This window comes from Pseudomonas sp. 25 R 14 (assembly GCF_900004755.1).
Classification (GTDB): Bacteria; Pseudomonadota; Gammaproteobacteria; order Pseudomonadales; family Pseudomonadaceae; genus Aquipseudomonas; species Aquipseudomonas brenneri.
On the sequence record NZ_CVTS01000039.1, the window covers coordinates 57,672 to 173,014 of the forward strand.

General features: G+C 61.4%; 95 protein-coding genes and 2 pseudogenes (2 of these 97 cut by a window edge). 59 read left to right on the forward strand and 38 right to left on the reverse strand.

The features are described 5' to 3' along the window. A protein-coding gene (locus tag BFQ03_RS12060; RefSeq protein ID WP_065943214.1) for an RHS repeat domain-containing protein crosses the window boundary here: on the forward strand, nt 1–3,171 show its 3' portion. It extends 1,725 nt beyond the left edge of the window; 3,171 of the gene's 4,896 nt are visible here — the last part of the coding sequence; its start codon lies beyond the left edge, outside the window; the stop codon is at nt 3,169–3,171. Nucleotides 3,172–3,249: 78 nt separating this feature from the next. On the opposite strand, the gene BFQ03_RS12065 is transcribed toward BFQ03_RS12060, so the two are convergent. The 8 genes from BFQ03_RS12065 to BFQ03_RS12100 all read right to left on the reverse strand — a co-directional run bounded on the left by BFQ03_RS12065 (nt 3,250) and on the right by BFQ03_RS12100 (nt 11,812). Next, nucleotides 3,250–4,497, reverse strand: coding sequence for an OprD family porin (locus BFQ03_RS12065; RefSeq protein ID WP_065943215.1), 1,248 nt, complete (start codon nt 4,495–4,497; stop codon nt 3,250–3,252). Between the two features lie 39 nt (nt 4,498–4,536). Next, complete coding sequence (locus BFQ03_RS12070) at nt 4,537–5,871, reverse strand: MFS transporter (RefSeq protein ID WP_065943216.1); 1,335 nt, start codon at nt 5,869–5,871, stop codon at nt 4,537–4,539. Nucleotides 5,872–5,924: 53 nt separating this feature from the next. Next, nucleotides 5,925–6,686 (reverse strand): 1,6-dihydroxycyclohexa-2,4-diene-1-carboxylate dehydrogenase, encoded by a 762-nt coding sequence (locus BFQ03_RS12075; RefSeq protein WP_032860470.1) that lies wholly within the window; start codon nt 6,684–6,686, stop codon nt 5,925–5,927. Nucleotides 6,687–6,696: 10 nt separating this feature from the next. Further along, nucleotides 6,697–7,719: a benzoate 1,2-dioxygenase electron transfer component BenC gene (gene benC / locus BFQ03_RS12080; protein ID WP_065943217.1), complete on the reverse strand. Its 1,023-nt coding sequence runs from the start codon at nt 7,717–7,719 to the stop codon at nt 6,697–6,699. 10 nt (nt 7,720–7,729) lie between these two features. After that, on the reverse strand, nt 7,730–8,218 hold the full coding sequence (gene benB / locus BFQ03_RS12085; RefSeq protein WP_032860472.1) for a benzoate 1,2-dioxygenase small subunit: 489 nt from the start codon (nt 8,216–8,218) through the stop codon (nt 7,730–7,732). Continuing rightward, nucleotides 8,215–9,591, reverse strand: a complete 1,377-nt coding sequence (locus tag BFQ03_RS12090; protein ID WP_032860473.1) for a Rieske 2Fe-2S domain-containing protein — start codon at nt 9,589–9,591, stop codon at nt 8,215–8,217. Before BFQ03_RS12090 ends, benB begins: the two co-directional genes overlap by 4 nt. Before the next feature lie 107 nt (nt 9,592–9,698). Then, nucleotides 9,699–10,646 (reverse strand): AraC family transcriptional regulator, encoded by a 948-nt coding sequence (locus tag BFQ03_RS12095; protein WP_032860474.1) that lies wholly within the window; start codon nt 10,644–10,646, stop codon nt 9,699–9,701. A gap of 272 nt (nt 10,647–10,918) precedes the next feature. Beyond that, nucleotides 10,919–11,812 (reverse strand): LysR substrate-binding domain-containing protein, encoded by an 894-nt coding sequence (locus tag BFQ03_RS12100; RefSeq protein WP_065943218.1) that lies wholly within the window; start codon nt 11,810–11,812, stop codon nt 10,919–10,921. A 94-nt stretch (nt 11,813–11,906) separates the two neighbouring features. Here BFQ03_RS12100 and BFQ03_RS12105 point away from each other — a divergent pair, with 94 nt between their 5' ends. Further along, nucleotides 11,907–13,079: an MFS transporter gene (locus BFQ03_RS12105; protein WP_065943219.1), complete on the forward strand. Its 1,173-nt coding sequence runs from the start codon at nt 11,907–11,909 to the stop codon at nt 13,077–13,079. 67 nt (nt 13,080–13,146) lie between these two features. Here the strand turns inward: BFQ03_RS12105 and BFQ03_RS12110 are convergent, their stop codons facing one another. Beyond that, nucleotides 13,147–14,760: a methyl-accepting chemotaxis protein gene (locus BFQ03_RS12110; protein ID WP_065943307.1), complete on the reverse strand. Its 1,614-nt coding sequence runs from the start codon at nt 14,758–14,760 to the stop codon at nt 13,147–13,149. Between the two features lie 246 nt (nt 14,761–15,006). Between BFQ03_RS12110 and BFQ03_RS12115 the strand changes: the two genes are divergently transcribed. The 7 genes from BFQ03_RS12115 (at nt 15,007) to BFQ03_RS12140 (ending at nt 22,964) form a co-directional block, all read left to right on the forward strand. Next, nucleotides 15,007–15,477 carry an NUDIX hydrolase gene (locus BFQ03_RS12115; RefSeq protein ID WP_032860477.1) on the forward strand — a complete coding sequence of 157 codons (471 nt, stop codon included), beginning with the start codon at nt 15,007–15,009 and terminating at the stop codon, nt 15,475–15,477. Nucleotides 15,478–15,857: 380 nt separating this feature from the next. Further along, nucleotides 15,858–16,253 (forward strand): GtrA family protein, encoded by a 396-nt coding sequence (locus tag BFQ03_RS29005; protein ID WP_082445591.1) that lies wholly within the window; start codon nt 15,858–15,860, stop codon nt 16,251–16,253. A 16-nt stretch (nt 16,254–16,269) separates the two neighbouring features. After that, nucleotides 16,270–17,220 (forward strand): glycosyltransferase family 2 protein, encoded by a 951-nt coding sequence (locus BFQ03_RS12120; RefSeq protein WP_050593360.1) that lies wholly within the window; start codon nt 16,270–16,272, stop codon nt 17,218–17,220. Continuing rightward, complete coding sequence (locus tag BFQ03_RS12125) at nt 17,220–18,629, forward strand: ArnT family glycosyltransferase (protein ID WP_239695241.1); 1,410 nt, start codon at nt 17,220–17,222, stop codon at nt 18,627–18,629. Before BFQ03_RS12120 ends, BFQ03_RS12125 begins: the two co-directional genes overlap by 1 nt. Nucleotides 18,630–18,850: 221 nt before the next feature. Continuing rightward, entirely contained in the window at nt 18,851–21,256 is a 2,406-nt protein-coding gene (locus BFQ03_RS12130; protein WP_065943221.1) for a glucose/quinate/shikimate family membrane-bound PQQ-dependent dehydrogenase, read from the forward strand. Nucleotides 21,257–21,356: 100 nt separating this feature from the next. Then, nucleotides 21,357–21,983, forward strand: a complete 627-nt coding sequence (locus BFQ03_RS12135) for a LysE family translocator (protein ID WP_065943222.1) — start codon at nt 21,357–21,359, stop codon at nt 21,981–21,983. Nucleotides 21,984–22,004: 21 nt separating this feature from the next. Further along, the gene (locus BFQ03_RS12140; protein WP_032860480.1) at nt 22,005–22,964 is read left to right on the forward strand and encodes an arsenic resistance protein; all 960 of its coding nucleotides are present in this window, start codon (nt 22,005–22,007) and stop codon (nt 22,962–22,964) included. Here the strand turns inward: BFQ03_RS12140 and yddG are convergent. Then, nucleotides 22,961–23,851 carry an aromatic amino acid DMT transporter YddG gene (gene yddG / locus BFQ03_RS12145; protein WP_032860481.1) on the reverse strand — a complete coding sequence of 297 codons (891 nt, stop codon included), beginning with the start codon at nt 23,849–23,851 and terminating at the stop codon, nt 22,961–22,963. The genes BFQ03_RS12140 and yddG overlap by 4 nt on opposite strands. Nucleotides 23,852–24,218: 367 nt before the next feature. Between yddG and mexE the strand changes: the two genes are divergently transcribed. From mexE to BFQ03_RS12160, 3 genes are read left to right on the forward strand one after another with little or no spacing between them, the layout of a single operon-like run. After that, complete coding sequence (gene mexE, locus BFQ03_RS12150; protein WP_065943309.1) at nt 24,219–25,466, forward strand: multidrug efflux RND transporter periplasmic adaptor subunit MexE; 1,248 nt, start codon at nt 24,219–24,221, stop codon at nt 25,464–25,466. A 15-nt stretch (nt 25,467–25,481) separates the two neighbouring features. Further along, nucleotides 25,482–28,661, forward strand: a complete 3,180-nt coding sequence (locus BFQ03_RS12155; protein WP_065943223.1) for an efflux RND transporter permease subunit — start codon at nt 25,482–25,484, stop codon at nt 28,659–28,661. Beyond that, nucleotides 28,658–30,073: an efflux transporter outer membrane subunit gene (locus BFQ03_RS12160; protein WP_065943224.1), complete on the forward strand. Its 1,416-nt coding sequence runs from the start codon at nt 28,658–28,660 to the stop codon at nt 30,071–30,073. Before BFQ03_RS12155 ends, BFQ03_RS12160 begins: the two co-directional genes overlap by 4 nt. A gap of 198 nt (nt 30,074–30,271) precedes the next feature. Here BFQ03_RS12160 and BFQ03_RS12165 read toward each other — a convergent pair whose 3' ends face one another. Continuing rightward, nucleotides 30,272–31,279 (reverse strand): AraC family transcriptional regulator, encoded by a 1,008-nt coding sequence (locus BFQ03_RS12165; RefSeq protein WP_065943225.1) that lies wholly within the window; start codon nt 31,277–31,279, stop codon nt 30,272–30,274. 201 nt (nt 31,280–31,480) lie between these two features. On the opposite strand from BFQ03_RS12165, the gene efeU reads away from it, so the two are divergent. The 5 genes from efeU to BFQ03_RS12190 all read left to right on the forward strand — a co-directional run bounded on the left by efeU (nt 31,481) and on the right by BFQ03_RS12190 (nt 37,114). Then, the gene (gene efeU, locus BFQ03_RS12170; RefSeq protein WP_065943226.1) at nt 31,481–32,314 is read left to right on the forward strand and encodes an iron uptake transporter permease EfeU; all 834 of its coding nucleotides are present in this window, start codon (nt 31,481–31,483) and stop codon (nt 32,312–32,314) included. Nucleotides 32,315–32,392: 78 nt separating this feature from the next. Then, on the forward strand, nt 32,393–33,520 hold the full coding sequence (efeO, locus tag BFQ03_RS12175; RefSeq protein ID WP_139115687.1) for an iron uptake system protein EfeO: 1,128 nt from the start codon (nt 32,393–32,395) through the stop codon (nt 33,518–33,520). Between the two features lie 14 nt (nt 33,521–33,534). Further along, nucleotides 33,535–34,824: an iron uptake transporter deferrochelatase/peroxidase subunit gene (gene efeB / locus BFQ03_RS12180; protein WP_065943228.1), complete on the forward strand. Its 1,290-nt coding sequence runs from the start codon at nt 33,535–33,537 to the stop codon at nt 34,822–34,824. Between the two features lie 26 nt (nt 34,825–34,850). Further along, complete coding sequence (gene efeO, locus BFQ03_RS12185; RefSeq protein WP_065943229.1) at nt 34,851–35,669, forward strand: iron uptake system protein EfeO; 819 nt, start codon at nt 34,851–34,853, stop codon at nt 35,667–35,669. Nucleotides 35,670–35,911: 242 nt separating this feature from the next. Next, on the forward strand, nt 35,912–37,114 hold the full coding sequence (locus tag BFQ03_RS12190) for an MFS transporter (protein WP_065943230.1): 1,203 nt from the start codon (nt 35,912–35,914) through the stop codon (nt 37,112–37,114). On the opposite strand, the gene pssA is transcribed toward BFQ03_RS12190, so the two are convergent. Next, entirely contained in the window at nt 37,111–38,454 is a 1,344-nt protein-coding gene (gene pssA / locus BFQ03_RS12195) for a CDP-diacylglycerol--serine O-phosphatidyltransferase (protein WP_065943231.1), read from the reverse strand. The genes BFQ03_RS12190 and pssA overlap by 4 nt on opposite strands. A 125-nt stretch (nt 38,455–38,579) precedes the next feature. Here pssA and BFQ03_RS12200 point away from each other — a divergent pair, with 125 nt between their 5' ends. Both BFQ03_RS12200 and BFQ03_RS12205 read left to right on the forward strand, forming a co-directional pair. Next, nucleotides 38,580–39,143: a TetR/AcrR family transcriptional regulator gene (locus BFQ03_RS12200; RefSeq protein ID WP_032860493.1), complete on the forward strand. Its 564-nt coding sequence runs from the start codon at nt 38,580–38,582 to the stop codon at nt 39,141–39,143. A gap of 32 nt (nt 39,144–39,175) precedes the next feature. Further along, nucleotides 39,176–39,655 carry a nuclear transport factor 2 family protein gene (locus BFQ03_RS12205; RefSeq protein WP_032860495.1) on the forward strand — a complete coding sequence of 160 codons (480 nt, stop codon included), beginning with the start codon at nt 39,176–39,178 and terminating at the stop codon, nt 39,653–39,655. A gap of 105 nt (nt 39,656–39,760) precedes the next feature. Here BFQ03_RS12205 and BFQ03_RS12210 read toward each other — a convergent pair whose 3' ends face one another. From BFQ03_RS12210 to BFQ03_RS12225, 4 genes are all read right to left on the reverse strand, one after another. Beyond that, nucleotides 39,761–40,918: a PQQ-dependent sugar dehydrogenase gene (locus BFQ03_RS12210; protein WP_065943232.1), complete on the reverse strand. Its 1,158-nt coding sequence runs from the start codon at nt 40,916–40,918 to the stop codon at nt 39,761–39,763. 19 nt (nt 40,919–40,937) lie between these two features. Continuing rightward, nucleotides 40,938–41,255 (reverse strand): hypothetical protein, encoded by a 318-nt coding sequence (locus BFQ03_RS12215; RefSeq protein WP_065943233.1) that lies wholly within the window; start codon nt 41,253–41,255, stop codon nt 40,938–40,940. A 159-nt stretch (nt 41,256–41,414) separates the two neighbouring features. Beyond that, a complete protein-coding gene (lpxO, locus tag BFQ03_RS12220) occupies nt 41,415–42,314 on the reverse strand; it encodes a lipid A hydroxylase LpxO (RefSeq protein ID WP_032860500.1) in 900 nt (299 codons plus the stop codon). Between the two features lie 279 nt (nt 42,315–42,593). Next, nucleotides 42,594–43,937, reverse strand: coding sequence for a Wzz/FepE/Etk N-terminal domain-containing protein (locus BFQ03_RS12225; protein ID WP_065943234.1), 1,344 nt, complete (start codon nt 43,935–43,937; stop codon nt 42,594–42,596). A gap of 395 nt (nt 43,938–44,332) precedes the next feature. On the opposite strand from BFQ03_RS12225, the gene BFQ03_RS12230 reads away from it, so the two are divergent. Then, entirely contained in the window at nt 44,333–44,743 is a 411-nt protein-coding gene (locus BFQ03_RS12230; protein WP_065943310.1) for a TIGR03067 domain-containing protein, read from the forward strand. A 127-nt stretch (nt 44,744–44,870) separates the two neighbouring features. Here BFQ03_RS12230 and BFQ03_RS12235 read toward each other — a convergent pair whose 3' ends face one another. Beyond that, complete coding sequence (locus tag BFQ03_RS12235) at nt 44,871–45,683, reverse strand: class I SAM-dependent methyltransferase (protein ID WP_065943235.1); 813 nt, start codon at nt 45,681–45,683, stop codon at nt 44,871–44,873. Nucleotides 45,684–46,151: 468 nt separating this feature from the next. Here BFQ03_RS12235 and BFQ03_RS12240 point away from each other — a divergent pair, with 468 nt between their 5' ends. After that, complete coding sequence (locus BFQ03_RS12240) at nt 46,152–47,738, forward strand: ABC-F family ATPase (protein WP_082445592.1); 1,587 nt, start codon at nt 46,152–46,154, stop codon at nt 47,736–47,738. Between the two features lie 167 nt (nt 47,739–47,905). Continuing rightward, on the forward strand, nt 47,906–49,078 hold the full coding sequence (locus BFQ03_RS12245; protein WP_032860505.1) for an MFS transporter: 1,173 nt from the start codon (nt 47,906–47,908) through the stop codon (nt 49,076–49,078). Here BFQ03_RS12245 and BFQ03_RS12250 read toward each other — a convergent pair. Next, a complete protein-coding gene (locus BFQ03_RS12250) occupies nt 49,072–50,109 on the reverse strand; it encodes an alpha/beta hydrolase family protein (protein WP_065943236.1) in 1,038 nt (345 codons plus the stop codon). The genes BFQ03_RS12245 and BFQ03_RS12250 overlap by 7 nt on opposite strands. 202 nt (nt 50,110–50,311) lie before the next feature. After that, entirely contained in the window at nt 50,312–50,923 is a 612-nt protein-coding gene (locus BFQ03_RS12255) for an FMN-dependent NADH-azoreductase (protein ID WP_032860507.1), read from the reverse strand. 126 nt (nt 50,924–51,049) lie between these two features. On the opposite strand from BFQ03_RS12255, the gene BFQ03_RS12260 reads away from it, so the two are divergent. After that, nucleotides 51,050–51,958, forward strand: coding sequence for a LysR substrate-binding domain-containing protein (locus BFQ03_RS12260; RefSeq protein ID WP_032860508.1), 909 nt, complete (start codon nt 51,050–51,052; stop codon nt 51,956–51,958). A gap of 11 nt (nt 51,959–51,969) precedes the next feature. Beyond that, complete coding sequence (locus BFQ03_RS12265; protein ID WP_032860509.1) at nt 51,970–52,320, forward strand: MmcQ/YjbR family DNA-binding protein; 351 nt, start codon at nt 51,970–51,972, stop codon at nt 52,318–52,320. A 46-nt stretch (nt 52,321–52,366) separates the two neighbouring features. Here BFQ03_RS12265 and BFQ03_RS12270 read toward each other — a convergent pair whose 3' ends face one another. Both BFQ03_RS12270 and BFQ03_RS12275 read right to left on the reverse strand, forming a co-directional pair. Further along, complete coding sequence (locus BFQ03_RS12270; protein ID WP_050593368.1) at nt 52,367–52,759, reverse strand: DUF1294 domain-containing protein; 393 nt, start codon at nt 52,757–52,759, stop codon at nt 52,367–52,369. A gap of 5 nt (nt 52,760–52,764) precedes the next feature. After that, nucleotides 52,765–53,595 carry an undecaprenyl-diphosphate phosphatase gene (locus BFQ03_RS12275; RefSeq protein WP_032860512.1) on the reverse strand — a complete coding sequence of 277 codons (831 nt, stop codon included), beginning with the start codon at nt 53,593–53,595 and terminating at the stop codon, nt 52,765–52,767. Nucleotides 53,596–53,845: 250 nt separating this feature from the next. On the opposite strand from BFQ03_RS12275, the gene BFQ03_RS12280 reads away from it, so the two are divergent. The 3 genes from BFQ03_RS12280 (at nt 53,846) to BFQ03_RS12290 (ending at nt 56,770) form a co-directional block, all read left to right on the forward strand. After that, a complete protein-coding gene (locus tag BFQ03_RS12280; protein WP_032860513.1) occupies nt 53,846–55,480 on the forward strand; it encodes a methyl-accepting chemotaxis protein in 1,635 nt (544 codons plus the stop codon). A 205-nt stretch (nt 55,481–55,685) separates the two neighbouring features. Beyond that, the gene (gene pnuC, locus BFQ03_RS12285) at nt 55,686–56,249 is read left to right on the forward strand and encodes a nicotinamide riboside transporter PnuC (RefSeq protein WP_032860515.1); all 564 of its coding nucleotides are present in this window, start codon (nt 55,686–55,688) and stop codon (nt 56,247–56,249) included. Beyond that, nucleotides 56,246–56,770 carry an AAA family ATPase gene (locus tag BFQ03_RS12290; protein WP_032860517.1) on the forward strand — a complete coding sequence of 175 codons (525 nt, stop codon included), beginning with the start codon at nt 56,246–56,248 and terminating at the stop codon, nt 56,768–56,770. The genes pnuC and BFQ03_RS12290 overlap by 4 nt, the downstream gene beginning before the upstream one ends. Nucleotides 56,771–56,775: 5 nt before the next feature. Here BFQ03_RS12290 and BFQ03_RS12295 read toward each other — a convergent pair whose 3' ends face one another. After that, nucleotides 56,776–59,064: a bifunctional acylase PvdQ gene (locus tag BFQ03_RS12295; protein WP_065943237.1), complete on the reverse strand. Its 2,289-nt coding sequence runs from the start codon at nt 59,062–59,064 to the stop codon at nt 56,776–56,778. Nucleotides 59,065–59,317: 253 nt separating this feature from the next. Here BFQ03_RS12295 and BFQ03_RS12300 point away from each other — a divergent pair, with 253 nt between their 5' ends. Then, nucleotides 59,318–59,698 (forward strand): hypothetical protein, encoded by a 381-nt coding sequence (locus BFQ03_RS12300; RefSeq protein WP_032860521.1) that lies wholly within the window; start codon nt 59,318–59,320, stop codon nt 59,696–59,698. A gap of 1 nt (nt 59,699) precedes the next feature. On the opposite strand, the gene BFQ03_RS12305 is transcribed toward BFQ03_RS12300, so the two are convergent. The 6 genes from BFQ03_RS12305 to BFQ03_RS12330 form a co-directional block, all read right to left on the reverse strand. After that, a complete protein-coding gene (locus BFQ03_RS12305) occupies nt 59,700–59,894 on the reverse strand; it encodes a hypothetical protein (protein WP_032860524.1) in 195 nt (64 codons plus the stop codon). A 194-nt stretch (nt 59,895–60,088) separates the two neighbouring features. Next, nucleotides 60,089–60,862 carry an enoyl-CoA hydratase gene (locus tag BFQ03_RS12310; RefSeq protein WP_032860525.1) on the reverse strand — a complete coding sequence of 258 codons (774 nt, stop codon included), beginning with the start codon at nt 60,860–60,862 and terminating at the stop codon, nt 60,089–60,091. A gap of 14 nt (nt 60,863–60,876) precedes the next feature. Beyond that, on the reverse strand, nt 60,877–62,004 hold the full coding sequence (locus BFQ03_RS12315; RefSeq protein WP_032860527.1) for an acyl-CoA dehydrogenase: 1,128 nt from the start codon (nt 62,002–62,004) through the stop codon (nt 60,877–60,879). Between the two features lie 9 nt (nt 62,005–62,013). After that, nucleotides 62,014–63,207 carry an acetyl-CoA C-acyltransferase gene (locus tag BFQ03_RS12320; RefSeq protein ID WP_065943238.1) on the reverse strand — a complete coding sequence of 398 codons (1,194 nt, stop codon included), beginning with the start codon at nt 63,205–63,207 and terminating at the stop codon, nt 62,014–62,016. A 12-nt stretch (nt 63,208–63,219) separates the two neighbouring features. Beyond that, nucleotides 63,220–63,987, reverse strand: coding sequence for an SDR family NAD(P)-dependent oxidoreductase (locus BFQ03_RS12325; RefSeq protein ID WP_065943239.1), 768 nt, complete (start codon nt 63,985–63,987; stop codon nt 63,220–63,222). Between the two features lie 21 nt (nt 63,988–64,008). Further along, nucleotides 64,009–65,661: an AMP-binding protein gene (locus tag BFQ03_RS12330; RefSeq protein ID WP_032860533.1), complete on the reverse strand. Its 1,653-nt coding sequence runs from the start codon at nt 65,659–65,661 to the stop codon at nt 64,009–64,011. A gap of 253 nt (nt 65,662–65,914) precedes the next feature. Here BFQ03_RS12330 and BFQ03_RS12335 point away from each other — a divergent pair, with 253 nt between their 5' ends. The 4 genes from BFQ03_RS12335 (at nt 65,915) to BFQ03_RS12350 (ending at nt 71,267) form a co-directional block, all read left to right on the forward strand. Then, a complete protein-coding gene (locus BFQ03_RS12335; RefSeq protein ID WP_065943240.1) occupies nt 65,915–66,808 on the forward strand; it encodes a bestrophin family protein in 894 nt (297 codons plus the stop codon). Between the two features lie 75 nt (nt 66,809–66,883). Further along, the gene (locus BFQ03_RS12340; RefSeq protein ID WP_065943241.1) at nt 66,884–67,942 is read left to right on the forward strand and encodes a tetratricopeptide repeat protein; all 1,059 of its coding nucleotides are present in this window, start codon (nt 66,884–66,886) and stop codon (nt 67,940–67,942) included. Nucleotides 67,943–68,085: 143 nt separating this feature from the next. Continuing rightward, entirely contained in the window at nt 68,086–69,588 is a 1,503-nt protein-coding gene (locus tag BFQ03_RS12345; RefSeq protein WP_065943242.1) for an ATPase domain-containing protein, read from the forward strand. Then, the gene (locus BFQ03_RS12350) at nt 69,585–71,267 is read left to right on the forward strand and encodes a response regulator (RefSeq protein ID WP_065943243.1); all 1,683 of its coding nucleotides are present in this window, start codon (nt 69,585–69,587) and stop codon (nt 71,265–71,267) included. The genes BFQ03_RS12345 and BFQ03_RS12350 overlap by 4 nt, the downstream gene beginning before the upstream one ends. A gap of 37 nt (nt 71,268–71,304) precedes the next feature. On the opposite strand, the gene BFQ03_RS12355 is transcribed toward BFQ03_RS12350, so the two are convergent. The 5 genes and pseudogenes from BFQ03_RS12355 to BFQ03_RS12375 form a co-directional block, all read right to left on the reverse strand. Further along, nucleotides 71,305–71,682, reverse strand: coding sequence for a response regulator (locus BFQ03_RS12355; RefSeq protein ID WP_032860539.1), 378 nt, complete (start codon nt 71,680–71,682; stop codon nt 71,305–71,307). A 78-nt stretch (nt 71,683–71,760) separates the two neighbouring features. Continuing rightward, on the reverse strand, nt 71,761–72,954 hold the full coding sequence (locus tag BFQ03_RS12360; protein WP_032860540.1) for a hybrid sensor histidine kinase/response regulator: 1,194 nt from the start codon (nt 72,952–72,954) through the stop codon (nt 71,761–71,763). Beyond that, nucleotides 72,948–73,553, reverse strand: coding sequence for a chemotaxis protein CheB (locus tag BFQ03_RS12365; RefSeq protein WP_065943244.1), 606 nt, complete (start codon nt 73,551–73,553; stop codon nt 72,948–72,950). Before BFQ03_RS12365 ends, BFQ03_RS12360 begins: the two co-directional genes overlap by 7 nt. Further along, complete coding sequence (locus BFQ03_RS12370; protein WP_032860542.1) at nt 73,550–74,365, reverse strand: CheR family methyltransferase; 816 nt, start codon at nt 74,363–74,365, stop codon at nt 73,550–73,552. The genes BFQ03_RS12365 and BFQ03_RS12370 overlap by 4 nt, the downstream gene beginning before the upstream one ends. Before the next feature lie 15 nt (nt 74,366–74,380). Next, nucleotides 74,381–77,880: pseudogene (locus BFQ03_RS12375) on the reverse strand (response regulator). Nucleotides 77,881–78,100: 220 nt separating this feature from the next. Between BFQ03_RS12375 and BFQ03_RS12380 the strand changes: the two are divergent. The 15 genes from BFQ03_RS12380 (at nt 78,101) to BFQ03_RS12450 (ending at nt 94,545) form a co-directional block, all read left to right on the forward strand. Continuing rightward, nucleotides 78,101–78,466, forward strand: coding sequence for a response regulator (locus BFQ03_RS12380; RefSeq protein WP_139115688.1), 366 nt, complete (start codon nt 78,101–78,103; stop codon nt 78,464–78,466). 345 nt (nt 78,467–78,811) lie between these two features. Further along, entirely contained in the window at nt 78,812–79,573 is a 762-nt protein-coding gene (locus tag BFQ03_RS12385; protein WP_050593369.1) for a hypothetical protein, read from the forward strand. A gap of 95 nt (nt 79,574–79,668) precedes the next feature. Continuing rightward, on the forward strand, nt 79,669–81,069 hold the full coding sequence (locus tag BFQ03_RS12390; RefSeq protein WP_065943246.1) for a DUF1254 domain-containing protein: 1,401 nt from the start codon (nt 79,669–79,671) through the stop codon (nt 81,067–81,069). A 45-nt stretch (nt 81,070–81,114) separates the two neighbouring features. After that, the gene (locus BFQ03_RS12395) at nt 81,115–82,020 is read left to right on the forward strand and encodes a transporter (RefSeq protein WP_032860547.1); all 906 of its coding nucleotides are present in this window, start codon (nt 81,115–81,117) and stop codon (nt 82,018–82,020) included. Between the two features lie 20 nt (nt 82,021–82,040). Further along, entirely contained in the window at nt 82,041–82,781 is a 741-nt protein-coding gene (locus BFQ03_RS12400; RefSeq protein WP_065943247.1) for a DUF2092 domain-containing protein, read from the forward strand. Further along, entirely contained in the window at nt 82,778–83,329 is a 552-nt protein-coding gene (locus tag BFQ03_RS12405) for a hypothetical protein (protein ID WP_032860549.1), read from the forward strand. Before BFQ03_RS12400 ends, BFQ03_RS12405 begins: the two co-directional genes overlap by 4 nt. A gap of 24 nt (nt 83,330–83,353) precedes the next feature. Further along, entirely contained in the window at nt 83,354–84,328 is a 975-nt protein-coding gene (locus tag BFQ03_RS12410; RefSeq protein WP_032860550.1) for an AAA family ATPase, read from the forward strand. Continuing rightward, nucleotides 84,325–85,248 (forward strand): DUF58 domain-containing protein, encoded by a 924-nt coding sequence (locus BFQ03_RS12415; RefSeq protein WP_032860551.1) that lies wholly within the window; start codon nt 84,325–84,327, stop codon nt 85,246–85,248. Before BFQ03_RS12410 ends, BFQ03_RS12415 begins: the two co-directional genes overlap by 4 nt. Further along, nucleotides 85,245–85,715, forward strand: a complete 471-nt coding sequence (locus BFQ03_RS12420; protein ID WP_032860552.1) for a DUF4381 domain-containing protein — start codon at nt 85,245–85,247, stop codon at nt 85,713–85,715. Before BFQ03_RS12415 ends, BFQ03_RS12420 begins: the two co-directional genes overlap by 4 nt. Next, on the forward strand, nt 85,702–86,703 hold the full coding sequence (locus BFQ03_RS12425; protein WP_065943248.1) for a vWA domain-containing protein: 1,002 nt from the start codon (nt 85,702–85,704) through the stop codon (nt 86,701–86,703). Before BFQ03_RS12420 ends, BFQ03_RS12425 begins: the two co-directional genes overlap by 14 nt. After that, nucleotides 86,684–88,195: a VWA domain-containing protein gene (locus BFQ03_RS12430; protein WP_065943249.1), complete on the forward strand. Its 1,512-nt coding sequence runs from the start codon at nt 86,684–86,686 to the stop codon at nt 88,193–88,195. The genes BFQ03_RS12425 and BFQ03_RS12430 overlap by 20 nt, the downstream gene beginning before the upstream one ends. Further along, nucleotides 88,188–89,243, forward strand: coding sequence for a BatD family protein (locus BFQ03_RS12435; protein ID WP_065943250.1), 1,056 nt, complete (start codon nt 88,188–88,190; stop codon nt 89,241–89,243). The genes BFQ03_RS12430 and BFQ03_RS12435 overlap by 8 nt, the downstream gene beginning before the upstream one ends. Beyond that, entirely contained in the window at nt 89,240–90,241 is a 1,002-nt protein-coding gene (locus BFQ03_RS12440; RefSeq protein ID WP_065943251.1) for an HAD family hydrolase, read from the forward strand. Before BFQ03_RS12435 ends, BFQ03_RS12440 begins: the two co-directional genes overlap by 4 nt. Before the next feature lie 76 nt (nt 90,242–90,317). Further along, nucleotides 90,318–91,904: an arylsulfatase gene (locus tag BFQ03_RS12445; protein WP_032860559.1), complete on the forward strand. Its 1,587-nt coding sequence runs from the start codon at nt 90,318–90,320 to the stop codon at nt 91,902–91,904. Between the two features lie 154 nt (nt 91,905–92,058). Further along, nucleotides 92,059–94,545, forward strand: a complete 2,487-nt coding sequence (locus tag BFQ03_RS12450) for a fused MFS/spermidine synthase (protein ID WP_065943252.1) — start codon at nt 92,059–92,061, stop codon at nt 94,543–94,545. Between the two features lie 41 nt (nt 94,546–94,586). On the opposite strand, the gene BFQ03_RS12455 is transcribed toward BFQ03_RS12450, so the two are convergent. Further along, nucleotides 94,587–95,258 (reverse strand): DUF3313 domain-containing protein, encoded by a 672-nt coding sequence (locus BFQ03_RS12455; protein ID WP_032860562.1) that lies wholly within the window; start codon nt 95,256–95,258, stop codon nt 94,587–94,589. Between the two features lie 193 nt (nt 95,259–95,451). On the opposite strand from BFQ03_RS12455, the gene BFQ03_RS12460 reads away from it, so the two are divergent. The 3 genes from BFQ03_RS12460 (at nt 95,452) to BFQ03_RS12470 (ending at nt 99,679) form a co-directional block, all read left to right on the forward strand. Beyond that, a complete protein-coding gene (locus tag BFQ03_RS12460) occupies nt 95,452–97,755 on the forward strand; it encodes a multiheme c-type cytochrome (RefSeq protein WP_065943253.1) in 2,304 nt (767 codons plus the stop codon). A 275-nt stretch (nt 97,756–98,030) separates the two neighbouring features. Next, nucleotides 98,031–99,458 carry a cytochrome-c oxidase, cbb3-type subunit I gene (gene ccoN, locus BFQ03_RS12465; RefSeq protein WP_032860564.1) on the forward strand — a complete coding sequence of 476 codons (1,428 nt, stop codon included), beginning with the start codon at nt 98,031–98,033 and terminating at the stop codon, nt 99,456–99,458. Then, a complete protein-coding gene (locus BFQ03_RS12470) occupies nt 99,458–99,679 on the forward strand; it encodes a hypothetical protein (RefSeq protein ID WP_032860566.1) in 222 nt (73 codons plus the stop codon). Before ccoN ends, BFQ03_RS12470 begins: the two co-directional genes overlap by 1 nt. Before the next feature lie 132 nt (nt 99,680–99,811). Here BFQ03_RS12470 and BFQ03_RS12475 read toward each other — a convergent pair whose 3' ends face one another. Then, nucleotides 99,812–100,306 (reverse strand): hypothetical protein, encoded by a 495-nt coding sequence (locus tag BFQ03_RS12475; protein ID WP_032860567.1) that lies wholly within the window; start codon nt 100,304–100,306, stop codon nt 99,812–99,814. A 119-nt stretch (nt 100,307–100,425) separates the two neighbouring features. On the opposite strand from BFQ03_RS12475, the pseudogene BFQ03_RS12480 reads away from it, so the two are divergent. Next, nucleotides 100,426–101,127: pseudogene (locus tag BFQ03_RS12480) on the forward strand (aspartate/glutamate racemase family protein). On the opposite strand, the gene BFQ03_RS12485 reads toward BFQ03_RS12480, so the two are convergent. The 3 genes from BFQ03_RS12485 to BFQ03_RS12495 form a co-directional block, all read right to left on the reverse strand. Continuing rightward, nucleotides 101,115–101,627: a GNAT family N-acetyltransferase gene (locus BFQ03_RS12485; RefSeq protein ID WP_032860570.1), complete on the reverse strand. Its 513-nt coding sequence runs from the start codon at nt 101,625–101,627 to the stop codon at nt 101,115–101,117. The pseudogene BFQ03_RS12480 and the gene BFQ03_RS12485 sit on opposite strands and share 13 nt — an antisense overlap. A 60-nt stretch (nt 101,628–101,687) precedes the next feature. Beyond that, nucleotides 101,688–102,836, reverse strand: coding sequence for a glycerate kinase (locus BFQ03_RS12490; protein ID WP_065943254.1), 1,149 nt, complete (start codon nt 102,834–102,836; stop codon nt 101,688–101,690). Between the two features lie 115 nt (nt 102,837–102,951). Then, nucleotides 102,952–104,052 (reverse strand): sugar diacid recognition domain-containing protein, encoded by a 1,101-nt coding sequence (locus BFQ03_RS12495; protein ID WP_032860574.1) that lies wholly within the window; start codon nt 104,050–104,052, stop codon nt 102,952–102,954. A gap of 170 nt (nt 104,053–104,222) precedes the next feature. On the opposite strand from BFQ03_RS12495, the gene BFQ03_RS12500 reads away from it, so the two are divergent. From BFQ03_RS12500 to BFQ03_RS12535, 8 genes are all read left to right on the forward strand, one after another. Then, nucleotides 104,223–105,533, forward strand: a complete 1,311-nt coding sequence (locus BFQ03_RS12500; protein WP_032860575.1) for an MFS transporter — start codon at nt 104,223–104,225, stop codon at nt 105,531–105,533. A gap of 414 nt (nt 105,534–105,947) precedes the next feature. Continuing rightward, nucleotides 105,948–108,077, forward strand: a complete 2,130-nt coding sequence (locus BFQ03_RS12505) for a TonB-dependent receptor family protein (RefSeq protein WP_223232749.1) — start codon at nt 105,948–105,950, stop codon at nt 108,075–108,077. Between the two features lie 16 nt (nt 108,078–108,093). Continuing rightward, on the forward strand, nt 108,094–109,806 hold the full coding sequence (locus BFQ03_RS12510; protein WP_065943255.1) for an ABC transporter substrate-binding protein: 1,713 nt from the start codon (nt 108,094–108,096) through the stop codon (nt 109,804–109,806). After that, nucleotides 109,803–110,726 (forward strand): ABC transporter permease, encoded by a 924-nt coding sequence (locus BFQ03_RS12515; protein WP_032860578.1) that lies wholly within the window; start codon nt 109,803–109,805, stop codon nt 110,724–110,726. Before BFQ03_RS12510 ends, BFQ03_RS12515 begins: the two co-directional genes overlap by 4 nt. Nucleotides 110,727–110,825: 99 nt before the next feature. Further along, nucleotides 110,826–112,067 (forward strand): acyl-CoA dehydrogenase family protein, encoded by a 1,242-nt coding sequence (locus BFQ03_RS12520; RefSeq protein ID WP_032860579.1) that lies wholly within the window; start codon nt 110,826–110,828, stop codon nt 112,065–112,067. Nucleotides 112,068–112,081: 14 nt separating this feature from the next. Then, nucleotides 112,082–113,410: an LLM class flavin-dependent oxidoreductase gene (locus BFQ03_RS12525; RefSeq protein WP_032860580.1), complete on the forward strand. Its 1,329-nt coding sequence runs from the start codon at nt 112,082–112,084 to the stop codon at nt 113,408–113,410. After that, on the forward strand, nt 113,407–114,258 hold the full coding sequence (locus BFQ03_RS12530; protein ID WP_065943256.1) for an ABC transporter permease: 852 nt from the start codon (nt 113,407–113,409) through the stop codon (nt 114,256–114,258). The genes BFQ03_RS12525 and BFQ03_RS12530 overlap by 4 nt, the downstream gene beginning before the upstream one ends. Next, nucleotides 114,255–115,343 carry the 5' portion of a dipeptide ABC transporter ATP-binding protein gene (locus BFQ03_RS12535; protein WP_065943257.1) on the forward strand. Its footprint extends 552 nt past the window's final position, so the window shows 1,089 of its 1,641 coding nt (coding positions 1–1,089); its start codon is at nt 114,255–114,257; the stop codon falls past the right edge of the window. The genes BFQ03_RS12530 and BFQ03_RS12535 overlap by 4 nt, the downstream gene beginning before the upstream one ends.

Below are 115,343 nucleotides of genomic sequence, written 5' to 3' on the forward strand. Positions count from 1 at the left end.
CCGCTTCGTACCTTCGACTACGCACTCGGAGGGACTGAAAATACAGAACTGACTACCATAACCACTGACACAGATGAAACTGGCAACACCCGCACCTCATCGCAAACCCTGAGCATTCTCAGCGGCCGTCTCATCCGCCAGGTCGACGCCGATGGCAACCGTACCGAGTTTGCCTATAACCAATACGGGCAGCTAGCCACCCTGACCATCTGTGCACAAAGCACGACCTATCGCCAGGTCACCACCTACGCCTACCCCGCCCCCGCGCAGGTGAAGATCACCGAGCCCAACGGGCAAACGCGCTTGAGCCAATACGACGGCCAGGACCAGTTGGTGAGCGAGTACTTGATCGAAGGCAGCCAGAACAAACAAACCAAGGCTGTCACCTACGACCGCATTGGCCGTGAACTGCGTAAATCGAGTTTTGATTACGACCGAAACGGGGTTCAGTTGACCCAATGGCAGGAAGCGCAATACGACGATTGGAATAAAGCCAGCAGCCTGCGCTACAGCGATGGCCGTGAAGCATTCAATCACTATGACCCCATCGCCTTGACCCGCAGCCAATGGACCGGCAAAGCCACCGACAAGCACGCCACCGTCACCACCTACAACCCGGACGAGACCATCAAGAAGATCGAATGGAAAGGCCAGGACGGCAATGTCTATCAAACCCAGACAGCCAGCTACAGCAGGGCCAAGCAAGTAAAACAGTTGTCCACCGACAGTGAGCTGGGCTTTATCACCATTGACTACACCTACGATGGCAGTGGCCGCCTGATCAAGGAACGGCACAGCGAAAAAGGCAGGGGTTTGCTCGACCTTCCCTTCGTGTACACCTATCACTACACCTACCCGGTGCATTGGCTCATGCAGGACGCCACGCAAATCGAGATCGAGGTTGGCGCAAACCGGCAAATACTGGGCAAACGCAGCTTCGACAGTTGGGGCCGAGTCACCTCGCTCACACGTGGCTCTTGCACCGAAACCTACACCTACAGCGGTAGCAGCCCGGTACCCACCACCACTGTGACTGCCGACGGCCGCGTGCTCAAGCATGACTACATCAAGGAGTTGGGCAACCGCCTGGCCAAGACAAGCAAGCCGGATGCCAGCGCGCAGAAGACGTTCACCTACGCCTATGGCGCACAAGGGATTGCCACCGCAACCGAGGGGGAGCACTTTCTACAGTTCAACCATGACCTGCAGAAGCTAGTCACTCAACAGCTGGTGCAAACCGAACCTGGTGAAAGCAAAGAGGTGCTGTCTACTCACTCGCTAGATGCCCATCTGCTCGACAGTACAGACGTGGTGGCTAACCAGACGCTGTTTAACTACAGCGTCAATGGGCAGCGCTCCACGACCAACAACGCTCATTTCGCCAGCAGTCACTTTTACGATGACCAGGGGCGGCTTCGTGAAGAAATCATTAAAGGCCCCTATGAGCTTGCTCCTATGTTGCCGGTGACTTTCGCTGTGAAGTACACCCACGACTCGCAGCAACGTGAAACCAGCCGCCAATTCACCCTCGCCGGTAGCGTTGACCTCACGCTGGAGAACGCTTACTACGCGGACGGCAAGCTCAAGTCGGCTCAGTTGAAGCAAGGCGCGAGTGTTCTGGGGGCGCGCAGCCTGACCTATACCCCCGGAGGCCGGCTCAAGGCCTGTACCACCACCGGTGTCTGGCGGCCAATGACACCCACCCACAAAAACGTCGACAAGCAAGAGTTCACCTACGATGCCCTGGGTAATGTGCTTACCTGCATCACCACCTTCGGCACCGCGAAAAACACCGCCACCTATACCTACGACGCCCTCAATGGCTACCGCTTGGCAAAAGTTGTGAACAGCCATGGGGACTACACCGCTTCTGCCACGTTGAGTTATGACACTGCCGGGCGGGTAACCCAGGATCAAACGGGCAAAACCTATCGTTATGACTGGCTGGGACGGCTGATCCAGGCTGGCAGTACACACTATCGCTACGACCCCTCCGACCGTCTGATGACCCGTGATGGTAGCCAGGTTATCTACGACGAACTCAAGGTGTGTGGCGATTACGCCCTCGGCAGTAACGACACCCACCGCACCCTGAACCCCGGCAGTGCCGCCTGCACCGCCCAGCAGATCAAGCGTTCAGGGGTCCAGCGGACGTTGTTTGAACTGCGGGATATCAACGGCAGCGTAGTGGTCAGTTACGATGCCCAGGCGCAAACCCTCAAGCATCACGCCTATACCGCCTTTGGCGAGCACTTTTCGGACGAACCCGACTCCGTGCTGGGTTTCAACGGCGAATACCGCGATATCTCTACCGGCCAGTACCCGCTGGGCATGGGCGGTCGCTGGTATGACGCCGCCAGCCTGCAGTTTCATACCCCGGATGCACTCAGCCCGTTCGGCAAAGGCGGGCCCAACCTCTATGCCTACTGTGCCGAAGGGGATCCGGTCAATTATCAGGACCCCACCGGACACTTTTCCGTGTCGCAGCGTTTACGGGAGATCTGGGGGGATAACCTGCCTGGCCCAGTAGGCTTCGGGTCAGAGGGGGGAGGATTGATTCATACGATAATTTGGGGAGGAATTGGCGTATTGACTGCTGTGATGACCGGAGGAACTTCGCTGTTACTGACTGCTGCTATTGTAGGGCTTGCCACTGCCTCGCTCGCCGCCGGCATTGCCTCGGTAATTATCAAAGACTCGGACCCCACTGCATCTGGCATCCTCGCCTGGATCTCCCTGGGCACCGGGGCAGCAGGCGGGCTGGGCACCCTGGCGGCCAAAGTGGTGAAGTTGACCGCGTATCTGGGACAGTCTCTGCCAGCGGTTGCCAGAAACCTCATCGGCAAGGCAACAACTGCGGTAGCCGGCACCCTCAGGCAGTCGCGCGTGGTCCGGGGAATTGAGCGCATCTGGGCAACGGTGTCCCCTCGCACAAGCGTGAGCTCACTGGTTCCCTACAACGAGCAGTCGCTGCTAATTCCCCGGGGCTATTCAAGCCTGTTCGACGGAGGGGATGTGAATACGCTTTCGTTCGTGACCTCAGGGGTCCTGGGCAATCTGGAGGTCCCACAGTCTGAAGCCACGCAACTTGCCAATACGTTCGTCGGTGATATTACCTGGTTGCCCTTTGGCAGCTTTAGCGGGTTATGGCTGAACGTCAGGTTCCGCTGATCTGGGTCCAGCCAAGCGAGCTGGGCCTGATGCCCTGCCCGCTTATCGGTGGCTGCAATCAATTGCCCGGACAGTGTCTTAAAGCAGCGTCCAGGTGTAACTGAGGATCAGCCGATTCTCATCGATATCACTGCGGTAATTAGAGCGTGCCATCACATTACGTACCCGGATACCCAAACCTCTGAGCACGCCGCTTTGCACGGCATACCCGATATCCAGGTCCCGCTCGCGGTCCCGCCCTTCGTAACCAGCGCCGGTACTCACATTGTCGCCCGTGATATAGCGCAGCGTGGTCGTCAGCCCCGGCATCCCCCATGCGGCGAAGTCGTAGTCATGGCGCACTTGCCATGAACGCTCGTCGGTATACGCGAACTCGTAGGTCGGCACTTCATTGCCCAATGGCGTGACATTGGCAAATACCCTCGGGAAGGCACTGTCTCCATACATGGCCTGATAACCCACGTAGAAGGTATGGCCACCGCGCTTGGCCGACAGCAGCGAAAAAAACGCCTGGTTATCGATCTTGCCGAGCAACTGGTCGCCATCCTCCCGCGCAGTGTAGTAGCCCAAATTGGCGCCCAACACCCAGTTTCCGAACGGCTGGCTGTGCTTGAGGCCGATAAAGTCCTGGGCATAGATGTCTTGCAACTGCCCATGCCAGGCGCTGACGCTGCTGCGATTGCCATTGAAGGTGTAGTCGCCCCCGGCATAGTTGAAAGCATCACTCTGAGCCCCGCGCTGCGGTATATGGCCGAGCATGGCGAGCATTTTTTCATCACCGGCCTCATTACGCAGGCTGGTGCTGGTCAAGTGCCCGGCCTGCAGGGTGAGGCCGGTGATTTCACTGGAGCTGATGCTGAGTCCCTGGTAACTGGGCGGCAGCAGGCGTATGTCGCTGAAGGACAGTACCGGCAGGTTCGGCTGCAACTCACCGACCTTCAGTTCGCTCCTGGACAGCCGCGCCTTGAAGGTCAGGCCCAGGCGACTGTAGTTGTCAGCGGCACGGCCATCGTCCTTGACCGGCAGCAAGCCGCTATTGACTCGGTCGGGGCTGCTGTCGAGCTTGAGACCCAGGGTGCCCAGCGCATCCAGGCCAAAGCCCACCGGGCCTGGGGTGTAACCGGATTTATAGGTGAGGATAAAGCCCTGGCCCCACTCCTCGGCCTTGGACTGCTGGTTGGCGCCGACAATGTCCGAGAAGTCGCGGCTGAAGTAGTAGTTGCGGGCCTGCAAGGTGGCGGTGGAACTCTCGAAAAAGCCACCCTCGCCAGCCGTTGCGGCAAGGGGCAGCCCTAGCAGGGAAAGCCAGATTCGTTGTGTGTTCATGTCGTTGCTCTTTGTTTTTATTATCGACGGTTAGAACGGTTACAGCGCCTGGGCAGCCGGCAGGCCAATACGGGTACGCCGTTCATTCAGGGCAAACACCGTCATCGCCAGCGCTGCTATGGCACCGGGGATGGCAAAGGCCATGAAGTTCAGTTGCAGGGGCAGTTCGATCGCCATCAGCGCGCCGCCCAGCAACGGGCCGACGATCGCGCCATTGCGCCCGATACCGGACGCCCAGCCCAGGCCCGTGGCGCGAATCGACAGGCCATAGAGCTGCGCCGCCCCGGCATACAGGAGGATTTGCGTGCCGATGGTGGTGGCGCCCGCGATGAAGATCAGCAGATACAGGACCAGCATCGGGCTGTTGATGCCCAACAGGCTGATCGACACCACTGCGGCGGCAAAGAAACTGATCACCACTTTCACCAGGTTCAACCGATCGCCCAAACGCCCGCCGATCAGCGCCCCGGCCATGCCACCCAAGTTCAAGGCAATCAGGAACGACAGGCTCGACCCCAGGCTATAACCGGCCCCGGCCATCAGCTTGGGCAGCCACGAACTCAAGGCATAGACCATCAACAGGCAGCAGAAAAACGCCGTCCAGATCATCGCCGTACGTACCGCCAGGCCATGACGGAACAGCTCTATCACCGAGGCGCCCTTGCCTTTGCTGTCTGTCACGAGCAACTCGTCCTCGGCATCGATCCGGGTGCCCGGCGACAAGCGATTGAGCAACGCCCTCGCCTGCTCCATCCGACCCTGGCGGATCAGGAAACCGATGGACTCGGGCAGCCAGAGCACAATCAGCGGCAGCAACACCAGTGGGATAACGGCCACAAAAAACATCGACGACCAGCCGTAGGCCGGCAGCATGAAGATGCCCACGCTGGCCGCCAGCATGCCGCCCAGGGAATAGCCGCTGAACATGAAGGCCATCAAGGTACTGCGGACTTTCTTCGGCGCATATTCGTTGATCAACGCAGCCGCATTGGGCATCAGCCCGCCACAGCCGAGCCCGGCGATAAAGCGGCAGATACCGAATTCGGTGGGGCTGCTGGCAAAGCCGTTGACCACGGTGGCGATGCTGAACAGCGCAAAACAAAAGACGATGCCTTTCTTGCGCCCGAAGCGGTCGGCCAGGGTGCCGAAGATCAGCGCGCCGAACATCATGCCGAACAGCGCATAGCTGCCCAGGGCGCCGGCCTGCAAGGGCGTGAGCCCCCACTCGCGCATGATCGAGGGCAGGACTACGCCGTAGATAAACAAGTCATAGCCATCAAAGATCAACAGCAAGGCACACAGGCTCACGATCAGCCAGTGAAAGCGGTTGAAAGGTGCATTATCGATAATCGAATGAACGTCATGGGTACGCATGGCAGTGCTCTCTTTATTGTTGTTGTGAGTCAATGTCTGCAGGTGAAGGCGAATCAGCCGAGGTCGCCACCTCCTACCGGCAAGGTCACGCCGGTGATATAGGAGGCCTCGTCCGAGGCCAGGAACAAAATCGCGCCCGCTTGCTCGTCGATGCTGCCGTAACGCTTCATCGAGCTGCTGTCGAGGGTCTGGTCGACGATCTGCTGGTACCACACGCGCTCCTGCGCGCTCTGTGGCTGGCTGTTGCGCGGGATGCGGCGTGGCGGTGCCTCGGTGCCACCCGGTGCGGTGGCATTGACGCGAATACCGCTGCCGGCGGTCTCCAGGGCCAGGCAGGCGGTCAGGGCATTCACCCCGCCCTTGGCCGCGCCATAGGGCACGCGATTGACCCCGCGCGTGGCGACCGAAGACACATTGACGATGGCCCCGCTGCCCTGCTCCAGCATGTAAGGCAGCACGCAATGGCAGCACCACAGCGTAGGGAACAGCGAGCGGCGCACTTCGGCTTCGATTTGCGCTTCGGCGTAGTACTCGAAGGGCTTGGCCCAGATGGTCCCGCCGACGTTGTTGACCAGAATATCGATGCGTCCGAAACGCACCTTGGCAGCGGCCATCACCTGGGCGCACTCGGCATGTTGCTCAAGGTCGGCAGTCAGGGTCAGCGCTCGGTCGTGCTGCAGTTCATGCACCAGTTCCGAGCGATCGACTGCGACCAGCCAGGCGCCCTCTTCCAGCAAACGCTCGGCGACACGCCGACCAATGCCCTGGGCGGCGCCGGTGACCAGCGCGACCTTGCTGTCAAAACGTGGATTCATGCTGATTTCCTCAGGCCGCATCGCAGCTGGCGACAGCGTTGGGGGTGAATTTCTCGTAATGGAAACTGGCCGGGCTCAGCCCGAGTGTTTTGAAATGCTGGCGCACCGCATCGACCATCGGCGGCGGCCCGCACAGATAGACGTCTACATCGCCGTCGTTCAGGGCCTTGCTGGCCATATGCTGGGTGACGTAGCCCTGGCGCGGGTGCGCGGTCTGCGGATCGGCCACGCAGGTGACAACGTCGAGGCTGGGCAAGCGTGCGGCGAACGCCTGCAGGGCCTCGACCAGCACCAGGTCCTGATCTCGCGTCACGCCATAGATCAGCGTGATCGGCCGGTCTTCCCCGCGTTGCGCCAGCACTTCGAGCATCGACAGAAACGGCGCTAGGCCAGTACCACCGGCCAATAACAGCAACGGCCGCACGACCTCACGCAGGTAGAAACTGCCCAGTGGCCCGCTCATTGGCACGCTGTCGCCTGGCTGCGCGCGTTCCAGCCAGCCACTCATCAACCCGCCCGGCACATGCTTGATCAGGAAACTGGCGTGGGTATCGCCAGGGCGGCTACTGAAAGAATACGAACGCGTCTGCCCGCTGTCGGGCACACCGATATTCACGTACTGGCCGGGCAGGAACACCGGGGCCTGATCCAGCTCGAAACTCACTTCCAGCGCGGCATCGGCGTGACGGACAATGCCGGCCAGTGTCGCGGCAAAGTGCGTGGTGCCGGTCTTGCAGGCACTGGACGGCACCGGCACGGCAATCACGCAATCGGACTGCGGCACCATCTGGCAGGTCAGCACCTGGCGCTCCTGGGCTTCATCCGCGTTCAGGGCATCCTCGATATAGTCGTCGCCCAAGTCATAGGCGCCGGTTTCACAGCGGCATTTGCAGGTGCCGCACACACCGTCCGAGCAATCCATGGGCAGGTTGATACGCTGGCGAAAGGCAGCATCGAGGACCTTCTCCCCCACCTTGCAGTCAATGAAACGTGTCACCCCATCCTCGAAGTTCAGGGCAATGGCATAGGTCATGGCGGTGTCCTCAGATGTGGTAGATGTCGATGACCTGGTGGATGTAATCGTTTTTCAGCACCACCTTCTTGCGCGTGATCAGCGGCTGTTCGCCGCGCATATCCAGGCTGTAGAAGGACGTGCCGAAATAGCTGTCCGTGGTCTTGTAGCGATGGCTGAGGGTGTGCCAGTTGAAACGCAGCTCCACCTGGGTGCCATCGTCGGCCAGCACTTCGAGGTTGCAGATCATATGCACGGTGCGCGGCTCAGGCGTGCTGGCGCTGGAGCGTTCGGTCTTGATCCGGAAGATGCGGTCTTCCAGGCCGTCACGGCTGGGGTAGTAGATCAGCGAGATTTCGCTTTGCGGATCTTCGGTGAGGGTGTCGTAGTCGTCCCAGGCGGGCATCCAGAACTCCACCTTGGGCGAATAACACGCCAGCCATTCATCCCACTGGCGGTCATCCAGCAGGCGTGCTTCGCGGTAGAGGAAATCCAGCAGACGGTCACGGGACAGGCTCATGGCTGCAGCTCCCGGTCGCTGGCGATCAGGCCTTGCTGTTCACGCTGGATCGCGCGCTGCAGGCTCTGGGCCCAGTGCGCGTGCTGGCGCACGAACAACCCCTCGTCCTCGGTCTTTATCCCGCTCAGTTGCGGGTGCATGCCCATGGCCCGGGCATTTTCGTCGGCCCCTTCAACCCACTGCTTGGCGCCACGACTGAGGTCATTCCATAAGGTACTCGCGCCCTGGTAGCCGGTCTGGCAGGCACGGAATTCCTCCAGGTCATCCGGGGTGCCCATACCGCTGACGTTGAAGAAGTCTTCGTATTGGCGGATACGCGTCGCCCGCTCCTGGGCACTTTCGCCAATCGGCGCCATGCAATAGATCGTCACTTCGGTCTTGTCGACCGCAATCGGCCGCACCACGCGGATCTGCGTGGAGAACTGGTCCATCAGGTACACGTTTGGGTACAGGCACAGGTTGCGGGTCTGGTCGACGATAAAGTCGGCACGTTCCTGGCCCAGGCGTTCGGCCAAGGCATCGCGGTGCGCATGTACCGGGCGCACTTCGGGGTTGAGCAGGCGCGTCCACAGCAGGATATGCCCGTGATCGAAGGCGTAGACCCCGCCCAGGCTTTTCGACCAGCCATTGGCGTCGACGGTGCGCGTACCTTCAGCCTCGTAATTACGCCGGCCCATGGTCGCCGAGTAGTTCCAGTGCACGGAGCTGACGTGGTAACCGTCGGCGCCGTTCTCGATCTGCAGCTTCCAGTTGCCATCGTAGACATAGGACGAACTGCCGCGCAGCACCTCCAGGCCCAAGGGGGCCTGGTCGACCATCTGGTCGATGATGACCCGGGTTTCGCCCAGGTAATCGCTCAGTTCCGGCACTGCCTCGCTGAGGCTGCCGAACAGGAAACCGCGGTAGTTTTCAAAGCGGCCCAGGCGCTTGAGGTCATGGGAGCCGTCACAGTCGAAGCTGTCCGGATAGGCGCCGGTCTTCGCATCCTTGACCTTGAGCAGCTTGCCGGCGTTGCTGAAGGTCCAGCCATGGAATGGGCAGGTGAATGAGCCCTTGTTGCCCTGTTTGCGCCGGCACAACATGGCGCCACGGTGGGCACAGGCGTTGACCAGCCCGTGCAGCGTGCCCTGTTTGTCACGGGTGATGACCACCGGTTGGCGGCCAATCCAGGTGGTGTAGTAATCGTTGATCTCGGGCACCTGGCTTTCATGGGCCAGGTAGATCCAACCCCCCTCAAAGATATGCTTCATCTCCAGGGCGAACAGGTCGGGGTCGGTGAAGATATCGCGGCGGCAGCGGAACACCCCGGTAGCGGGATCTTCCTGAACGGACTCGCGCAGTTGTACAGCGAGGCGGTCGAGTGTACTGGTCATGGGGCAGGCCCTCCGTTGTTCTTGTATCAGGCGCCCTCACCGTACGTGTTCGTCCTCCTCCCCAATATCCGCTTCCTGCAAATCAGTATCCGGCTGGCGCAAGCCGCTTATCGATGGCGCTTCCAGGTCTGCGAAGGCAGCTCGCCAAAGCGTTTGCGATAGGCCTCGGAAAAACGTCCCAGGTGCATGAAGCCGTGGTCCAGCGCCACTTCCGTCACACTGCGCGTCGTGATCAGTTGCAAGCGCGCATGCACCCGCTCCAACTTGCGCCGGCGCACATAGTCACGGGGCGACAGGCCAACCTGGCGCTCGAACAGGCTGTACAGCGAACGCTCGCTGACCTTGGCCACTGCCATCAGTTGCTCGATGCTGATGTCCTCACCCAGGTGCTCTTCGATAAACTCGCGCACCGCCTCGAAGCCGCCCCCTTGAGCCGCCTGGGGGATCACCCGCAACACGTTGCTGGCCAGCAGTGCCAGCAGCTTATTCGCCACAATCCGCTCATACAGCCCCTGCACTTGCGGCTCGGCGGCGTTTTCCGCCTCGTGGCAGATCAGCCCCAGCAACGGCAGGAAACCGCCCATCTCACTTAGCGCATGGCGCGCAGCCGCAAAACGGATACCCGGCTGCGGCAGCGTCCAGTGCTGCGCCAGGCAAGCGTTTTCCAGCAGGCGCACCGGCAACTTGATGATGAATTTTTCGCAGTCGGCGGAATAGGTCAGGTCCACCGGGTCATCCGGGTTGATCAGCAAGATCTCGCCCGGCCCGAAGATATGCTCCTCGCCCCGGGAGTTGGAGCGGCAGTGTCCTGTCAGCAGGATCTGCAAGTGATAGATCGTTTCCAGCGCCACCGACGTGACCCGCACCGGCGCGCCGTAGCTGATCCGGCACAAGTCCAGGCTGGAAAAGGTCCGGTGGCTGATACTCGCCATGGGCCGGCCCTTGGGCGGCAGGCGGATACAGTGGCTGCCCACATGCTGGTTGACATAGTCCGATACCGCGTAGGCATCGGCCCGCTGGAAAATCTGGCTGCGCTCACTCAATAGCACGGTCATGGTGCGCCTCTTTATAGTTATTGGCCTCAGGCTGAAGCGTGGCGTAGCGAGCGTCCAATATGGATAAGGTCTAAAGGGATACCCTGAAGGTATGGTGAACTTATCGCGGCTTGATCATCCGCACTAGCCCGCGCGTGAGGCGGCCCGCCACCGCCGGCGTGGTGACACGTCTTGATACGTGTTTGCCGGTCTGTTGACTGAGATTGTTGACAATGGGTGTCATCGGATGATTGAGCGGAACATGTTGATAAAGGATCGGGGGACGTCACCGCTTACATTCGGTGATGCTCCAGCAAGAAATCCACAAACAACCGAACCCGCGCCGGCATTGCCGAGCCACCTACAAATACCGCATGAATCGGTTCATGGTCGCCGGGGTTCCAGGCTTGCAGCAGCGGTATCAGGTCGCCGCGTTGCAGGTCCTCGCTCACGCTGAACTCGCCGATACGCGCAATGCCTGCACCTACTCGGGCGAGTTGTGCCAGCGCCTCACCACTGCTGCATTCGATGTTGCCACTGACCTTCAGGGAAAACGCTCTTGCATCACGGATGAACGGCCAATTGGGTTCGGCACGCCGGAAGTTGAAGCGCAGGCAGTTGTGTCGTAGCAGGTCTTCCGGTTCCAGGGGGATGCCGTGGCGTTGCAGATACTCAGGCGATGCCACCACTACCTGGCCGGTATCACCGATCCTGCGCGCGGCCAGCGGGCTGTCGGGCAGATGGCCAAAACGTACTGCCACGTCGGCCTGGCCGCCGAGAATGTCGACCACTTCGTCGCCGAGGGTGAGGTCGACGACTATGTTCGGATAGCGGGCGCTGAATGCTGCCACCAAGGGAACGATGGCCAACCGCCCATGGCCAAGGGCAGCGCTGACTCGCAATCGCCCCTTGGGTACGCCCTGGTCGGCGATGGCCTCTTCGACCTCGTCCATGTCAGCCAGGATACGCCGGGCACCGCGCAGGAAAGCCTCGCCCTCGGCGGTGAAGGTGATCGCCCGGGTGGTGCGCAACAGCAGTCGGGTGCCAAGACGTTGTTCGGTACGCGTGATAATTCGACTGACCGCCGAGGGTGTCAGCCCTAATACGCGCGCGGCGGCCGATAGACTGCCTTCCTGCGCCACGGTGGTGAACACGCCCATTTCACCTGATCTACCGTTGAAATCCATTTGTGCCTCTTACGCAAAGGTGATTGCCAAAAATACTATCTACCGCCTGAAAAGGCTGGATCGTAGCATTAGCAGCACAGATAAGGAGCCTTCCATGCGTATCAATCCACCACTTGTCGCACTCGCCATTGGTGCCTTTGGCATCGGCGTTACCGAGTTCGCCCCCATGGGCATGTTGCCGGGCATCGCTGCAGATCTCGGCGTTTCCATTCCCGCCGCAGGCCTATTGGTCAGTGCTTACGCCCTGGGCGTACTACTCGGCGCGCCGCTGATGACCCTGACCACTGGCAGGATTCCCCGACGCTATCTGCTGATCGGACTCATGGCCATTTTCACCCTGGGTAATCTGATGTCAGCCTTGGCGACCGATTACTACAGCCTCATGGTCGCCAGGGTGGTGACATCACTGAACCACGGGGCGTTCTTTGGCGTTGGCTCCATCGTCGCCGCCAGCGTGGTCGCCCCGGAAAAACGTGCCGGGGCGGTTGCGGCAATGTTCATGGGCCTCACCCTGGCGACCATCGGCGGTGTGCCGCTGGCCGCCTGGTTTGGCGAACTGTTGGGTTGGCGCACCGCATTCTGGGGTATTACCGGCCTCGGCGTGGTGGCCATGGCCGCATTGTGGTTCGCCTTGCCCAATCTGCCAGCACCGCGAAGTATCGGTGCACTGGCCGAAATTCGCGTACTGGGCCGCGGCCCGGTGCTGGGGGCATTGGCCCTCACCGTCGTCGGCTCGGGTGCAATGTTTACCGTCTTCACCTACATAGCACCGATCCTCAGCAGCGAGACCCATGCGTCCAGCGCCTACATCACAGCCATGCTGGTGCTGTTTGGTGTGGGGTTGACGCTGGGCAACATGTGGGGTGGCAAGGCCGCTGACCACTCGATCGATCGCACCCTGATTGTTTCGCTGAGTGTGCTGATTCTCGTCTTGCTCGCGTTCACCGTCCTCATGCGTTGGCCGCTACCGGCCGCCGTTGCCATCCTGATATGGGGTATCGCCAGTTTTGCCTTGGTGCCGCCACTACAGATGCGTGTCATGGAAGCCGCCAAGGACGCGCCCAATCTAGCCTCGGCGGTGAACATCGGGGCCTTCAACTTCGGCAACGCGATTGGTGCGGCCCTGGGCGGAGCCGTGATCAATGCCGGACTGGGTTATCCGGCGATTTCCCTGGCCGGAGCGGCAATGGCGGGCCTGGGCCTACTGATGGTGTTGGCTTTTGCCTGGCGCTCCAGAACGGTTGCAACCAGGCTTGTGTCACGATGATGTGAGGGGGCTGTTAGTCGTCATTGATGAGTGCCGGCTAACGATCCAGAAACCGTCACTCTTTCTTTCACAGCCGAAACCGCCCTACCGACTGCGCCAACTGCCCTGCCAACGCCGACAACTCATCCGTGGTCCCCGCCGTCTGGCCAATCACGCGGGTATTGCCCTCTGACATCCCGGCAATCATCTCCACCTGGTGCGCAATTTCATTACTGGCCAGGCTCTGCTCGCCAATCGTGCGGGTGATGTCGTTGACCAGCTGTGTGGTGTTCAGCGTCGCCTCCAGAATTTCACGGATCGCCCGCTCCACATCAGCTGTCACCGCCATGCCTTTATCCACCTGGGCAACACCCGCTTCCATGCTGGTCACAGCCTCGCGGGTGCTTTGCTGAATGCGGGCGACCATGCTCGCGATTTCCTGAGTGGACGCACTGGTACGTGCTGCCAAACTGCGAACTTCGTCGGCCACCACGGCAAAACCGCGGCCTTGTTCACCGGCACGCGCGGCTTCAATGGCGGCGTTGAGGGCCAGCAGGTTGGTCTGGTCGGCAATACCCTTGATCACTTGGATAATGCTGTAGATCCCTTCGGACTCCTTGTCCAGGGTACGAATCACCAGGGCCGACTGTTGCGCCGAACGGGCGATATCGTCCATGTCGCTCACGACTTGATGGATGACCTGCCCGCCGTTCTTGGCCAGGGTTTGCGCCTGGTTGGCCATTTCCAGCGCGTGCTGGGCATGCCGGGTGATTTCTTCGATGCTGGCGGTCATCTGGCTGGTGGCGGCCGACATGGTGCCCGCCGCCGAGCTCTGTTGCTGGCTGCTGGCGGCCACTTCATGACAACCGCTGCTTAGCTGCTGGCTCATGCGGGTGACGCCCTGGGCATTGTTGCGCACCACTTCAATCATGCCGCGTAGGTCATGTTGCATGACGGCCAGGCTGCGAATCAGCATGCTGGCCTCGTCGTGGCTGGCAGGTTCGGGGATCGGCTCGCTGAGGTTGCCATGGGCGATGCTCTCGGCAATCTGCCGCGCAAGCTGCAACGGCCGCATGATGCTGCGGGTAACCCAATAACCTTGCACGACCAGCAGCAACAGGCACAACACCAGCACCACGCCGAGGGTGAAATTGGCGCTGCGCACGGTTTGACGGGTTTGCTCGCCACTGGCCTTGGAGTTGTTTTCGATCAGCTCGCTCAGGCTGGCCATCTGGCCTTCCAGCTGGGTGAACGCCTCGCTGAAGGCGCCCAGCTCTTGTTGGGCCTCGACGGGATCGTTCAGCGCCACACCGACAATCCGCTCACCCGAGGTGATGTAGTTGTCGAGGCTGGGCTTGATATCACTCAGTGCGGTCTTGAGGGCGGGGTTGAGGGGCAGCGCAAGGTTGTCGCCCAGCGCCTTGCGAAAATGCGCTGCATGCTCGGTAATAGCCTCCAGCACTTCATCGCGGCTGCTGACACTTTTGCCCAGCCCCACCAGCATCGCCGACAGCACATCGGCACGCAGCGCGTCGTGCATCATGTCGGCTTCCAGATGATTGCTCAGTGCGGTCATGCTGACCTCGCTGTCAATCATCGCCGCCTCCATCCGTGCATTCCCCAGGTAGTTCACCAGGCTGATGACCAGTACCGTGAGCACACTGGTGCCGATCAGCAACAACAGACGGAGTTTTATCGACATCCCCAAGCCCTCGGCGGTTATGGACTGAAACAAGGTGTTGATGGCTGCCGTGTGGAACCCCATCGACGCGTTCGCTACCCCTGATTTAAGCCTACTTGCAGGTTTTCGCTGCTTCAGGTCGCTCCTATCTTGAAACGGGCTTGCGTAACAACGGCGGCGTTCGCGTGCGAAGCGCTCGCAACCCAAGCGGCCAACTTGCTAACCTCCCCGACACCAACGCAGCCCTATCCAGAAGAGACACCCCAAATGCGCGAGCGAAAAGCCGCACGATTACTCGTGATAAGCCCCTCTCAAGAGGTCCTCCTTTTCAGGTTCGTTCACAAGGATGGGGCCCTGGCCGGCAGAAACTACTGGGCCACCCCTGGCGGCGGTCTTGAACACGCAGAAACCTTCCAGGCTGCGGCAATCCGTGAACTGCGTGAGGAGACCGGTATTCAAGTCGACACCGTTAAAGGGCCTGTGGCCGAGCGGCAGTTTTCAATGCTCCTGCCCAGTGGCGAGACGGTGCTCGCGCTGGAGCAGTACTTTGTTGTACATGCGCCAAACCAGGTGCTTTCCCGTGCCGACTGGACCGTAGAGGAGGCCGAGGTCATGGCCGATCATCACTGGTGGTCCGCCCAGGAGCTGAGATCGACTGAGGAAACGGTATGGCCCGAGGCGTTGGTGGAGATGCTCGTGGATGCAGGTATCTTCAAATCGGCGACGCACCCTTCATGACATTAGGCTTGACTCTGTCCCATAGGACACCCCCTACCCTGCCTTATCTGTTTTAGGTTCCGTCATCGGCGGATAAGGCAATCCATGAGTGCGTTATCGATGGTCACCAGTGCCAATGGGCATCTGTCCGTCTGATCATCAACCTGCTAAGGCAGTCTGGTAGAAAGGGAGCGGTTGACCCTTTCTCCAGGCAACTGGAGTCGATGACTAATGTAGCAGTGTGTTTTATCGGTTAAAACTCGCCAACTCTAACATTCACCCAACACCAAAATTACACTTTAGTAATATCACCCCCCCTTAAACATTTTTTTCACACGCCGGCTTCCACGAGTAGTTAAAGTCAACACCATACAGCCTCTTGAACACATGCAGTTCTCTCAATGATATCGCCACCCTCTACAACCTTGCCTTACTATCTGATCGTTGGAATATTTGCCACTGGCGCTCATTACATAACACTTTTGTTATTGTCTCTAGCTCTGCCCGCACTCATTGCGACGTTACTGGGAGCAATAGTCGGGACTGTTGTTAGTTATCAGGGCAACAAACGCTGGACGTTTACAAAGGCTCGTCCACCCGACACTTATCAATGGCTGCGCTTCAGCATCACGGCCTTGGTCTACAACGGTACAAACCTGGCCCTGATGGCGTTCCTGCTGGAGCACTGGCCCCAGCGCCTATGGCTGATGCAGGTGATCACCACCTGCGCCCTGACGTTGATCACTTACCAAATCAACCAGTACTGGAGCTTTCGCCATGAATCGATCAAGAGCTGAGCGCTCCCCTCGTCCGATGCTCAGTGTGATTGTCTGTTGTTATAACGAAGCCAAGGTACTGCCTTTTTTTCATAAGCGGCTAATGGCTGTACTTAAGACGCTCAGCATTCGCTACGAAGTCGTATATGTCAACGACGGCAGCCGCGATGAAACACTGGCGCTACTGGATGGTTATTGCCAGGCGCCTGGCGTTCGCTGTTTGAACCTGAGCCGTAACTTCGGCAAGGAAGCCGCCATGGTCGCCGGCATTGATTATGCGGTCGGGGATGCATTGTTATTTATTGATGCCGACTTGCAAGACCCGCCCGAACTTATTCCACTCATGGTTCATCATTGGTTGACCGGTAGCGATATCGTCAATATGCAGCGGCGCAGTCGTCTGTCTGATACCTCAAGCAAACGTATCAGTGCCCACCTCTACTACAAACTGATGAACTTTTTGGCCGACAAGTTTGATGTTCCCGCAGACGTCAGCGACTTCCGCCTGATTGGCCCGGCGCCCCTGGCAGCGCTGCGCGGCATGCCGGAACGGACGCGTTTCATGAAGGGCCTGATCAGTTGGCTGGGGTTCAATACCATCGAGTTGCCCTATGACCGTGAGCCGCGCAGCGCCGGCCTCAGCAAATGGGGGCCGCTGGCACTGATCGACCTCGGTATCGAAGGCGTATTGGCGCTGTCGCGCAAGCCGTTGCGCTGGTTCAGCCTGCTCAGCCTGATGATTTTCATCGCCACCACGGTGTTCATCATCCAGCAGATGAGCGTCAACACCGTCAATGCCCATCACGTGATCATGGGCATTGCTGCGTTCATTACCGTGGGCATAGCAATGATCGGCGAATACCTCGGGGCAACGTTGAGCGAAGTCAGGCAGCGTCCCATCTATCTACTCGACAACCTGCTCGGCGAAGCCCCTGAACGGCCAGAGCACCCCTGCCCGATACACCCTCGCGAACAAGAAAACCACTGATGATGATAACGACCCGTACGCTATGGCTGGTATTGATCGCCATTTTGGCCCTGCGCCTGGCAAGCCTGGGGCTGTACCCGTTGATGGACACCTCCGAAGCCCGCTACGCCGAAATGGCGCGCAAGATGCTGGTGCTCGGCAACTGGGTAACCCCGCTGTTCGAGCTTGACGTACCTTTTTGGGGCAAGCCGCCGCTGTCGTTCTGGACCCAGGCGCTGGGCATGAAGTTGCTGGGTATCAATGAATTCGCCATTCGCTTTCCGGCGTGGCTGCTGCATGTCGCCAGTTGCCTGATCATCATCCGGTTTGCCCGTGAGCAGGCCGATGAAAAAACGGCGGTATGGGCGGCGATTATCTTTTCCAGCTCAACCCTCGGCCTGTTGTCGGCAGGTGTGGTATTGACCGACCCGGCATTGAGTTTCTCGGTACTGCTGGCCAGCTATGGCTTCTGGTGCGGCATGACACGCGGCGACCGCCGTTGGGCTCTGGCAGGATTTGCCGGCCTGGGCCTCGGGTTGCTGGCAAAGGGGCCGTTGGTGCTGGTGCTGGTGGGGGCTCCAGCTGTGATCTGGACGCTTTACTACCGACAATGGCGTGCCTTTTTGCACTTGCCCTGGCTGCTGGGCCTTGCGTTGATGCTGGTGATTGCCGTGCCTTGGTACGTGATTGCTGAACAGCGCACGCCGGGGTTTCTCGATTACTTCCTGATCGGCGAGCACTGGAAGCGTTATGTGGTCAGCAAATGGGCCGGAGACTTGTACGGCAGCGCCCATGCCCGGCCCACGGGCGCCATCTGGATGGACCTGATGCTCGCGCTTTTTCCCTGGACGCTGCTGTTGCCAGCGCTGTACTTCGCCTTGCGCCGCTCGGCCCTGTCGGGTCGCTACTACGGGTTTATCGCCCTGTGGGCCCTGGCTACGCCGGTGTTTTTCACGTTCTCCGGCAATATCCTGTGGACTTACCTGCTGCCATCGCTGCCGGCCTGGAGCCTGCTGCTGGCTGGCGCGCTCAAGGCAGTGCCCTGGCAAACCGGCAAAACCATCATTGGGTTGATCCTCGCGCTGCTGCTGCCGGTATGGCTGCTGATCGCTGCCATCGACGGCCGCGCCTTTGACCGGCCGAATAACCAACGTGATCTCGCCAGGGCCTGGCAGCAGTTGCAGGCAGACCGTCCCGGCCCCCTCTTTTACTGGGGCCGGCGCTCCTACTCGGGGGAGTTCTATACCCAGGGCCAGGCACGCCGGGTCGAGGATTTGGCTACCTTGCCCGTTGATCGCACCTTTTACATCGCGCGTCGGGTACGTGACCTCAAGCGAGGCATCCAGGGCTTGCAGCCGTTCAATTGTGTCGAGCAACTGCGCGCCAGCCAGAGCGTGTTATTCAGGTGCGGCCCCTTGCAGGAGCCTTAAGGCAACGCATCTCCAATGTAGGAGCGGGCTTGCCCGCGATGGTCGTTAAACGATGACGCTGGCTATCTGACACCTCGCAGCGATCTACCGGACGTCATCGTGGGCAAGCCCCACATTGAGAGTGTCCAGGCTTGAAGGAATCGACAGCGACACAAAATGTACCAAACAGTTAATTAGCTTGCTACCATTGTCGATCGAACCCTTACTTCGAGTTTTTCGACATGAAACAAGCCTCGCGCGCCGCTGGCGCCTCTCGATTCCTCTTGCTGGGCCTGGGCCTGATCATCGCCCTGCTCGGCCTGGCCCTGGCAGCCGGTGGTGCAAAACTGCTGAGCCTGGGAGGCTCCGGCTACTTCCTGGTCGGCGGCTTGTCCATGGCCATTGCTGGCGTGTTGATCGCGCGGCGCAAACCAGCGGGTGCCTGGTTGTTCGCGGCCTTTTTGCTCGGCACTGCGGTGTGGGCGGTGTTGGAGGTGGGCCTGGTGTTCTGGCCACTGTTTTCACGGTTGTTCATGTTCACCGTGATCGGCCTGGCAGTGGTGCTGGTGTATCCGCTGCTGGCGCCAGGCACGCGCCGTGGCGCCTACGGCGTGGCGGGCGTGCTGGCGGTGGCATTGGCCGTGGCGGCGGGTAACATGTTTGTCGCCCACCCCAGTGTTGCCCCGACTGGCGATGGCCCGGGCCTGACTGCCGTCGATCCGGCGCAGGCGCAAAAAGACTGGGCACACTACGGCAACACCGAAGGCGGCAGCCGTTTTGCCGCGCTCGACCAGATCAATCGCAGCAACGTCGACAAGCTCAAGGTGGCCTGGACCTATCGCACCGGTGATGTGGCGGTCAGCGATGGCAACGGCGCTGAAGACCAACTCACGCCCCTGCAGATCGGCAACAAGGTGTTTATCTGTACGCCCCACAACAACCTGATCGCGCTGGATGCCGACACCGGCAAAGAGCTGTGGAAGAACAGCATCAACGCCCAGTCGGCGGTGTGGCAGCGCTGCCGCGGTATGGCGTATTTCGATGCCACCGCGCCGATCGTCCAGCCGACCCAAGCCAACCGCTCGCCGATCATTGCCGCCAGCGTGCCGGCCGGTGCGCAGTGTGAGCGGCGCCTGTTGACCAACACCATTGATGCACGGCTGATTGCAGTGGATGCCGATACCGGCGAGTTTTGCCAGGACTTCGGCAACCACGGCCAGGTGGATTTGAAAGCTGGCCTGGGCAATGTCCCGGACAGCTACTACCAATTGTCCTCCGCACCATTGATCGCCGGCACTACCGTGGTGGTTGGCGGGCGCGTTGCCGATAACGTCCAGACCGACATGCCGGGCGGCGTGATCCGTGGCTTCGATGTGATCAGCGGCGCGATGCGCTGGGCATTCGACCCTGGCAACCCTGAAGACAAGCAAGCGCCCGCCCCGGGCGACACCTATGTGCGCAGCACACCCAACAGCTGGGCGCCGATGTCGTATGACCCGCTGATGAACACGGTATTCCTGCCGATGGGCAGCTCATCCACCGATATCTATGGTGTCGAGCGCACCCAGCTCAATCACAAGTACGGTGCCTCGGTACTGGCGCTGGACGCCTCCACGGGCGAGGAAAAGTGGGTGTACCAGACCGTCCACAATGACCTCTGGGACTTCGACCTGCCGATGCAACCCAGCCTGATCGACTTCACCCAGGCCAACGGCAAGACCGTCCCAGCCGTGGTGATCGGCACCAAGGCCGGGCAGATCTATGTACTGGACCGCGCCACCGGCAAGCCGCTGACCCAGGTTGAAGAAGTACCGGTCAAGGCCGCAAATATCCCCAACGAACCTTACTCGCCGACCCAGCCTAAATCCGTGGGTATGCCGCAAATTGGCGCACAAACCTTGAGCGAATCGGACATGTGGGGCGCCACCCCGTATGACCAGTTGCTATGCCGCATCGACTTCAAAGGCATGCGCTACGAGGGCTTGTACACAGCGCCTGGCACTGATAAATCCCTGAGTTTTCCCGGCTCCCTGGGTGGCATGAACTGGGGCAGTATTTCCACCGATCCAGTGCATGGCTTTATCTTCGTCAACGACATGCGCCTGGGCCTGTGGATCCAGATGATCCCCTCGCAGAACAAGGCCCAGGCCTCTACAGGGGGTGAAGCGCTGAACACCGGCATGGGCGCGGTACCGCTCAAGGGCACGCCTTACGCGGTGAACAAGAACCGCTTCCTGTCGGTGGCCGGCATTCCGTGCCAGGCGCCGCCGTTCGGCACCCTCACCGCCATTGAAATGAAGACCCAGAAAATTGCCTGGCAAGTACCGGTCGGCACCGTTGAAGACACCGGTCCACTGGGCATTCGCATGCACCTGCCGATCAAGGTCGGCCTGCCGACACTCGGCGCTACCCTATCGACCCAAGGCGGCCTGGTGTTCATCGCCGGCACCCAGGACTTCTACCTGCGCGCCTTCAACAGCGCCAATGGCGAAGAAACCTGGAAAGCCCGCCTGCCCGTGGGCAGCCAGGGTGGGCCGATGACCTATGTTTCGCCGAAAACCGGCAAGCAATACGTAGTCATCACCGCCGGCGGCGCGCGCCAATCCACCGACCGTGGCGACTACGTGATCGCCTACGCCCTGCCTTGAGTCCCGCGCGGTACTGATGCATCGCGGGATTGACCTTGATCTTGGAGGCCCGGTTGGAACACGATGACCGCCTTGCGCCGTTGACGAAAGGAGTGTCGTTATGTTCCCACTGGAAATCTGGCTGACCTATACCGCCGCCTGCCTGTTGCTGGTGCTCTCCCCCGGCCCGGACAACCTGCTGGCCATCGCCAGGGGGCTGAGCCAGGGGCGCATGGCAGCGGCCGTTTCGGGGGTGGCTTCGGGCACCGGGATCCTGTTTCACGTGGCCACCGCCTCGCTGGGCCTGACCCTGTTGATGCAGACATCCGCCGTGGCGTTCTGGGTGGTTAAAGTAATCGGCGCCAGCTACCTGGTGTGGCTGGGCATCAAGGTCTTGCGTTCGCGCAGCCTGATCAACTTCAAGCCGGCGGCACGGCAACCGCTCAAAAGTATCTTCCTCACCGGCTTCCTGTCGGCGGCGCTGAACCCCAAGCCGGGGCTGTTTGTGCTCGCGTTCATTCCACAGTTCGTCAACCCGGCATTGGGCTCGGTCACGCTGCAAATGATGGTCTACGGCGCCTGGTTCGCCGCATTGACCGCCCTGGGTTTTGCGCTCATGGGCATTTTTGCGACACGCCTGTCGACCTGGCTGCAGCGCAAGCCAAAAGTCGTCAATGGCCTGAATGTGGGCGCCGGACTGACCTTCGTCGCGTCCGGTCTTTCGGTGGCGGCACTCAGCCAAAAATAGACCGGCCTCCCAAGGACCCTCGTGAACAAAGACCAGCTTGAGCATAACCAGATCCCAATCTACTTCGTGGCGGTCATCATCGCCGCTGTCGGTGGCCTGCTCGCGCCTCAGGCAGCGCAGAGCCTGGGCATCCTCGTCACCCCGGCGATTGCCGGGTTGATGTATGCGATGTTCCTACAAATCCCGTTTCTTGAACTGCGCCAGAGCCTGGTCAACAAACGCTTTATCGCGGCATTGGTGGTGGCCAATTTCGTGCTGATCCCTCTGCTTGTATGGGTCATTACCCTGGGCCTGCATGATCAACCGGCGATCCTGATCGGTGTACTCCTGGTGCTGCTGACGCCATGCATCGACTACGTGGTGGTGTTTACCCATATTGGCAAAGGCGATGCCCGATTGACGCTGGCCGCCACGCCCTTGCTGCTGTTACTGCAACTGGCGCTGCTGCCGTTGTACCTGGCACTGATTCCAGGCAGTGAGACAGCCGTAGCGATTGCCATCGGCCCGTTTGTCGAGGCATTCGTGATGTTGATCGCGGTGCCGTTGCTGCTGGCGGTACTGACGTGTGCCGGGGCCAGGCGTTCGCCACAGGTTGCGCGCTGGAACGCGGGCTTGGCGTGGATGCCGGTGCCCGCCATGGCGGCGGTGCTGATCGTGGTGATCGGCTCGCAGATCGCATTCGTGGTGCGGGAGATCGAGCAGTTGTTGCCGGTGATCCCGGTGTACCTCGGTTTCATGGTGCTCGCCCCGGTGCTTGGCGCCATGACGGCCTGGGCTTTGCGCCTGCCCGCCGCCACGGCGCGCTCGGTCACCTTCAGCAGTGCCACGCGCAACTCGCTGGTGGTCCTGCCATTGGCGCTGGCCTTGCCCGAAGACATGCGCATGCTGGCCGCCGCGGCGATCATTACCCAGACATTGATCGAACTGGTCTGTGAGCTGATCTACATCCGTGTCATCCCGGCCCTGGTCTGGCGGGCCTAGGACTGCTCGCGCGTGGCGTGCCAGCACACCAGCGAACCTGCGGTCACCAACACCGCGCCCTGCCAGAACTGCGGGGTGAGGTGGGCGCCCAGCCAGAGCGCCGCGAATGCCGACGACAGCACCGGCGCGCCGTAGGACGCCGTCGCCAGCAAGGTCAGGTTGCCGCGCAGGATGCCGATATTCCACAAGGCATAGCCGCCCGCCATCGCAATGCCCGTGGCCAACAACTCCAGGCTGTTGCCCAGGGTCACGGCCGGCAGCACCTCGGCACTCAAGCCGTACTTCACCCACAGCACCGCTGCCGTCAGGATGAAAAACAACACCACCAGGTTTTGTCCGCCGGCATAGCGCCGTGTGACATTGCAATACAAGGCAAAGGTGATCGCACACCCCAGGGCCAGGCTGTAGCTCAGAGGGTTGGATTGCACATTGGCGACAATAGTCGCCAATGCCAGGCCGTCACCGCTGACCACCCACAGGATGCCAAACAGCGCCAGCGCACTGCCCGGCACGATGATCCAGCGAGCCTTTTGTCCGTTCATGACAATCGCCAGCAACACCGTCAGGCACGGCCACAGGTAATTGACCACGCCCAGTTCGATGGCCTGGTTGCGACTGCTGGCAAAACCCAGGGCCAGGGACAGACACACCTCATACGCGACAAACAGTGCGCTGCCCATGATCAGGTACGGCCAGGACGTGGCGCGCAGGCGTGGTCGCCCGAGCCACGCCATCAGCAAGACGGCACCCAACGTGTAGATCAGCGCCGCGCCGCCCAAGGGGCCGAACAGTTCGCTGACACTGCGGATCAGCCCGGCAGCGGTACTCCACAAAAGGATTGCCACCAAACCACACGCCGTCGCGGCCCGTTCACCCCTGATCTGCATTGCTGACTCTCTGAACGTTAAAAAGCTGCAACGGTACAGGTAAATCACACCTTGTAGGAGCCGGCTTGCCGGCGAAAATCGTTAACGATAACGCGGGGAGCCTGGTACCCCGTGTTGCTCTCGGGTTTTTCGCCGGCAAGTCGGCTCCTACAAGGGAATGTCGTGCCGGGGATTTTGATTGCGGTTTGCGCAATGGTGTTTTGTTATCAGCTGGATTGATAGCACCCTAACTAAAACCCCATGCTAGAGGGCTTTCCCGGCGCTTATATCATTCCGAATGATAGTTACCTTTGCTTCATTCGATTCGTGAGATAGCAGCCCGCCGAGCATGATCCGCCCATCTCAAATACATTGGCGGATGCACCTCATGGAACAGTCACTCAAACATTTGCGCTATCCCCTGGCCCTGTTGGCCGTGTTGGTGATGAGCGCATGCGGCAAGGCCCCCGAGCAAGCGGCCGCCATGCCCGCCAGCAAAGTCAGCGTTGCCAAGGTCCTGGAACAACCGGTCAATGAGTGGGATGAGTTCACTGGCCGCCTGGAAGCCCCGGAAACCGTGCAGATACGCCCGCGCGTATCAGGCCAGATCGACCAGGTAGCGTTTACCGAAGGTGCGCTGGTGAAGAAAGGCGACCTGCTGTTCCAGATCGACCCGCGTCCGTTCCAGGCTGAAGTGCGTCGCCTTGAAGCCCAACTGCAACAGACCCGAGCCGCCGCTTCGCGCAGTGACAACGAAGCCCAGCGTGGCGAGCGCCTGCGCCAGAGCAATGCGATTTCCGCCGAGCTGGCCGATTCGCGGACCACTGCCGCCCAGGAAGCCCGTGCTGCCGTGGCCGGAATCCAGGCACAACTGGACCTGGCCAAGCTGAACCTGAGCTTCACCCGCGTCATCTCACCGATCAGCGGCCGCGTCAGCCGCGCGGCGATCACCGCCGGTAACCTGGTGACCGCCGATGTCACCGAGCTGACCAGCGTGGTCTCCACCGACAAGGTCTATGCCTACTTCGACGCTGATGAACGCGTGTACCTCAAGTACACCGAACTGGCGCGCCAGGGCCGTCGCGGCGCCACCACCCCGGTGTACCTGGGCCTGTCCAACGAAGACGGCAACCCGCACCTGGGCCAGATGAACTTTGTCGACAACCAGGTCAACCCGGCCACCGGCACCATTCGTGGGCGCGCCGTGTTCGACAACACAGACGGGCGCTTCACCCCCGGCCTGTACGCACGCCTGAAACTGGTGGGCAGCGGCACCTACTCCGCCGTGCTGATCACCGACGAGGCCGTGGGCACTGACCTGGGCAAGAAGTTCGTACTGGTCATGGACGGCGACAACAAGTCTGCCTACCGCGCCGTCGAACTGGGGCCAAAGATCGAAGGCTTGCGCATCGTGCGCAGCGGCCTGACCAAGGACGACACGATTATCGTCAAGGGCCTGCAGCGGGTGCGTCCGGGATCGCCGGTAGCGCCGGAGACCATCCCGATGGCCAGCCAGGCCACTCTCGCCGCCTTGGCACAACAACGACAAGCGCTTGAAGCCAGCAACCTGGAGCAAGTGGCGCCGGACAACAAAGCCGCACCCAAGCTCGCCAGTGTCGCGACTCCACGCGGTTAAGGGACTACACACAAGATGAATTTCTCCAAGTTCTTCATTTCGCGGCCGATCTTCGCAGCAGTGTTGTCGCTGCTGATCCTGATCGCCGGCGCGATCTCGCTGTTCCAGTTACCAATCAGTGAATACCCGGAAGTGGTGCCGCCGACCGTTGTCGTACGGGCCAGCTTCCCGGGCGCCAACCCCAAAGTCATCGGTGAAACCGTGGCCGCGCCGTTGGAACAAGCGATCACCGGTGTCGAGAACATGCTCTACATGTCCTCGCAATCGACCGCCGACGGCAAGATCACCTTGACCATCACCTTCGCCCTGGGCACCGACCTGGATAACGCGCAGGTGCAGGTGCAGAACCGGGTGACCCGCACCCAACCCAAGCTGCCGGAAGAAGTGACGCGCATTGGTATTACCGTGGACAAGGCCTCCCCCGACCTGACCATGGTGGTGCACTTGACCTCGCCGGATCAGCGTTACGACATGCTCTACCTGTCCAACTACGCCATCCTCAATATCAAGGATGAGCTGGCGCGCCTGGGCGGTGTCGGTGATGTGCAGTTGTTCGGCATGGGCGACTACTCATTGCGCGTCTGGCTGGACCCGAACAAGACCGCTTCACGCAACCTGACCGCCACCGATGTGGTGACCGCGATTCGCGAGCAGAACCGCCAGGTAGCGGCCGGTGCCCTCGGCGCACCGCCTGCGCCAACGGCCACCAGCTTCCAGTTGTCGGTCAACACCCAGGGACGCCTGGTCACCGAGGAAGAGTTTGAGAACATCATTATCCGCGCAGGCGATAACGGTGAAATCACCCGCCTCAAGGACATTGCCAGGGTCGAGCTGGGTTCCAGCCAATACGCCTTGCGTTCGCTGCTCAATAACCAGCCGGCGGTGGCGCTCCCGATCTTCCAGCGCCCTGGCTCCAACGCGATCCAGATCTCCAATGAAGTACGCGACAAGATGGCGGAGCTGAAAAAGAGCTTCCCCGAAGGCATGGACTTCAGCATCGTCTATGACCCGACCATCTTCGTGCGTGGCTCCATCGAGGCCGTGGTACACACCCTGTTCGAAGCACTGATCCTGGTGGTGCTGGTGGTGATTCTGTTCCTACAGACCTGGCGTGCCTCGATCATTCCGTTGGTAGCGGTGCCGGTATCGTTGATCGGTACCTTTGCGGTGATGCACCTGTTCGGCTTCTCGCTCAATGCCCTGTCGCTGTTTGGCCTGGTATTGGCCATCGGCATCGTGGTCGACGACGCCATCGTGGTGGTGGAGAACGTCGAACGTAATATCGAGCTGGGCCTGGAACCATTCCCGGCCACCGAAAAAGCCATGAGCGAAGTGACCGGGCCGATCATTGCCACGGCGTTGGTGTTGTGTGCGGTGTTCATTCCGGCAGCCTTTATCAGCGGCCTGACCGGGCAGTTCTACAAGCAGTTCGCCTTGACCATCGCGATCTCCACCGTGATCTCGGCCTTCAACTCGCTGACCTTGTCCCCTGCCCTGGCCGCCGTGTTGCTGCGCAGCCATGATGCGCCGAAGGATCGTTTCTCCAAGGTCCTCGACAAGGTGTTTGGCGGCTGGTTGTTCCGCCCGTTCAACCGCTTCTTCGAACGCGCCAGTGGTGGCTACGTCAGCACCGTGCGCCGGGTAATCCGCGGCAGCGGCATTGCACTGTTCCTGTACGCCGGCCTGATAGTGCTGACCTGGTTCGGTTTTGCCCACACCCCGACCGGTTTCGTCCCGGCCCAGGACAAGCAATACCTGGTGGCCTTCGCCCAACTGCCGGATGCCGCCAGCCTGGATCGCACCGAAGACGTGATCAAGCGCATGTCGGATATCGCCCTCAAGCAACCGGGCGTCGAAAGTGCCGTGGCCTTCCCTGGCCTGTCGATCAACGGTTTTACCAACAGCCCCAACAGCGGCATCGTGTTCGTGACATTGAAGCCGTTTGACGAGCGCAAGGCCGTGGGCATGTCCGCAGGTGAAATCGCCGGTGCCCTGAACGGCAAGTACGCCGATATCCAGGAAGCCTACATGGCGATCTTCCCGCCGCCGCCGGTACAGGGCCTGGGCACCATTGGCGGGTTCCGCCTGCAAGTCGAAGACCGCGGCAACCTGGGCTATGAGGAACTGTACAAAGAAGTACAGAACATCATTACCAAGAGCCACAACGTGCCGGAACTGTTCGGCCTGTTTACCAGCTACACGGTCAACGTGCCCCAGGTCGATGCCGCTATCGACCGTGAAAAGGCCAAGACCCATGGCGTGGCGATCAGCGACATCTTCGACACCCTACAGATCTACCTGGGTTCGCTGTATGCCAACGACTTCAACCGCTTTGGCCGTACTTATCAGGTCAACGTCCAGGCCGAGCAGCAGTTCCGCCTTGAAGACGAGCAGATCGGCCAGCTGAAAGTGCGCAACAACAGGGGCGAGATGATCCCGCTGGCGACCTTTATCAAGGTCAGCGACACCTCGGGGCCGGACCGCGTGATGCACTACAACGGCTTTATCACCGCCGAGATCAACGGTAACGCCGCCCCCGGCTACAGCTCGGGCCAGGCGCAAGCGGCGATCGAGAAACTGCTCAAGGAAGAACTGCCCAACGGCATGACCTACGAGTGGACTGACCTGACGTATCAGCAAATCCTCTCGGGCAATACCGCGCTGTTCGTGTTCCCGCTCTGCGTACTGCTGGCGTTCCTGGTACTGGCCGCCCAATACGAAAGCTGGAGCTTGCCATTGGCGGTGATCCTGATCGTACCGATGACTCTGCTGTCGGCTATTACCGGGGTGATTCTGTCCGGTGGCGATAACAACATCTTTACCCAGATCGGCTTGATCGTACTGGTGGGACTGGCCTGTAAGAACGCGATTCTGATCGTCGAATTCGCCAAGGATAAACAGGAAGAAGGCCTAGACCCGCTGGCTGCGGTGCTGGAAGCCTGCCGCCTGCGTCTGCGGCCGATTCTGATGACCTCGTTCGCCTTCATCATGGGCGTGGTGCCCCTGGTGCTCTCCAGCGGTGCCGGTGCCGAGATGCGCCACGCCATGGGTGTGGCGGTGTTCTCCGGGATGATCGGGGTGACCTTCTTCGGCCTGTTGCTGACGCCGGTGTTCTACGTGTTGATCCGCCGCTATGTGGAGCGCAGCGATGCGCGCAAAGCGGCCAAGACCTTGAAGCTGGAGACACAGCAATGAGTGTGAAAGTGTTCATGCCGAGCCTGCTGGTATTGGCGCTCAGCGCCTGTGCCGTCGGCCCGGACTATAAAGCCCAGCAGCCGGAGGCGGCCACTATCACGGCCGCCGCCGATGCCAAGCAATACGACCACGCCAAGTTCGAAGGTATCTGGTGGCAGCAGTTCGAAGATCCGACGCTCAACCAGTTGGTGACGCAATCGTTGCAAGGCAACCGCGATTTGCGCGTTGCATTTGCCCGCCTGCGGGCCGCCCGGGCGATTCGTGATGACGCCAGTAATGACGCGATGCCCACCATCACCAGCCGCGTCAGCAGCGATTTGGCCAAGGGCCAGATCCCTGGCCAGAGCACACGCCGGGTCAATAGCGAACGCTATGACCTGGGCCTGGACATGGCCTGGGAGCTGGACCTGTTTGGCCGCATCCAGCGCAACCTGGAAGCCAGCGACGCCGACCAGCAGGCCGCCGAAGCCGACCTCTATCAACTGCAAGTCAGCCTGATTGCCGAATTGGTGGATGCCTACGGGCAACTGCGCGGTGCGCAACTGCGGGAAAAAATCGCCCTGGCCAACCTGAAGAACCAGCAAGACTCGCGCACCATCACCGAAAGCCTGCGCGATGCCGGCGTCGGCGACCAACTGGACGTGGTACGTGCCGATGCGCGCCTGGCGGCGGTCGAAGCCAGCGTGCCGCAATTGCAGGCCGAACAAGTGCGCGAACGCAACCGCATCGCCACCCTGCTCGGCCAGCGCCCGGACACACTCACGGTGGACCTGAGCCCGGCCAACCTGCCGGCAATTGCCAAGGCCTTGCCGATTGGTGATCCGGGGCAATTGCTGCAACGGCGCCCGGACATTCTCAGCGCCGAACGCAGACTGGCAGCCGCTACCGCGCGTATCGGCGTAGCCAAGGCCGACCTGTTTCCGCGGGTCAGCCTCAGTGGCTTCCTCGGCTTTACCGCTGGCCGTGGCTCGCAGATCGGCTCATCCGCCGCCAATGCCTGGGCCCTGGGCCCGAGCATCACCTGGGCCGCCTTTGACCTGGGCAGCGTGCGCGCCCGTTTGCGCGGTGCCGACGCCGAGGCCGACGGCGCCCTGGCGACTTACGAGCAGCAAGTGTTGCTGGCATTGGAAGAATCCGAGAACGCATTCAGCGACTACGGCAAACGCCAGCAACGCCTGGTCTCGCTGATCCGCCAGAGCGAGTCGAGCCGTGCAGCTGCCGACCTGGCCGAGATTCGCTACCGCGAAGGCACTGCCGATTTCCTCGTGCTACTCGACGCCCAGCGCGAGCGCCTGCTCGCCGAAGACGCCCAGGCCCTGGCCGAAGTGGACCTGTATCGCGGCATCGTGGCGATCTACAAGGCGCTGGGTGGCGGTTGGCAGCCAGAGACAACGGTCGCCAGTCTCAAGTGAAGTAAAGAGCTCCTTTGGTTGGTCGCATCCAGCCAATTTTTAGCCCCGTGGTCCATTCGGTCACGGGGCTTTTTTTTGCCTGCTTATCAGGTAGGAGCGAGCTTGCTCGCGAAAAAACTTGAGAGCGCCGCGTTCGCCCTGCGCGCCCCGTTATCGTTAACGTTTTTCGCGAGCAAGCTCGCTCCTACAGTAATTGACTTAAGTCAGGATCAAGCTGCGGTAGTGCCCGGGATTGGACCCCGACCACTTGCGAAAGGCTTTGTAGAACGAACTCACATCAGCAAAGCCCAGGCGGCTGGCGATCTCGGCGAAGCTGATATCGGCCTCGGCCAGCCAGACAACCGCCAGCTCCTTGCGCACGCTGTCCTTGAGGCCCTGGTAGGTCTGCCCTTCTTCGGCCAGGCGCCGGCGCAGGGTGGACGCGGACATGCACAGGTCGTGGGCCAGGCTTTCGGTTTCCGGCCAGTGTTGGGCCGGGCGCTGGCGCAGGTCATGCTTGATGCGCATTGCCAGGCTGTCCGGGTCACGGTACTTGACCAGAATATTGGCCGGTGCCTGGGCCAGAAAGCGCTTGAGTTCCTCGGGGCTGCGCTTGATCGGCAGGTCGAGGCAGTCGGCCGAGAAGATCATCCGGGTACGGGGCCGGTCGAAGCGCAGGTTGTCGGAAAACATCACCTGGTAATCGTCACAAAACCCTGGCTGCGCCCCCCGCAACTCGATGGCCAGGATCGGAATGCGCCGCCCGGCCAGCCAGCAGGCGACGCCGTGGACGATCATCCAGTAGCAAAAATAGGTGAACGCCCGGCGCGGTTCTGTTTCGGGTTCCAGCAATACGATTTCTGCCAGGCTTTGTTGGCGCACCAGTTCGGCGGGCAGGTTTTCCAGCATCAGCGACAGGAAACTCAGAACGGTTTGCAGGGCGTCGGCCAGGGTCGGCTGGGCCATGGACGCACGGCAGAGGAATTCCAGACTGCCGGATTTGAGCTTGCGCGGGTCCATGCCAAAGAATTCGTCATCCCTGCGCCGTGCCAGCAAACGCCACAGGCGTGCATAAGCCAACGCCGGGACCCTGGCATCAGGCTGCTCCAGCAAAACCGGATCAATCCCGACCTTGACCAGCGCCTCGCGCGTCGCCGCACCGGGGGCGCAGCTCTGCAACAGCGCTTCATGCACCAGATGGATAGAGATGGTGTCTTTTTCCGACATGGTCCAGGGCTCAATCTTGTAAGTCGGCCATTGTAGGAGCGTGTTGGCTTGTGAGGAACTCAAATTAACGTCACTCACCGTAGCCGCCGGGGTATGAAACTCTGTTCAGGCAGCGTTCAGAAAACGTCAAGATCCTCTGTTTAGTAATGAGTATCATTATGCTACAACTTAGCACCCTAACTAATTACGTTGCGGTGTCCGATGCTCGTCCCCTTTCTCATCATGTTGCGCGAAGGCATTGAAGCCGCCTTGATCGTTGGCATCATCGCCAGCTACTTGCAACAGACCGGCCGTGGCCAGTGGATGCCGGCCGTATGGATTGGCGTGTTTCTCGCCGCCGCCCTGGCCCTGCTGGTCGGTGGCGGCCTGGAGCTGGTCAGCGCCGAGTTCCCGCAAAAGCAGCAAGAACTGTTCGAAGGCATTGTCGGCCTGGTGGCCGTGGCCATCCTCAGTTCCATGGTGTTCTGGATGCGCAAGGTCGCACGCTCGATCAAGCACTCCCTGCACCAATCCCTGGATCATGCCTTGGCGAGCTCGCGCAACCAGGTGATCGCGCTGATCGCCATGGTGTTTTTCGCCGTGGCCCGCGAAGGCCTGGAAACGGTGTTCTTCCTCCTGGCCGTGTTCCAGCAGAGCGAAGGCCCGGCTGCGCCCATCGGTGCCCTGCTCGGCCTGGTGCTGGCGATTGTCGTGGGGTTCCTGATCTACAGCGGCAGCATGCGCCTGAACCTCGCTGCGTTCTTTCGCTGGACCGGGCTGTTCATCCTGGTGGTGGCCGCCGGCATCCTCGCCAATTCGGTGCAGGCCCTGCATGAAGCCGGGGTGTGGAACCACCTGCAAAACGTACTGTTCGATATCAGCGCAACCTTGCCGGTGGATGGTCCGCTGGGTTCGGTGCTGGCCGGCATGTTCGGCTATCAGGACGCGCCGACCGTCAGCACCCTGGGCGCCTATCTGATTTACCTGATGCTGGCGTTGCTGATGTTCATCATGCCCGCCGCGCCAGCCAACCCCTCTTCCGTCTCCAGCCAGTAAGGTTGTCCCTTGCCAAACCAAGCTCCCGCCTCGCCACCCCGCGCCTTGCGTTGGGCGTTAGCCGGCTCGGTGATCGTGATGATCGCCGCCGGTGGGCTGTTCTACTACGCCTCGCAATTGGCCGCCGCCAAGCGTCAGATCAATCACAATGAAATTGCCGTGATCATCCACGCTCACGCCTGCGAACCCAATGCCCTGACAGTACCGGCCGGTCGCGCGAGTTTTCGCATCATCAACCGTTCGGATCGCGCGGTTGAGTGGGAGATCCTCGACGGCGTACTGGTCGTCGAAGAGCGTGAAAACATCGCCCCGGGCCTGAGCCAGGTGATCAACGCCAACCTGCTGCCGGGCGACTACGCCATTACTTGTGGCCTGTTGAGCAACCCGCGCGGCACCCTGCATGTAACACCCACCGCCGAGTCCGACGCCCAGGCCAAAGCCAAGCCGTCGATGGTGGCCTTTATCGGCCCGCTGTCAGAGTTTCGCGTGTATCTGAGCAGCCAAAGTGGCGCCTTGATCAAAGCCGTCACGGCCCTGGAGCAGGCGATGATTGCTGGCGACCTGACGCAAGCCCAGGCCCTGTACCTGCCGGCACGCGAGGCTTACCAGCACCTGGCCCCGGCGGCCCAGCGCCTGGCCGAGCTGGACAACGCGATCAACGCCCGCGCCGATTACTTCGAAAAACGCGAACAGGACCCGGCCTTCAGCGGCTTCCATCGCCTGGAATACGGCCTGTTCGCGCAACACAGCCTCGACGGCCTGACGCCGATTGCCCAGCGCCTGGTGAACGATGTCACCACCCTCAAGCAGCAATTGCTGGCGCAGTCGCTGCCGCCCGAGCAGTTGGTGAGCATCGTGGTGCGCAACCTCAACAGCCTGGCCGACGTGCGTGCCGCCAGTGGCGAGGAAGAACGCTACAGCCACCTCGACCTCAATGGTTTTGCCGCCAACCTTGAAGTGGCGCGCAAGGTGGTAGACCTGATGCGACCGCTACTGGCCAAGTCCGCCGCCGACCTGTTGCCGGGGATCGATAGCGCGATCAGCACCTTCGCGGCGCAACTCGACGGCCTGAAGGTCGATGGCCACTACCGCACCTATGACAGCGTTACCGCCGATCAGCGCCAGCAGATCGCCGACAAGGCCAAGGCTCTGGCCGCCGCACTCGATGGAATCGACCCAGCCCTTGGCCTCTCTGGCCTTCAGTGAAGACGACCGAATAGATGAGTGATTCAGAACAGTTCAACGCCCAGCGCCGCCGTGTGTTGCTGGGCATGGCCGCCACTGGTGCGGCGATTGCCGGCAGCAGCCTCAGTTGCCCGGCGCTGGCGGCCGGCGCGGCCCAGGTCACCACCGCGCCCAGCAGCGAGAAAACCCAGGACCATCATGCCTTCCACGGCAAGCACCAGAGCGGCATCGTCACCCCGCGCCCAGCCTGCGGCATGCTGGTGGCGTTCGATGTGTTGGCCAGCGATCGCGAGGACCTGGAGCGGCTGTTTCGCACCCTCAACGAGCGCATCGGCTTCCTGATGACCGGCGGTACGGTGCCACAGGTCGATCCAAAACTGCCGCCCACCGACTCCGGCATCCTCGGCCCGGTGGTCACCCCGGACAACCTGACGATTACCGTGTCGGTGGGTGAGTCGCTGTTCGATGAGCGTTTCGGGCTGGCAGGCGCCAAGCCAAGGCGCCTGAGCCGCATGATCGGCTTCCCCAATGATGCGCTGGACCCTGCGCAGTGCCATGGAGACTTGAGCCTGCAGTTGAGCTCCAACACCCCCGACACCAATATCCACGCCCTGCGCGATATTGTGAAAAACCTGCCGGACCTGCTGCTGGTGCGCTGGAAACAGGAAGGCAGCGTGCCGCCCCAGGCCCCTGCCCGTACTGGCGAGCCGGCGCAAAGTGCGCGTAACTTCCTCGGCTTTCGTGACGGCTCGGCCAACCCTGATTCCAACGACAGACAGGCCATGGACCAGATTGTGTGGGTGCAGCCGGGCAGTGACGAACCGGCCTGGGCCGCCAATGGCAGCTACCAGGCGGTGCGGATCATCCGCAATTTCGTCGAGCGCTGGGACCGCACGCCGTTGCAGGAACAGGAAAGCATCATCGGCCGGATCAAGACCAGCGGCGCGCCCATGGGCGGCCACAACGAAACCCAGGTGCCGGACTACGGCCAGGATCCAGAAGGCAAACTGACCAAGCTCGATGCGCATATCCGCCTGGCCAACCCGCGCACCGCCGCGACCCAGGCCAGCCTGATCCTGCGCCGGCCCTTCAACTACTCCAACGGGGTGAACAAGAACGGCCAGTTGGACATGGGCCTGTTGTTTATCTGCTATCAGGCGGACCTGGAGAAAGGCTTTATCGCCGTACAAACCCGGCTCAATGGCGAGCCCCTGGAGGAGTACCTCAAGCCAGTGGGCGGCGGCTACTTCTTCACCCTGCCGGGCATCACCGGGCCGCAGGACTTCATCGGCCGCACGTTGCTGCAAGCCACTGCCAACACTTGAACCCACTCCACAGCGGAAACCGCCCCATGAAAAAGTCGTCTCTTGCGTTGTCGTTGTTGTTGACCCTTTCTCCACTCGCGGCCCTGGCTGCGACGGCGCCCCTGGATCTGGTGGGCCCGGTTTCGGACTACAAGATCTATGTCACCGACAAGATCGATGAGCTGGTGACCCAGACCCAGGCCTTCACCGACGCGGTGAAAAAAGGCGACCTGGCCACCGCGAAAAAACTCTACGCGCCCACCCGCGTGCACTATGAAGCCATCGAGCCGATCGCCGAGTTGTTCAGCGACCTCGATGCCGCGATCGACTCACGGGTCGACGATCACGAAAAAGGCGTGAAGGCCGAGGACTTCACCGGTTTCCACCGCATTGAATACAGTCTGTTTGCCGAGAACAGCACCCAGGGCCTGGGCGTCCTGGCCGATGGTTTGAACAAGGACGTCAAAGACCTGCAAACCCGCGTCGCCAGCCTGACCTTCCCGCCGGAAAAAGTCGTCGGCGGTGCTGCCGCACTGCTCGAAGAAGTGGCCGCTACCAAGATCTCCGGCGAAGAAGACCGCTACAGCCACACCGACCTGTATGACTTCCAGGGCAATATCGACGGGGCGAAAAAGATCGTCGACCTGTTCCGCGGGCAGATCGAGCAACAGGACAAGGCGTTTTTGGCCAAGGTCGACAAGAACTTTGCCTCGGTGGACACGATCCTGGCCAAATACAAGACGGCCGATGGCGGCTTTGAAACCTATGACAAGGTCAAGGAGAATGACCGCAAGGCCCTGGTCGGCCCGGTCAACACCCTGGCCGAAGACCTGTCGACCCTGCGTGGCAAGCTGGGCCTGAACTGACAGAAAGACTCAGGCATCCCCCTGTGTGCGGGCTTGCTCGCGAAGGCGTTGGCCTAGCAAACATTGATGTTGACTGACCCACTGCTTTCGCGAGCAAGCCCGCTCCCACGTTTGATCTTCGCTTACTGATCGGCATTAGGGCGCAGAGCAGCTGTAGATCTTCATCATTGCCGCTAATCGCGCTTTGCGTTTAACCGTCTTACCTATAACGTTTAATCGATCCCACTCACGGAAGATTTCCCATGCCCGATTCGGCCGTCAGCATTGATGCTGCCTTGCCCACCCCAACGTCATTCAACCTGCGCCCCCTGTTGATCGCCAATATGGCCTGCACCATGGCGATGATGGCGTTTGTCTCGCTGATCGGCCCCATTGCCCGGGTGCTGGGGCTGGCGACCTGGCAAGCGGGTGCGGCGGTGACCGTGTCCGGGGTGATCTGGATGCTGCTGGCGCGGCCCTGGGGCCAGGCCAGTGATCGCCTGGGGCGGCGGCGGGTGCTGCTGTTGGGTACCGGTGGTTTCACCCTGGCGTACTGGGCGCTGTGTGTATTTATCGACGCCTCCCTGCAACTGCTGCCCTCGGCCATGCTGGCTTTTATCGGGCTGGTGTTGGGGCGCGGGTTGATCGGAGTGTTCTACGCCGCGATCCCGGTGGGTGGCTATGCGCTGATCGCGGACAATATCGAGCCGGCCCACCGCGCCAAGGCCATGGCCTCGCTCGGGGCGGCGAACGCCTGCGGCCTGGTACTGGGCCCGGCGATTGCCGCGCTGCTGGCCCGCTACAGCCTGAGCCTGCCGTTTTATGCGATGGCGCTGCTGCCCATGCTGGGCTTTTTGGTGTTGCTGGTGAAACTGCCGCGCCAGGAACTGCATCTCAAGCAACCGCCCAAGGCCGTCAACCTCTCGGACCCGCGCTTGCGGCGCCCATTGGTGGTGGCATTTGCCGCCATGCTGTGTGTATCCATTGCTCAGATCACCGTGGGCTTTTTCGCCCTGGACCGCCTGAAAATGAACCCCGCCGACGCCGCACAAACCGCCGGGATTGCCCTGACGATGGTGGGCCTGGCGTTGATCTGCTCGCAATTGCTGGTGCGCAAACTCGAATGGCCACCGCTGCGGATGATCCGCGTCGGCGCCATTGTCTCGGCACTGGGCTTTGCCGGCAGCATGTTCGCGGATACGGCGTGGATTCTCTGGCTGTGTTTCTTCGTCTCGGCAGCGGGCATGGGCTGGATCTTCCCGTCGTTCGCCGCACTGGCGGCCAACGCGGTGGAAGCCTCGGAACAAGGTGCCACTGCCGGCTCAGTCGGTGCGGCGCAAGGCTTGGGCGTAGTGGTCGGGCCACTGGCCGGGACCCTGATCTATGCCATCGAACCACGGCTGCCCTACCTGGTCGCCGCCGCCCTGCTGCTGCTCATAGCGCTCTGGCCAGCACCGCGCCGCTAGAGGATCCGATACAGCAAGCGCTCGACCCGTACCCGACTGACCCGACGCAGGAACTTGCCAACGGCTTCGGGGTAATCCACCAGCGTCTGCAACTGTTGGTAGCCCTGGATCCGCGTGGTGTGCCGGAAAATCTCCTCAAGCTCGCGCCCCCGCGGCGCAAGCCACTGGCCCTGGGGATCGTCGATGAGCAAGGCGTTTTCCAGGTCCAGGCGGAAGGCCCGGGGGTTGAGGTTGTTGCCGGTGAGCAAGGTATAGCGCGCGTCGACCCACATGCCCTTGAGGTGGTAGGTGTTGTCCCCGTCGTGCCACAGGTGCAGGTTGAGCAGGCCGCTGTCGATCATGCGCTGATGGCGCTTGGCAAAGCGGCGCAGGCTGATTTCGTAGAGGTAGGGCAGCGCAGCGATGATCCTGAACGGCTCGCTGGGCGGGATGTAGAAGTCGTTGGCCGTCTTGTCGCCAACGATGATGTCGATCTTCACCCCACGGGCCAGCGCACGATTGATTTCCCGGGTGACCGGCAGCGGCAGGTTGAAATACGGGGTGCAGATGGTCAACTGCTGCTGGGCGCTGGCGATCAACTCGCAGATCACCCGACTCAGCGGGTTGTTCTTGCCCACCCCCAGCAGCGGGCTGACCGACAACCCGCCAATGCCAGCCTGGCCGGCCGTGGTGTCATAGGTCGCGTGCTTGAGCCGGCTGCGCAAGTCGCCGATGTCATTGCGCAGGCTACGAGTGGTGGGCAGGTTGGGCAGGTCGAGACGGTGCACCGCCTTGGAGGCGACCAGGCCGTGCTCCACCAGGTGCTGCATGGAGTCGGCCAATGGTTTGTTGTGGATCAGGTGATAGCGGTCGAAGCGATATTTGTCGAACTTGTGCAAATACACATTATTGAGACTGGCGCCGCTATACAGCACGCTGTCATCGATCACAAAGCCCTTTAGATGCAGCACGCCAAACAGTTCGCGGGTCTGCACCGGTACGCCGTACACCGGTACTTGCGTCGGGTGCGACTGGGTCATCGCCTGGTACCAGGCGCTGTTGCCTGGCTGCTTGCCCGCACCGATCAGCCCGCGCTGGGCCCGCAGCCAGTCAACCATCACCACGATATCCAGCCCGGGCCGTGCTGCCTTGGCGGCATGCAGCGCGTCAAACACCTCTTGCCCCGCTTCGTCCTGTTGCAGGTACAAAGCGACGATGTAGATACGGTGTTGGGCCTGGGCGATTTTCTCCAGCAGGCAACGGCGAAACTCGGCGGCACCGGACAGCACCTCGATCGCGTCGGTGGCCAGGGGGAAACCGCGCAACTTGGGCAACAGGGAACGTTTGAAGAACGACGGCATAGGGCTCGCAATGATCGAATCCGAAGAGCCCGAGAGCTTACACCATGGGGGGTGCCCAGGTCTGCCCACTGGCCACTTAAAATAAATTATTGACCAAGAAGAACGATCGTTCTACTGTTTGCGACATGAACGAAATGACCAGCAGTGAAACCCGCGACATTATCCTGGACGTCACCGAAAAGTTGATCTACCGGCACGGCATCGCGGCCACCGGTATGGATCTGTTGGTGAAAACCGCCGGTGTCTCCAGGAAAAGCATTTACCGCTACTTCGCCAATAAGGACGAACTGGTGATCGCCGCCCTGCAACGTCGCGACGAACGTTGGCTGCAGTGGCTGCGCAGTGAGGTCGAGCAATACGCTGGCAGCGGCGCCCGTTTGCTTGGCGTGTTCAGCGCACTCAAGACCTGGTTCGGCTCCGCCGACTTTCGCGGCTGTGCCTTTATCAACACCAGCGGCGAGACCGGTAACCCGCAAGACCCGGTACGTTTGCTGGCCAGGGCACACAAACAGAAACTGTTCGAATACCTGCTTGAACTGTGTAACGCACATGGCACCCCGACCCCGGAACAACAGGCCGCGCAACTGCTGATCCTGGTCGATGGCGCCATTACCATCGCCTTGATAATGGGCGATGTCACCGCCGCTGATAATGCGCAATGCATGGCGCAATTGTTATTGGCACTTTGAATTAACGACTAACATTCCAAAGGAGCAGTCAAATGACCGCTAATGCACAAGTGCGTCCGCCCTTGCCGCCCTTTACCGAACAATCGGCCATTGAAAAGATCCGCCTCGCCGAAGACGGCTGGAACTCCCGCGACCCGCAGCGCGTGTCACTGGCCTACACCCTGGACACGCAGTGGCGTAACCGCGCCGAATTCGCCCACAGCCGCGAACAAGCCAAGGACTTCCTCACCCGCAAATGGGCCCGGGAGCTGGACTACCGCTTGATCAAGGAATTGTGGGCCTTTACCGGTAACCGTATCGCCGTGCGTTATGCCTATGAATGGCACGACGATTCCGGCAACTGGTTCCGCTCCTACGGCAACGAGAACTGGGAGTTTGACCAGGACGGCCTGATGTCCAACCGGCATGCGTGCATCAATGACATGCCGATCAAGGAAAGCGAACGCAAATTCCATTGGCCGCTGGGACGGCGCCCGGACGAGCATCCAGGGCTGTCCGAGCTGGGGTTGTAGGAGACGGCTTGCCGGCGCTGAGGTCAGCAAGAACACCGTGGTGTGTCAGGTAGCCAGCGTGAGCGTTAACGTTCATCGCTGGCAAGCCAGCACCTACAATGGCCGTCAATCCTGCTTCAGCGCGACCTGATACAACACACCATCAGCCTCATCCGTCAGCACATACAGGAAACCATCCGGGCCTTGGCGCACATCGCGGATGCGTGCCTTTAACTCACCCAGCAGGCGTTCTTCGTGTACTACCTTGTCGCCATCGATCTGCAAGCGGATCAACTCCTGGCTGGCCAACGCGCCGATGAAAAGGTTGTGCTGCCAGGCCTTGAAGCGGTCGGCGTCGTAGAACGCCATGCCGCTGATGGCCGGTGACTTTTCCCACACATGATGGGGGCCGACGGTGCCTTCGGCGGTTTTCCCCTCGGCCTCGGGAATCGGCAGCAAGGAATAGTTGATGCCGTGGGTCGCCAGTGGCCAGCCGTAGTTCTTGCCACGCTCGATGATGTTGATTTCATCGCCGCCGCGCGGGCCATGTTCATTTTCCCAAAGTGTGCCGGTCCAGGGGTTCAGCGCTGCGCCCTGGGGGTTGCGCTGGCCATAGGACCAGATCTCCGGCCGGGCCCCTGGCTGACCGACAAATGGGTTGTCATCCGGCACGCGGCCATCCGGGTAGATCCGCACAACCTTGCCTTGCAGTTTGTCCAGATCCTGGGCCGTGGGGCGATCATTGTTCTCGCCCAGGGTCACAAACAGGTAGCCATCCCGGTCAAACACCAGGCGCGAACCGAAGTGATTGCTGGTCGACAGCTTGGGCTCCTGGCGCAGGATCACCTGGAAGTCCTTCAAGCCGCTCAAGTCCTCACTCAGGCGCCCGCGTCCTACCGCGGTGCCGGCCGTACCGCCCTTGCCGCCACCTTCGGCGTAGGACAAGTAGACCATCCGGTCTTGCTTGAAATCAGGCGACAGCACCACATCCAGTAAACCGCCCTGCCCCTTGGCCCACACTTGCGGCACACCACTGAGCGGCGCAGACAATTTGCCGTCAGCACTCACAAAGCGCAGCGCACCAGGGCGCTCGGTGACCAGGAAGCCCTGCTTGTCCGGCAAAAACGCCACTGCCCATGGATGGTCCAGGCCACTGACAATCGGGGTCGCGGTGATGCTGCCTTGTTCGCTGGGGAACTGCCGGGTATCGGCGGCAAACGCGGGAAACGCCGTTGCCAGGGCACTGGCACAGCAGGTCGCTAAAAAGGCTTGGCGTAGAAACATACCGTGGAATTCCTTTCGTTCAGGGCCGGCGATTGCCATTGGCATCTCGGGTCGGGGCTGAAGGTTGGGTGGCAGGACGGGCGGGAGTAGCATCACGCTGCGGATAGCGATTGCCGATGCCACCGTTTTCCAGGGTCGGCGGCCGAGGCACTGGCGCGGTATAGGTGCCGCGAGTGGCAGGCGTATTGGGTTGTGTGCCCTGCATGCTGTTGGGATTGGCCCGTTTGATCGGGCTGTTGTATGGATTGTTGTTGCCGGGCAGGTTCTGCGCCTGCGCCCCACCACTCAAGGCAAGGCCCAGGAACAGCACCAAAAGGCTACGCGAGCGACTGTTCATGACAAAGTTTCTCTGGGGCGAGGAATACCTGCATTCGATACCACGCTACGCGCTGGGTTCGGCTTTGGTAACCCAATAGTTTCCAGGCAGGTGTAACACGGCTTTTCCAACACCCCTGATGCAGCCCAGCTCCGTACTCGCCCTTGAAAGGACTGAACCTCAGATCAACACGAAAATCACTGCCAGGCCGGCGAAGATCGCCCACTTTTCCAGGTAGTAACGGGTGCGGTTACGCTTTTTCAGTTCCTTGCCCCGCAGGCGGATCTTGTACAGGCGGGTAAAGGCACGGTTCAGTCCACCGGTCTTGTCCCCGGCATCATTGGGCGAGCCGGCGGCTGCCATGACGTTGCGGCTGAACCAGCGATTGAACGCTGCCGCCCAGCGATACTTCATCGGCCGTTCAATATCGCAGAACAAAATGATGCGGTTCTGCGCCGTGGTGTTTTCGGCGTAGTGGATGTACGTCTCATCGAACATCACCGCCTCGCCGTCGCGCCAGTAATAGTTCTCACCGTCCACATTGATGTAGCAGCCCGGATCGTTGGGTGTATCCAACCCCAGGTGGTAGCGATAAGAGCCGGCATAGGGGTCACGATGGCGGACCAGCTTGGAGCCTGGCGGTAGTTCGGCAAACATTGCGGCCTTGATCGAACCGATACTCTGCACCAGCTCGGTGGTGCGCGGGCACAGCTTCATGGCCGACGGATGACTGTCGCCGTACCACTTGAGGTAGAAACGCTTCCAGCCCGATTTGAAAAACGAGTTGAAGCCCACATCGTTGTATTGGTCTGAACGCTTGATCTCCCCGGCCCGCATCAGGTTCTGGCCTTCCTCGCGGATCTCCTGCCAATGCGCCTGCAGTGGGCTCAGGTCGGGAAAGTCGCTGGGCGAAAGGTACGGGCGGGCAGGCAACTTGGAGAACAGGTAGAGGAAGCAATTGACCGGTGCGAGAAAGGTCGAGTGGTCGCTTAATTGACGGCCCAGCTTATGTCGCACCCGGCCACGCAGGTGTACATACGCAATGGAGACAACGTAGAGAGCAACAATGATGAGTTTCACGGGAATTCGTCACATGTCAGAAGAGTACAGGCTGCTCCTCCAGGCCGGGCCAGGGAGGGAAAATGCAGCACCTGAAATCACAATTCATTAACAGGCCCACGAGTGTCTTGGAGACCATTCGCATAGTGGCCAATGGCAGTTATTTTAGCCATAGATTGTAACCAAAGGTTAACTAAGAATTGTGAAAAGGTGTCTTCCAACTGTGTAGCCGCGCCACCTCGAAAGTGCGGTGGCGGGTATGCCGGGCTGCGATGCAGCCCGGGAAAGGAGCGGTTTGCCTCAGCCCAATGGCTGGTCATCCTTGCGTTCACGCCGGGTAAAACGGTCATCTTCCAGGGCGGAATATGCGACTGTCTTGCGGTGCGTCAGGACCAGATGACGAGCCAGCGCAATGAATATCCCCAGCAACAAACCACCCACCAGGCTCAACGCAACCACCAGGGCTTTCTTCGGTTTGACCGGGCTCAGTGGCTCTTGGGCACGCCGGTCAATCGTCACCAGTTTCAAGGCGCTCATGTCGATATTCAGGCCACGCAGGCGCGCCACTTCAGCACGCAAGGGCTCGACATCCTGCAGGAAAATATCTTCATTGCCCCGCCGCTTCATGACTTCGACCTGGCGATTGACCTCCAGCAACTGCAGTTCCTTGCCGATTTCCGCGATACGGCTGTTGGTGAAGTCATCACTGGTACGCTGCTGCAGGGCCGTGCGCTCGGCCTCAAGAGCCTCAGTACCGAGAAAGTACAAGGGGATCTGCTGGTTGTTGACCTCGGTGCGCATCACCTGGCTGGAACCGCTGCGACCTGCATCGGCCATGGACGAAGGTGTAGTCGGGCTCTTGATGCCCATGGATTTGGCAATCGAGATGGCTTCGCTCAACTCGGCCAGGCGGTTGGAGCGCTGCATTTTCATCTGCAGGCGCAGGGCACTGAGTTCATCTTCAAGCTGCGCGCGCTTGAGCTTGTCGCCCTCCAGCAGCTTGGCGATTTTTGACTCCTTGTCGGTGTCGTAATTGGCGCGCGCCGCATCAATCTTGCCTTTGAGCTCGGTGAGGCGGTTGTTGACGATCACCTTGAGATCGGCGCCCACCTGCTCGCGCTCTGCGGCAATGGCATAGTCGACAAAACCGTTGAGTATCGCGACGCCGTCCATGTCCGAGGGATATTGCAGTTCGAGGCGAATATAGCTGCTCAGGGAGTCCGCTTTCTTCGCGTCAGGCAAGATCAGCTTGATCGAATTGCGGTTGAACGCTTCGAAATTCTGCTCAAGGCTGCGCCCCGGTTCCTGAAACGCCTGGAACAATGTCGGGTTGGCCTTGAAGAAGCTCAGTCGCGCGTCGTACGAATCCAGTTGTGCGCCCACTTTGGCCAGCGCGTCCGTCGGCGGCAGCTTGTAGACCTCGGAACGATTGAGCGCATCCAACTCATTGATAGCTGCCGGCCGCAGCACGCTGCTGACCTGATACTCGCGGGGCGCAAACAGCGCATAACCCACACCCAAGACACCTGCAAAAAGCGTACAGCCGATTACCAGTTTCTTTTGCCGCCAGATCGAGTGGAACAGGTCAAATAAATCAATTTCATCAGACACCACGGAAGCTTGCACCTGGGGAGTTCTATTCAAAATGGGGACACCCTTCAAAAAGTGGACGCGGGCGGCCCACTACACAACAGATCTGAATAACCAACTGAAAATGCAGGGACAACGCCCTGAGCCAGGCTGATACGACACGAGGCAACTGCTATCTGACCATGCAGCCACTGAAAAAATCCCTACACCCTGAAGATTGTTTTCCTTGCAGCGAGATCAATGTCAGACATGGAATTATCAGCGTAGACGACATATCGACCTACATCGTCCTTACGATATGTCAAAATTGTTTCTGATGACGGGAAAAGTTCCATAACTACATATTTTTGAGACATTTCTCGCGAAATTGGTTAATTGATTATTTTAAAAATTAGTTTTGACTGAGAATGAGCCCGACCTGTATGCCCGATCAACCAAAGGACCTTTTCATGTCATCGACCTTATGTGACTCCACGGCGAGCCCTTGCGAAGTGGACAAACAGGCCCTGCAAGGTACCTGGGAGCAAATCGCCCTCGAAGACAGCGGCATCGCCAACCCGCCGGACGAACACAGTGCGCCTGGTGCGCTAACCACGATTGACGGTAATCAATTCCGGGTCACGACCCTGGACGGCAAGGTATTACTCAAGGGGCGTTTTACCCTTGACGCCACCACCACGCCCAAAAGCATCACCTGGATAGACGCCATAGGGGCCGACGCCGGCAAAAAACTGCCCGCGAGCTACACACTGGATAATGACCAGTTTGTTTTTATTGCGGCGGATGAAGGCATGCCACGACCGGTTCGTTTTAGTACGACACCCGGGCAGACAATGCGCACGTTCGTGCGCAGGGTTTGAGAGGATCAGGCTGCATGCGTTTTTGCGACAAGGTTTTCACAAACTCTTCACGTTTAGCGCGGTAGGTTAAACCCAACTCCTCTGATGAATCCCTCGGCCCGCCGCCCCAGCGGGCCTTTTTTTGCCTTCAGGCCGAGCGCTTGATGGCTGTCAGCGTGTAGCACATCGGCAACTGCGCCGACTGGTTCTCGTATTGATCGTAGAGCTCTTCGCGATTGGAGTGCGGGTACTCCTGCAAATGGCTGATCTGCAACCCTGCCGCGATGGCCGCGCTGACAATCTCCCCAAGGGTGTATACAAACCAGTAAGACGCCGCGACTGCACTATTGCTCGCCCCCTCATAGACAATTGCCTCGTGCTGCACAAAAGGCTCGCGGCGAAAATACGAGGTGACCGGTAGCATTGGATTGGCCGCTTCGGGGTCGAACACCTCCAGGAACGGATGGGTCTCGTAGATCACCAGCGTGCCCCCTTCTTTCAGGGTGCTGGCAACATGGCGCATGAACAGCGCGATATCCGGCATCCAGCTCAGTACGCCGATGGTGATCAGGGCGAGGTCAAACCGCCCTTGCAGGCGCTCGGGCAAATGATGAATATCGGCTTCGATAAACTCAGGCGAATGAGGTGACCGGCTGGCCAACTGCGCCGCCTGTGCCAGAAACGCATCGGACTGATCGACCCCGACCACGCTATTGGCGCCAAGGCCATACAGTGAGAGGCTCTCACGACCGTTATTGCAGCCCAGTTGCACCGCATCCCGGCCCTTGACACCGACCTGTAGTAACAAAGCGGTCAGCGTGGGATCCAGGCAGCTGAAGCCAGGTTCGCCAACAGCAGCCAGCAGGCTTTGCCAGTGATCGGTAGCTTTATGCAGTTCGGCGGATTCGTTCCAGGCCGCCTTGTTACTGGCGATAGCCTGTTGAGCAGACAGCGTGTCCATTGCGTCTCCAAACCATTGAACGTGCGCGACAGGATGGCAATGAGCGCCGTCAGAAAACAGAAGGTAGTTCGCCCCGCACCGATAGCCTCGCCATCCTTGAACCGGTAAAGAGCCATCACTGCAGGGCGAACGCTGAAAACTTAATCCACAGCCATTGGATGTTCAACTGTTATCAACCGTGTATCGGACAATCAATACAATTTCGATACAACTCGATGAATTTTGTAGAATTTATCGCCAAAACAGACAATCCAGGCACTCGTCGCCGACCGACACGCCTGCCTGTCATATAACTCACGCTTCACATATGCGACAATGCGCGCCAAATTCCAACATGCACCCCATATTTTCTGCTCGGCGACTGGGCTTCACGCCTTGATGTCGCTGTTGACGCATGCCCGTTGGCCCGGGCTCCGAATGGGTCCCGGCCCAAATAAGCGCACTCCAAGCTATTGATAGGTAAAGTAATTGATCTCCACAGCTAACATCACCATGCAGTTCGGCGCCAAGCCACTGTTTGAGAACGTCTCGGTCAAGTTCGGCGCCGGTAACCGTTATGGTTTGATCGGTGCCAACGGTTGCGGCAAGTCGACCTTCATGAAAATCCTCGGTGGCGACCTCGATCCGTCCGGCGGCCAGGTCATGCTGGAGCCGAACGTGCGCCTGGGCAAGCTGCGCCAGGATCAGTTCGCCTACGAAGAATTCAACGTGATCGACACCGTGATCATGGGTCACGAAGAGCTGTGGAAGGTCAAGGCCGAGCGCGATCGCATCTACTCTCTGCCAGAAATGAGTGAAGAAGACGGCATGGCCGTGGCCGAGCTGGAAACCGAGTTCGCTGAAATGGACGGCTACACCGCCGAATCCCGTGCCGGCGAATTGCTGCTGGGCCTGGGTATCGGCATCGAGCAGCACTTTGGCCCGATGAGCGAAGTATCTCCAGGCTGGAAGCTGCGCGTATTGCTGGCCCAGGCGCTGTTCTCGGATCCGGAAGTGTTGCTGCTCGACGAACCGACCAACCACCTGGACATCAACACCATCCGCTGGCTGGAAAACGTCCTGACCCAGCGTAACAGCCTGATGATCATCATCTCTCACGACCGTCACTTCCTGAACAGCGTGTGCACGCACATGGCTGACCTGGACTACGGCGAGTTGCGCCTGTTCCCAGGCAACTATGACGAGTATATGACCGTGGCGACCCAGTCCCGCGAGCAGTTGCTGTCGGACAACGCCAAGAAGAAGGCGCAGATCTCCGAACTGCAATCGTTCGTCAGCCGCTTCTCGGCCAACGCCTCGAAAGCCAAGCAGGCCACTTCCCGCGCCAAGGCCATCGACAAGATCCAACTGGCCGAGGTCAAGCCTTCGAGCCGTGTGAGCCCGTTCATCCGCTTCGAACAGACCAAGAAGCTGCACCGCCAGGCGGTCATCGTCGAGCGCATGGCCAAAGGCTTTGACGGCAAGACGCTGTTCAAGGACTTCAGCTTCCAGGTTGAAGCCGGCGAGCGCGTGGCGATCATCGGCCCGAACGGTATCGGCAAGACCACCCTGCTGCGCACCCTGGTCAACGAACTGACCCCGGACGCCGGTAGCGTGAAATGGACCGACGCGGCCGAGCTGGGCTACTACGCCCAGGACCACGCTCACGACTTCGAAGACGACGTCACGCTGTTCGACTGGATGGGCCAGTGGGCCCAGGGCGAACAAGTGATCCGTGGCACCCTGGGGCGCATGCTGTTCTCCAACGACGAGATCCTCAAGTCGGTCAAGGTCATCTCCGGTGGCGAACAAGGCCGCATGCTGTTCGGCAAGCTGATCCTGCAAAAGCCCAACGTGCTGGTCATGGACGAACCGACCAACCACTTGGACATGGAATCCATCGAAGCGCTGAACCTGGCGCTGGAGAACTACCCGGGCACGCTGATCTTCGTCAGCCACGACCGTGAGTTCGTATCGTCCCTGGCCACCCGCATCATCGAGCTGAGCCCAAGCGGCGTGATCGACTTCAGCGGCACCTATGACGACTACCTGCGTAGCCAGGGTGTGGTGTTTTAAGGGCTGCCAATAGCGGTTAGCCACATGCAGCAAGTAAAAGCCCCGCCAGCAGTGACGGGGCTTTTTACATTGACGGAAATTACGCTGCTGATAGATCGTTAGCCTGCTTCCTTTTCTCCCCAGCCCTTGCCATGATGCGTTCACCGCCCTGCCGCGAATGAGCCTCCATGCCTGCCGCTCCCAGCTCCCTGTCGATCACCCTGCAGATCGTCTCCATCGTCTTCTATACCTTTATTGCGTTCATCTGCATCGGCCTGCCGATTGCGGTGATTCCCGGCTACGTCCACGAACAGTTGGGCTTTAGCGCCGTCGTGGCAGGTGTGACGATCGGTTCGCAGTACCTGGCCACCCTCCTCAGCCGCCCCATGGCCGGGCGCATGTCGGACAACGTCGGCACCAAGCGTGCGATCGTGCTCGGCTTGAGCGGCATCCTGCTCAGCGGTGTCTTGACCTTTTTCGCCACTCTGCTGCAAAGCCTGCCCAGCCTGAGCCTGGGGGTTCTGATTGTCGGCCGCGTATTGCTCGGTGTAGCCCAGGGCCTGATCGGCGTGGGTACCATCAGTTGGTGCATGGGCCAGGTCGGCGCCGAACACACCGCTCGCTCCATTTCGTGGAACGGTATTGCGTCCTATGGCGCCATCGCCATTGGCGCACCGCTGGGCGTGGTGATGGTTGCGCAATACGGCTACAACAGTCTCGGTATCGCCCTGGCGCTGTTGGCTGCGCTGGGCCTGGTGCTGATTCGCAAAAAGCCCTCGGTGCCGGTGGTGCGCGGCGAGCGCCTGCCGTTCTGGGCGGTGTTCGGGCGAATTGCGCCGTTTGGCGCCAGCCTGTGCCTGGCCTCCATTGGTTATGGCACTTTGACCACCTTCATTACCTTGTTCTACCTCAGTCGCGGCTGGATCGGCGCCGCCTGGTGCCTGACGGTGTTTGGCATCTGCTTTATCCTGTCGCGCCTGCTGTTTATCTCCAGCATCAACCGCTTCGGCGGCTTTCGCGCAGCGATTGCCTGCATGACCCTGGAAACCATCGGCCTGGTCCTGCTGTGGCTCGCACCGTCTCCTGGCATCGCCCTGATCGGCGCCGGCCTCACCGGCTTTGGCCTGTCCCTGGTGTATCCGGCATTGGGCGTCGAAGCCATCAAGCAGGTGCCCAACAGCAGCCGGGGCGCCGGGCTGAGTGCCTATGCGGTGTTTTTTGATCTGGCGCTGGCGATTGCCGGGCCATTGATGGGCGCGGTGGCGCTGAACCTGGGTTATTCATGGATCTTCTTCTGCGCGGCCCTACTGTCCGTCACGGGCCTGGGCCTGAGCTTGCTGTTGATGCGCCGGGCCTACTGATCGGCGGTCTGCATGCCGGCCCGCGAGTGCTGGCCGAGGGTGCGACTGAAAAACCGCCCGGCCTCGGAAATCAGGTCGCGGTGAATGCCCTCACGGTCCACCCCGTCGGCATCCGTACACAGCGCCGGCATCAGCGCCAGTTGCTCGTCATCGCACGGAGCCATGAAGATAAAGTGCCCAGCCCCAGCCAACAGTTTAAAGTCCGGTGGCTGCGGCAGTTTGCGCGCCAGGGCGGCAGCGTTTTTATCCACGGCCACTAGCTTGTCGCCATCACCGCTGTAGAGCAGCACCGGGACATGCACGTCGCCCAAGGTGTGCCGACCAAACATCAGACTCAGCGGTGCCATCAGCATCAACGCATGGATCCGTGGATCGGACTGGGGTTGCAGGTCATCGCGGTCGACCACCAGCTCACCCTTGGTCGTACAGGCATCATGGTCTTCGGGACGCTCCTGGCAATAACGGCGCAAACGCTCGAAGTCCGGCTTGGCCCCGGCCAGGATCAACGCCGTTTCCCCGCCCGCCGAATAGCCAATCACCCCCACCTGGTCCTCATTGACGAATGGCGACAGCATCGGGTCGCCAAGGGTGGCGGTAATCGCTGTGGAAATCTGGATCGGCCGCCCATACAGATTGCTCAAGGTACCCAGGCGGCTGTGGTCTTTGTAGTTGTCGCCCGGATGCAGCACCGCCACCACCACAAAACCCTTGCGCGCCAGCGACGTCGCCAGGTCATGCAAGGCCAGGGGCGTGCCGGTATTGCCGTGGGACAGCATCAACAGCGGAAAGCGGCCAATGGCGACCTTGGCGTCCTCCGTGGCGGCAACACGATACGCCCCCACCTGACTGATATGTTCCTGGCCTGTGGATGGGTAAAAGGCGATGGCTTTCATCGGCCGCAAATCCAGCGGGTCGAGAAAGCTCATCCGGTGATAGCCCACACTCCAATGAGGGTGCGGCGCCACCGCAGCCTGCACCGAAACGAGGCCGCCGAGCAGGGAAACCAGCAAGACTGCACAAAGACGCATCATGGGGGATGTCCACCTGTGCTGCGTGAAGCCTGGGAGTCGGCTCAGGCCCGGGCGGTATGGCTCTGCACTGCATAACCTGCGCCAGATTCGCCCGTTCAAAACAGAAAACTCCGTATTCCGCTGGCTTTCAGGCCATCAGAATACAGAGTTTAGGCGTCTCGAATCAGATTGATAGCGAGCCGCGGTGAAATTTACAGCGTACTTACGCAGCGATGAACAGCTGCTCGCTGATCACGGCGTTGGCATCGTTCAGCGCCTTGCTGCGCACTTCGTCACCGTAGGCCAGGCCATGGGCGCGCACGAACTCGACATCGGTGATACCGAGGAAACCCAGCAACACTTTCAAGTAGTCTTCGTGCGCCACACCGGTAGGTTGGCCAGCGTGCAGGCCGCCGGCGGTGGAGACCACGATGACTTTTTTGTTGCCGCACAGGCCTTCAGGGCCGGCTTCGGTGTAGCGGAACGTCTGGCCGGCGACGGCAATGCGGTCGATCCAGGCTTTGAGCTGGGTTGGGATGGTGAAGTTGTACATCGGCGCTGCGATGACCACCGCGTCAGCCGCCAGGAACTCAGCCAGGGTCGAGGCGCTCAGGTCGGCTTCGTGCTTCTGTACCGCATCACGCAGCTCGGCAGCGGTGCCCAGGGCGCCCAGGGTAATCCCGGAAAAGTGGTTGATCCCTTCGCTGGCCAAGTCGCGGTAGGTCACGTCCACACCCGGCTCGGCTGCCTGCCAGGCCTTGACCACTTCGCGGCTCAACTGACGGGACACCGAGTTGTCGCCCAAGATGCTGGAATCGATATGCAAGAGTTTCATGTGGGATCTCCAAGTGAGGACCGCCACCGGGCGATCTGATGGAGAGAATCCTACAGATCAATCCAATAGCCGATTAGCCGGTTAAAATGCGATAGTTCGTCCCACTGACAGGACAATAGGCTCAACATGCAAGACCTCAATGACCTCTACTATTTCGCCAAGGTGGTGGAAGCCGGCGGCTTCGCGGCGGCAGGCCGACTGCTGGGGATTCCCAAGTCACGGCTGTCGCGGCGTATTGCCGAACTGGAAGAACGCCTCGGCGCCCGCTTGTTGCAGCGCACCACCCGGCAATTGACCCTGACCGCCGTCGGCGAACGCTACCTGGGGCATTGCCAGGCGATGCTGCTGGAAGCGGAAATGGCCGACGAAGCCGTGGCCAACATGTCCAGCGAGCCCCGGGGCCGCCTGCGGGTCAGTTGCCCGGTGGGCCTAGCCCACGAAATTTTACCGACCGTCGTAGCGCAATTCCTGGCGGCGCACCCGTTGGTGCAACTTGAAATGATGCTGGTCAATCGCCGCGTCGACCTGGTGGCCGAGGGCGTAGACGTGGCCTTGCGTGTACGCGAACTGGGGGATGAAGATCCGCTGCTGGTGACCCGCCGCCTGCGCCAGGCCCAGACGGCCATGGTCGCCAGCCCCGAGTTTGTGCGTGAGCACCCGGTCAACTCCCCGGCCGACCTCAAGCAACTGCCCGTGCTCGGCGCACTGGAAGCCGACCGCATGGTCCACCTGCGCATGCTCGACCCAGCAGGCAATGCCACCGACCTGGTGCTGGAGGCACGCCTGGGCATCGACGACTTCCTGGTGCGCAAGGCCAGCGCCCTCGCCGGCCTGGGCTTTACCGTGCTGCCGATGATGTATTGCGAGCAAGAACTGGAAAGTGGCCAGTTGGTGCAACTGCTGCCTGAATGGTCATTGCCCGGTGGCTGGCTGCAAGCGGTGTACCCGCACCGGCGCGGCGTATCGCCAGCGATCCGTGCCTGGATCGACTTCCTGGCCCATGCCTTCAACAATTGCGGGGAACGACTGCTATGAGTACGCGGATCATGACCGAAGCCGACGTCGTCCAGTTCTGCCTGGGTTTGCCCGGTGCGCGGGAAGATTACAAGTGGGGCGGCGTACGGGTGTTCTCGATTGCCGGCAACAAGATGTTCGCCTTGCAGAACCTGCGGGGTGATTCCCTGGCGTTCAAGGTCGACAAGGAACTGTTCCTCGGCCACGTGGACCGCCCGGGAATCCACCCTGCGCCGTACCTGGCGCGGGCGCAGTGGATCATCATGCAAGCGCCCTACCCGCTGGGCGGCGAGGAGCTACGTGGTTTGTTGCAACGCTCCCACCAGTTGGTGGTGAGCAAACTCCCCAAGCGCACGCAGATTGGGCTGAGGCTGGAAGAATAAGGTTCCCTGTAGGAGCTGGCTTGCCAACTCCTACAGGGTTGGCTATCTAGAAGACAGACAGCAGCGTGCCGCCAAGAAACAACTGATCGATCCAGAACACCTGGTGCAACAATACAATCAGCCAGAACACCACCTGATACGACACCTTGCGCGTCTTGTGGCGAAACACCTGCTGGGCGATCAACGCACCCGGCCAGCCACCGGCCAGTTCCATGGCATGCAGGATCTTCTCCGGGGTGCGCCAACTGTCGCTCTGGGCCTTGCGCTTGTCGCTCCAGTACAGGCAAAACGTCACCACGCTGACCAGGCCATAGGCCGCCAGCGGGATCAGCGACACCCCGCGATACGCCAGCAGTGCCGCGCCAAACAGCGGCACGGCACACAACAGCACAAACACCAGGGCCTTGGATCGCAGATGCTGGATTGTGTTGCGGGGCATGTTCATCAAGCCTTGGCCGCCGCCCAGTCAATCCAGCCGAACTGCCAGGTGGCCAGGATCAGCAGACCGAATGCAATCCGATACCAGGCAAACACCGCGTAGCTGTGGCTGGCGATGAACTTGAGCAAACCGCGCACCGCAATCATCGCGAAAATGAACGAGACCACGAAGCCGACGGCAAACACCGGCAGGTCCGCAGGCTGGAACAGTTCACGGTACTTGTAGCCCGAATACACTGCCGCACCGACCATGGTCGGCATCGCCAGGAAGAATGAGAATTCGGTGGCCGTCTTGCGCGACAGGCCAAACAACAGGCCGCCAATAATGGTCGCGCCGGAACGCGACGTACCCGGAATCATTGCCAGGCACTGGGCAAAGCCCACTTTCAAGGCGTCTTTCCAGGTGATGTCATCCACCGTTTCAGCATGGATTTGATGCTCGCGGCGCTCGGCCCACAACATGATCACCCCGCCGATCACCAGCGCGGTGGCCACGGTGATCGGGTTGAACAGGTATTCATGGATCAGGTCGGCGAAAATCACCCCCAACACCACCGCCGGCATGAACGCGATCAGCAGGTTGATGGTGAAGCGCTGCGCATTACGCTGGGTCGGCAGGCCGATTACCACGTCGAGAATCTTGCGTCGGAACTCCCAGACCACCGCCAGGATCGCACCCAGTTGAATGATGATGTTGAACGCCATGGCGCGTTCGCCACCGAAGTCGAGCAAGTCGGCGACGATGATCTGGTGCCCGGTACTGGAGATCGGCAAGAACTCCGTCAGCCCTTCGACAATGCCAAGTATCAGTGCCTGAAAGGCGGTCCAAAGATCCATTATTCCCCCAAAAGGTCATGCGACGGCATGCCTCGTTGATATTTTCTAGGTGTTCACTAACGATGAGCACGCTGCAAGGCCGCGCGCAGGATCAAGGCTGAACTGCAGAATTTGTGTGAAAAATCAGGCAGGACTCAGGTTTTTTGATTCCGGGCCGAAAGCCTATCAGACAAGCCCGAATTGCGCTTCGCGTTATCACTGGCCGATCAATGCAGCACTGACAATTATAAGAACGCGGAGTGACATGACTATGAATAGTTTGCGCAATATGTCGATCAGCCGGCGCCTCTGGATGATCCTGATAGTCGCCGTGTTGATGTTGCTGACCCTGGGTTTGCTGATGCTCAAGCAGATCCACGACGATCTCTACCAGGCCAAGAGCCAGCAGACCCAGCATGTGGTGCAGACCGCCAGCGGGATTCTGAATTTTTATCACGGCCTCGAAACCACCGGCGTACTGACCCGCGAAGCCGCGCAGAAGCAAGCCCTGAGTGTGGTACGCGGCCTGCGCTACGACCAGGACGACTACTTCTGGATCAATGACCTGACGCCGGTAATGATCATGCACCCGGCCAACCCCAAGCTCGACGGCCAGAACCTCTCGGCCATCCGCGATCCGGACGGTTTTGCGGTGTTCAACGAATTTGTCACCCTGGCCAAGGCCAAGGGCGCCGGCATGGTCGACTACCGCTGGCCGAAACCCGGCGCGGATGCACCGGTGGCCAAGACCTCCTATATCCAGTTGTTCGAACCCTGGGGCTGGATCATTGGCTCCGGCGTCTACGTGGATGATGTGCAGGCGCAGTTCCGTGGCCAGGTGTGGCAAGCCTCCCTCGTCGGCCTGGGCATTGCACTGATCATGGCCCTGCTGGTGGTGCTGATTGCCCGCAGCATCGTGCGCCCACTGCAGGAAGCGGTACACGCCATGGCCAATATCGCCAGCGGCGAAAGCGACCTGACCCGCAGCCTCGACACCCACGGCCAGGACGAAGTCACCCAACTGTCCCGGCACTTCAATACGTTCACCGCCAAACTGCGCCAGGTGGTCAGCCAGTTGCAGGTCTGCGCCAATGCCCTGGGCCAGTCGTCCGCCGAACTGGGCAGCAACGCCAGCCAGGCCCATGACCGCAGCCAGCAGCAGTCCCAGCAGATGGAGTTGGTGGCCACCGCGATCAATGAGGTGACCTACGGCGTGCAGGACGTGGCCAAGAATGCCGAACACGCCGCCAGCGAAATGCGCGACGCCCAGACCCAGGCCGAACAGGGCCAGGTGAATATCGACGGCAGCCTGCAACAGATCGATGCACTGTCCGGCACCATCAGCCAGGCCGTGGATGTCATCCGCACCTTGTCCACCGAAAGCACACAGATTGGCGGCGTACTGGAGGTGATTCGCTCGATTGCCGACCAGACCAACCTGCTGGCCCTCAACGCCGCCATCGAGGCGGCCCGCGCCGGCGAACAGGGTCGCGGCTTTGCCGTGGTGGCCGACGAAGTACGCCTGCTGGCCCAGCGCACGCAGAAATCCACCGCCGAGATCCAGAGCATGATCGAACGCCTGCAAGGGCATTCCGAAGCCGCGGTCAAGGTCATCAGCGACAGTCACCAGGCTTCGCAACTGACCATCGAACAAGCCGGCCAGGCGGGCGCCAGCCTGACCGCCATTGGCCAGGCCCTGCGCAACCTCAACGGCCTCAACGCCTCGATTGCCAGCGCGACCCTGCAACAAGCCCATGTAGTGGAAGACATCAACCAGAACGTGACCCAGGCGGCCGGCCTGTCCCACAGCACCGCGCTGGCGGCACAGCAATCGAGCGTGGCCAGTGTGCATTTGAAGGACTTGAGCGAAGAGCTCAACAGCCTGCTGCGCCAATTCAAGGTTTAGATGCGGGCAAGCCCTGTAGGAGCGAGCTTGCTCGCGAAGCACTTGAAAGCGCCGCGTTTACCCAGCGAATACGCGTTATCGTTGACGTCCTTCGCGAGCAAGCTCGCTCCTACACAATGTCGCCAAAGCCGCCGCGGCCACAACAGGATTTTACCCGGGAGGTTGGGTACAATCGCCCTCCTCTTCGACTCTTCCAAGGAATCCCATGTCCGGGCTTGAACTGTTTGCCGCCGCGCTGGGGGTGATTGCCGTCTGGCTGACAGTCAAACAGAACCCATGGTGCTGGCCAATCGGCCTGGTCATGGTGCTGCTGTACACCTGGGTGTTCTTCGAAGTGAAGCTGTATTCCGACATGCTGCTGCAAGTGGTCTATGCCGGCCTGCAAGTCTACGGCTGGTGGCAATGGACGCGCGCGGGTGAAGTGCGGCAAGGGCGGCAGGTCACCAGCCTCGGCACCCCATCGATCCTCCTGAGCCTGGCCATTGGCGCAACCGGCAGCCTGTTGCTGGGCGCCGCCATGGCGCATTGGACCGATGCCGCACAACCCTGGCTGGATGCTGCGCTGACCGGTTTCAGCCTGGTGGCGCAAATGTGGATGGCGCAAAAACGCGTGCAATGCTGGGCGCTGTGGATCGTGGTCGATGTGATTTTTGTCGGCCTGTTTGTCTACAAAGGGCTGTACCTGACAGCGGCACTCTACGCCTTGTTCACCGTGATAGCCGTGCAGGGCTGGCGGGAATGGCGTGCTGACCCGGCGCTGCGCACATGAAGGTGCTGGTGATGGCCGGCCCCGAGTCCAGCGGCAAAAGCTGGTTGGCCGAGCAATTACAGGCGCATTTCGGTGCGGTGCTGGTGGGGGAATACGTGCGGTATTTCATCGACCACTACCAGCGTGATACCACCCTGGCAGACATCCCCGAAATCGCCCGAGGCCAATTGGCCTGGGAGGATGCGGGCCGTGCCCAAGCGCCAGAGCTGTTGATCCTCGATACCAACCTGCTGACCAACAAGCTATGGAGCCTGACGCTGTTTGGTGATGCCCCCGCGTGGCTCGACGACGCGCTGCTGGCACGCCATTACGACCTGCATCTGCTGCTGTCGCCCGAAGGCATTGGCTGGACCGCCGATGGTCAGCGCTGCCAGCCGAACCTGGCTGACCGCCAAGCGTTCTTCCAGGCCAGCCGCGACTGGCTGGAGCAGCATCACCAGCCGTACCGGGTGCTGGGTGGGGATTGGCAAGCGCGGCATGACCAGGCCTTCGCAGCGGTGACGCAACTGCTCGCCGAATAAATCCCCTACTCGTGGATCACCTGCCGTTGATACTGCGGATCCGCCTTGATCTGTTGTTCAGTAAACGGCAATGGGCTGAGTTTTTTCTCGGAGAAGGCCTGGGTCTGGTCCTTGAAATACGGCGACGCCGGGTCGCTGGACAGTGAGAACGCCAATACCCCTTCAGCCTTCGGCCCGTTGTCGTCAAAGGTGACGATCTGCAAGTAACTGCTGCCGCTGACCACCTCACGCTTGCCATCTGCCCTGGGCACGCTTTGCATCGCGTTGTAGATCCCAAGTTCCTGCGGACCACCATGCATCGGGGTGTTGCCCGACACCTGGATATCGCCCCAACGAGTGCCTGCCTTCAACCCCAGCTCGGTCACCTGTGCGACTGACGCCAGCATCGCTTCACGCAACGCCTTGGCCACCTCCGGTCGCTCGATGGCGAGCCCCCGTGGCGTGGTTTGCGCGCTGCGCGGGTCAAACGCGACACGCCATACATCCGGCACTTGCTGCATCTGCTCCAGTACGTGGATGAAATGCACCAGGCCCAGGCCGCTGTCGAGATTGGCCTTCTGGTCCCAGTCCTTGAGATGGGTACACAGGGTGTTCAAGGATGCATCCGTCTGTTGTGCGCAGAACTTGAGCAAGTCCGGCATCACCTGATCGGCCAGATACACCTGGTTGTCCAGCACCATGTGTTGCAGGTCAGCGCTACTGATCGGCTGCTTGTCCAGGTCCTGCAAACGCTGCAAGGCAAAACGCGCACGCGCGCCCAGAGCAATCTGATCCTGGCTGATGACCGGCGAGTAACCGGTCAACGGCGCCTTGGGGTTGGCCATCCAGGCCGAATCGTTGGAGTGCTGCACATAGTCCTTGCGCTCCAGTTGCGGCAGTTGGTCCGCCGGAAAAATCCCCGGCTGCGCCGCACGCGGGTCAATGTCCCAGGCGCAGGCACTGTGGGCACCGTCGAGCACGATCAGTTGCAGGCCGGCACGCGGGTCACTGCATTGCTGCAGTTTTTTCGCACTGACGTTGGGCACCACCGACAGGTTCATATACAGGCTCTGCCCCTGGTCGTCCGCCGCCAGGGTGTTGACCCACGGAATGCCTTGCAGGGTGTGCACCGAGGCCTGCAAGTCCTTGAGGCTGCGGGCCTGGTTCATCGCGTACCACTGGTGCAGCACACGGTCGTTGCCCAGGTTGGCATCGCGCAGGCTGAAAGCGTATTGCCCGTTCCAGTCAAGCTTGCCTGGCCATTGCACCACCGGCCCGAACTGCGAACTGTAGACCGTTTGAGTGTGAGGCTTAGCGCCCTTGACCTGCACCGTTACCTGGGTTTTCTGCATGGGGATCGACTTGCCATCGAGCAGGTACCGGGTCGGGTCTTTCGGGTCCAGGGTCAAGCGGTACAAGGTGAAGTGCTTGGACGTATCGACCGTGTGCGTCCAGGCCACATGCTGGTTGAAACCAATGTTGACCACCGGCAGGCCCGGCAAGGCGGCGCCCATCACGTCCAACTGGCCAGGAATGGTCAGGTGCATCTGATAAAAGCGCATGCCGCCAATCCACGGGAAATGCGGGTTGGCCAACAACATGCCGCGCCCGTTGAACGAACGTTCACCGCCCACCGCCACGGCATTACTGCCGCGATCCAGGGTGAAGCGTTGCTGATTCAACGTGGCGACCTCAAACGCCCGCGCACGACCCTGCACCGCCACGCCAGGCTGGGGCGGCGTCGCCCCTGCCAACGCCTCGGCGAATTGCCCCACACCGCCTTCCACCAACAGCCGTCGGGTCAACTTCACCAGATCTGCGGTATTGATCGGCCGCACCCAGGCGCCCTGGCACTGCATCGGCCGCCCCGTTGCCCCGCGCTCCTGAAGATAACGGTTGTACCCCGCCACATACCCCTCAAGACGCTGCTGCACCTGCGGGGTCTGCGCCTTCCAGAAAGCCGCCACCGCCTGGGGGGTGTTGAGCCAGGTAAAAAACACATCGCTGGTCAGGTTGTTACGCTCTTCCAGGGTCGCCTGCTCGGCGCCGAAATAGCGGGCACGCTGACCATTGACCGTCACCACTTCGTTGGCCAGCAGGCACAGGTTGTCCTGCGCATAGGCATAGCCGATGCCATACCCCAGGCCACGCTCATCGCTGGCACGGATATGCGGGATACCAAAAGCAGTGCGGCGGATATCAGCGCTCATCGCACCCGCCTGCACTTCGCTCACCTGGCGAGCCGTCGCACACAGGCTCACCCCCAGCAACACACCCGCCACGCACACCCTGGACAACCCGTTGGAAATAATCACGCAGACCCCATCATCAAGCCAAATTAAACGCCCAAGGCGAAGCCGGCCTGCCAGCGCCAACCCACCGATAGAGACGTAAAAAATCGAGAAAATTTAGTCTGCGTGCCGATTATTTCCAGGCACCAGGAATGTGACAGCGCTGTTACTGACAAAATTTATACACATTGGACTTCATGATTTGCGCCGCTCATACGTCTTATTACTTAGAGAGCACCATCATTTTCCTGATCAGGCTCTGATAAGGAGTTTTTGCATGTACAACCCGCAACTGCCCACGGACGGACATTCTATGGCCCACGACGCCGCTTTTGGCCCGGGTAACCAAGCCTTCGCCAAGGCACCCGAGCATCAAGGCAACCAACGCATCCGGCATTTGCTCAAGTGTTTTGGGTTGCGTACCAGCCTGATCCGGCTGAAGGTGATCGACGCCCTGCTCACCGCCGCCGACAACGGCCGCACGCTGGGTGTACGGGGTGTGCACAGCCATTTGCTGGAGCTGGGCATCCCGTTATCGTTCTTGAGTGTGCGCGAGGTGCTCAAGCGCCTGTGCAGCGAGGGTGTGATCACCCTCAACAACGACAAAAGCTACAGCCTCCATGAAGAGGCCGCCAAGGTACTGGCCGCCGGCGCCTGACTCAACGGCCAGGCTTGACCTTGCGGCGCATGATGCCGTTGATCACGACCACGATTACCGCCACGGCAATGGCGATGTATTGGAACGTCTTCTCACTGATGGCGCCAGTGTTCTGCAAATAGGACAGGCCAAACATCGTGCCGAGGACGACCAGCGAAATCAGAATCGAGTAAATCAAGCGTTGCTTCTGGGTCATGACGGGTTCCTGAAACCTGAAAATTGGGGCTCATGTTACAGGCGATGAAACGCTTTGGCACCCGCGCACATGCCCTTGTAGGCGCGAGCTTGCTCGCGAAGAACGTCAGAACACCGCGTTTTATCAGGCAGTACGCGTTATCGTTGACGTTTTTCGCGAGCAAGCTCGCGCCTACAAAGGGCAAGATCGGCAGGTTATTTGTCTTTGAATTCGGGCGCGCGCTTGGCGACGAATGCTGCCATGCCTTCCTTCTGATCCTGGGTGGCAAAGGCCGCGTGGAACACCCGGCGTTCAAAGCGCACACCTTCCGACAGGCTGACCTCGAAGGCGCGGTTCACGCTTTCCTTGACCATCATGCTGATCGGCACCGATTTACTGGCGATCAGCGCAGCGACCTTCAGCGCCTCTTCCAGCAGTTCGTCCGACGGCACGATCCGCGCCACGACGCCACAACGCTCGGCCTCCACCGCATCGATAAAGCGCCCGGTCAGGCACATTTCCATGGCCTTGGCCTTGCCTACCGCGCGAGTCAAGCGCTGGGTGCCGCCCATGCCCGGCAGCACGCCGAGGTTGACTTCCGGCTGGCCAAACTTGGCGTTGTCACCGGCCAGGATAAAATCGCACATCAAGGCCAGCTCGCAACCGCCGCCCAGGGCAAAGCCGTTGACTGCGGCAATGATCGGCTTGCGTCGGTTAGCCACGCGATCACTGTCGCTGAACAGGTCGTCGAGGTAGATCTGCGGGTAGGTCAGCTCGGCCATTTCCTTGATATCGGCACCGGCGGCAAAGGCTTTTTTCGAACCGGTCAACACAATGCAGCCAATCTCGGGGTTGGCTTCCAGGCTGTCCAGGGCCTGGTTCACTTCACTGACCAGTTGCGCGTTCAAGGCGTTCAGGGCCTCGGGGCGATTGAGGGTAATCAGCCCGACACGGCCTTGAACGTCGAGCAAAATGGTTTGGTAACTCATCGATCCGTTCCTCTTCAAAGATTGCGCGAAATGACCATGCGCTGAATATCACTGGTGCCTTCATAAATCTGGCAGACCCGCACATCACGGTAGATCCGCTCCAGCGGGAAGTCGCTCAGGTAACCGTATCCGCCCAGGGTTTGCAAGGCGGCAGAACAGACTTTCTCGGCCATTTCCGAGGCGAACAGCTTGGCCATGGACGCCTCCACCAGCGCGGGCCGACCACTGTCGCGCAGGGCCGCGGCGTAATGCACCATCTGCCGGGCCACGGCGATCTGGGTGGCCATGTCTGCCAGGCGAAACGCCACGGCCTGATGCTCGATCAGGGCCTTGCCAAAACTCTCACGCTCACGCGCGTAGTCACGAGCGGCTTCAAACGCCGCGCGGGCCATGCCCACCGATTGCGAGGCAATGCCCACGCGGCCGCCCTCCAGATTGGCCAGGGCAATCCGGTACCCCTCACCCTCTTCGCCCAGGCGGTTGGCCACTGGCACCTTCACATCCTCAAACAGGATCTGGCAGGTATCGGATGCATGTTGGCCAAGCTTGTCCTCGACCCGCGCCACCGTGTAGCCAGGCGAGTCGGTCGGCACGATAAACGCGCTGATCCCGCGCTTGCCGGCCGCCGGGTCCGTCACGGCAAACACAATCACCACCCCGGCGTTCTGCCCGGACGTGATGAACTGCTTGCAGCCATTGAGCACGTAGTGATCGCCCTCAAGGCGGGCACGGGTTTTCAGGCTGCTGGCGTCAGACCCGGCCTGGGGCTCGGTCAGGGCGAATGCACCGAGCATTGCGCCGCTGGCCAGGGGCTTGAGGAACTGCTCTTTCTGCTGGTCATTGCCGAACTTGAGGATCGGTACGCAACCGACCGAGTTGTGCACGCTCATGATGGTCGAGCACGCGCCATCCCCCGCTGCGACTTCTTCCAGGGCCATGGCATAGGCCAGGTAACCGGTGTCGCAACCGCCCCACTGTTCCGGCACGAGCATGCCGAAAAAGCCCAGCTCGGCCATTTCAGCAATGGCCTCCTTGGGAAAACGGTGCTCGCGGTCCCACTCGGCAGCGAACGGTTTCAGTCGTTCCTGGGCAAATTGCCGGGCCGCGTCGCTGATTTGCAGTTGTTCGTCATTGGGCAACATATCAATTCCTTAATCCAGGCACTCGACAGCCATGGCCGTAGCTTCGCCGCCACCGATGCAGATTGCCGCGACACCGCGCTTGAGGCCTTTCTGGCGCAGGGCCGAGAGCAGGGTCACAAGGATGCGTGCGCCCGATGCGCCAATCGGATGCCCCAGGGCGCAAGCGCCACCGTGAACGTTGACCTTGTCGTGGGGGATTTCCAGTTTGCTCATGGTGACCAGGCTGACCACGGCAAAGGCTTCGTTGATTTCAAACAGGTCGACATCGCCCAGGCTCCAGCCGGTCTTGCTCAACAATTTACGGATCGCCCCCACCGGCGCCACCGGAAACAGCCCAGGCTCATCGGCAAACGCGGCGTGACCATGGATCACCGCCAACGGCTTGAGCCCACGCTGCTGTGCTTCACTCTGGCGCATCATGAGCAAGGCTGCCGCGCCATCGGAGATCGAACTGGAGTTGGCCGCCGTCACCGTACCGCCTTCGCGAAACGCTGGCTTGAGAGTGGCGATCTTGTCCAGCCTGGCCTTGGGCGGCTGCTCGTCGTCAGTGATGGTTTTTTGTTCCTTGCCCACGGTGACCTGCACCGGGACGATCTCGGCGCTGAAGCTGCCAGCCTTGATCGCCTGTTGCGCACGGGTCAGCGAGGCAATGGCAAATGCGTCCTGGGCTTCACGGGTGAAGCCATTGGCCTCGGCGCAATCTTCGGCAAAAGTGCCCATCAGGCGACCCTTGTCATAGGCGTCTTCGAGGCCGTCGAGGAACATATGGTCGAGAACCCGGCCATGGCCCATGCGGTAGCCACTGCGCGCACGGTCCAGCAGATACGGCGCGTTGGACATGCTCTCCATGCCGCCGGCGATCACCACTTGCACGCTGCCGGCCAGCAGCGAGTCATGGGCAAGAATCGCCGCTTCCATGCCTGACCCGCACATCTTGTTGAGGGTGGTGCAGCGCGTCGACTTATCCAGCCCGGCGCCCAGTGCAGCCTGGCGGGCCGGGGCCTGACCGAGGCCTGCGGGCAGTACGCAACCGAACAGCACTTCATCCACTGCGTCAGTGGCGATACCGGCGCGCTCGACAGCGGCGCGAATCGCAGCGGCGCCCAGTTGCGGCGCGGTCAGGCCCTTGAGGTCGCCCTGAAAGCCGCCCATGGGGGTGCGCACGGCGCTGACGATAACAATCGGATCGTGGAGCTGAGTCATGACAAATCCTCCTTACTTGGCCGCCATGCGCAAGGCACCGTCGAGACGGATCACCTCGCCATTGAGCATGCTGTTTTCAATGATATGCCGTGCCAGTGCAGCGTACTCGGCCGGTTTGCCCAGGCGTGGCGGGAACGGTACGCCGGTCGCCAGCGAGTCGCGGACCTCTGGGGTCATGCCAGCCATCATCGGCGTTTCAAAAATGCCCGGGGCGATGGTCATGACGCGGATACCGAAGCGCGCCAACTCCCGCGCGGCAGGCAGGGTCAGGCTGGCAATCGCACCCTTGGACGCCGCGTAGGCCGCCTGGCCGATCTGGCCGTCGAAGGCCGCCACCGAAGCGGTGTTGATGATCACGCCGCGCTCACCCTCAGCATTGGCCTCGGACTCAGCGATGGCTGCCGCAGCCAGGCGCAGCAGGTTGAAACTGCCGATCAGGTTGACGTTGATCACCTGGGCAAAACTGGCCAGGGCATGCGGCCCGTTCTTGCCGAGGATTTTCTCGCCACGTACCACGCCTGCGCAGTTGACCAACCCATGCAGACCGCCAAACGCCGCAACGGTCGCTTGCACGGCCGCTTCGGCGGCTGCTTCCTGGCTGATATCTGCCACCACGCTGCGCGCCTGCGCGCCCAGTTTTGTGGCCTGGGCCGCCACGGCCTCGGCATTCAGGTCCACCAGCATCACCCTGGCGCCAGCGGCCACGAGCATTTCGGCAGTCGCCGCGCCGAGGCCCGACGCGCCGCCGCTGACCATAAATACCTTGTTTTCAATCTGCATCATTGTTTCCTTAAAAAGGGATCAAGCCGTGGTCGCTGCCTGGACCTTGGCGATTTCCTGGTTACGCAAAATAAAACGTTGCAGCTTGCCGCTCGGGGTCTTGGGCAAGTCGCTGACAAATTCGATTTCCCGTGGGTAAGCGTGTGCCGCCAGGCGCTTGCGCACGTGCTGGCGCAGCTCTTCGGCCAACTCGGCGTCGGCACGGTATTGGCTGTTGATGACCACGAACGCCTTGACCAGCTCGGTGCGTTCCGCATCCGGCTTGCCGACCACCGCCGCTTCGATCACCGCTGGGTGTTCGACCAATGCACTCTCCACATCGAACGGCCCCACGCGGTAGCCGGAGGTCGTGATCACATCGTCACTGCGCCCGACAAAACTGATACTGCCATCGGGATTGAGCTCCACGGTGTCGCCGCTCAAGTAGTACTTGCCAACAAAAGCCTTGGTCTTGACTCCCTCGTAGCCAGCGAACCAGCACATCGGCGACTGCTCGCGGTCGATCGCCAGGATGCCCGGCTGGCCGGCGGGCAATTCTTGATAGTTGTCGTCCAGCACCACGATGCGGTGCCCCGGCGAGGCAAAGCCGGCGGAACCGATATGCACCGGGTGCTCCAGGCCATGGTGGTTGCACAGGACCATGCCCAACTCGGTCTGGCCGTAGTGATCATGGATGGTCACGCCCAGGTTATCGGCGAACCAGCGAATCACTTCCGGGTTCAGCGGCTCGCCCGCGCTGCTGACGATGCGCAGCCGGCCCTTGATCGAGCGCGCGAACTGCTCGCCGCCGGCAATCAGCAGGCGGTAGGCCGTGGGTGAGCCGGTGAGGTTGGTGATCCCATATTTATTGATGACCCGGCAGGTGCTTTCCAGGGTAAAAGGACCATCGTAAAAGGTGATCGGATGGCCCATGGACAACGGCCCGGCCACGCCGAAATAGATGCCGTAGGCCCAGCCCGGATCGGCGACGTTCCAGAATGCATCTTCAGGGCGCAAGTCCACGGCGTCGCGGGTGTAGCTCTGGAACGCGACCAGGGCCTTGAGCGGCACGGCCAGGGCTTTCGACGGGCCGGTGGTGCCGGAGGTGAACATCAGCAGGAAGGGATCATCGGCGCCCAGCAGGACCGGCTCGCAAACATTGGAATAGTTGGGCAACTCGGCCCAGAAGCTGAAATCGCCACGCACAATACCTTCGCCCTTGGCACCGGCCACGGTAACGATGGTCGGGCAATCGGCAACTTCGGCCAGCTTGCTGCGGTTGCCCGCGTCGGTCACCACCAGCGCCGCCCCGGAACTGTTCAGGCGATGCTCGATGGCCTTGGGACCGAACGCGGTGAACAACGGTTGATAGACCGCGCCGATGCGCCAGGTGGCAAGCACCGTCACCAGCAGTTCGGCGGTGCGCGGCAACAGGCCGGCAACCTTGTCGCCGCGCTTGACGCCCTGGGCCAGCAGGAAGTTGGCCAAACGTGCCGCCTGGTCTTGCAGGTCGCTGAAGGTGGACGTGGCACTACGGCCATCCTTGCCCTCCCAGAACAAGGCAATCCGCCCCGGCAGCGCGTGCCGGTCGCAGCACTCGACGCAGGCGTTGAGCCCTTGCAGGTGGCCGGCCAGTGCGGCCTCGACGGTTTGCTGGTAGTTGAACTGGGTGGTAGCAGCCAAATAATCGCGCATCGTGGCAAATCCCTGTGTCTTTTGTTGTTTTTGGGGGCGTGCTTTTGCGGGGTGAACCTGCGCAAATAGTGGCGCCAGAGCGGCACAGGGACAATGGTCAAAGCTTTCAATGTGGCTGACTGGTTTGGCCAATGACGCCTGGCAAAAACGGCTCCGTCATAGAGGCCGACAATCATCCAGTCAACGCAAGCGATTGGACGCCCTGCCCGCCTGCTTCTAATCTGAGGGCCTGCGCCACCGAAGAAGCCCCTCGATGATTGTTCGCCCCAAACCCAATCTGTTCGGCATCCTGTTCTCCCTCAAGGGCTCGATTGCCAAGCGTATTGCCCTGCGCAGCCTGTTGGTCACGCTGCTGGCCTCGGTGATCGTGCTGGTGGAGACCCTGCACCCAGCCTATTTTTCCAAGGTCAACGCCACGCCGTTCACGCTGCTGGGGTTGTCGCTGTCGATCTTCATGAGCTTTCGCAATAACGCCTGCTACGACCGCTGGTGGGAGGGCCGCAAGCAACTGGGGCAAATGATCGTTGAGATCCGCTCGCTGATCCGTGAAACCCAGGTGTTCACACAGCCTGGCGAGCGTGAAGGTCTGTTGCGTGGTTTGTGTGGTTTTGCCCACGGCCTGGTTGCCCGCCTGCGTCACGAAGACGAGGCTCGCGCCATCAAGCCGTGGTCCCGCGTTGAACCCAGCCACCCGAACCTGCCCGACAGCATCCTGCAATCTCTCGGCGCGCACTGCTCAAACGCTGCGCAACAGGGCCGGATCAGTGACTGGCGCTACACCCAGCTGGAAACCCGCCTGGTGGGCCTGAGCCAGGTGCAAGCCGCGTGCGAGCGAATCAAGAGCACGCCACTGCCCTTTCCCTACACCCTGTTGCTGCACCGCACCATCTACCTGTTCTGCATCCTGCTGCCGTTTGCCATGGCCGAGCCACTGGGTTGGCTGACGCCGATTTTTACCGCCATCGTCAGCTACACCTTCTTTGGCCTGGATGAGATCGGCGATGACCTGGAAGACCCGTTCGGCTTCGACGAAAACGACCTGCCCTGCAATGCCATCGTGCGTACCCTGGAGCGCGAGATCCTTGCGGCGCTGGGCGAAACCGAGCTGCCCGCGCCCCTGGAGCCCGTGGACTACGTACTGACGTGACACAGGTTTGACACTCGTCGGTGTCTGACCGAAGCTGAGCACTTTGCACTAGCTGCCCAGCTTTCGGACGCCTGCATGTCAAAGTCACGCCGTTACTCGATCATCGGCCTGAGCGCCCTGTTGTTTGTCGTACTGATGATTTGGTATTTCTCCCGCACTCCCAGCGTGTCTGCCCCCCCGGCTATTGCCCACGGTTACTCCAAAGCAATGAAACAGGCGCATAACGGCGAACCTGGCGCGGCGCGGGTGCTGTATCAGCAATTGGCCCGGCCGGACCTGTCCGATGTGCGCCGCGCGGCCCTGCACAGTGAACTGCACAACTACCCAAGCCCCCAGGCATTGAAACTGGCGGACAAGGACCTGAGCCACCCGGCACCACTGGTGCGCCAGGCAGCCATTACCAGCATCGTCGGCCTGGTGCCCAGCGGCCAGCGCACCTTGTTGCTTGGCCCTTTGCTCGACGATGACGAGCAAAGCGTGCGGTTTGCCGCCGCCAATGCCCTGTTGGGGCTGTCTCCCGACACCCTGGGCCTGTACTTCGGCCCCTTGCAGCAGGTGCTGGATGAATATGTGAAATACCTCAAGTCCCAACCCGAAAGCCCCGAAGGCTGGATCCAGCTGGCACGCCTGTACATCCACAGCGCCCTGTTGCCCGAAGCACAGCATGCCCTGGAGCAGGCCTTGCGCCTGGATCCGGAGAACCTGCCGGCCGTGGTGGCGCGCATCGAGTTGCTGGATAAGCAAGGCAAGGTCGATGATTCGCGCCAAGTGCTGGCGGCCCAACTGCAAGCCCATCCCGAGTCGGCCTACCTGCAACATGCCCTGGGCATGTGGCTGCTGCACCATGGCGAGCGCGAGTATGCCCTGCTGGGCCTGTCCAAGGCCGTGGAACTGGAACCCGACAATCAGGATTACCGCTACGACCTGGCCACCACCCTGCATGATCAGGAGGAGTTGGAAGCCGCCCAGCGCCAGTTGGAAGAAATCGTCCAGCGCCATCCCGCCAACCGCAAGGCCCGGGTACTGTTGATCAACTACTGGAAGGAAAGCGGCCAGTTGCAGAACGTGCAGGTGCTGTTGGCACAGCTGGAACAGCAAAACCCCGACGATCCGGCGCTGCAACAAGGGCTTTGAAGCGCTCAAGTGGTTAAGCGCTGCGCGCTGGATTACACATTTGATAGAAAACGTTGAACCGCCCCATAGCCCAACGGTCAAGTGAATATGGCGTGCCTTAGCCGGCACGCCCCTCCATTTGATACGTGACCCGAGGGCACTTCTTGTCTACATCCAAAGAGCTGTTCACAGCAAAAGCGGCCACCGGCATCGAAGGTCTTGACGACATTCTTTGCGGGGGCCTATCGCGTAGCCACCTGTTCCTGCTCGAAGGTGAACCCGGCACCGGCAAGACCACCGTGGCCCTGCACTTTCTCCAGGCCGGGGCCAAGGCCGGCGAACGATCGCTGTACATCACCCTGTCGGAAACCGAGCGCGAGCTGCGCCAGGGTGCCAAGTCCCATGGCTGGGACCTGGACGAACACATCCATATTTTTGAACTGACCCCACCGGAAAGCCTGCTCAATGCCGAGCATCAGCAAAGCCTGCTGTACTCCTCCGACCTGGAGCTGGGCGAGGCCACCCGGCAGATCTTCGAAGTGGTGGAACGGGTCAAGCCCACCCGTGTGGTGATCGACAGCCTCTCGGAGATCCGCCTGCTGGCACAAAGCTCATTGCGTTATCGCAGGCAGATCCTCGCGATCAAACACTACTTCGTGCGCTACGAAGCCACTGTGTTGCTGCTGGACGACCTGACCACCGAGTCCCTGGATAAAACCGTACACAGTGTGGCCCACGGGGTGATCCGCCTGGAAGAGCTGACCCCCAACTACGGCGCGGAACGGCGCCGTGTGCGGGTGGTGAAGTACCGCGGGCAGAAATACCGTGGCGGCTTTCACGACTTCACCATCATGCAGGACGGCGTGCATGTGTTCCCGCGCCTGGTGGCGGCCGAGCACCGGGGCGGCTACAACCGCCAGACCCTGACCAGCGGCATTCGTGAGATGGACGCACTGCTGGGTGGCGGTATCGAGACCGGCTCCAGCACCCTGATCCTGGGCCCGGCCGGTACTGGCAAATCGTTGATTTCGATGATCTTCGCCGCCGCCGCAGTGGCCCGTGGTGAAAAAGCTGCACTGTTTATCTTCGATGAAGAGCTGGGCCTGTTGTTCGACCGCATGAAAAACATGGGCATCGACCTGGCCGCCCTGCAAGCCACTGGCAACCTGTTGATCGAACAGGTGGATGCCGCCGAGCTGTCGCCGGGCGAGTTTTCCCACCGGGTGCGGCGCTGCGTGGACGAACGCCAGATCAAGACCGTGATCATCGACAGCATCAACGGCTATCAGGCGGCCATGCCCGAGGAAAACGCCCTGGTGCTGCACATGCACGAGCTGTTGCTGTACCTCAACCGCCGGGGCGCGGCGACCTTCATGACCGTGGCCCAACACGGCCTGGTCGGCGATATGCAGGCCCCGGTGGATATCACCTACCTGGCAGACACGGTGATCCTGCTGCGCTACTTCGAAGCGTTGGGCAAGGTGCGACGGGCCATTTCGATCATCAAGAAACGCACCGGCAGCCATGAGTCGACCATTCGCGAGTACCGCATCGCCAGCCAGGGTATGACCATCGGCGAACCCCTCGAAGCCTTCCAGGGCGTGCTACGTGGCGTCCCTACCTACATGGGTGCTGGCAACCCGCTGCTCAAGGATGAGAGCTTGTGAGTAGCCTGCCGGCCGTTTCCGAGCGCGCGATCATTCTCGCGCCCTTGGGACGGGACAGCTCGCTGGCGCTGATGATGCTCAACGAGGCAGGTTTCAGTGGTATCGCTGCCACCAACCTGCCGATGCTTTGCGAGGAGGCGGAACAAGGTGCGGGCCTGCTCATTATTGCCGCCGAAGCCTTGCTTGGGGTCGGCCTGGAACCACTGCTGGACTACCTGCACCAGCAGCCGGCCTGGTCGGACCTGCCGATCGTGCTGCTGACTCACCACGGCGGCTGCGAACAGAACGCGTCCTCGCACCTGAGCGCCAGGCTGGGCAATATCACTTTGCTGGAGCGGCCGTTTCATCCGGTGACCTTGATCAGCCTGGTGAGCACCGCCCTGCGTGGCCGCCGAAGGCAGTACGAGGCCCGGGACCGCCTGATCGACTTGAGCCAGAGCGAACTGCGCCTGCAACGCACCCTGGAAACCCTTGAGCAGCAAGTCGAAGAACGCACCGCCCAGTTGCGCACTAACGAAGAAGCCTTGCGCCAGTCGCAAAAAATGGAAGCCGTCGGCCAATTGACCGGCGGCATCGCCCACGACTTCAACAATATGCTCACCGGCATTATCGGCAGCCTGGAACTGCTGCGCCGGCGCCTGGCGCGGGGGCGCCTGGATGACCTCGACAGCCTGATCGACCTTGGTGTCACCTCGGCCAACCGCGCCGCCGGCCTGACCCACCGCCTGCTGGCGTTCTCTCGCCGCCAGTCACTGGACTCCAAACCGGTGGAGATCAACCAACTGGTGACGGCCATGGGCGAACTGCTGCAACGCAGCCTCAACGAAAGCATCGTGCTCCAGATGCAACTGGACGGGCAATTGTGGACCGCTGAAGCCGACCCCAACCAACTGGAAAGCGCCCTGCTCAACCTGGCCCTGAATGCCCGGGACGCCATGCCGGATGGCGGCCGGCTGGTGGTGCAAACCCGTAATCGTCACCTGGACAACATGTTCACTGCGGCATACGGCACGCTGACGCCGGGCGACTACGTGGAGCTGAGCGTCAGTGATACCGGCTGCGGGATGCCCGACACCGTGATCAGCCGGGCCTTCGACCCCTTCTTCACCACCAAGCCCATCGGCCAGGGCACCGGCCTGGGTTTGTCGATGATCTACGGCTTCGCTCGCCAATCCCATGGCCATGTGACCATTCACAGCGTGGTTGGCCAGGGCACCACCGTCAGCCTGTTCCTACCGCGTTTTGTCGGCGAAATCCCCGCCGACATGCCTCACGACCCGACCCTGCTGCCCTTTGCCAATTGCGGTGAGACCGTGCTGATCGTCGAGGACGACCCGGCAGTGCGGGTGCTGGTCAGCCAGGTGCTGAGTGAATTGGGCTATGCCTTTGTCGAAGCTTCGGATGCCGACAGCGCGCTGCCGATTATCGAATCCAGCCAGCGCATTGATCTGCTGATCAGTGACGTGGGGTTACCGGGGATGAACGGACGGCAACTGGCGGAGATAGGCAGGCAGATTCGCCCAGACCTGAAGGTGTTGTTTATTACCGGGTATGCCGAGCATGCGGCGGTGCGCGGGGGGTTCCTGGACCCTGGGATGCAATTGATCACCAAGCCATTTACGTTTGATCTGTTGACCGCGAAGGTGCGGGAGATGATCAGGGCGTCAGGCTCAGGGTGAGCCTGAACCGCCCACAGCGACGGTCACAGGCGAGAGCTCAAGCCAACAACCGCTGGATATGCTCATGTAGCGTATCCAGATCAAACGGCTTGGCCAGGATCGGTGCATTACGTGTGATCGGGCTGTTGCAGTCGAGGATCTCCTGTGGGTACCCGCTGATAAAGATCACCTTCAACTCAGGCCGCAACTTGATCGCCGGCTCGGCAATCTGCACCCCGGAAATCCCGCCAGGCAGACGATAGTCGGTGACCATCAAGTCCAGGTGCGGCTTGGAGGCGAGGATTTCAAAAGCCTGCTCGCCGTCGACCGCCTTGAGTACCCGATACCCCAGGCCTGCGAGGTACTCGCCCAGCACGAACATGATCGACTCGTCATCCTCGACGATCAGTACAACATCTTGTGCATCTTCACTCATGGGAAGCCTTTGTCCGGTCAATTGCTGCTGTTACGACCATCGGGTCACGCAGAGGTTGCGTCAGGGCGGCGATTGATTTCACGCCCCAGGCCCCAGGGGCAGGCACACTCGAAACAATGCGCCTTCGCCTATCCGACTCTCGACTTCAATAGTGCCACCGTGGGCCGCCACAATCTGCTCGGAAATAAACAGACCCAGGCCAAGCCCTGCCACCGCATGGTTGGCAGACACCCGCTCGAACTGCTGGAAAATTCGTCTCTGATTGTCTTCGCTGATGCCAATCCCGCGGTCCTGCACTTCAACCCGCGCCTCCTCATGTTCAACATACACTCGGACATCCACCGGGCTCTTGGCACCATAGCGAAGGGCGTTGGTCAACAGGTTGGACACCACTTGCTCAATGCGAAACTCATCCCAATTACCCTCTACCGGCTGGGGCGCATCCAGTTGCACCGACGATTCGGCTGCCGCCACTTGCGGGGCAAAGTTCTCCAGCAGGTTGCGCACCAGGTTCGCCAGGTCAAAATGCCCGGGGCGGATCGACAGCTTGCCGGTGCGGATCCGCGACACGTCGAGCATGTCCTCGATCAGGCGGATCAGGCTCTGGATCTGCCGCTCATCGCGGTCGACCATGGCGTGCATCTTGTCCAGGGTAAAGGCGGTAGCGTTGTTCCGGGCCAGGTGCATCTTGCGCAACTGGGTTTCCAGGATCAGACCGTTCAGGGGCGTACGCACCTCGTGGGCGACGATAGACATAAAGTCATCGCGCATGCGCACCGCCTGCTCCAGTTGCGCCTGGGTCGCCTGCAGGCGGTTGAGCAACAGTTCCTGCTCGCGCCGGCTCTGCTCCAGGGCTTCGACCTGCAACTTCATGGCCTTGCTCTGGCGAAACAGGTCGACAAATACATTGACCTTGCTCTTGACCGCATGGATATCCAGCGGCTTGTGCAGGAAGTCCACCGCGCCGCTCTCGTAGCCCTTGAAGGCATAGTTGAGCTCACGGCCTGCCGCGCTGACAAACACGATCGGGATGTTCTTGGTCTTTTCGGTACCGCGCATCATTTCGGCCAACTCGAAGCCATTCATGCCGGGCATCTGCACGTCGAGAATCGCCATGGCGAACTCGTGCTCCAGCAGCAGCGACAAGGCTTCGTCGGCACTCAAGGCCTTGTAGACCTGACGGTCCTCGCGCTTGATCAGCGCTTCAAGGGCCAACAGGTTTTCCGGCAGATCGTCGACGATCAGCAGTTTGGCCTGGATAGTACTTAACATGGGGAAGATTCCAGGGAAGCCAGCAAATCGCCAATGCGGCTCAAGGTAAGGATATGGTCAGGTGTATGCAGCGCCAGGGCCGCCTTGGGCATTACGTCCACCCGCGCATCCGAAGGGTCCTGCACCACGGTGATGCCGCCACGCTGTTTGACGTGGGCCAGGCCTCGCGCACCGTCCTGGTTGGCACCGGTCAGCAGGATTGCCAGCAGGTTCGGGCCATAGGCGTCGGCGGCAGACTCAAACAGATAATCAATGGCCGGGCGCGAGTGATGAACGCGCTCTTCCTGGCTCAGCGACAGGCTGCGGTCGTGTTCCACTGATAAGTGATAGCCAGGGCCCGCAAAGTAGAGGGTACCGGGCTGGATCTGCTCCTTGTCCCGCGCTTCCACCACCGTCATCGCCACACGCCGGTCAAACACCTCGGCCAACTGGCTGCGGCGCTCATCCGGCAGGTGCAGCACGGCGATGATCGGCAGGCTGAACCCTGGCGCCAAGGCACCAAAAATGCTCAACAACGCCTCGACCCCTCCGGCTGATGCGCCAACGACAATGGCTTGGACACCCGGCACACGCGCCAGGCTGGCAGCAGTTTCATTCATGATTTGCGGTAGATCCGTTCTTGCTTGACCAAGGGTTCGAACTGTTTGCTGTAGGCGGAAAAATCCAGGGTTTCCTTACTGCCCAACACCAGGAAGCCGCGATGGCACAGTGACTCATGAAACAGTCCAAACGCCCGATCCTGCAACTTTTTATTGAAATAAATCAGAACGTTACGACATGAAATCAATTGTGTTTCCGAGAACACACTGTCGGTTGCCAGGCTATGGTCGGCAAACGTCACGTTTTCCCGCAGGGTCTTGTCAAAGATCGCGTAATCGTAGGCCGCCGTGTAGTAGTCGGCAAACGACTGTTTCCCACCCGCCTGCTGATAATTGTGGGTATAGGCACGGACGTTTTCCAGGGAAAAAATCCCCTGCTTGGCCTTGTCCAGGGAGTTGGGGTTGATATCCGTGGCATAAATGATAGTGCGCTCGAGCAAACCCTCCTCACGCAACAAAATGGCCATGGAATACACTTCTTCCCCGGTACTGCAACCGGCGATCCAGATCTTGATCGACGGGTAAGTCTTGAGCAAAGGCACCACTTCCTGGCGAATCGCCAGGAAGTGCGACGGGTCGCGAAACATCTCGCTGACCGGGATAGTCAGAAACTGCAGCAACTGCATGAACGCCGTGGGATCGTGCAGCACCCGCTCCTGCAACGCCGAAATCGTCTTGCAGTCGAACTGGCGCAAGGCATGGGCCACGCGACGCTTGACCGAAGCCCCGGAGTAGTCACGAAAGTCATAGCTGTACTTGAGGTAAATCGCCTCGATCAGCAAGCGCAGTTCAATATCAGTACTTCGATCCACTTAGTGTATTTCCACTTAAATGCGTTCCATCTTGGGCAACCACACTCGAATCAGCGAGAACAGCCGGTCCAGGTCGATGGGCTTGGCCAGGTAATCGTTGGAGCCCGCTGCGAGGCAGCGCTCCTGATCGTCCTTCATCGCCTTGGCCGTCACCGCAATGATCGGCAACTTGCGCCAGCGCGGGTCCTGGCGGATCAAGGCGGTCGCCTCGTAGCCATCCATCTCCGGCATCATCACGTCCATCAACACCAGGTCGATATCCTCGACTTCATTGAGTCTTTCGATGGCTTCACGGCCATTACGGCCAATCACCACAATCGCCCCCTTGTGTTCCAGGGCGCTGGTAAGGGCGAAAATGTTGCGTACATCGTCGTCCACCAGCAACACCTTGCGGCCCTCGAAGACCTTGTCGCGGCTGCGGGCGGTCTTGAGCATCTTCTGCCGCTCCTGGGACAGCTGGGATTCGACTTTGTGCAAAAACAGTGTCACTTCGTCCAGCAACCGTTCAGGTGAGCGGGCCCCCTTGATGATGATGGAACGCGAATACTTGCGCAGTTCCGCCTCTTCATCCCGGGTCAGGTTGCGCCCGGTATAGACAATCACCGGCGGGAACGAACAGATGTCCTCGGTGGCCATGCGCTTGAGCAACTCGTTGCCGAGCATGTCCGGCAACTTGAGATCGATGATCATGCAGTCGTATACCGTGCTGCGCAGCAGATCCAGGGCCTCCTGGGCGAAACCAACGGCGGTGATTTCAATGTCTTCGTCGCCGATCAGGCGGGCAATGCTGTCGCGCTGCAAATCGTCGTCTTCCACCAGCAGGATGCGTTTGACCTTCTGCGTCAACTTGGCCTCCAGGCGCGCAAACACGTCCTTGAGTTCTTCGCGGGTGGTGGGCTTGACGGCATAACCGATGGCGCCCATGTGCATGGCGGCTTCGACACGGTCCTCGACGGAAATCACATGCACCGGGATATGCCGGGTCTGGGCGTGCTCCTTGAGGCGTTGCAACACGGTGAGACCGGAGTGGTCCGGCAGGCGCATGTCCAGCAGGATCGCATCGGGCAGGTACTGTTCGGCCAGGGTGTAGCCCTCGTCCGCACCGTGGGCCACCAGGCAGTGATACCCCAGTTCGTGGGCCAGGTCGAAGAGGATCCGCGCAAAGTTCGGCTCGTCTTCCACCACCAGGATGCAGCGGGTGGTGAACGGGGCCAGTTCGCGGTCATCGGCAAATCGCGGGATCAACGCTTCGTCGGCCACCGGCAACGGCGACACCTTGATCGGTGCTACGGGTGCCGGAGCAATCACGGCTGCGCGCGGGCGCTCGATGGCGGGCGCGTCTTCATCGCGTTCAACGTACTGCTCCGGCAGCACCAGGGTAAAGATGCTGCCCTGGCCCGGCTCACTGGTGACGTTGATATAGCCGCCCAGCAAGGTGGCCAGGTCACGGGAAATGGACAGCCCGAGACCGGTACCGCCATNCGGCGGTTGGTGGTGCCATCGGCCTGGCGGAAGGCTTCGAAGATGCTTTCCTGCTGGTCCGGGGCGATACCGATCCCCGAGTCGCGCACGGTAAAGGCAATACCCTCCCCCGGCTGGCGGGAAATGGTCAGGCTGACCTGGCCTTTCTCGGTGAACTTGACTGCATTGGACAGCAGGTTCTTGAGGATCTGCTCCAGACGCTGACGGTCGGTGAACAACATCAGCGGCGCACCGGCCTGAACCTCCACCTGGAATCCAAGCTTGCGATCCGCCGCCAATGGCTCGAACATCCCGCGCAAACCATCGGCCAGGCGTGCGACGCTGGTGTTTTCCGGGCGCATATCGAGCTTGCCGGCCTCGACCTTGGCAATATCCAGAATGTCATTGATCAGGTTGAGCAGATCGTTGCCGGCCGAGTAGATCGACTCGGCAAACTTGACCTGTTCGGCGCTGAGGTTTTCCTCGGAGTTCTCCGCCAGCAGCTTGGCCAGGATCAGCGAACTGTTGAGCGGCGTGCGCAACTCATGGGACATGTTGGCGAGGAACTCGGACTTGTACTTGCTGGAGCGCTGCAACTCATCGGCGCGGTCCTCCAGCTCGACCTGGGCGCGATTGAGCTCAACGTTCTTGCGGTCCATGGCATCGCGCTGGTCGGCGAGGACCTGGGTCTGCTCGGCCAATTGCTCGTTGGTCTGTTCCAGCTCCGCCTGCTGGGTTTCCAGGTGAGCCTGGGATTCCTTGAGGATGCGTGACTGCTCTTCCAGTTCCTCGTTGGCGGTCTTGAGCTCTTCCTGCTGCACTTGCAGCTCTTCATTGAGTTGCTGGGTCTCGGCCAGCACTTCCTGCAACCGCTGGCGATAGCGCGCGGCTTCAATGGAGGTGCCGATATTGCCGGCGATCAGCTCCAGCAGTTCCACATCACGCTCGTCCAGCGGGCGCAAGAAGCCCAGTTCAATCACCCCATTGACCCGATCGTCATCGCTGGTCGGCACCACCAACACGCTGCGCGGCGTACCGTCACCCAGACCGGAGCTGACCTTGAAGTAGTCCACCGGCACATCGTCCAGGCGAATCAGGCGGTGCTGCTGGGCGGCCTGGCCGACAATTCCCTCGTCGCGGTAGATCGCCTGTTCCTGCTGCTCCTGCTCCCGGGAGAAGCCATACGTAGCCACGCGCTTGAGACCGCCGTGTTCTTCACGCACATACAGGGCGGCCACCACCGAGCCCATGTATTGGGCACAAAATTGCAGGATATTGCGCCCCAGCAGGTTCAGCGTCAGTTGGCCCAGCACCTGTTCAGCCAGTTCGGTCTGGCCGTTGCGCAGCCAGGCCTGCTGTTCCAGGCGCTTGGCGATCTTCATTTGCGACGCCAGGTTGGCGCTGTAGCTGTCGGACAGGACGACTAGGTTTTTTCTGCCTGCATACGCCAGAAAACCACTCAGGCCCAACACAAACAGCAAGTAAAGCGTCACGCTGAGCACAGTGGTGCGAGTGACGTCCTCATTGCGTTCGAGCCGGAACTGCTGCTCCATCGCAATCGCTGCATCGTATTCCTTGCGGATCTCGTCGGTCAGGCGCTTGCCCCGCCCGGCTTTCACTGCCCCACGGTAATCGCCGTTCTGGCGTTGCAGGTCAATCATCGTCTGGGCGTAGTTGTTCCACTCCAGTTGCAACGATTCCAGGCGCTTGAGGCGATCCACTTGCTGGGGGTTATCCGCGACCAGCGCCTGCAAATTGCGCAGATCGGCAATGATCCGTGGCTTGGCCACTTCATAAGGGTCAAGGAAATGCTCGTCGCCGGTAATCAGGAAACCACGCATGCCGGTTTCCTGGTCAACCGTCAGTTTCGCGGTTTCATTGAGGTTGTTGATCACCCGGTCGGTGTGCTCCACCCACTGGATCACCGACAACAGGTAGGTGATCAGGCACACGAAAAACACCGCACTGATCACCCCCACACCGAGCGGCAGCGCTACGTTGCGGCTCAGGAGTTTGCGGAAACTGTTTTCATCGACTGACGAAGCGGGAGTCATGGGCGTGCCTTGGCCAAGTACGGAAAAACCGGAAGTTTGCCCCAAAATCGACGACGACGGCTATGTTTCTACCGTATTTCAACGACACACCGAGGACATTGCGCCTGATTATCGGCACAATGCCCGCACTGTTTCGGGAACTTGCCGGGATCGACGCGACTCATTAGAGGATGGTCTTTCAGCTGATCAAGACCTGTACCTCCACTTCTTGGGAACCCTCATTATGTCCGGCGAATCCACCATCCTTGTAGTCGAAGACGATGCCATCGTGCGCATGCTGATCGTCGATGTGCTCGAAGAACTGGAGTTCAAGGTGCTGGTGGCTGAACACGCCGAAGCTGCGCTGACCTTCATAGAGGACAGCACAACAATCGACCTGATGATGACCGACTGGGGCCTGCCGGGTATGAATGGCAAGGAACTGGCGGAAAAAACCCGAGAACTGCGTCCAACCCTGCCCATCCTGCTTGCCAGTGGCTATGCCGAAAACATCGAGTTGCCCGCGGGCGTGCAGATGATTGCCAAGCCGTTCTCCATCGACCAGTTGCGCGATAAAGTCAAAGGCATGCTGGGTACCCCCTTGTAGGCGCTGGCTTGCCAGCGATGGTCGCTAACGATGACCTGGGCCACTTGACACTACTCAGCGCCCTTTCCGGCGCCATCGCTGGCAAGCCAGCTCCTACAGGTAAGCTGGTCCGCGCACTGGCTCTGCTAGACATATATCCCCGCAAAAACTGTGATTGCCCCCCACACGAAGTCATTAATTCATTCGAATGACTAGCGAGTCTGAATTTAGCTGCTAGCTTCAAACGACATGTCCTACAAGATATTTCGAATAAGGACCACCGGCAGCCCATACGAATCGCTATCAGGTCAGTGACCAAGGAACTGGGGAATCATGATGTTCACGCCAGCGCGACTTCCGGCATTTATGTTGGCCTCTTTGCTGTTGCCCACGTTTGCTGCCCAGGCCGATAACGCCGACACAGCGAACAAGAGCAATAACCCGCTCAACCTGGCGCCGGGGGCCAACCTGCAGGACTACTACACCCCCAAGTTGTACGACAGCGATGCCCATACCAATGACCTGTTGTTGCGCGGCACGCTGCCCATTGCACCGTCGGATTTTATCGGCGTGCCGCAACTGCTGCGCGCCACCCTGCCCCTGAGCACCCGACCTGATCCACACAGTGGCTACAGCACCGGTATCGGCGACCTGAACCTGTTCGATATTTTCCTGCTCAAGACCGATGGCGTGCAGTTGGGCATCGGCCCGCAGATAACTGCGCCGACCGCCGAGCACGATGAACTGGGCACTGGCAAATGGCAGGCGGGCCTGGCCGCCATTGCCATCGACGCGTCGCCCCGTGGCCTGCTGGGCGCACTGGTGCAGTACCAGAGCTCGTTCGCCGGCGACCGGGACCGGGCGCACGTGGAAAGTGCCACTTTTCAACCGTTCATCATCCATAACCTGCCCAAGGGCTGGTACCTGCGCTCCACCGGCACCTGGACCTTTGACCTGAAGAACGACACCCACTACATCCCCATCGGGCTCGGTGCAGGCAAGGCATGGAAAGCCGGCAGCAATATTCTCAACGCTTTTATCGAGCCGCAGTGGACGGTGGCGCGCAAAGGCGATGGGTTGCCGCAGTTCACCCTGTTCGCCGGGATCAACGTCACTTTCGGTAAATAACCACGATTTAGGCGGGCCCTGATTCACAATGCTGGCTTGGACCTACTGGCCCTATCTGCCAGTGGCGTAACGTATTGAAGGAAGGACGTACCAACATGATTGGAAAACCAACGCGCCTACTCTTGGCGAGCCTCTCGATAGTGCTGAGCACCGACGCCTGGGCGGACTTTACCGCCACCCCCAGCGAAGCCCGGGCCATTGCCAAGGAAGCCTATCTGTATGGCTTCCCGGTGGTGGAAATGTACAAGACCCTCTACACCCAGGCGGTGGACAAGGGCGGCGTCAACTTCAAGGCACCCTTCAATAAGATCGGCAACACCGCCAAGGTCTTCACGCCCAAGGACACGGCATTCGTCACCCCCAATTCGGACACACCCTACTCCTTTGTCTGGCTGGACCTGCGCCGTGAACCGGTGGTGCTGACCCTGCCGAAAATCGAGGACAGCCGTTACTACTCCGTGCAGTTGATCGACCTCTATACCCAGAACTTCGCCTACCTGGGCACCCGCAGCACCGGCAACAATGGCGGGCACTACATGGTCGCCGGGCCCAACTGGAAGGGCCAGCAGCCGGTGGATGTGGACCGTGTGGTCTACAGCGAAAGCAATATCGCCTACGCGCTGTATCGCACCCAGTTGTTCGATGACAAGGACCTGGCCAAGGTCAAGCAGATCCAGGGCGGCTACAAAGTCCAGCCCCTGAGCAGCTACGTCAAACAGGCAGCGCCTGCCAAGGTGCCGAAGATCGAATGGCCCAAGCCAGTCGCCGACATGAGCGACAGCCCGCAACTGTTCCGCTACCTGAACTTCATGCTGGCCTTCGCTGCGCCCCAGGACAGTGAAAAAGACCTGCTGGCGCGCTTTGCCAAGATCGGTATCGCCCCTGGTGCGCCGTTCAAGGTCGCGCAACTCAGCGCCGAACAGCGCAAGGCCCTGGAAGACGGCATCGCCGACGGTAAAGCCGAGTTCGCGACTTTTAAAAAGGACAAGGTCGATACCCACCAAATCACCAGCGGCGATCTGTTCGGCAGCCGCGATCACCTGAAAAACAACTACCTGTACCGCTACGCCGGTGCCGACATGGGGATTTTTGGCAACTCCACCGATGAAGCGGCCTACATGAGCTACTTCGTCGACAGTGAAGGCAAGCCGGCCAACGGCGCGAAGCACAGCTACACGCTGCATTTCGCCAAGGACCAGTTGCCGCCCGCCGACGCGTTCTGGTCGCTGACCCTGTACAACGGCAAAAACAAGCTGCTGGTGGCCAACCACAAGAAACGCTACCTGATCAACTCGCGGATGTTGCCCGAGCTCAAGCTTGATGCCGATGGGGGCTTGACTCTCAAGGTCCAGCACCACGAGCCCCCAAAAGCCGAACAAAGCAACTGGCTGCCGGCGCCCCCCGGCCCGTTCTACGCAATCCTGCGCATTTACCTGCCCAAGCCTGAGGTGGGTAACGGCCAGTGGAAGCTACCGCCGCTGACCCCGATAAAATAACCGCCCAACGATCCCTGACGTCAGGCCGAAACAAGGAGTAGAGCCATGGTTTCACGCAGTCAACTGAGTGCATTCGCTACCGCCACACTGGCGCTGATGCCGGGGATGGGGTTTGCCGACAACGCCAGGGATTGGCAGAACACCCCCACGGACCTGAATATGCTGTTCGGTTACTACAACCGGGTCGACACCAACACGCCCATCGACACCACGTTGCCGATCGATGGTTTGTCGCTCAACGCCGATGTGTATCTGTTGCGCTACGCCCGCTCGTTCGGCATCGACGGGCGCAACAGTGCCATTCAGCTTATCCAGCCCTATGCCGACGTTTCGGCATCCTTCGACAACGCGCGCTTCTTCGATGGCACCAAGCACAACGGCGGCATGGGCGATGCCCAGGTGGTGTTCGCGCACAATATCTTCGGCGGCCCGGCGCTGACCGCAGCGGAGTTTGCCAACTGGAAACCCGAAACCTTCCTCACTGGCGCCGTGTGGCTCACTGTGCCGACTGGCGACTATGACAAGGACCGCGTGATCAACATCGGCGCCAACCGCTGGGTGGTCAAGCCGGAGCTGGGTTTTGGCACGCCGTTCGGCCCCACCTGGCTGGAAATCAATACCTGGGTCTCGCTGTTTGGCGACAACGACGAGTACCACGGCAACAGCAAGCTGGAACAAAAGCCGCTGTACGCCATCGAGGGCCACTACAGCTACACCATCAACCGCGCGCTTTGGGCGTCGCTGGATGCCACCTACAGCCGTGGCGGCGAAAGCAAGATCGACGGCATCTGGCAAGACAACAAGCAGGAAAACGGCCTGTTGGGAGCCAGCCTCGGTTTTATGCTCACACCGCAGTTCGGTGGGCTGCTGGCCTATTCCGACACGATTGCCGAGCGACGCGGTTCGCCAGACGTGAACACCTGGACCTTGCGCATGCAATACGTGTGGTAATCGCCCCAGTGAGGTAAGCCATGTTGCGTTTTCATCGCATACACCGGTTATTGCTTGGCTTGCTGCTTGTCAGTGGCGGGGCCGTGGCCGCTGAACTGGAGCCCAAGGCCCTGGCTGCCCTGGAGCAGATGGGCAGCTACCTGCGTGGTTTGCAGCAGTTGCGTATCGACGCCGACAGCCGCACCGACCAGGTCCTGGAAAACGGCCAGGTCATCGAGTTCAACCACCGGACCCACCTGCAGGCCAGGCGGCCCGATAAACTGCGGGTGCAGGTCGAACGCGATGGCAACCGCCGCAGCCTGTTCTACAACGGCCAGCGCTTTACCCTTTACGACAGCCGCAGCGGTTACTTCACCGAACAGGCCGCCCCCACGGACATCGCCAGCTTGCTCGCGCAATTGAGCGAGCGCTACGGCATCGAACTGCCCCTGGCCGACCTGTTCCGCTGGGACGCCAATACCGCCAAGGTCGCAGGCCTGAGTGATGCCCTGTGGATCGATCAGCAAACCCTCGACGGCCAAGTGTGCGATCACTATGCGTACCGACAACCGGATATCGACTGGCAACTGTGGATTCGCCAGGGCCCGCAGCCACTGCCGTGCCGCCTGGTGATCAGCCGCCGCGACAGCGCCGAACAGCCACGCCACAGCGTTGACTACCGCTGGCAACTTGACGCCCCGAGCAACGATCGGGACTTTGAGTTCACCCCACCGGCCGGCGCCCAGGCAATCCCCCTGGCCCCCGCAGGAGCCCAGCCATGAAGCCCACGGCAGCGGTGCTCACCGCCAGTTTGCTGCTGACGCTGTTCGACCCGCTGGCCGCCCAGGCCTGGCAGATGCGTGGCGGCGGTGGCGCACGGACATTCGTGGTGCCCCATGGTGGTGGCGGCTTCCATCCCCCGCCGCCCCACCCCATGCCGGCTCCCCGGCCACTGCCGCCCCATCCCGAACCGCACCCACAACCGGGACCACACCCTTATCCGGGGCCGCAGCCACATCCTCCGCCACCGCCGGGGCCACACCCGCAGCCTTATCCGGGGCCTGGGCCGCATCCCTATCCGATGCCGCCCCCGCCACCGCCACCACCACCGCCGCCAGATGACTGGTATCACCCCTGGGCTACGGCCGCCGTGATTGGCGCCACCACCGCCACGGTCCTGGCCATCGGTACACGGGTCAACAGCGTGCCGGTGGACTGCGTGTCGGTCGTCGCCAATGGCGTGGCCTACCAGCATTGCGGGCCGACCTGGTACCAGCCGCATTACGTCGGCAGCTCCGTGCAGTACATCGTGGTCGCCGCACCCTGGTGATCCCTTGCCTCAAGGACGATTGTGATGACAGCGCTCAACGATCTAAACGCCCTGCAAGCCAACATCGCCGAAAGCGTGCTGGGCCAGGACCAGGTTATCCGGCAGATCCTCCTGGGCCTGCTGGCCAACGGTCACCTGCTGCTGGAAAGCCTTCCGGGGCTGGCCAAGACCCGCACGGTCAAGGCCCTGGCCAGGCACCTGGACGCAAAAATGAGCCGGATCCAGTTCACCCCCGATCTGCTGCCCTCGGACATCACCGGGGCCGAGGTCCTGCACCAGGTGGATGGGCAGAACCAGATCCGCTTCCAGCCCGGCCCGCTGTTCGGCAACCTGATCCTTGCCGATGAAATCAACCGCGCCCCGGCCAAGGTCCAGGCCGCCCTGCTCGAAGCCATGGAAGAGCGGCAAATCACCGTGGCGGGCGCCAGTCATGCACTGCCCGAGTTGTTTATCGTGGTCGCGACCCAGAACCCCATCGAGCAGGAAGGCACCTACCCGTTGCCGGAAGCGCAGATGGACCGGTTCGTGATGAAAATCCTCCTCGACTACCCCAGTGCCGATGATGAAAGCCAGGTGTTGCGCCTGCTGCGTGCGGAAGAACAGGCCGTCGACAGCTCCGTCACCCAGGGTTTCACTCTGGCGCAGGAGGTGATCTTCGCCGCCCGCAAGGAAGTCAGCGCGGTACAGGTCTCACCTGCCATCGACCGCTACCTGATCGACCTGATCAATGCCACCCGTCACCCCGGCGACTACGACGCGGACCTGGCGCGCTGGATCAGCCTCGGCGCCAGCCCCCGGGGAGGCATCGGCCTGGACCGCTGCGCGCGGGCCGACGCCTGGCTACAGGGGCAGGCATTCGTGACGCCAGCCAACGTGCAAGCCGTGGTCCACCCGGTGCTGCGTCACCGCCTGCAATTGAGCTACGACGCCGTGGCCGATGGCGTCAACGCCGATCAGGTGCTGGACCGGCTCCTGGCCAAAGTGGCGCTCCCGGCATGAACGCCGACGGCCAGGTCTACGTGTCCCTCGGGCAGTTGATGGCCCTGCAGTTCCAGGCACGGGGCTTGAGTTTCATTGCGCGCCAACCCCGGGGCAGCCTCCTGGCGGGCAACCATGCCTCCAGGCTGCGCGGGCGCGGCCTGAACTTCGACGAGCTGCGGCGCTATCAACCCGGCGACGATTTGCGTCACCTCGACTGGCGGGCGTCCCTGCGCACCGGCAAGCCGGTGGTGCGGTCCTTTACCGAGGAACGCGACCGCCCGGCCTTGATCGTGGTCGACCAACGCATGTCGATGTTCTTTGGCTCGGTGCGCAGTTTCAAATCGGCAGTCGCCGCCGAGTTGGGGGCGCTGGCGGCGTGGATGGTATTCGGCGCGGGCGACCGGGTTGGCGGCGTGGTGTTCAACGATGAGCGCATCGACGCCGTGGCCCCGCTGCGCAGCCGCAAGCGGGTCGAAGCCCTGTGCAGCCGCATCGTGCAGCATAACCAGGCGCTCAACGCCAGCAATCCCGACCATGAAGGCGACGGGCAACTGGACAAGGTCTTGCAGCAGTGCCTGGCCCTGGCCGGGCATGACCATTTGATCTGCATCGTCAGCGACTTTGCCGGCGCCGGGCCGCGCACCCTGCAGCTGTTGCGGCAACTGTCGGCCCACAATGATGTGATCGCCCTGCAAGTCTACGATCCACTGGCCCTCAACGTGCCCAGGACCGGCCAACTGCGCGTGACCCAGGGCCAGCTGCAAGTGGAGCTGGCGGTGCAGAAACAGCAGGTGCGCCAACCCTTGGGGGATTTTCTGGGCGGGCGCTTGAAGGCTGTCGCCAGCCTGTTACGCCGCAGCCAGGTGCCGTTGCTGATGTTCAGCACCGCGCTGCCCGCCGCCGATCAGTTGCGTGACGAACTGGGCAGGCGTCGTTGAACAGCCAGGTGCCGAGCATCGAACAGCTGCAAGAGCTGGGCTTGCCCGCGCCCGTCAGCTATTGGCCGCAGACCTGGGGCTGGTGGGTCCTGCTGGGGCTGCTGGTCCTGGGCCTGTTGGCGTGGGCAGCACGGGCCTGGTTGAAATGGCGACGCAATGCCTATCGCCGTGAAGCCCTGGCGCGACTGGATGCCCTGGACGATCTACGTGAGCTGCCAACGCTGCTCAAGCGCGTAGCCCTGTCGATGCCCTTGGCACCCGAGGAGCAGCAACGCGTGCCGACCCTCAATGGCGCCCAGTGGCAAGCCTTCCTGCAACGTCATGGCGGCGCGGATGTGCCGGCAGACCTCAGCCGGCAACTGGCCGAGTTGGCTTACGCCCCGGCTGACGCGCTGTCGCCGGAACAACGCACACGCCTGCTGGCCCAATGCCGAACCTGGGTGGAGGCTCATCATGTGGCAGCTTGATTACCCCTGGCTGTTGCTTCTGCTGCCATTGCCCTGGCTGGCCTGGCGCTACCTGCCCGACTACCGCGAGGCCCGCAGCGCCGTACGTGTACCGTTTTTTACGGGCATGAGCCGTGCAGTGGGGCAAAAACCTGCGGCCAGTGGCAGCCAAGGCAATCGCGCGCAACTGATGCTCAACCTGTTGGTCTGGGGCCTGCTGGTGCTGGCCATCGCCCGCCCGGTCTGGGTCGAAAAACCCATCGAACGCCAACAGCCGGTGCGCGACCTGATGCTCGCCATCGACATATCCCAATCTATGCAGACCGAGGATTTCACCGACGCCAGTGGCCAGAAAATCGACCGTCTGACGGCGGTCAAGCAAGTGGTGCAGGGGTTTATCCAGCGCCGCAAGGATGATCGCCTGGGCCTGATCCTGTTCGGCAGCGGCGCCTATCCCCAGGCGCCACTAACCCTGGACCACGCCAGCCTCGCGCTGCTACTCGATGACAGCGGCATCGGCATGGCCGGGCCCAACACCGCAATTGGCGATGCCATCGGCTTGAGCCTGAAACTGCTGGACGCGGCCCACGAACAAGAAAAAGTGCTGATCCTGCTCACCGACGGCAACGACACCAGCAGCGCCATCACCCCAGAACACGCGGCCAGCATGGCGGCAGCCAAAGGCGTGGTGATCCATACCATCGGCATTGGCGACCCGAGTGCGTCGGGCGAAGCCAAGGTCAACCTCAGTGCCTTGCAGCAGATTGCCGAAACCACGGGCGGACGTTATTTGCGTGCCGAAAACCGCGACACCCTGGACCAGGTCTACGCCACCCTGGACCAACTCACCCCCCATCAAGTGAAAACCCTCAGCCACCAGCCCAAGCGCGATCTGTTCTGGCTGCCGCTGACCGCGGCCCTGAGCCTGTTTGCGCTGTATCACCTGATTGCCGCCGCATGGCCGCACCGCCCAAGACGGGAGGCCGCTGATGGCGTTCAACCTCAGTGACTTGCACTTGCTGCGCCCGGCCTGGCTGTTGCTGGCGCTGATCGGCGTGCTGTTGCCGATGCTGTGGCGGCGCAGCCGCGATCTGCAACACCGTCTGCGCGGCAATATTGCGCCCCATCTGTTACCACATCTGCTGTTGATGCCCAGCGACCCCCACCGCCTGCGGCCCGTACATCTGGCCAGTGCGCTGTTGGTGCTCGGCGCCCTCGCCGCTGCCGGGCCGACCTGGGAACAGGACCGCCCGGACTTCCTGGAAAACCGTGCGCCGTTGATCATTGCCCTCGACCTGTCGCCGTCCATGGACACTATCGACGTGCCACCCACCCGCCTGGAAGCGGCCAAGCACACATTGCACGACCTGATTGCGCGCCGCAGCGGCGCACGCACCGCGCTGATCGTCTACGCCGGCAGTGCGCACCTGGTATTGCCGCCCACCGATGACCCGGCATTACTGGACAGCTTTATCCAGGCCTTGAGCAGCGACTTGCTCACCCGGCCGGGCAAGGAAGTGGCCGGGGTTATCGCGCAGGCCAAGCGCCTGCTGGCGGCAGAGCAAGCCCCCGGCACCCTGCTGCTGATAAGTGACGGTGCCGACGTCACACAACTGTCGCGCCTCAAGGCGTTATTGGCCGACAGCCCGCTGCAAGTATTGATCCTGGCCGTAGGCAGCAATCCCGCCAGCTTTGACGCCCCGGCCCTGAAACAACTGGCCGCTGCCACCGACGCACCACTGGGCAGCCTGACCCTCAATGACGACGACCTGGACTGGGTGGAGCTGCACGCCCAGCAGCATTTCCAGGATGCCGATGAGCAACAGCGCGCCCTGCAATGGAAAGACGCCGGTTACTGGCTCTGCTGGCCACTGTTGCTGGTGGCGCTGCTGTGCATTCGTCGCGGCTGGAGCCTGAACTGGGCTGCCGTGTTGCTGCTGGGGCTGCTCCTGCCACCCCAGCCTGCCCAGGCCAATGCCCTGGCCGATGCGTTCCTCACCGCCGATCAACAGGGCCGCTGGGCCTTTGAGCACCATCACTACCCCGCCGCCGCCCAACTGTTTGTCGACCCCTACTGGAAAGGCATCGCCGCCTACAACGCCGCCGACTATGACCTGGCCCTGGCCACCTTCGCCCAACTCGACACCGCGCAGGCAGCGTTCTACCAGGGCAATATCTACGTGCGCCGCTTCAAGTTCGACCAGGCCATCAGCGCCTATCAGCAAGCCTTACAACACCAGCCGGACTTTCCCCAGGCCAGCGCCAACCTGGCATTGGCCATAGCCTTGAAAAATGACACCGAAAGCGCAGCCGACAACACCCCCGAGGTCAAGCCCGACGCCCTCAAGTTCGACAAGACGCCCGGCAAGGGCCAGACCAAGATGGTGCAGACCGAACAGGCCAGCAGTGATGCCTTGTGGCTGCAGAACCTGAGCACTTCGCCGGCCAATTTCCTGCGACGTAAATTCAGCCTGCAAGATCAAGGTGCGGGCCATGAATAGGTATGCCCTGCTCGGCCTGCTGTTCTGCGCCCCGCTCTGGGCGGGCGAGCCGCAACTCAAAGTGCAGGTGCAACTGCTGCCCGGCCCGCAGGTGGTGGTGGGCGAGCAAGTGCAGTTGCAGGTCGATGTGCTCACCGACACCTGGTTCACTGCCGCCGCCAGCCTGCCAGCCTTGCAATTACCGGGGGCGCGGGTGGATGCACCGGGCGGCGAGTCCGAGCACCTGACCCAGGTGATCGACGGCCAGACCTTCTTTGGCATGCGCTACCGCTACCGGATCACCCCCAATGTGGCCCAAGACTTCAACGTGCCCTCCCTGACCATCAGTGCCCAGCCGGGCCAGGCCAGCGCCCCGTTGATCGCCCACAGCACACCACTGGCCTTCAAGGCCTCGCGACCGCCCGGTTTCGCCCCCGGCGAACACCTGCTGGTGGCCGCCGACGTGCGCCTGGCACAACAGCTCAGCACCTCGGCGAGCCCTTTGCACGTCGGCGACAGCCTGACCCGCACCGTCACCCTGCAAGCCGACAACACCCCGGCACTGTCCTTGGCCGCGCCCCCCCAGGTTACGATTCAAGGCCTGCGTGCCTACCCACAGGCGCCCATGATCAGCAACCTGGATAACGGGCGCGGCACACTCACTGGCGGGCAGCGCGTGGATCGCTGGGTGTACCGGATCGAACAGGCGGGTCATTACCAACTACCCGCGATCCGCGTGAAATGGTGGGACAGCCGCAACCATCGCCTGCAAGTGGCGCAATTGCCGGCCATCAACGTCGAAGCCCTGGCCGGTAGCACCTACGCCCCGACCTTTTCCATCGCCCAAGACCTCAAGGACCTCGGCCAGCACAGCCGCTGGCAACTGTCGCGCCATGCCCTGGCCTGGAGCGCGACGCTGGTGCTGCTGGCGCTCGCCGGCTACCTGCTCCGCGTGCTGTGGCCACGGGTTCCTCCTCTGTGGCGACGGGCCTGGACAACATTGCGCTGGACCTGCCGTCAACTACGCTTGCAACCACTGAACCCTCGTCGCGAAAAGGATTTCCCATGACGTCTCTGCGCCGCACCCTGCCCTTGCTGCTGCTCCTGAGCTTCCCGGTGCTGGGCGCCGACCCACTGCCTTCCTGGAATGAGGGCCCGAGCAAACAGCACATCATCGAGTTCGTCCAGGCGGTGACCGCCGAGGGCTCGACGGACTATGTCAAACCGGCCGAGCGCATCGCCGTGTTCGATAACGACGGCACTCTGTGGACCGAGCAACCGGCGTATTTCCAGGTGCTGTTCGCATTCGATGAAATCAAACGCCTGGCGCCCCAGCATCCGGACTGGCGCACCACCCAGCCCTTCAAGGCAGTGCTGGAAAACGACCATCAGGCCCTGGCCCAGAGCGGCATGGACGGCCTGCTGAAAATCATCGGCGCGACCCATACCGGGATCAGCACCGAGACCTTTATCGCCAATGCCAAGACCTGGCTGGCCCAGGCCCGCCACCCGAAAACCGGCAAACCCTACACCGAGATGATCTACCAGCCGATGCTGGAAATGCTCGACTACCTGCGCAGCCAGCAATTCAAGACCTACATCGTCTCCGGCGGCGACACCGCATTCATGCGCGCCTTTGCCGAAGTGGTCTACGGCGTGCCGCCGGAACAGGTGATCGGCAGCACCTTCGTGACCCAGTTCCAGATCACCGACGGCACCCCGCACATCCTGCGCACTGCCAAGCTGGCCCACAACGACGATGGCCCGGGCAAGCCGGAAAGCATCGACGCGATCATCGGCCGGCGCCCGATCCTGGCCTTCGGCAACTCCGACGGCGACCTGCAGATGCTGCAGTGGACGGCCGCTGGCAAAGGCAAACGCTTGATGGGGCTGGTGCACCACACCGACGCCACGCGCGAGTGGGCCTATGACCGCAAATCTTCCGTCGGGCGCCTGGACAAGGCGCTGGATGAGGCAAACACCCAAGGTTGGACCGTGGTGGATATGGCCGCCGAATGGCGCCGTATCTACCCCTTCGAGCCGGTGGTGCAACAGCAGGTGCAATAAGAAAAGACGTCGCGATGGACTGTAATAAACGTTGGTCGCAGGTACTGCGGCTCAAGCCGATATAGGAGCAGGTCTTATGACTCGCATACGCAAGTGGCTACCGAAGCTGGCCCTGGTGGCGGCTTCAGTGATGGGGGCCGGGGCAACCGCCTTGGCCGCCGAAAAGCCGAATATCCTGGTGATATTCGGCGATGACATCGGGCAAACCAATATCAGCGCCTATTCCATGGGCGTGGTGGGCTACAAGACCCCGAACATCGACCGCATCGCCAAAGAAGGCATGATGTTCACCGATTACTACGCCGAGAACAGCTGTACCGCCGGGCGCTCATCCTTTATCACGGGCCAGACGCCGTTGCGCACGGGCTTGTCGAAGGTCGGCGCACCGGGTGCATCGGTGGGCCTGCAAAAGCGCGATATCACCATCGCCCAGGCCCTCAAGTCACTGGGCTATGCCACCGGCCAGTTCGGCAAGAACCACTTGGGTGACAAAGACGAATACCTGCCGACCAACCACGGTTTCGACGAGTTTTTCGGCAACCTCTACCACCTCAATGCTGAAGAGGAACCCGAGCGGCCCTATTGGCCCAAGGACGACCCTGACTTCGTCAAGGCCAACTCGCCGCGTGGGGTAATCCACAGTTTTGCCGACGGCAAGATCGAGGACACCGGTGCCTTGACCACCAAGCGCATGGAGACCATCGACGACGAAACCACCGCTGCCGCCCAGGCGTTCATCAAGAAGCAGGCCGAGGCCGACAAGCCGTTCTTTGTGTGGATGAACACCACCCGCATGCACTTGTTCACCCATGTGCGTGAGTCGATGAAGGGCCAGAGCGGCATGCCCGGCAACGAGTATGCCGATGGCATGCTGGAGCATGACGGCGACGTCGGTAAACTCCTGCAAACCCTCGACGACCTGAAAATCGCCGACAACACCATCGTGGTCTACACCACTGATAACGGGCCGAATCAGTTCTCCTGGCCGGATGCGGCGACCACGCCGTTTCGCAACGAAAAGAACTCCAACTGGGAAGGTGCCTATCGCGTGCCGGCGATGATTCGCTGGCCGGGCAAGATCAAGCCGGCCGAGGTCTCCAACGAGATGTTCTCGGGCATGGACTGGTTCCCGACCCTGCTCGCGGCCGCGGGTGATACCGAGGTCAAGGACAAGCTGCTCAAAGGCTGGGCGCCCACCGCAGGCGGTGGCAATTTCAAGGTGCACCTGGATGGTTTCAACCAACTGCCGTACCTGACAGGCCAGCAACCCAAGGGCGCACGCGACGAGTTCTATTACTTCAACGATGACGGGGTGCTGGTTTCGGCGCGCTTTGGCAACTGGAAAGCCGTGTACTGCGAACAGCGCGCGCCCGGTGGGTTCAAGGTGTGGAGCGAGCCGTTCGTGTGCCTGCGGGTACCGAAGATCTTCAACTTGCGCATGGACCCGTTTGAGCGGGCAGACATCGTCTCTGATCAGTATTACGACTGGAGCACGAAAAACGTCTACCTGGTTGCGGTAGCGGTGACCAAATCGGCGAAGTTCCTCCAAACCTTTGTCGAATACCCACCGAGCCAGAAACCGGCGAGCTTCAGCATCGACCAGATTCGTGCAGCGGTGGATGCGAAGATTGCCGAGAAGGCTAAAGCACAGCCTGCACAATAAAGGGCTGAACGCCGCTCACCCAGGGTGAGCGGCATTTTTATGTAGGCGCGAGCTTGCTCGCGAAAAATGCAAGCGCGCCGCGTTTATCCAGAATGTGCGCGTAATCGTTGGCGTTTTTCGCGAGCAAGCTCGCTCCTACAGGGGGCTCCACTCAATGTCTTCACGCTCCGCTGCCATGGTTCAAACTCAAATCACCTCCACCCTGCTGATCCCCGCCCTGCTGCTGTTCACCTCCGGCGCCGCCGCCCTGGTGTATCAGGTGCTATGGATCAAGCAGTTGTCGCTGGTGGTCGGGGTCGAGGTCTATGCCATTACCACTGGGATCAGTGCGTTCTTTGCCGGGCTGGCCCTGGGCAGCCTGCTGTTTGGCCGCTGGGCCGACCGTCTCGCCCGGCCGCTGGTGCTGTACGCGGCACTGGAAATTTTTGTCGCCGTGCTGGGGGTCAGCGCCACGTTGGCTCTGGGCATGGCCGCCAGCCCGTTTGCCTGGCTGGAGCAACGCATCGGCCTGTTCGCCTGGATCCTGCCCTTCGTCCTAGTCGGTTTGCCCGCCTTGTTGATGGGCGGCACCCTGCCGGTACTGGTACGCGCCCTCAACGTCGATGCCAAGGACCTGGGCCAGGCCGGTGGCCGACTGTATGCCGCGAACACCGCCGGGGCGATCGTCGGCACCTTGCTCACCGCCTTTGTGCTGATCGCCACCTTTGGCTTGCGCGGCAGTGCCCTGGTGGCCGCCCTGCTCAACCTGCTGGCCGCCGTCGGCGCCTTGTTGTATGTGCGTCATCGCGCGACGGCGGCCAGCGTCCCGTCCAAGACGCAGCCGGCGCGCCTGGCACTGGTGCTGTATGCCATCGCCGGTGGCGTGGCCCTGGGTTACGAAGTGGTCTGGTCGCAATCGATCGTGCAGTTCATGAGCACCCGCACCTACGCCTTTGCGGTGGTGTTGGCCACCTACCTGGCCGGGTTGTTTATCGGCAGCCAACTCATGGCGCGCCGGGTCGAACGCCTGCGCGATCCCTGGGGCGTGTTCGGCCTGTTGATCGCCGGGGCCGGGCTGGTGGCCCTGCTGGAAATCGCCCTGCTGGGCCGTTGGCTGGTGCTGTTGCAAACCCAGGCCGAGGCAATGGTGCTGAACCTGGGCGGCCCTGAGTTGGCGGGCATGAGCGCGCGTTTTGCGATGGCCGCCCTGTGCATTGTGTTTGTGCCCACCCTGTTGCTGGGCGCGGCGTTTCCCCTGGCGTTGCGCCTGAGTGTGGGCAGCGCGCATGTGGGCCGGGATGTGGGCGCGGTAGTGGCGTTCAACACCCTGGGCGGGATTGTCGGCGTCATGCTCTGCGGCTTTGTGCTGATTCCCTGGCTGGGTCTGGTGCGCACCCTGGGCCTGCTGGCAGTGATTGCCGGCGCGGTAGGTTACATCGCGGCACGGCGTGGGCATGGGGTGAAAAGGGGTCGGCGCCAGGCGGTGGTGGCTCTGGGCCTGTTGTCGCTGGCCGTGGCCCTGCTGACCCCGGTGGACCGCCTGGCCAACCTGCTGCCCGGCGCACGCAATGCCAGCCTCAAGTTTTACCAGGAAGGACGCGGTGCCACGGTCGCCGTGGTCACCCAGGGCAAAGGGGCACGGGCCTTTCAACGCCTGTATATCCAGGGCGTTTCCAACACCGGCGACGCCATGCCATCCCTGCGTTATATGCGCATCCAGGCCCTGTTGCCGCTGCTGATCCATAACGGTGAACCCCGCTCGGCCCTGGTGATCGGCTTTGGCACCGGTATCACCGCGGGCGCACTGTTGCGTTATCCGGGGCTGGAACAACGGGTGGTCGCCGAGTTGCTGCCTGCGGTGGTGCAAGCGGCGCCCCTGTTCAAGGGCAACTACAACGCCGCCAGCGATCCCGGCGTGCAAGTGCGCTTGCGCGACGGTCGCCAGGAACTGCTGCGCAGCCCCCAGGCCTACGACTTGATCACCCTGGAGCCGCCACCGCCCTCCGCCGCCGGCGTGGTCAACCTGTATTCGCGCGACTTCTATCAATTGGCCGCGCGCCGCCTGGAGAAACACGGCCTGCTGGCCCAATGGCTGCCACTGCCAACACAGAACATCGAAGATTCGCAGTCATTGGTGCGCAGCTTTCTCGATGTGTTTCCCTACGCCAGCCTGTGGACCAGCGAATTCCACGAAATGCTGCTGGTGGGTTCCATGGAGCCCATCGAGCTGGACGCCGCGCGCATCCGCCAGCGCTTCGAACAAGCCCCGGTACGCAGTGCCCTGGCCGAGGTCGGCATTGACTCGGCAGCGACCTTGCTGGCCACCTGGGTCACCGATCGCAATGGGCTGGAGCGTTTTGCCGGGCAGGCCCTGGCGGTCACCGATGATCAACCACGCATCGAATACGCACCATGGGTGCGCAGCCAGGAGATCAAGCGGGTATTGCCGGCATTACTGGACTTGCGGGTAAGCGCACCGCTGCGCAATGCCGACCCGGCATTCTCGCGGACCCTGGACGCAGAGCAGCAACGCCTGATGCAGTTCTACCGCGCCAGCCTGCATGCCTACGAAGGTGATCGCGCGGCGTGGGGGCGGGATATCCGGCAAGTGTTGCAGGAAGATGGCGCCAACCCGTATTACCGCTGGTTTGTCGGCGATTGACGTGTAGGAGCTGGCTTGCCAGCTCCTACCGTGAGGGCGGGTTATTGGGTTTTGAGCTTGACGTACGACTGATGCAGGTCCGCCGCCCAGCCATCCATCACAGCCTTCACGTCGGCTGCTTTCATGACCTGGGTATCGTTGTCCAAAGGCTTGCCCGTGCCTTTACGCACGACTTGGGCAATCACGCGGCCGCTGTCACCATCGAGAAACTGCGCCTCGGTACCCAGGGTGGTTTCCTGGTCGCGAATCCCGGTGCCAGTGCTGACCGCTGCTGCCACCAGGGCGACCGGAATGAATTCGTAGGGCTTGAGGCCTTCAGTCTTGCGACTGACAGCAGTAATGGCCGCCCGCACCACAATCACCCCAGGGCCCGGTGCATTGGCCAGTGGCAGTGACTTGACCAGCTCACGCTTGAGCGCCTGGTTGTAGTACTCGTTGATGCTGCGCAAAGTGTCTTCGGGAATCTGCGCGGTGGCCTGGGGCTTGGGGAAGAACTGGGTCGGCTCGATGTACACCGAGGTGTAGCGGTTCAGATTCAGCTTGGGATCGACCCAGCGCATCACCTCTGCGCCCGACGGCGACTTGGCTTCGCGTAAATGACTGTAGTCCGAGAGAAAGCCCGAGTATTCGTCCGGCTGGGGGACTTTACTCGCGCACCCGGCAACCCCGAGTGAGGCAATACACAGTGTGCTGATCATTAGCCCTAGCTTCATGGTGCGACTCCTTGGTGTTTATCGTCGAAATGTGAAGTTACAGGTATAGCCAACTCTTGGGAAATAACCTGCCGGTTGCGCGCATGTGCGGCTTATTTCACCGCATCGATTTGACAGGCATCCAACCTGCGTCAAAGCTGCACACAGCTAAAGCACGCCGTAGAGCGTCAACGCATCGGACATCGGAAGTCGTATGCCCAAGGTTACCCACCGTGATTCACCCCGTCGCTATCTCTACCCACTGTTGATTGCCGTTGTGCTACTGGCGATGGCCGGGATCTGGCTGTTCCTCCAGGCCAGTACGCCCAGGCTGCCGTTACCGGCGCCTGCACCTGTGGCAGTGGTGGCCAAGCCGGCGGCGCTGCCACCTGCGCAAATGGTCGACGAGCAACAGTGCCAGGGTTGCCATCAACCCCAGGCCAAGGACTGGCAAGGGTCGCACCATCAACTGGCGATGCAGCTGGCAACGCCTGCAACAGTGCCGGCTGACTTCAATAATGCAGCGTTCCAGGGCGAAGGCGAGACCACCCGGTTCTTTCGCCGGGGCGATGAGTTCTGGGTCAACACCCCTGGCGGCGACGGCAAGGCCTTGGACTTCAAGGTCGCCTACACCTTCGGCATCGCGCCCTTGCAGCAATACCTGATCGACGTCGGCGATGGACGCTTGCAGGCCCTGGGCGTGGCCTGGGATACCGAAAAAAACCGCTGGTTCCACCTCTATCCCGGCCAAGGCGTGAACTTCAAGAACCCGCTGCACTGGAGCAAATCGAGCCAGAACGCCAATTTCATGTGCGTGGAATGCCACACCACCGGCTATAAACGCAACTTCGATGCGGCCGGCAACACCTTCGACAGCCAATGGAACAGCCTCGGCGTCGGCTGCCAGGCCTGCCATGGCCCAGCGTCCAACCATGTGCAATGGGCGGCAAAAAAAGGCGACCTGCTGCATGCCGGTTTTGCCGTGGACTTGAAGGACAAGGACGCCACTGTCGAACTCGAAACCTGCGCCCGCTGCCACGCCCGTCGTGCACCATTGGGTGACGGCTATACCGTAGGCAAACGCCTGATGGACGACTACCTGCCCAGCGCCCTCACCCGCGAACTGTATGCCCTGGACGGCAAGATCAAGGACGAGGTGTTTGAGCACGGCTCCTTCGCCCAAAGCAAGATGGCCGACAAAGGCGTACGTTGCACCGACTGCCACAACCCCCATAGCAACCAACTGAAAGCCCCCGGCAATGGCGTGTGCCTGCAATGCCACAACACCGCGGGCAAGGCCGCTGTTGCCTCGGTAGATGGCCGGGGTTTGCAGGCCAAGAACTACGAAGCACCGGAGCACACGCGCCATGTCGCCGGGCAGCCCGGGTCGTTTTGCGTCGATTGCCATATGCCCGGCAAGGTCTACATGGGCAATGACTTTCGTCATGACCACAGTTTCAGCATTCCCAACCCCGAGCGCGCCGCCAGGCTCGGTACCCCGGACGCCTGCCTGGCCTGCCACCAGGGCAAGGCCGGCGACAAGATCACCGCGCAATTCAAACTGTGGGACCACAGCCAGGCACTCCAGGCCCCGCGCTACGACGAAAGCCTGGCGTTGATTCGCGGCGGCCAGCCGGGCGCTGCACAAGCGCTGTATCAGCAGTTGGCGCGCAATAATCTGCCGGCAATCCAACGCGCCACGCTGCTGGCCGAATTGGTCAACTACCCGAGCGAACAGGCGCTGAAACTGGCGACCAAGGACCTGGGCAACCCTGCCCCACAGGTGCGCGAGAGTGCGCTACGGGCGGTCAGCGCCTTTGTGCCACCCGCCGAGCGCATCACGCTGTATGCCCCCCTGCTGAAGGACCCGGTGCGGGCGGTGCGCATCCTCGCCGCGCGGGATCTGCTCAGTGTCGCGGCGCAAGGCCTGGGCCCGGCCTGGGAGCAGGCCATCGGAGAGTATGAAAACGTGCAACTGAGCCTGCAGGAACGCGCCGAAGCCAACCTCAACCTGGCCATGCTGTACCAGGCCAGCGGCCGCGCTGGTCAGGTCGAAGCCCAACTGCGCACCGCACTGCTGCGCGACCCGGACTTCTACCCGGCACTGGTGACCCTCGCGCAGTGGCTGGAGGCCAATGGCCGTGGCGAAGAAGCCCGGCGCCTGGTGGCCGATAACCTCAAGCAGCATCCCGAAGCCGCGTTGCTGCAACACACCCAGGGGCTGATGCTGATTCGCCAGGGCAATACGGCACCAGCGCTGGCGCATTTGCGTGAGGCGGCCCGCCTGGAACCGGGCAACGGGCAGTACAGCTTTGTGCTGGCGGTGGCGTTGCACGACGGTGGCCAGGTCGACAAGGCCTGCCAGCAGTTGGAAGACCTGCTCAAGCGCCAACCGTATAACCGTAATGCGCGGTTGTCGTTGATCCAGTACTACCTGGAGAACGGCCAGGAGCCGAAAGCGCAGATGGTGATGCAATCGTGGAAGCAGTTGAATCCACAAGACCCGGCCTTGAAATAACTAGGCCTGATCTTCAAGGGGGGGGGGCAGTGAGATACAACCGAACGCCGGTTGATCTAAGCGCCATAGCCGATGATGAGCGATTCCGCTTTTGGCCGTTTGTCGTTTTAAAACGCTACAGACCAAGATAAAAACCATAAAACCATATCAGCCGAGGAATAACTGATGTTTTATGGCCTAAATTCTGATCCGTATTAATGTAGTTTTTCTGAGTCTGTTTTGTTTTCCATGGATTTCCTACAGTGCCCGGGACTTGAAACCGTGGAAGACTGACCATGAGCACAGCATCAACCGGGCAGGCCTATAACTATAAGGTTGTCCGTCAATTCGTCATTGCCACCGTGGTGTGGGGCGTCATCGGCATGGCCATGGGGGTGTGGATCGCCTCGCAACTGGTGTGGCCGGACATGAACCTGGACTTGCCCTGGACCACCTTTGGCCGGTTGCGGCCGCTGCACACCAGCCTGGTGATTTTCGGCTTTGCCGGCAGCGCGCAATTTGCCGCCAGCTACTACGCGGTACAACGTACCTGCCAGGTGCGCCTGTACTCCGATTGGCTCGCCGCTTTCACTTTCTGGGGTTGGCAGTCGGTGATTGTGATCATGCTGGTCACCCTGCCCCTGGGCTACACCACCACCAAGGAATACGCCGAGATCGAGTTCTCCGGCGCGGTGTGGATGACCGTGGTGTGGGTGGCCTACGCCATCGTGTTCTTCACCACCGTGGTGCAGCGCAAGACCCAGCACATCTACGTCGGCAATTGGTTCTTCGGCGCGTTTATCGTGGTGATCGCCATGCTGCACGTGGTCAACCACCTGTCGATCCCGGTGGACTGGTTCAAGTCCTATCCGGTGTATTCCGGGGCCACCGACGCCATGGTGCAGTGGTGGTACGGGCATAACGCGGTAGGGTTTTTCCTGACCACCGGGTTCCTGGGAATGATGTATTACTTTGTGCCCAAGCAGGTCGGGCGGCCGGTGTATTCCTATCGCCTGTCCATCGTGCATTTCTGGGCGTTGATCACCCTGTATATCTGGGCCGGCCCCCACCACCTGCACTACACCGCGCTGCCGGACTGGGCCCAATCGTTGGGCATGGCCATGTCGCTGATCCTGCTGGCGCCCAGTTGGGGCGGGATGATCAACGGCATGATGACCCTCTCGGGCGCCTGGCATAAATTGCGCACCGACCCGATCCTGCGGTTTTTGGTGTTGTCGCTGGCGTTCTATGGCATGTCGACCTTTGAAGGTCCGATGATGGCGATCAAGACGGTCAACGCCCTGTCCCACTACACCGACTGGACCATCGGCCACGTCCACGCAGGCGCCCTGGGCTGGGTAGCGATGATCACCTTTGGCTCGCTGTACCACATGATCCCCAAAGTCTTCGGCCGCGAGCAGATGTACAGCGTGCCGCTGATCAACCTGCACTTCTGGCTGGCAACCATCGGCACGGTGCTGTACATCGCCTCGATGTGGGTCAACGGCATCACCCAGGGCCTGATGTGGCGGGCAGTCAACGACGACGGCACCCTCACCTACTCCTTCGTCGAAGCCTTGCAGGCCAGCCACCCGGGGTTTGTAGTACGGTTTGCCGGCGGCGTGTTCTTCCTCGGCGGCATGTTGCTGATGGCCTACAACACCTGGCGTACGGTACGGGTCGCGGACTTGAAGGTGGCGCACAGTGATGCGCAGATCGCCTGATGTGGGAGGTTATCTTTAACCTGGCGACGGTGATCTGCCTGTATGGCGCTGTGGAATATTGCCTGCGGGACCCGTCCGGGGAAGCCTTGGACGAGGCCAGTTTGATTCCGTTTGCCGACGACCCGCAAGTGGCACGGCGGGTCGAGTTGGCGACGGGCAAGCAGGTCAAGGCAGTGGCGCCTGAGGAGGCCAGGCCCGGTTGGGGCAACGTAGAGGTCTGAAGGCCTGCTGGGTTTTGTATGGGAGCGGGCTTTTTGTGGGAGCGGGCTTGCTCGCGAAGGCGGTGTGTCAGTCAAGTACTGCTAACCTGACACGCCGCTTTCGCGAGCAAGCCCGCTCCCACATTTGATGAATCAGCCGCGTTCGCGAGGGATCAGGCTCTGCAACTGCAAGGCCAGGAAGTTGGCATCAAAGGCAAAGGTGTCCGGGTCTTTCAGGCCATTGGTTTTCTTCCACAGCCAATCATTGGACCCCGGCAGCAATACCAGAGAAATACTGCCGTAGCGTGCAGCGGTCAGCCCCATCACCGACAACGAAATCAAGCCACCCGCCCCCATCACATCCGGCACGAACTCCACCGGCTTGCCGGCAATATGAATGGTCAACTTCTCGGTCTTGAAGGTCGAAGTCTCCACCGGCACGCTCGGCCCGGACGCCACATAGGCCTCACGCTGCACCTCCAGCAAGCCGTCACTCTTGACCGGCGCCAGCCATTGCTCGATCTGGCCGTACAGCTCGGTGATTTTCTGGGTCCAGTGGGCTGACTGCACCTCGAACTGCTGGCGCTTGTGCGCTTCGCTGTCGGCGTAATGACGAAGCATCTCGCCCAGTTGCTGTACATCGTCCATTGCGGTGTTCCTCGGGGACTGCAAACAACGATCATGGCAGATGCCGCACCGCCGCGTATGACTAACGCACCCGTGTTGGGTAAGGTGTGCCTTTCGCCCAACAGCTTGAGGAGCTTGGCATGCGTACCATCGGCCTAATCGGCGGCATGAGCTGGGAGTCCAGCGCCGAGTATTACCGGATCATCAACCAGCAGGTCCGCGACCGGTTGGGGCCGCTGCGCTCGGCACAAATCCTGCTGTACAGCGTCGACTTCGGCCCGGTGGAACAGGCCCAGCACGCCGGGCGCTGGGATGACGCGGCGCAGATCCTGCAAGACGCCGCACGCCGTCTGCAAGCCGGTGGCGCCGACTGCATTGTGCTGTGTACCAACACCATGCATTTGGTGGCACCGCAGATCGAAGCCGCCGTGTCGGTACCGTTCCTGCACATTGCCGATGCGGCGGGCGCGGCGGCAGTCAAGGCCAATACCCTGACCGTCGGCCTGCTGGGCACAGCGTTCACCATGGAACAGGATTTTCTCAAGGCGCGCCTGGCGGCCCAGGGCTTGAACGTACTGGTGCCTGACGCCGACGAGCGCCGTGCCGTGCACCGGATCATCTATGAAGAGTTGTGCGTCGGGGTGATCAGCGAGGCGTCACGCCAGGTTTACCAACAGGCCATCGCGAACCTCGCGGCCCGTGGCGCCCAGGCGATTATCCTGGGGTGAACCGAGATTGGCCTGTTGATCAAGCCCGAGCACAGCGATCTGCCCTTGCTCGACACCACCGAGCTGCATGCGCAGGCTGCGGTGGCGTTTGCCCTGGGGGATCAGGCGGTCTGACGCAGGCGAGCCATGCTCAGGGCATCGACAAATACGCCGTCACGCACGGCGTAATCGCGCAACCGGCCTTCGGTCTCGAAACCGAACTTGCGGTACAGCGCCTGGGCCGGCTCGTTGTCGACATACACCGTCAGTTCCACCCGGCGCAGGTTCATCCAGTTGTCGGCCACCTCCAGCGCCGCACCCAGCAACTGGGTGCCCACGCCCTGGCCCTGCCAGGCCACCGCCACCCCCATGCCGATACCGCCGACATGGCTTTGGCGACTGCGCGAATACTGCTCCAGGGTGCAATTGCCAATCACCTCACCGGCCTGCACCGCCACCAGCCTGAGCAGTCGCTCATTGGTATCCGCCAGGCGTTTGCGCCAGACCTCCAGTGATTGGAACGGCATCTGCAGCACCTGACGGCACACGGCCGGCTCGTTGTAGAGCGCATGCATGCCTTCGAGATGGGTTTCGGCAAAGCGCTGGATCACGATCTTGGAGTCAGGTGCAGGCATTGTGTTTCATCCTTTGAAAGACAAGTGGCCGACCAGTGTAGGCAGCGATAGCACGCGCTGTCATCCGTGACAGCGTTGCGCGCCCAGCCGCCACACCCGTGCAATATCCGCCGCCCGCTCACGCAACAACCTCGGCGCTTCGCTGCAGGCCTGCTCCAGGCTCATCGGCCCGCCAGGCAAGGCGAACGCGGCGTCGACGCCATGGGCGTACATCTGCTCATAGCCCTCGCCCAAGGTGCCGGCGATCACGATGACGGGAACACCGTGCTGCTTGGCTACCCGTGCCACGCCAAACGGGGTTTTGCCGCGCAGGGTCTGGGCATCGAAACGGCCTTCGCCGGTGATTACCAGGTCGGCGCCGCGTACCGCATCTTCCAGGCCCACCAGTTCGGCGACCACGTCCACACCCGCGCGAAACTGCGCGCCGAGGAAGGCTTTGGCGGCAAAACCCAGGCCGCCTGCCGCGCCGCTGCCCGGCTCGTCGCGCACGTCCCGGGGCAAGACCTCGGCGCAGTGGTCGGCGAAGTGGCCCAGGGCCTGGTCCAGTTGCGCGACTTGTTGTGGATTGGCGCCTTTTTGCGGGCCGAAAATCGCCGAGGCGCCATGGGGGCCGCACAGGGGGTTGTTGACGTCGGCGGCGATCTCGAAGCGCACCTGGGCCAGACGCGGGTCCATTAGTTCAAGATTGATGCGGGCCAACTGCGCCAGGGCCAGGCCGCCGCGCGCCAGCGTTGCACCTTGGGCGTCGAGCAGTTGCACGCCAAGGGCCTGCATGGCGCCGGCGCCGCCGTCATTGGTGGCGCTGCCGCCAATCGCCAGGATGATCCGCTGGGCACCCGCGTCCAGGGCGGCGCGGATCAGTTCACCAGTACCGAAGGTGCTACTGGCACAGGCATCGCGTTGCCCCGGCTGGACCAGTTGCAAGCCACTGGCTTCGGCCATTTCGATAATCGCCGTGGCACTCTCGGCCAACCAGCCCCAGCGAGCCTCAACGGTGCCGCCCAACGGGCCTTGCACGGTGCAACTGCGCAATTGGCCATGGCAGGCCGCGAGTACCGAGTCCACCGTGCCTTCACCACCGTCCGCCATCGGGCACTTGATCAGTTCGGCATCGGGCCAGACCTGAGCCAACCCTTGGGCAATGGCCTGGGCCACGCCTTCGGCACTCAGGCTGTCCTTGAACGAGTCGGGGGCGATGATGACTTTCATGGGCTTTCTCCGGTTTTTATGACGCCCATGCTGCCAGTTGGCACCGGCAATGACGCCTGTCCGATGCACAAGCGTGGCTGGGGTTTGTTGTTCATTTCCACAAAAGCACCGGCGCCTACGGGGTTGGGGGCAGCAGTTGCACTCCCAGGTACAACGCGAGCATGCCATCAAGGGTCAACGGGTCGACACCGCTCAATTCGGCGATGCGTTCCATGCGATAGCGCAGGCTGTTGCGGTGGATGCCCAGTGCATCGGCGCAGGCCTGGCTTTGCCCGTCGTGCTCGCACCAACTGCGTAGCGTGGCCTGCAACTGGCCATTGCTGTCCTTGGCCAGGACCTTGCGCAACGGGTTGAGCAGTTCGTCGAGGGCATCGTCGTTGCGATGGCGCCAGAGCATTACCGGCAACCGGTAGCGATTGAGGGTCAGCAGGCGTGACTGGGGTAGCACGTCGCGGCCATAGGCGAGCAAGTCCGCCACGCGACGATAACAGCGGCGCAAGCCCGTCAAGCCATCGGCCTGCCCCCCCACAGCCACCCGCAGGACGTTCCAGCCGCAGGCATCGAGTTTTTCCAGCAGGCGCGGGTTGTCCATCGGCACCGACGCCGGGCGGCACCACAGCAACGAAAACTGCGCGGAGCTGACGCACCAGCTGTCCGGGTAACGCGATGCCAGCCAGGCTGCCAGCGCTTCGGCGGTCTGCCCCGGGCCCAATTCAAACAGGTAAGGAGTGCGCGGCAACTGCGGCTTGAGCCCCAGTTGCTGAGCCTCATCCACCAGGCGCGGCGATTCGCCGCTGTCGGCCAGCAGCAACGCCAGCAGATCATCACAGCGCTGGCGCCGCCATTGCTGCTCCGCCTGCTGGTGGCGCTGGCTGACCAGCATCTCCGCGGTCATGCGCACCAGCTCGGCATAGGTGCGCAGCAGCTGCGGTTCGCCACTGATGCCCAGCACGCCGATCAGGCGCTGGTCATGCAGCAACGGCAGGTTGATCCCCGGCGCCACGCCCTTGAGGTGCTTGGCGGTCTGGCTGTCGATTTCCACCACGCGACCGTTGGCCAGCACCAATTGCGCACCTTCATGGCGGGTATTGATCCGCTCCGGTTCGCCGCTGCCAAGGATCAGGCCCTGGCTGTCCATGACGTTGACGTTATAGGGCAAAATGGCCATCGTGCGATTGACGATATCCTGCGCCAGGTCATGATCGAGTTCGAACATGGGGCTAAATTCCTTGAAAGCGCTGCGTTACGCAATTGTTCAAAGGCACAGCGCAATGGATCGATCGCTGTGCGGGGGCACAAAGACACGGCACCGTCCCGTGACCGAGACTCTTGGGGCGATCAACGTTACCCTCGCATCGCGAAAAATCATAATAAAGAGAGAACGCCATGTCACAGAGCGCCGCCGCTACCCTGGCCAACGATGACGACAAAAACGCCGTCTACAAGCGCATCACCCTGCGCCTGATCCCCTTCATTTTCATCTGCTACCTGTTTAACTACCTGGACCGCGTCAACGTCGGCTTTGCCAAGTTGCAGATGCTCGACGCCTTGAAGTTCAGCGAGACCGTGTACGGCCTCGGTGCCGGGATCTTCTTTATCGGCTACGTGCTGTGTGGTGTGCCGAGCAACCTGGCACTGACCAAGTTCGGGCCACGGCGCTGGATTGCGCTGATGATGATCACCTGGGGCACCCTGTCTACCTGCCTGCTGTTCGTGACCACGCCGACGCACTTCTACACCTTGCGCCTGTTTACCGGTGCCGCTGAAGCGGGTTTCTTCCCGGGCGTGGTGCTGTACCTCTCGCAGTGGTTCCCGACGTTCCGTCGTGGGCGGATCATGGCGCTGTTCATGTCGGCGATCCCGGTGTCCGGCCTGCTCGGCAGCCCGTTCTCTGGCTGGATCCTCAACCACTTCGCCGCAGGCCAGGGTGGCCTGGCGGGCTGGCAGTGGATGTTCCTGCTGCAAGGCGTGCCGACGGTCATCCTCGGCGCTCTCGCCTACTTCCTGCTCAGCGACAGCTTCGCCAACGCCAAATGGCTGACCGCCCATGAACGCGCAGTGCTTGAAGCCGACCAGGCCACCGACCTGGCCAACAAGCCCAAGACCACCACTGATTCGCTGCTGGAAGTGTTCAAGAACCCGGCGATCTGGGCGTTCGGCCTGATCTACTTCTGCATCCAGAGCGGCGTGTACGCCATCAACTTCTGGCTGCCGTCGATCATCAAGAACATGGGCTTTTCCGACAACCTGGTAATTGGCTGGCTCAGTGCAATTCCGTATCTGCTGGCCGCGGTGTTCATGTTGTTGGTAGGCCGCTCTGCCGACCTGCGCAAGGAACGGCGCTGGCATTTGGTGGTGCCGATGCTGATGGGCGCTGTCGGCCTGATCATCGCAGTGAACTTCGCCACCACTCCGGCCATTGCCATCCTCGGCCTGACCATCGCCACCATGGGCGCCCTCACCGGCCTGCCGATGTTCTGGCCAGTACCCACCGCCATGCTCAGCGCCGGCGCTGCAGCGGGCGGCCTGGCGTTGATCAACTCCATGGGGCAGATGGCGGGTTTCTTGAGCCCGTATGTGGTGGGGTTTGTGAAAGATGCCACTGGATCCACCGACCTGGCGTTGTATCTGCTGGCAGCGGTGATTGTCGCGGGTAGCGTGTTGGCATTGCGCATGACCCGCACCCTGAAGGCCTGACGCGCTCAAAAAAATGTAGGAGCAGCTTTTTGTGGGAGCGGGCTTGCTCGCGAAAGCGGTGTCTCAGTCAATACATAGGTTGACTGATCCACCGCTTTCGCGAGCAAGCCCGCTCCCACATTTGGTTGGGTGTTTACAACAGGCCGCCGCCGTCGAGGCCGATGATATCTGTGCCGAATGATCTAACCTCATAACCAAAACCGCTCTAGCACGGGCTCTTCAGCACTGTTCAAAATCGAACAGCAGTTCAACACAGGTGTAGTTTTTTGGCATAAGCGACACGCTGATTAAAACCAAATACCCCACAACAACGCCCTTCTGGTCTTGGCATGCTTTCTGCTCTATCCCTGCCAGAGATTGACTATACGAATAGAAACTCGCCTCCACTCGTAGCCAATCACAGGGAATGCACAATTGAAGTTGATCTCAAGGCCTCTGCCTCAACTCTCCTCCAGCTCGTTTAAAACCGTCAGTGCCCTGACCTTGATCCTCGCCTCCCAATGGGCCCACGCCGAGGAATCGCGCCTGCAGACCGTGACGGTGCAGGCGAGCAAGGTCACCGCCAGCGAAGATGCCCAGCTCAAACTCGACGAGGTGGCCGGCGGCGTCAGCCTGGTCAAGGCCGCCGATGTCGAACGCGGCCGCTCGGCGACCCTGGAAGACACTCTCGCCTATCAGCCCGGGGTGTACGCGCAGTCGGCGGGCGGCAACGATGCCATCAAGATTTCCATTCGCGGCTCCGGGGCCAATACCTCGCCTGGGTATTTTCGCGAAGGCACCAAGTTCCTGTTCGATGGCCTGGCCCTGACCGGTTCCGGTGGCACGCCCTATGAGCTGCTGGAAACCCAGGGCCTGGACTACACCGAAGTGCTGCGCGGGGCCAATGCCTTCCAGTACGGCGCGCTGTCGTTGGGTGGCGCGATCAATATGGTGACCCACTCTGGCCTGACTGCACCGGGCAATCACGCGCGCTTCGAGGCCGGCAGCTTTGGCTGGCGCAAGCAGCAACTGAGCACCGGCGGCGTGGTGGACAACGGTGACTACTACGTCAGCCTGAGCAACTCCGAACGCGACGGTTACCAGGACTGGACCTTCACCAAAGCCAAGGGCGTGGTGACCAACTTCGGCTACCGTTTCAACCCCAAGCTGGAAACCCGGCTGTTCGTGCGCTACCGCGAGGAATACCACGAAAGCTCCGGCACCCTGACCAAGGCCCAGCTCAAGCACAACTCGTCGCAAACCAACCCGGTGGCCCTGGCCAGCCGCGATGATTCGACCAAGCGCGGATCGACCTGGGTCGGCAGCAAGACCACCTACACCTTCGACGATGACGCCACCCTGGATTTTGGCCTGGTCTACCACAACTACCCTCAGGTGCTGTACCGCAAGAGCACGGTCAACCCCAACTACTGGGACTGGCGCGACCTGAACCTGTCGCTGACCTACAACCGCAGCGACCAGATCCAGGGCCATACCAGCAACACATCCCTGAGCCTGACCAGCACCCAGCACCTACAGGCCGGGGTCAAGACCTACAACGGCAACCCCGCCTCCAGCACCTACGGCGCCCTGCAGAAACAGGCGCGCTACACCGGCTCGTTCGACCGCGTGTTTGCCGCCGGCAATGACCTGCAACTGACCGATCGCCTGTGGCTGTCCACCGGCCTGTCGCTGAGCCAGATCAAGCGCGATATCGAAGTGCGCTACTCGGACCGCGCCAATACTTCGCCCTACCCTGACCACTACAACTACGACAGCTGGAATGTCGCGCCGCGCCTGGGCCTGCGCTATGAAATCACACCGGACTTCCAGGTATTCGGCAACGTCAGCCGCTCCATCGACCCGCCCAGCAGTTGGTCGTCGTCGGGCTCTGGGGTGGCCAGCAACTACGCCAAGACCCTCACCGAGCAGAAGGCCAATACCGTTGAGTTTGGCGTGCGCGGCAAAGCCGGGATTTTCGACGGCAGCCTCGCGGTGTACCGCTCGTGGATCAAGGATGAACTGCTCACCGTCGAAGTGATTCCAGCCACCCGTACCACAGCGGCGGTCAACTCGACGTCCAACGCCAGCCCGACCATCCACCAGGGCATCGAAGCCGGCCTGGACACCGAGCTGTGGCAAAGCGCGCGTGGCGAAAAAATCAGCCTGCGCCAGGCCTACACCCTCAACGACTTCTACTACCGCAACGACGAGCGCTTTGGCTCCAACGAGCTGCCGGGGCTGCCCAAGCACGTGTACCAGGCCGAGCTGCAATACCGCCATCCCGACGGGTTCTATGCCGGGGTCAATGTGCGCTCGGTATCGAGTACCGCCGTGGACTACGCCAACACCCTGTATGCGCCCTCCTACACGATCTTCGGCGCCAAGCTGGGGTATGAAGCCCCGAGCAAGAAATGGCAGGTGTACCTGGACGTGAAAAACCTCACCGACCAGAACTACGTTACTGCCATCCAGCCGATCTACGACGCCCAGGGCAAAGACGTTGCCGCGCTGTATCCAGGGGACGGTTTTGGCGCCTTCACCGGTGTGGCGTTCAACTTCTAAGGTGGGAGCCTTCACGATGCCGATCAATCACTGGAGCCGGTTCGGCCTGCTCCTGGGGTTGCTGCTGGTGAGCGCCTGCTCGCCGGACGCCCCACCGCCCAGCTCGGTGCAGCGGGTCGACGGGCACCTGGATGCCCAGGGCCTGCTCAGCTATGACCCCGGCGACTACCACGAAACCCGCCAGGGCACGCCGGGCGGCACCTTGCGCATGTCGGCGGCGCTGGATACCGGCACCTTCGATGTGCATTCCAGCTACCACGGCAACGTGCAATGGCTGGCGCGGATCGTCTACGACTGCCTGCTGTATCAGGACGAAAACGGCAAGATTTCGCCCTGGCTGGCCAAGTCCTGGGACGTGTCCGAAGACGGCAAGACCTACACCTTCCACCTGCGCGATGACGTGACCTTCAGCGACGGCGCAAAATTCAATGCCGAGGCGTTGCGGATCAACCTGGAGCATATGCGTGACCCGGCGACCAAATCACCGCTGGCCGCCGCGTATATAGCGCCTTATATCGATGGCCGGATCATCGACGAGTACACCTTCGAGGCGCACTTGCGCGAGCCCTACTCGCCGTTCCTGTATGTGTTGGCGCAGTCCTGGCTGAGCATGGTCTCGCCCAAACAGATCCGCGAAGCGCCCAAGAGCATCGCCGAGCACTCTATCGGTTCCGGGCCGTTCGTGTTGCAAAGCTATACCCGCGAACAAGGTGCGACCTTTATCAAGCGCGCCGACTATCACTGGGCACCACCGGTTACCCGGCACATCGGTCCGGCCTACCTGGACCGTATCGAGCTGAGCATCGTCCCCGAGGCCATGACCCGCTACAGCACCCTGCAATCCAAGCGTTCGGACTTCACCCTGGATGCCCCGGCGCAAAATACCGCAGCAATGCGCGCCTCGCAGAACCTGGTGGTACGCAACCGGATTCGCATGGCCAGCCCGTATCGCAGTGTCACCTTCAACACCCTGCGTTTTCCATTCGACGATGTGCGCGTGCGCAAGGCCATCGCCCAGGCCATCGACCGTGACGGCCTGGCCTGGATTGCCGGGTTCGGCGAGCTTTTAGCGAAAAGCGATTACCTGGCGGTGAACACACCGTTCTACGACCCGGCCTACCGTGATGTACTGAAATACGACGTCGACGCCGCCAACCGCCAACTGGACGAAGCCGGCTGGACCCTGCGCGATGCCCAGGGCTATCGGGTCAAGGACGGCCGACGCCTGTCGGCGCAACTGCTGGGCTTCGAAAGCCCGTCATTCCCCAGCAACGTCGCGGTTGCCGTACAGGCGGACGTGAAGAAAGTCGGCATGCAACTGACCATTCAAATGATGCCCCTGGCCCAGCTCACCGACCGTCGTACCGCTGGCAATTATGACGCCATCGGCGGCGGCTATTGGCACACCAACACCCCCGACGGCCTGTACATCCTGTACCACAGCGACTCGCGCGCCTCGCCCACCAAAAGCGGCAACAACCTGAGCAACCTCAGCGACCCGCGCCTGGACCAACTGCTCAGCGCAGCTCGCCGCTCCCATGACCCGGTAGAACTGCAGGCCCTGTACAGCGCCGCGCAACAACGCCTGACCGAAGTGGTGCCCGCGGTACCGGACTTCGAAAGCCAGGTGCTGATCGCCTATCGCACGGCGGTCAAGGGGCTGATCTTCGACGCCGTGCACAACACCCCATTCTTTACCAGCGTGTGGCTGGATCAGGAGGCTCCATGAAACAGCTTGCCGCTCGACTACTGGCCGGGGTAGGCGTGCTGTGGGGCGCGGCCACCCTGACCTTCGTCGCCATCCATTTCAGTGCTGGCGACCCGGTGCTGGCGATTCTCGGCGGGCCGGACGCCATCCCCACCCCGCAGCAACTGGCTCAGGTTCGCGAGGAATACGGCTTTGACCAGCCGCTGTGGGTGCAATACGGGCGCTACGTGGGTCGGATTGCCCACGGCGATTTTGGCGAGTCGTACCGCCTGCGCATTCCCGTCACCGAGGCGATCGGCAAGCAGATCGGCGCCACCTTGCAACTGGCCCTGAGCGCTGCACTGTTGGCCATCGGCCTGGCGCTGGCCAGCGCGGTGCTCACCGCCAAGCGCAACCCCTGGGTACGCCGCGTGGCTTCGGCCAGCGAGCTGGTGCTGTCGTCATCGCCGTCGTTCGTGCTGGGGATTTTGCTGTTGCTGGTGTTTTCCTTCCAGTGGCCGGTGTTGCCGCCGGCCGGCTCCAACGGCTGGCAAACCCTGATCCTGCCGACCATCGCCCTGGCGTTGCCGATTGCCGGGATGCTCAGCCAGGTGCTGCGCCAAGAGCTGGAAGACATCCTCGAACAACCCTTTATCGCCATGGCCCGCGCGCGCGGCCTGTCGCAGACCGCCGTGCGCCTGCGCCATGCCTTGCGCCATGCCTTGGTGCCGCTGGTGACCCTGTCCGGGTTCATCTTCGCCAGCCTGCTGGGAGGTGCGGTGGTCACGGAAATGTTGTTCGCCCGCCAGGGGATCGGGCGAATGATGCTCGATGCGGCCGTGGCCAAGGATGCGCCGGTGGTGCTGGGGATCACCTTGTTGGCGGCGCTGGTTTATGTGGGGGTGAACCTGTTGGTGGATGTGCTGAACGGGTTGATTGATCCACGGGTTAAACCGCGATGACGGCTGGTTCACACCATCTGCTTTATGTGGGAGCGGGCCCGCTCCCACAGTGGATCATCGTCAGCTTTGAATGACTCAATTTCAGATTAGGAACCGAACATGAGCGACACCCAACTGCACGAACGTTTCGCCCCGGTTTTCCAGCGCATTGCCCAAGGCGCGGTGCAACGTGAGCAGGAGCGTACCCTGGCATTCGACGCCGTCGCCTGGTTGAAAGACGCCGGCTTCGGTGCCTTGCGCGTACCGCGCAGCCAGGGCGGACTGGGCGCGACCCTGCCTGAGCTGTTCGCCTTGCTGATCGAGCTGGGCAGTGCCGATTCGAACCTGCCACAGATCGTGCGCGCGCATTTCGGCTTTGTCGAAGGCCGGCTGGTGAGTCAGGACAGTGACTCCCAGGCAGACTGGTTTCCCAAGGTCGTCGCCGGGCAATTGTGGGGCGCAGCCATGGCCGAGCGCAGTGACACCACCACCAACTCGGTGACGCTCAAGCCCACCGCCGATGGTTGGCAACTGGACGGCCAGAAGTATTACTGCACCGGCACCTTGTATGCCGACTGGATCGCCGTGGCTGCCGCCGACGGTGCCGACTTTATCAGCGTGGTGGTGCCCACCGATGCGCCCGGCGTGACTCGCGTGGATGACTGGGATGGTTTTGGCCAGCGCCTGAGCGGCAGCGGCACCACGCGCTTCGACCGGGTAGCCGTGCCCGAACATCAGGTACTGCGGCGCTTCAAGCCCGGCGAATTGCGGGCCGAGTCATATATCTCGGCGTTCTACCAGTTGTTCCACCTCGCGACCCTGGCCGGGATCGCCCGGGCCGCGCTGCGCGATGCCGTGGAGTTTGTCCAGGGCCGCACCCGCGCGTTCGGTATTCCCGGGCAATCCAGCCCGCGCCTGGACCCGCTGGTGCAACGGGTGATCGGCAAGCTGTCGAGCCTGTCCTATGCCGCCGACAGCCTGGTACAGGCCACCGCGCAGGTGCTGCAAACCACCCATGAGGCTGTGCTCGACGGCTCCATCAGCGAAGCGCAATACGTCGACGCGGATGTGCGCACTTATCAGGCACAGCAAGTGATCCTGCCGCTGGTGTTGGAAGCCACCAGCCTGCTGTTCGAAGTCGGCGGTGCCTCGGCCACCAGCCAGGTACGGCGCCTTGACCGGCATTGGCGCAATGCCCGCACCCTGGCCTCGCACAACCCGGCGATCTACCGCGAACGGGCCCTTGGCGATTTCTACCTCAACGATGTCAGCCCCGCTGCCGCCTGGCGTGCCGCCCAGGAACAGGCGGTGGCTGACCACCCCGAGCATGCCAGCGCCCGCGATGAAGCCAGCGCCGTCTAACCCAAGGAACTTGCATGAAAGCGCAAATGAGCATTGGCATGAACATCCTCGGTTTCGGCGCGCACGCGGCGGCCTGGCGGGTCGGCGAAGTGCCGGCGGATGCCTATCTGGATGTGGAGTACTACCGCAATATCGCGCGCATTTCCGAGCGCGGCACCCTCGACGCGATCTTCCTCGCCGACGGCCCAGCCCTGGCGGGTGATGTGGCCACGCAGCCGGTGGGCCGCCTGGAGCCAACCATCCTGTTGACTGCCGTGGCCCTCGCCACGCAACACATCGGCGTGATCGCCACCGCCTCCAGCACCTATAACGACCCCTACAACCTGGCCCGGCGCTTTGCCTCCCTGGACCACATCAGCGCGGGCCGCGCGGCCTGGAATGTGGTGACCAACGCCACCGACGCCGCCGCGCAGAATTTCGGCCTGGCCAACCAGTTGCAACACGGGGAGCGCTATGCCCGCGCCGAAGAGTTTATCGATATCGCCTTCAAGCTCTGGGATAGCTGGGAAGACGACGCGATCATCGGCGATGCCAGCAACGGGCACTACGCACACCCTGGCAAGATCCATACCCAGGACTTTGTCGGCCAGCACTTTTCCATCAAGGGCCCGCTAAACCTGCCCCGCTCGCCCCAGGGTCGCCCGGTGCTGGTGCAGGCCGGCTCGTCGGAGGGCGGCAAGGCCCTGGGCTCGCGGTATGCCGATGCGATTTTCACCACCCAGACCAGCCTGGAAGATGGCCAGCACTTCTACCGCGACATGAAGCAACGCGCTCGGCAATGGGGGCGCAACCCCGAGCACCTGAAAATCATGCCGGGCCTGTCCACGGTGATCGGCAGCAGCGAGGCCGAAGCCCATGCGCGCTTTGATCAACTCAATGCCTACCACGGCGAACATGGCCTGATCCAGCAAGTGGCCGCGCGGATCGGCATCCCGGCCGAGGAGCTGGCGCTGGATGCGCCGCTGCCGTGGGCGCGGATCGGTGAAGTGGGCACTTATGAGAAAGGCTCCCAAGGGTTTCTCGAAGCCCAGCTCAACCTGGCCCGCCGCGAAGGCTTGACGGTGCGCGAACTGTCACGGCGCATCCTGGTCGGCCATCGGTTGCTGGTGGGCACCCCGGAACAAGTGGCTGACAGCCTGGAGCACTGGTTCCTTGCGGGCGCGGCCGATGGCTTCAACATCATGCCGGACATGTTTCCTTCAGGGGTCGAGGTGTTTGTCGATGAGGTGGTGCCGCTGCTGCGCAAGCGCGGGGTGTTCCGCCATGAGTACAGCGGTAGCACGTTGCGTGAGCACCTGGGGTTGCCGTATCCGCAGAGTCAGTATGCGAGGAGCCTGGCATGAGCACCTATGCAATTCCCTGGCGCTTTACCCTGGCCTTGCCGAACACCTTTCGTCCCGGCCTGTCACTGGCCTGGCTGTTTGTGATCGGCTTGTCGATCGCGGCGCTCGTGCCGCACTGGCTGACCGGTATCGACCCACTGGCCGCCGCCGCCCGCAACGCCTACCTGCCGCCCAGCAGCAGCCACTGGCTGGGCACCGATGAAAACGGTCGCGATGTACTCGCCCGCCTGATCCACGGGGTGCGCCCTTCACTGTTGATGGGCCTGGTGTCCACGGCCATCGGCCTGGGCGCCGGGATCATCCTCGGCTTGGCGGCAGGCCTTGGCCCGCGCTTGGTGGATGGCGCGATCATGCGCTTGATCGATGTATTGCTGGCGTTTCCCGACTTGCTGCTGGCCCTGGTGATCATCACGTTCTGGGGCCAGGGCCTGTGGATCACGCTGATCGCGGTGGGCGTGGCGAGCATCCCGCGCTTTGCGCGGATGGTGCGTGCGCAGACCCTGGTGGTGCGTGACGCCCCCTACGTCGAAGCCGCCACCACCCTCGGCCGGCATCGTGCAGCCGTGGTATTGCGGCATGTGCTGCCCAATGCGGTCAAGCCGATCCTGATCCTCGCCACCATCGGTATCGGTCACAACATCATCACCGGCGCGGCCTTGAGCTTCCTCGGCTTTGGCGCTTCGCCGCCCGCGCCGGAATGGGGCTCGATGCTCGCCATGGGCCGCAACTACCTGGCCAACGCCTGGTGGCTGGTGGCCTGGCCGAGCGTGGCAATCATCCTGACGGTGGTGTCGATCACCGCCATTGGCCGTGACTGGCTGGCACGCAGCGAGGGTAAATCCCGATGAGTACGTTAGTGGATGTGCAAGACCTGCGGGTGCAGTTTGGCCACACACCGATTATCAAGGGCATATCGTTCAGCCTGGCCGCCGGTGAATGCCTGGCGTTGGTGGGTGAGTCTGGCTCGGGCAAGACGGTGACCTCACGCACCCTCAGCGGCCTGAGCGGCGCCGGATCAAAGGTACAGGCCGAGCGCCTGGCGTTTGCCGGCACTGACCTGCGCCAGTTGGATGACCGTGCCTGGCAAGCCCTGCGCGGTGCGCAGATCGGCTTTGTGATGCAGGACGCCCTCGGCTCCCTCGACCCCCTGCGCCCGGTGGGCAAGGAAATTGCCGAACCGTTGCGCTTGCACACGCAACTGGATCGCGATGCGCGCCAGGCACGGGTCATCGAGTTGCTACGTTCGGTGGGTGTCCCACAACCGGAACTACGCGCGTTGCAGTACCCCCATCAACTCTCGGGCGGGCTGCGCCAACGGGCCCTGATCGCCTCGGCGATTGCCGCAGGCCCGCGCCTGTTGATTGCCGATGAGCCGACCACGGCGCTGGACGCCACGGTACAGGCCCAAGTCCTGGCGCTGCTGGAGTCCTTGCGTTCGCAAGCCATGGCGATGCTGGTGGTCAGCCATGACCTGGCGGTCGTGTCGCGCCTGGCGGACCGGGTGGCGGTGATGCATCACGGGGTGATTGTCGAGCAAGGCCCGGTGGAGGCGATCCTGCATGATCCACAGCACCCTTACACCCAATCGCTGCTGCGGGCTGGGCGCGCCGTGCATTTCCAGCGTCCGGCCCGGGCGGCGCCGAAGCTGGCGCGTGTCGAGCGCTTCGACCTGCCATTGATCGAGGCGCGTCACCTGCAAAAAACCTTTATTGGCCCCGACGGTCAGCCCCATGTCGCGGTGCACAACGCCAGCTTCAGCCTGCGGGCCGGGGAAACCCTGGGGATTGTCGGCGAGTCTGGCAGCGGCAAGACCACCCTCACCCGCATGCTGCTGGGGCTGGAGCGCCCGGACGCCGGCGATGTGTGGCTTAACGGGCGGCCCTGGAGCGCGCTCAACGATCAACAACGACTCCAGTTGCGCCAGCGCATCCAG

What these genes read in the sequence shown, in the direction of transcription:
- BFQ03_RS12490 (WP_065943254.1), bottom strand. Translation starts at nt 102,836, where the DNA reads ATGAAAGTCATCATCGCCCCCGACTCGTTCAAGGACAGCCTGAGTGCC.
- BFQ03_RS12245 (WP_032860505.1), top strand. Translation starts at nt 47,906, where the DNA reads ATGCCTGCCGCTCCCAGCTCCCTGTCGATCACCCTGCAGATCGTCTCC.
- BFQ03_RS12160 (WP_065943224.1), top strand. Translation starts at nt 28,658, where the DNA reads ATGAGTGTGAAAGTGTTCATGCCGAGCCTGCTGGTATTGGCGCTCAGC.
- BFQ03_RS12155 (WP_065943223.1), top strand. Translation starts at nt 25,482, where the DNA reads ATGAATTTCTCCAAGTTCTTCATTTCGCGGCCGATCTTCGCAGCAGTG.
- efeO (WP_065943229.1), top strand. Translation starts at nt 34,851, where the DNA reads ATGAAAAAGTCGTCTCTTGCGTTGTCGTTGTTGTTGACCCTTTCTCCA.
- benC (WP_065943217.1), bottom strand. Translation starts at nt 7,719, where the DNA reads ATGACCTATGCCATTGCCCTGAACTTCGAGGATGGGGTGACACGTTTC.
- BFQ03_RS12365 (WP_065943244.1), bottom strand. Translation starts at nt 73,553, where the DNA reads ATGAATGAAACTGCTGCCAGCCTGGCGCGTGTGCCGGGTGTCCAAGCC.
- pnuC (WP_032860515.1), top strand. Translation starts at nt 55,686, where the DNA reads ATGTCCGGGCTTGAACTGTTTGCCGCCGCGCTGGGGGTGATTGCCGTC.
- BFQ03_RS12395 (WP_032860547.1), top strand. Translation starts at nt 81,115, where the DNA reads ATGGTTTCACGCAGTCAACTGAGTGCATTCGCTACCGCCACACTGGCG.
- BFQ03_RS12495 (WP_032860574.1), bottom strand. Translation starts at nt 104,052, where the DNA reads ATGTTCGAACTCGATCATGACCTGGCGCAGGATATCGTCAATCGCACG.
- BFQ03_RS12065 (WP_065943215.1), bottom strand. Translation starts at nt 4,497, where the DNA reads ATGAACACACAACGAATCTGGCTTTCCCTGCTAGGGCTGCCCCTTGCC.
- mexE (WP_065943309.1), top strand. Translation starts at nt 24,219, where the DNA reads ATGGAACAGTCACTCAAACATTTGCGCTATCCCCTGGCCCTGTTGGCC.
- BFQ03_RS12355 (WP_032860539.1), bottom strand. Translation starts at nt 71,682, where the DNA reads ATGAGTGAAGATGCACAAGATGTTGTACTGATCGTCGAGGATGACGAG.
- BFQ03_RS12430 (WP_065943249.1), top strand. Translation starts at nt 86,684, where the DNA reads ATGGCGTTCAACCTCAGTGACTTGCACTTGCTGCGCCCGGCCTGGCTG.
- BFQ03_RS12445 (WP_032860559.1), top strand. Translation starts at nt 90,318, where the DNA reads ATGACTCGCATACGCAAGTGGCTACCGAAGCTGGCCCTGGTGGCGGCT.
- BFQ03_RS12125 (WP_239695241.1), top strand. Translation starts at nt 17,220, where the DNA reads ATGATGATAACGACCCGTACGCTATGGCTGGTATTGATCGCCATTTTG.
- BFQ03_RS12205 (WP_032860495.1), top strand. Translation starts at nt 39,176, where the DNA reads ATGACCGCTAATGCACAAGTGCGTCCGCCCTTGCCGCCCTTTACCGAA.
- BFQ03_RS12340 (WP_065943241.1), top strand. Translation starts at nt 66,884, where the DNA reads ATGTCAAAGTCACGCCGTTACTCGATCATCGGCCTGAGCGCCCTGTTG.
- BFQ03_RS12075 (WP_032860470.1), bottom strand. Translation starts at nt 6,686, where the DNA reads ATGAATCCACGTTTTGACAGCAAGGTCGCGCTGGTCACCGGCGCCGCC.
- BFQ03_RS12280 (WP_032860513.1), top strand. Translation starts at nt 53,846, where the DNA reads ATGAATAGTTTGCGCAATATGTCGATCAGCCGGCGCCTCTGGATGATC.
- BFQ03_RS12390 (WP_065943246.1), top strand. Translation starts at nt 79,669, where the DNA reads ATGATTGGAAAACCAACGCGCCTACTCTTGGCGAGCCTCTCGATAGTG.
- BFQ03_RS12290 (WP_032860517.1), top strand. Translation starts at nt 56,246, where the DNA reads ATGAAGGTGCTGGTGATGGCCGGCCCCGAGTCCAGCGGCAAAAGCTGG.
- BFQ03_RS12070 (WP_065943216.1), bottom strand. Translation starts at nt 5,871, where the DNA reads ATGCGTACCCATGACGTTCATTCGATTATCGATAATGCACCTTTCAAC.
- BFQ03_RS12265 (WP_032860509.1), top strand. Translation starts at nt 51,970, where the DNA reads ATGACCGAAGCCGACGTCGTCCAGTTCTGCCTGGGTTTGCCCGGTGCG.
- BFQ03_RS12425 (WP_065943248.1), top strand. Translation starts at nt 85,702, where the DNA reads ATGTGGCAGCTTGATTACCCCTGGCTGTTGCTTCTGCTGCCATTGCCC.
- BFQ03_RS12165 (WP_065943225.1), bottom strand. Translation starts at nt 31,279, where the DNA reads ATGTCGGAAAAAGACACCATCTCTATCCATCTGGTGCATGAAGCGCTG.
- BFQ03_RS12315 (WP_032860527.1), bottom strand. Translation starts at nt 62,004, where the DNA reads ATGTTGCCCAATGACGAACAACTGCAAATCAGCGACGCGGCCCGGCAA.
- BFQ03_RS12095 (WP_032860474.1), bottom strand. Translation starts at nt 10,646, where the DNA reads ATGACCGTGCTATTGAGTGAGCGCAGCCAGATTTTCCAGCGGGCCGAT.
- BFQ03_RS12260 (WP_032860508.1), top strand. Translation starts at nt 51,050, where the DNA reads ATGCAAGACCTCAATGACCTCTACTATTTCGCCAAGGTGGTGGAAGCC.
- BFQ03_RS12410 (WP_032860550.1), top strand. Translation starts at nt 83,354, where the DNA reads ATGACAGCGCTCAACGATCTAAACGCCCTGCAAGCCAACATCGCCGAA.
- BFQ03_RS12230 (WP_065943310.1), top strand. Translation starts at nt 44,333, where the DNA reads ATGTCATCGACCTTATGTGACTCCACGGCGAGCCCTTGCGAAGTGGAC.
- BFQ03_RS12105 (WP_065943219.1), top strand. Translation starts at nt 11,907, where the DNA reads ATGCGTATCAATCCACCACTTGTCGCACTCGCCATTGGTGCCTTTGGC.
- BFQ03_RS12215 (WP_065943233.1), bottom strand. Translation starts at nt 41,255, where the DNA reads ATGAACAGTCGCTCGCGTAGCCTTTTGGTGCTGTTCCTGGGCCTTGCC.
- BFQ03_RS12130 (WP_065943221.1), top strand. Translation starts at nt 18,851, where the DNA reads ATGAAACAAGCCTCGCGCGCCGCTGGCGCCTCTCGATTCCTCTTGCTG.
- BFQ03_RS12530 (WP_065943256.1), top strand. Translation starts at nt 113,407, where the DNA reads ATGAGCACCTATGCAATTCCCTGGCGCTTTACCCTGGCCTTGCCGAAC.
- ccoN (WP_032860564.1), top strand. Translation starts at nt 98,031, where the DNA reads ATGAGCACAGCATCAACCGGGCAGGCCTATAACTATAAGGTTGTCCGT.
- BFQ03_RS12435 (WP_065943250.1), top strand. Translation starts at nt 88,188, where the DNA reads ATGAATAGGTATGCCCTGCTCGGCCTGCTGTTCTGCGCCCCGCTCTGG.
- BFQ03_RS12450 (WP_065943252.1), top strand. Translation starts at nt 92,059, where the DNA reads ATGTCTTCACGCTCCGCTGCCATGGTTCAAACTCAAATCACCTCCACC.
- BFQ03_RS12120 (WP_050593360.1), top strand. Translation starts at nt 16,270, where the DNA reads ATGCTCAGTGTGATTGTCTGTTGTTATAACGAAGCCAAGGTACTGCCT.
- BFQ03_RS12090 (WP_032860473.1), bottom strand. Translation starts at nt 9,591, where the DNA reads ATGACCAGTACACTCGACCGCCTCGCTGTACAACTGCGCGAGTCCGTT.
- BFQ03_RS12325 (WP_065943239.1), bottom strand. Translation starts at nt 63,987, where the DNA reads ATGCAGATTGAAAACAAGGTATTTATGGTCAGCGGCGGCGCGTCGGGC.
- BFQ03_RS12485 (WP_032860570.1), bottom strand. Translation starts at nt 101,627, where the DNA reads ATGCCTGCACCTGACTCCAAGATCGTGATCCAGCGCTTTGCCGAAACC.
- BFQ03_RS12190 (WP_065943230.1), top strand. Translation starts at nt 35,912, where the DNA reads ATGCCCGATTCGGCCGTCAGCATTGATGCTGCCTTGCCCACCCCAACG.
- efeB (WP_065943228.1), top strand. Translation starts at nt 33,535, where the DNA reads ATGAGTGATTCAGAACAGTTCAACGCCCAGCGCCGCCGTGTGTTGCTG.
- BFQ03_RS12520 (WP_032860579.1), top strand. Translation starts at nt 110,826, where the DNA reads ATGAGCGACACCCAACTGCACGAACGTTTCGCCCCGGTTTTCCAGCGC.
- BFQ03_RS12510 (WP_065943255.1), top strand. Translation starts at nt 108,094, where the DNA reads ATGCCGATCAATCACTGGAGCCGGTTCGGCCTGCTCCTGGGGTTGCTG.
- BFQ03_RS12440 (WP_065943251.1), top strand. Translation starts at nt 89,240, where the DNA reads ATGACGTCTCTGCGCCGCACCCTGCCCTTGCTGCTGCTCCTGAGCTTC.
- BFQ03_RS12115 (WP_032860477.1), top strand. Translation starts at nt 15,007, where the DNA reads ATGCGCGAGCGAAAAGCCGCACGATTACTCGTGATAAGCCCCTCTCAA.
- BFQ03_RS12110 (WP_065943307.1), bottom strand. Translation starts at nt 14,760, where the DNA reads ATGTCGATAAAACTCCGTCTGTTGTTGCTGATCGGCACCAGTGTGCTC.
- BFQ03_RS29005 (WP_082445591.1), top strand. Translation starts at nt 15,858, where the DNA reads ATGATATCGCCACCCTCTACAACCTTGCCTTACTATCTGATCGTTGGA.
- BFQ03_RS12300 (WP_032860521.1), top strand. Translation starts at nt 59,318, where the DNA reads ATGTACAACCCGCAACTGCCCACGGACGGACATTCTATGGCCCACGAC.
- BFQ03_RS12335 (WP_065943240.1), top strand. Translation starts at nt 65,915, where the DNA reads ATGATTGTTCGCCCCAAACCCAATCTGTTCGGCATCCTGTTCTCCCTC.
- BFQ03_RS12250 (WP_065943236.1), bottom strand. Translation starts at nt 50,109, where the DNA reads ATGATGCGTCTTTGTGCAGTCTTGCTGGTTTCCCTGCTCGGCGGCCTC.
- BFQ03_RS12235 (WP_065943235.1), bottom strand. Translation starts at nt 45,683, where the DNA reads ATGGACACGCTGTCTGCTCAACAGGCTATCGCCAGTAACAAGGCGGCC.
- efeU (WP_065943226.1), top strand. Translation starts at nt 31,481, where the DNA reads ATGCTCGTCCCCTTTCTCATCATGTTGCGCGAAGGCATTGAAGCCGCC.
- BFQ03_RS12310 (WP_032860525.1), bottom strand. Translation starts at nt 60,862, where the DNA reads ATGAGTTACCAAACCATTTTGCTCGACGTTCAAGGCCGTGTCGGGCTG.
- yddG (WP_032860481.1), bottom strand. Translation starts at nt 23,851, where the DNA reads ATGCAGATCAGGGGTGAACGGGCCGCGACGGCGTGTGGTTTGGTGGCA.
- BFQ03_RS12460 (WP_065943253.1), top strand. Translation starts at nt 95,452, where the DNA reads ATGCCCAAGGTTACCCACCGTGATTCACCCCGTCGCTATCTCTACCCA.
- BFQ03_RS12525 (WP_032860580.1), top strand. Translation starts at nt 112,082, where the DNA reads ATGAAAGCGCAAATGAGCATTGGCATGAACATCCTCGGTTTCGGCGCG.
- BFQ03_RS12275 (WP_032860512.1), bottom strand. Translation starts at nt 53,595, where the DNA reads ATGGATCTTTGGACCGCCTTTCAGGCACTGATACTTGGCATTGTCGAA.
- BFQ03_RS12500 (WP_032860575.1), top strand. Translation starts at nt 104,223, where the DNA reads ATGTCACAGAGCGCCGCCGCTACCCTGGCCAACGATGACGACAAAAAC.
- BFQ03_RS12330 (WP_032860533.1), bottom strand. Translation starts at nt 65,661, where the DNA reads ATGCGCGATTATTTGGCTGCTACCACCCAGTTCAACTACCAGCAAACC.
- BFQ03_RS12405 (WP_032860549.1), top strand. Translation starts at nt 82,778, where the DNA reads ATGAAGCCCACGGCAGCGGTGCTCACCGCCAGTTTGCTGCTGACGCTG.
- BFQ03_RS12515 (WP_032860578.1), top strand. Translation starts at nt 109,803, where the DNA reads ATGAAACAGCTTGCCGCTCGACTACTGGCCGGGGTAGGCGTGCTGTGG.
- BFQ03_RS12305 (WP_032860524.1), bottom strand. Translation starts at nt 59,894, where the DNA reads ATGACCCAGAAGCAACGCTTGATTTACTCGATTCTGATTTCGCTGGTC.
- BFQ03_RS12415 (WP_032860551.1), top strand. Translation starts at nt 84,325, where the DNA reads ATGAACGCCGACGGCCAGGTCTACGTGTCCCTCGGGCAGTTGATGGCC.
- BFQ03_RS12360 (WP_032860540.1), bottom strand. Translation starts at nt 72,954, where the DNA reads ATGTTAAGTACTATCCAGGCCAAACTGCTGATCGTCGACGATCTGCCG.
- BFQ03_RS12135 (WP_065943222.1), top strand. Translation starts at nt 21,357, where the DNA reads ATGTTCCCACTGGAAATCTGGCTGACCTATACCGCCGCCTGCCTGTTG.
- BFQ03_RS12270 (WP_050593368.1), bottom strand. Translation starts at nt 52,759, where the DNA reads ATGCCCCGCAACACAATCCAGCATCTGCGATCCAAGGCCCTGGTGTTT.
- pssA (WP_065943231.1), bottom strand. Translation starts at nt 38,454, where the DNA reads ATGCCGTCGTTCTTCAAACGTTCCCTGTTGCCCAAGTTGCGCGGTTTC.
- efeO (WP_139115687.1), top strand. Translation starts at nt 32,393, where the DNA reads ATGATCGCCGCCGGTGGGCTGTTCTACTACGCCTCGCAATTGGCCGCC.
- BFQ03_RS12200 (WP_032860493.1), top strand. Translation starts at nt 38,580, where the DNA reads ATGAACGAAATGACCAGCAGTGAAACCCGCGACATTATCCTGGACGTC.
- BFQ03_RS12385 (WP_050593369.1), top strand. Translation starts at nt 78,812, where the DNA reads ATGTTGGCCTCTTTGCTGTTGCCCACGTTTGCTGCCCAGGCCGATAAC.
- BFQ03_RS12100 (WP_065943218.1), bottom strand. Translation starts at nt 11,812, where the DNA reads ATGGATTTCAACGGTAGATCAGGTGAAATGGGCGTGTTCACCACCGTG.
- BFQ03_RS12455 (WP_032860562.1), bottom strand. Translation starts at nt 95,258, where the DNA reads ATGAAGCTAGGGCTAATGATCAGCACACTGTGTATTGCCTCACTCGGG.
- BFQ03_RS12320 (WP_065943238.1), bottom strand. Translation starts at nt 63,207, where the DNA reads ATGACTCAGCTCCACGATCCGATTGTTATCGTCAGCGCCGTGCGCACC.
- BFQ03_RS12255 (WP_032860507.1), bottom strand. Translation starts at nt 50,923, where the DNA reads ATGAAACTCTTGCATATCGATTCCAGCATCTTGGGCGACAACTCGGTG.
- benB (WP_032860472.1), bottom strand. Translation starts at nt 8,218, where the DNA reads ATGAGCCTGTCCCGTGACCGTCTGCTGGATTTCCTCTACCGCGAAGCA.
- BFQ03_RS12475 (WP_032860567.1), bottom strand. Translation starts at nt 100,306, where the DNA reads ATGGACGATGTACAGCAACTGGGCGAGATGCTTCGTCATTACGCCGAC.
- BFQ03_RS12470 (WP_032860566.1), top strand. Translation starts at nt 99,458, where the DNA reads ATGTGGGAGGTTATCTTTAACCTGGCGACGGTGATCTGCCTGTATGGC.
- BFQ03_RS12400 (WP_065943247.1), top strand. Translation starts at nt 82,041, where the DNA reads ATGTTGCGTTTTCATCGCATACACCGGTTATTGCTTGGCTTGCTGCTT.
- BFQ03_RS12210 (WP_065943232.1), bottom strand. Translation starts at nt 40,918, where the DNA reads ATGTTTCTACGCCAAGCCTTTTTAGCGACCTGCTGTGCCAGTGCCCTG.